The organism is Thermoanaerobacterium thermosaccharolyticum DSM 571, from assembly GCF_000145615.1.
Taxonomy (GTDB): Bacteria; Bacillota; Thermoanaerobacteria; order Thermoanaerobacterales; family Thermoanaerobacteraceae; genus Thermoanaerobacterium; species Thermoanaerobacterium thermosaccharolyticum.
In genome coordinates, this window is sequence record NC_014410.1 from 713,015 (window position 1) to 828,357 (window position 115,343).

111 protein-coding genes, 2 pseudogenes and 4 riboswitches (2 of these 117 running past the window's edge) are annotated in these 115,343 nt (G+C 36.1%); of the genes and pseudogenes, 96 read left to right on the top strand and 17 right to left on the bottom strand.

Features of this window, described 5'->3' with window-relative positions:
* From TTHE_RS03490 to TTHE_RS03510, 5 genes are all read left to right on the top strand, one after another.
* Positions 1 to 6: the 3' portion of a glycoside-pentoside-hexuronide (GPH):cation symporter gene (locus TTHE_RS03490; RefSeq protein ID WP_013297224.1), read on the top strand. 1,344 nt of this gene lie to the left of the window's left edge; 6 of the gene's 1,350 nt are visible here — the last part of the coding sequence; the start codon falls outside the window, past its left edge; its stop codon occupies positions 4 to 6.
* Positions 7 to 39: 33 nt separating this feature from the next.
* Positions 40 to 1,149: an alpha/beta hydrolase gene (locus TTHE_RS03495; protein ID WP_013297225.1), complete on the top strand. Its 1,110-nt coding sequence runs from the start codon at positions 40 to 42 to the stop codon at positions 1,147 to 1,149.
* A gap of 94 nt (positions 1,150 to 1,243) precedes the next feature.
* Positions 1,244 to 3,568, top strand: a complete 2,325-nt coding sequence (locus TTHE_RS03500; protein ID WP_013297226.1) for a beta-glucosidase — start codon at positions 1,244 to 1,246, stop codon at positions 3,566 to 3,568.
* 194 nt (positions 3,569 to 3,762) lie between these two features.
* Positions 3,763 to 4,485: a YesL family protein gene (locus tag TTHE_RS03505; RefSeq protein ID WP_013297227.1), complete on the top strand. Its 723-nt coding sequence runs from the start codon at positions 3,763 to 3,765 to the stop codon at positions 4,483 to 4,485.
* A gap of 123 nt (positions 4,486 to 4,608) precedes the next feature.
* Positions 4,609 to 5,892 (top strand): ABC transporter substrate-binding protein, encoded by a 1,284-nt coding sequence (locus tag TTHE_RS03510; RefSeq protein ID WP_013297228.1) that lies wholly within the window; start codon positions 4,609 to 4,611, stop codon positions 5,890 to 5,892.
* Here the strand turns inward: TTHE_RS03510 and TTHE_RS03515 are convergent.
* Both TTHE_RS03515 and TTHE_RS03520 read right to left on the bottom strand, forming a co-directional pair.
* A complete protein-coding gene (locus tag TTHE_RS03515) occupies positions 5,889 to 6,434 on the bottom strand; it encodes a YkoP family protein (protein ID WP_013297229.1) in 546 nt (181 codons plus the stop codon). The two genes, TTHE_RS03510 and TTHE_RS03515, sit on opposite strands and share 4 nt — an antisense overlap.
* Positions 6,435 to 6,448: 14 nt before the next feature.
* The gene (locus tag TTHE_RS03520; protein WP_013297230.1) at positions 6,449 to 7,159 is read right to left on the bottom strand and encodes a polysaccharide deacetylase family protein; all 711 of its coding nucleotides are present in this window, start codon (positions 7,157 to 7,159) and stop codon (positions 6,449 to 6,451) included.
* Between the two features lie 158 nt (positions 7,160 to 7,317).
* Here TTHE_RS03520 and TTHE_RS03525 point away from each other — a divergent pair, with 158 nt between their 5' ends.
* Together TTHE_RS03525 and TTHE_RS03530 are read left to right on the top strand one after the other, a co-directional pair.
* Positions 7,318 to 8,367, top strand: coding sequence for an FAD:protein FMN transferase (locus tag TTHE_RS03525; RefSeq protein ID WP_013297231.1), 1,050 nt, complete (start codon positions 7,318 to 7,320; stop codon positions 8,365 to 8,367).
* Complete coding sequence (locus TTHE_RS03530; protein ID WP_013297232.1) at positions 8,354 to 8,722, top strand: NusG domain II-containing protein; 369 nt, start codon at positions 8,354 to 8,356, stop codon at positions 8,720 to 8,722. The genes TTHE_RS03525 and TTHE_RS03530 overlap by 14 nt, the downstream gene beginning before the upstream one ends.
* A 25-nt stretch (positions 8,723 to 8,747) precedes the next feature.
* Here TTHE_RS03530 and TTHE_RS03535 read toward each other — a convergent pair whose 3' ends face one another.
* From TTHE_RS03535 to ku, 3 genes are all read right to left on the bottom strand, one after another.
* Positions 8,748 to 10,409 carry a peptidoglycan D,D-transpeptidase FtsI family protein gene (locus TTHE_RS03535; RefSeq protein WP_013297233.1) on the bottom strand — a complete coding sequence of 554 codons (1,662 nt, stop codon included), beginning with the start codon at positions 10,407 to 10,409 and terminating at the stop codon, positions 8,748 to 8,750.
* Between the two features lie 67 nt (positions 10,410 to 10,476).
* Positions 10,477 to 11,400 carry an ATP-dependent DNA ligase gene (locus TTHE_RS03540; RefSeq protein ID WP_013297234.1) on the bottom strand — a complete coding sequence of 308 codons (924 nt, stop codon included), beginning with the start codon at positions 11,398 to 11,400 and terminating at the stop codon, positions 10,477 to 10,479.
* Positions 11,401 to 11,404: 4 nt separating this feature from the next.
* Positions 11,405 to 12,214, bottom strand: coding sequence for a non-homologous end joining protein Ku (gene ku, locus TTHE_RS03545; protein ID WP_013297235.1), 810 nt, complete (start codon positions 12,212 to 12,214; stop codon positions 11,405 to 11,407).
* A gap of 152 nt (positions 12,215 to 12,366) precedes the next feature.
* Positions 12,367 to 12,484: riboswitch (cyclic di-AMP (ydaO/yuaA leader) on the top strand.
* 6 nt (positions 12,485 to 12,490) lie between these two features.
* Between ku and TTHE_RS03550 the strand changes: the two genes are divergently transcribed.
* From TTHE_RS03550 to TTHE_RS03570, 5 genes are all read left to right on the top strand, one after another.
* A complete protein-coding gene (locus tag TTHE_RS03550) occupies positions 12,491 to 13,171 on the top strand; it encodes a C40 family peptidase (RefSeq protein WP_013297236.1) in 681 nt (226 codons plus the stop codon).
* A 285-nt stretch (positions 13,172 to 13,456) separates the two neighbouring features.
* Positions 13,457 to 14,023 carry a sigma-70 family RNA polymerase sigma factor gene (locus tag TTHE_RS03555; RefSeq protein ID WP_013297237.1) on the top strand — a complete coding sequence of 189 codons (567 nt, stop codon included), beginning with the start codon at positions 13,457 to 13,459 and terminating at the stop codon, positions 14,021 to 14,023.
* Positions 14,024 to 14,048: 25 nt separating this feature from the next.
* On the top strand, positions 14,049 to 14,471 hold the full coding sequence (locus TTHE_RS03560) for a PaaI family thioesterase (RefSeq protein WP_013297238.1): 423 nt from the start codon (positions 14,049 to 14,051) through the stop codon (positions 14,469 to 14,471).
* Positions 14,472 to 14,562: 91 nt separating this feature from the next.
* Positions 14,563 to 15,309 (top strand): cysteine hydrolase family protein, encoded by a 747-nt coding sequence (locus TTHE_RS03565; RefSeq protein ID WP_013297239.1) that lies wholly within the window; start codon positions 14,563 to 14,565, stop codon positions 15,307 to 15,309.
* A 239-nt stretch (positions 15,310 to 15,548) separates the two neighbouring features.
* A complete protein-coding gene (locus TTHE_RS03570) occupies positions 15,549 to 17,480 on the top strand; it encodes an acyltransferase family protein (RefSeq protein WP_013297240.1) in 1,932 nt (643 codons plus the stop codon).
* Positions 17,481 to 17,510: 30 nt separating this feature from the next.
* On the opposite strand, the gene TTHE_RS03575 is transcribed toward TTHE_RS03570, so the two are convergent.
* The 4 genes from TTHE_RS03575 to TTHE_RS03590 form a co-directional block, all read right to left on the bottom strand.
* A complete protein-coding gene (locus TTHE_RS03575) occupies positions 17,511 to 18,866 on the bottom strand; it encodes an APC family permease (RefSeq protein ID WP_013297241.1) in 1,356 nt (451 codons plus the stop codon).
* A 150-nt stretch (positions 18,867 to 19,016) separates the two neighbouring features.
* Entirely contained in the window at positions 19,017 to 19,934 is a 918-nt protein-coding gene (metA, locus tag TTHE_RS03580) for a homoserine O-acetyltransferase MetA (protein WP_013297242.1), read from the bottom strand.
* 63 nt (positions 19,935 to 19,997) lie between these two features.
* A riboswitch (SAM riboswitch) is annotated at positions 19,998 to 20,106 on the bottom strand.
* Positions 20,107 to 20,203: 97 nt separating this feature from the next.
* On the bottom strand, positions 20,204 to 20,647 hold the full coding sequence (locus tag TTHE_RS03585) for a sporulation membrane protein YtrI (RefSeq protein ID WP_013297243.1): 444 nt from the start codon (positions 20,645 to 20,647) through the stop codon (positions 20,204 to 20,206).
* Positions 20,644 to 20,970 carry a YtrH family sporulation protein gene (locus tag TTHE_RS03590; RefSeq protein ID WP_013297244.1) on the bottom strand — a complete coding sequence of 109 codons (327 nt, stop codon included), beginning with the start codon at positions 20,968 to 20,970 and terminating at the stop codon, positions 20,644 to 20,646. The genes TTHE_RS03585 and TTHE_RS03590 overlap by 4 nt, the downstream gene beginning before the upstream one ends.
* A gap of 103 nt (positions 20,971 to 21,073) precedes the next feature.
* On the opposite strand from TTHE_RS03590, the gene TTHE_RS03595 reads away from it, so the two are divergent.
* From TTHE_RS03595 to TTHE_RS03675, 18 genes are all read left to right on the top strand, one after another.
* On the top strand, positions 21,074 to 22,237 hold the full coding sequence (locus TTHE_RS03595; RefSeq protein WP_013297245.1) for an NAD(P)/FAD-dependent oxidoreductase: 1,164 nt from the start codon (positions 21,074 to 21,076) through the stop codon (positions 22,235 to 22,237).
* A gap of 76 nt (positions 22,238 to 22,313) precedes the next feature.
* Entirely contained in the window at positions 22,314 to 22,538 is a 225-nt protein-coding gene (gene copZ, locus TTHE_RS03600; RefSeq protein ID WP_013297246.1) for a copper chaperone CopZ, read from the top strand.
* A 180-nt stretch (positions 22,539 to 22,718) separates the two neighbouring features.
* Entirely contained in the window at positions 22,719 to 23,651 is a 933-nt protein-coding gene (gene cysK, locus TTHE_RS03605; RefSeq protein ID WP_013297247.1) for a cysteine synthase A, read from the top strand.
* A gap of 69 nt (positions 23,652 to 23,720) precedes the next feature.
* Positions 23,721 to 23,784: riboswitch (Fluoride riboswitch) on the top strand.
* A gap of 84 nt (positions 23,785 to 23,868) precedes the next feature.
* Entirely contained in the window at positions 23,869 to 25,404 is a 1,536-nt protein-coding gene (locus tag TTHE_RS03610) for a MutS-related protein (protein WP_013297248.1), read from the top strand.
* A complete protein-coding gene (locus tag TTHE_RS03615; RefSeq protein WP_013297249.1) occupies positions 25,401 to 26,894 on the top strand; it encodes a MutS-related protein in 1,494 nt (497 codons plus the stop codon). Before TTHE_RS03610 ends, TTHE_RS03615 begins: the two co-directional genes overlap by 4 nt.
* A gap of 342 nt (positions 26,895 to 27,236) precedes the next feature.
* Positions 27,237 to 28,949, top strand: coding sequence for a DNA polymerase/3'-5' exonuclease PolX (gene polX / locus TTHE_RS03620; protein ID WP_041587422.1), 1,713 nt, complete (start codon positions 27,237 to 27,239; stop codon positions 28,947 to 28,949).
* Between the two features lie 175 nt (positions 28,950 to 29,124).
* Positions 29,125 to 29,760 (top strand): class I SAM-dependent methyltransferase, encoded by a 636-nt coding sequence (locus TTHE_RS03625; RefSeq protein ID WP_013297251.1) that lies wholly within the window; start codon positions 29,125 to 29,127, stop codon positions 29,758 to 29,760.
* A 12-nt stretch (positions 29,761 to 29,772) separates the two neighbouring features.
* Positions 29,773 to 30,909 (top strand): bifunctional cystathionine gamma-lyase/homocysteine desulfhydrase, encoded by a 1,137-nt coding sequence (locus TTHE_RS03630; RefSeq protein ID WP_013297252.1) that lies wholly within the window; start codon positions 29,773 to 29,775, stop codon positions 30,907 to 30,909.
* A 4-nt stretch (positions 30,910 to 30,913) separates the two neighbouring features.
* Positions 30,914 to 31,834, top strand: a complete 921-nt coding sequence (cysK, locus tag TTHE_RS03635) for a cysteine synthase A (protein WP_013297253.1) — start codon at positions 30,914 to 30,916, stop codon at positions 31,832 to 31,834.
* Positions 31,835 to 31,923: 89 nt separating this feature from the next.
* Positions 31,924 to 32,026, top strand: a riboswitch (SAM riboswitch).
* A gap of 130 nt (positions 32,027 to 32,156) precedes the next feature.
* Positions 32,157 to 33,449 carry a homocysteine synthase gene (locus TTHE_RS03640; RefSeq protein WP_013297254.1) on the top strand — a complete coding sequence of 431 codons (1,293 nt, stop codon included), beginning with the start codon at positions 32,157 to 32,159 and terminating at the stop codon, positions 33,447 to 33,449.
* Positions 33,450 to 33,663: 214 nt separating this feature from the next.
* The gene (locus TTHE_RS03645; protein ID WP_013297255.1) at positions 33,664 to 33,858 is read left to right on the top strand and encodes a YHS domain-containing protein; all 195 of its coding nucleotides are present in this window, start codon (positions 33,664 to 33,666) and stop codon (positions 33,856 to 33,858) included.
* Between the two features lie 447 nt (positions 33,859 to 34,305).
* Positions 34,306 to 35,139 (top strand): prolipoprotein diacylglyceryl transferase, encoded by an 834-nt coding sequence (gene lgt / locus TTHE_RS03650; protein WP_013297256.1) that lies wholly within the window; start codon positions 34,306 to 34,308, stop codon positions 35,137 to 35,139.
* Between the two features lie 33 nt (positions 35,140 to 35,172).
* Complete coding sequence (locus TTHE_RS13905) at positions 35,173 to 35,331, top strand: DUF2933 domain-containing protein (RefSeq protein WP_013297257.1); 159 nt, start codon at positions 35,173 to 35,175, stop codon at positions 35,329 to 35,331.
* A 71-nt stretch (positions 35,332 to 35,402) separates the two neighbouring features.
* Positions 35,403 to 36,548, top strand: coding sequence for a murein hydrolase activator EnvC family protein (locus TTHE_RS03655; RefSeq protein WP_013297258.1), 1,146 nt, complete (start codon positions 35,403 to 35,405; stop codon positions 36,546 to 36,548).
* A 44-nt stretch (positions 36,549 to 36,592) separates the two neighbouring features.
* A complete protein-coding gene (locus TTHE_RS03660; RefSeq protein WP_013297259.1) occupies positions 36,593 to 37,807 on the top strand; it encodes a spermidine synthase family protein in 1,215 nt (404 codons plus the stop codon).
* A 173-nt stretch (positions 37,808 to 37,980) separates the two neighbouring features.
* Positions 37,981 to 38,700 (top strand): PspA/IM30 family protein, encoded by a 720-nt coding sequence (locus TTHE_RS03665; RefSeq protein ID WP_013297260.1) that lies wholly within the window; start codon positions 37,981 to 37,983, stop codon positions 38,698 to 38,700.
* 6 nt (positions 38,701 to 38,706) lie between these two features.
* Positions 38,707 to 39,357, top strand: a complete 651-nt coding sequence (locus TTHE_RS03670; protein ID WP_013297261.1) for a coiled-coil domain-containing protein — start codon at positions 38,707 to 38,709, stop codon at positions 39,355 to 39,357.
* Positions 39,358 to 39,521: 164 nt separating this feature from the next.
* A complete protein-coding gene (locus TTHE_RS03675; RefSeq protein ID WP_013297262.1) occupies positions 39,522 to 40,793 on the top strand; it encodes an Nramp family divalent metal transporter in 1,272 nt (423 codons plus the stop codon).
* A 55-nt stretch (positions 40,794 to 40,848) separates the two neighbouring features.
* On the opposite strand, the gene TTHE_RS03680 is transcribed toward TTHE_RS03675, so the two are convergent.
* The 5 genes from TTHE_RS03680 to TTHE_RS03700 form a co-directional block, all read right to left on the bottom strand.
* Positions 40,849 to 41,139 (bottom strand): hypothetical protein, encoded by a 291-nt coding sequence (locus TTHE_RS03680; RefSeq protein ID WP_013297263.1) that lies wholly within the window; start codon positions 41,137 to 41,139, stop codon positions 40,849 to 40,851.
* A 114-nt stretch (positions 41,140 to 41,253) separates the two neighbouring features.
* Entirely contained in the window at positions 41,254 to 41,880 is a 627-nt protein-coding gene (locus TTHE_RS03685) for a class I SAM-dependent methyltransferase (RefSeq protein ID WP_013297264.1), read from the bottom strand.
* A gap of 149 nt (positions 41,881 to 42,029) precedes the next feature.
* Complete coding sequence (locus TTHE_RS03690; RefSeq protein WP_013297265.1) at positions 42,030 to 42,314, bottom strand: YHS domain-containing protein; 285 nt, start codon at positions 42,312 to 42,314, stop codon at positions 42,030 to 42,032.
* 47 nt (positions 42,315 to 42,361) lie between these two features.
* Positions 42,362 to 43,087, bottom strand: coding sequence for a cytochrome c biogenesis CcdA family protein (locus TTHE_RS03695; protein WP_013297266.1), 726 nt, complete (start codon positions 43,085 to 43,087; stop codon positions 42,362 to 42,364).
* Positions 43,088 to 43,097: 10 nt separating this feature from the next.
* A complete protein-coding gene (locus tag TTHE_RS03700; protein ID WP_013297267.1) occupies positions 43,098 to 43,604 on the bottom strand; it encodes a hypothetical protein in 507 nt (168 codons plus the stop codon).
* A gap of 233 nt (positions 43,605 to 43,837) precedes the next feature.
* Between TTHE_RS03700 and TTHE_RS03705 the strand changes: the two genes are divergently transcribed.
* The 5 genes from TTHE_RS03705 to TTHE_RS03725 are packed head-to-tail and all read left to right on the top strand — an operon-like array spanning position 43,838 to position 47,469.
* Complete coding sequence (locus TTHE_RS03705; protein ID WP_013297268.1) at positions 43,838 to 44,056, top strand: zinc-ribbon domain-containing protein; 219 nt, start codon at positions 43,838 to 43,840, stop codon at positions 44,054 to 44,056.
* Positions 44,057 to 44,061: 5 nt separating this feature from the next.
* Positions 44,062 to 44,292 (top strand): zinc ribbon domain-containing protein, encoded by a 231-nt coding sequence (locus TTHE_RS03710; RefSeq protein ID WP_013297269.1) that lies wholly within the window; start codon positions 44,062 to 44,064, stop codon positions 44,290 to 44,292.
* 11 nt (positions 44,293 to 44,303) lie between these two features.
* On the top strand, positions 44,304 to 45,686 hold the full coding sequence (locus tag TTHE_RS03715) for an ATP-binding protein (protein ID WP_013297270.1): 1,383 nt from the start codon (positions 44,304 to 44,306) through the stop codon (positions 45,684 to 45,686).
* Positions 45,687 to 45,692: 6 nt separating this feature from the next.
* Positions 45,693 to 47,087 (top strand): sigma-54-dependent transcriptional regulator, encoded by a 1,395-nt coding sequence (locus tag TTHE_RS03720; protein WP_231292715.1) that lies wholly within the window; start codon positions 45,693 to 45,695, stop codon positions 47,085 to 47,087.
* Positions 47,056 to 47,469, top strand: coding sequence for a NusG domain II-containing protein (locus TTHE_RS03725; protein ID WP_013297272.1), 414 nt, complete (start codon positions 47,056 to 47,058; stop codon positions 47,467 to 47,469). Before TTHE_RS03720 ends, TTHE_RS03725 begins: the two co-directional genes overlap by 32 nt.
* A 108-nt stretch (positions 47,470 to 47,577) precedes the next feature.
* Here TTHE_RS03725 and TTHE_RS13910 read toward each other — a convergent pair whose 3' ends face one another.
* Positions 47,578 to 47,730, bottom strand: a complete 153-nt coding sequence (locus tag TTHE_RS13910; RefSeq protein WP_013297273.1) for a DUF1540 domain-containing protein — start codon at positions 47,728 to 47,730, stop codon at positions 47,578 to 47,580.
* Between the two features lie 191 nt (positions 47,731 to 47,921).
* On the opposite strand from TTHE_RS13910, the gene TTHE_RS03730 reads away from it, so the two are divergent.
* The 57 genes and pseudogenes from TTHE_RS03730 to TTHE_RS04000 all read left to right on the top strand — a co-directional run bounded on the left by TTHE_RS03730 (position 47,922) and on the right by TTHE_RS04000 (position 108,994).
* Positions 47,922 to 48,236, top strand: coding sequence for a DF family (seleno)protein (locus TTHE_RS03730; protein ID WP_013297274.1), 315 nt, complete (start codon positions 47,922 to 47,924; stop codon positions 48,234 to 48,236).
* Between the two features lie 21 nt (positions 48,237 to 48,257).
* A complete protein-coding gene (locus TTHE_RS03735) occupies positions 48,258 to 50,654 on the top strand; it encodes a heavy metal translocating P-type ATPase (protein ID WP_013297275.1) in 2,397 nt (798 codons plus the stop codon).
* Positions 50,655 to 50,996: 342 nt separating this feature from the next.
* Positions 50,997 to 51,902 (top strand): UDP-N-acetylmuramate dehydrogenase, encoded by a 906-nt coding sequence (gene murB, locus TTHE_RS03740; protein ID WP_013297277.1) that lies wholly within the window; start codon positions 50,997 to 50,999, stop codon positions 51,900 to 51,902.
* A gap of 23 nt (positions 51,903 to 51,925) precedes the next feature.
* Positions 51,926 to 52,657 carry a PHP domain-containing protein gene (locus TTHE_RS03745; RefSeq protein ID WP_013297278.1) on the top strand — a complete coding sequence of 244 codons (732 nt, stop codon included), beginning with the start codon at positions 51,926 to 51,928 and terminating at the stop codon, positions 52,655 to 52,657.
* 5 nt (positions 52,658 to 52,662) lie between these two features.
* Entirely contained in the window at positions 52,663 to 53,517 is an 855-nt protein-coding gene (gene rapZ, locus TTHE_RS03750; protein ID WP_013297279.1) for an RNase adapter RapZ, read from the top strand.
* 56 nt (positions 53,518 to 53,573) lie between these two features.
* Positions 53,574 to 54,545, top strand: a complete 972-nt coding sequence (locus TTHE_RS03755; protein ID WP_041587423.1) for a gluconeogenesis factor YvcK family protein — start codon at positions 53,574 to 53,576, stop codon at positions 54,543 to 54,545.
* 386 nt (positions 54,546 to 54,931) lie between these two features.
* Positions 54,932 to 60,480 (top strand): annotated as a pseudogene (locus TTHE_RS03760) (alpha amylase N-terminal ig-like domain-containing protein).
* Between the two features lie 303 nt (positions 60,481 to 60,783).
* Positions 60,784 to 61,981 (top strand): annotated as a pseudogene (locus TTHE_RS03765) (IS701 family transposase).
* A 120-nt stretch (positions 61,982 to 62,101) separates the two neighbouring features.
* Positions 62,102 to 63,424 (top strand): ABC transporter substrate-binding protein, encoded by a 1,323-nt coding sequence (locus TTHE_RS03770; RefSeq protein ID WP_013297283.1) that lies wholly within the window; start codon positions 62,102 to 62,104, stop codon positions 63,422 to 63,424.
* Positions 63,425 to 63,508: 84 nt separating this feature from the next.
* The gene (locus TTHE_RS03775) at positions 63,509 to 64,387 is read left to right on the top strand and encodes a carbohydrate ABC transporter permease (protein WP_049774945.1); all 879 of its coding nucleotides are present in this window, start codon (positions 63,509 to 63,511) and stop codon (positions 64,385 to 64,387) included.
* A complete protein-coding gene (locus tag TTHE_RS03780; protein ID WP_013297285.1) occupies positions 64,387 to 65,211 on the top strand; it encodes a carbohydrate ABC transporter permease in 825 nt (274 codons plus the stop codon). Before TTHE_RS03775 ends, TTHE_RS03780 begins: the two co-directional genes overlap by 1 nt.
* A gap of 281 nt (positions 65,212 to 65,492) precedes the next feature.
* Positions 65,493 to 66,734, top strand: a complete 1,242-nt coding sequence (locus TTHE_RS03785; protein WP_013297286.1) for a sugar ABC transporter substrate-binding protein — start codon at positions 65,493 to 65,495, stop codon at positions 66,732 to 66,734.
* A 49-nt stretch (positions 66,735 to 66,783) separates the two neighbouring features.
* Positions 66,784 to 67,704: a carbohydrate ABC transporter permease gene (locus TTHE_RS03790; protein WP_013297287.1), complete on the top strand. Its 921-nt coding sequence runs from the start codon at positions 66,784 to 66,786 to the stop codon at positions 67,702 to 67,704.
* 69 nt (positions 67,705 to 67,773) lie between these two features.
* A complete protein-coding gene (locus TTHE_RS03795) occupies positions 67,774 to 68,601 on the top strand; it encodes a sugar ABC transporter permease (protein ID WP_041587532.1) in 828 nt (275 codons plus the stop codon).
* Positions 68,602 to 68,748: 147 nt separating this feature from the next.
* Positions 68,749 to 69,732 carry an acyl-CoA dehydratase activase-related protein gene (locus TTHE_RS03800; RefSeq protein ID WP_013297289.1) on the top strand — a complete coding sequence of 328 codons (984 nt, stop codon included), beginning with the start codon at positions 68,749 to 68,751 and terminating at the stop codon, positions 69,730 to 69,732.
* The gene (locus tag TTHE_RS03805; RefSeq protein ID WP_013297290.1) at positions 69,729 to 70,805 is read left to right on the top strand and encodes a hypothetical protein; all 1,077 of its coding nucleotides are present in this window, start codon (positions 69,729 to 69,731) and stop codon (positions 70,803 to 70,805) included. The genes TTHE_RS03800 and TTHE_RS03805 overlap by 4 nt, the downstream gene beginning before the upstream one ends.
* Before the next feature lie 124 nt (positions 70,806 to 70,929).
* Entirely contained in the window at positions 70,930 to 71,745 is an 816-nt protein-coding gene (locus TTHE_RS03810) for a helix-turn-helix domain-containing protein (RefSeq protein ID WP_013297291.1), read from the top strand.
* A 15-nt stretch (positions 71,746 to 71,760) separates the two neighbouring features.
* The gene (locus tag TTHE_RS03815; RefSeq protein WP_013297292.1) at positions 71,761 to 73,485 is read left to right on the top strand and encodes a glycoside hydrolase family 13 protein; all 1,725 of its coding nucleotides are present in this window, start codon (positions 71,761 to 71,763) and stop codon (positions 73,483 to 73,485) included.
* Positions 73,486 to 73,578: 93 nt separating this feature from the next.
* A complete protein-coding gene (locus tag TTHE_RS03820; protein ID WP_013297293.1) occupies positions 73,579 to 73,815 on the top strand; it encodes a hypothetical protein in 237 nt (78 codons plus the stop codon).
* 86 nt (positions 73,816 to 73,901) lie between these two features.
* Positions 73,902 to 74,867, top strand: a complete 966-nt coding sequence (gene whiA / locus TTHE_RS03825; protein WP_013297294.1) for a DNA-binding protein WhiA — start codon at positions 73,902 to 73,904, stop codon at positions 74,865 to 74,867.
* Entirely contained in the window at positions 74,860 to 75,126 is a 267-nt protein-coding gene (locus TTHE_RS03830) for an HPr family phosphocarrier protein (RefSeq protein WP_013297295.1), read from the top strand. Before whiA ends, TTHE_RS03830 begins: the two co-directional genes overlap by 8 nt.
* A gap of 34 nt (positions 75,127 to 75,160) precedes the next feature.
* Complete coding sequence (locus TTHE_RS03835) at positions 75,161 to 76,486, top strand: DRTGG domain-containing protein (RefSeq protein ID WP_013297296.1); 1,326 nt, start codon at positions 75,161 to 75,163, stop codon at positions 76,484 to 76,486.
* A gap of 10 nt (positions 76,487 to 76,496) precedes the next feature.
* Positions 76,497 to 79,931 (top strand): DNA polymerase III subunit alpha, encoded by a 3,435-nt coding sequence (locus TTHE_RS03840; protein WP_013297297.1) that lies wholly within the window; start codon positions 76,497 to 76,499, stop codon positions 79,929 to 79,931.
* Positions 79,932 to 80,004: 73 nt separating this feature from the next.
* On the top strand, positions 80,005 to 80,202 hold the full coding sequence (locus TTHE_RS03845; protein WP_013297298.1) for a hypothetical protein: 198 nt from the start codon (positions 80,005 to 80,007) through the stop codon (positions 80,200 to 80,202).
* 70 nt (positions 80,203 to 80,272) lie between these two features.
* Positions 80,273 to 81,238, top strand: a complete 966-nt coding sequence (pfkA, locus tag TTHE_RS03850; protein ID WP_013297299.1) for a 6-phosphofructokinase — start codon at positions 80,273 to 80,275, stop codon at positions 81,236 to 81,238.
* Between the two features lie 11 nt (positions 81,239 to 81,249).
* Positions 81,250 to 83,001 carry a pyruvate kinase gene (gene pyk, locus TTHE_RS03855; RefSeq protein ID WP_013297300.1) on the top strand — a complete coding sequence of 584 codons (1,752 nt, stop codon included), beginning with the start codon at positions 81,250 to 81,252 and terminating at the stop codon, positions 82,999 to 83,001.
* A 44-nt stretch (positions 83,002 to 83,045) separates the two neighbouring features.
* A complete protein-coding gene (locus tag TTHE_RS03860; protein WP_013297301.1) occupies positions 83,046 to 83,468 on the top strand; it encodes an acyl-CoA thioesterase in 423 nt (140 codons plus the stop codon).
* Between the two features lie 213 nt (positions 83,469 to 83,681).
* Entirely contained in the window at positions 83,682 to 85,790 is a 2,109-nt protein-coding gene (locus TTHE_RS03865) for a glucan 1,4-alpha-glucosidase (RefSeq protein WP_013297302.1), read from the top strand.
* 99 nt (positions 85,791 to 85,889) lie between these two features.
* On the top strand, positions 85,890 to 87,248 hold the full coding sequence (gene rlmD, locus TTHE_RS03870; protein ID WP_013297303.1) for a 23S rRNA (uracil(1939)-C(5))-methyltransferase RlmD: 1,359 nt from the start codon (positions 85,890 to 85,892) through the stop codon (positions 87,246 to 87,248).
* Between the two features lie 321 nt (positions 87,249 to 87,569).
* Positions 87,570 to 87,758 carry a helix-turn-helix domain-containing protein gene (locus TTHE_RS03875; protein WP_013297304.1) on the top strand — a complete coding sequence of 63 codons (189 nt, stop codon included), beginning with the start codon at positions 87,570 to 87,572 and terminating at the stop codon, positions 87,756 to 87,758.
* A 10-nt stretch (positions 87,759 to 87,768) separates the two neighbouring features.
* On the top strand, positions 87,769 to 88,002 hold the full coding sequence (locus TTHE_RS14320) for a hypothetical protein (protein WP_041587425.1): 234 nt from the start codon (positions 87,769 to 87,771) through the stop codon (positions 88,000 to 88,002).
* A gap of 275 nt (positions 88,003 to 88,277) precedes the next feature.
* Positions 88,278 to 89,369, top strand: a complete 1,092-nt coding sequence (locus tag TTHE_RS13710; RefSeq protein WP_049774897.1) for a DEAD/DEAH box helicase family protein — start codon at positions 88,278 to 88,280, stop codon at positions 89,367 to 89,369.
* 23 nt (positions 89,370 to 89,392) lie between these two features.
* Positions 89,393 to 90,919: a hypothetical protein gene (locus tag TTHE_RS13715; protein ID WP_049774898.1), complete on the top strand. Its 1,527-nt coding sequence runs from the start codon at positions 89,393 to 89,395 to the stop codon at positions 90,917 to 90,919.
* A complete protein-coding gene (locus TTHE_RS03890; RefSeq protein ID WP_013297305.1) occupies positions 90,920 to 92,863 on the top strand; it encodes a DNA-methyltransferase in 1,944 nt (647 codons plus the stop codon).
* 88 nt (positions 92,864 to 92,951) lie between these two features.
* On the top strand, positions 92,952 to 93,323 hold the full coding sequence (locus tag TTHE_RS14325) for a hypothetical protein (RefSeq protein WP_196793653.1): 372 nt from the start codon (positions 92,952 to 92,954) through the stop codon (positions 93,321 to 93,323).
* An 18-nt stretch (positions 93,324 to 93,341) separates the two neighbouring features.
* Entirely contained in the window at positions 93,342 to 93,893 is a 552-nt protein-coding gene (locus TTHE_RS14330) for a DDE-type integrase/transposase/recombinase (protein ID WP_196793654.1), read from the top strand.
* Between the two features lie 8 nt (positions 93,894 to 93,901).
* Complete coding sequence (locus tag TTHE_RS14335) at positions 93,902 to 94,516, top strand: hypothetical protein (RefSeq protein WP_196793655.1); 615 nt, start codon at positions 93,902 to 93,904, stop codon at positions 94,514 to 94,516.
* Positions 94,509 to 95,195, top strand: coding sequence for an ATP-binding protein (locus TTHE_RS03900; protein WP_013297306.1), 687 nt, complete (start codon positions 94,509 to 94,511; stop codon positions 95,193 to 95,195). Before TTHE_RS14335 ends, TTHE_RS03900 begins: the two co-directional genes overlap by 8 nt.
* Before the next feature lie 455 nt (positions 95,196 to 95,650).
* On the top strand, positions 95,651 to 96,949 hold the full coding sequence (locus TTHE_RS03910) for a site-specific DNA-methyltransferase (protein WP_013297307.1): 1,299 nt from the start codon (positions 95,651 to 95,653) through the stop codon (positions 96,947 to 96,949).
* Between the two features lie 5 nt (positions 96,950 to 96,954).
* The gene (locus TTHE_RS03915; RefSeq protein WP_013297308.1) at positions 96,955 to 98,208 is read left to right on the top strand and encodes a site-specific DNA-methyltransferase; all 1,254 of its coding nucleotides are present in this window, start codon (positions 96,955 to 96,957) and stop codon (positions 98,206 to 98,208) included.
* A 116-nt stretch (positions 98,209 to 98,324) separates the two neighbouring features.
* Complete coding sequence (locus TTHE_RS03920) at positions 98,325 to 99,017, top strand: virulence factor (protein ID WP_013297309.1); 693 nt, start codon at positions 98,325 to 98,327, stop codon at positions 99,015 to 99,017.
* Entirely contained in the window at positions 99,010 to 99,339 is a 330-nt protein-coding gene (locus TTHE_RS03925) for a hypothetical protein (RefSeq protein WP_013297310.1), read from the top strand. The genes TTHE_RS03920 and TTHE_RS03925 overlap by 8 nt, the downstream gene beginning before the upstream one ends.
* A gap of 3 nt (positions 99,340 to 99,342) precedes the next feature.
* Positions 99,343 to 99,573, top strand: coding sequence for a DUF4314 domain-containing protein (locus TTHE_RS03930; protein ID WP_013297311.1), 231 nt, complete (start codon positions 99,343 to 99,345; stop codon positions 99,571 to 99,573).
* A gap of 142 nt (positions 99,574 to 99,715) precedes the next feature.
* On the top strand, positions 99,716 to 100,615 hold the full coding sequence (locus TTHE_RS03935) for an amidoligase family protein (RefSeq protein WP_013297312.1): 900 nt from the start codon (positions 99,716 to 99,718) through the stop codon (positions 100,613 to 100,615).
* A gap of 61 nt (positions 100,616 to 100,676) precedes the next feature.
* Positions 100,677 to 101,144: a gamma-glutamylcyclotransferase family protein gene (locus tag TTHE_RS03940; RefSeq protein WP_013297313.1), complete on the top strand. Its 468-nt coding sequence runs from the start codon at positions 100,677 to 100,679 to the stop codon at positions 101,142 to 101,144.
* 16 nt (positions 101,145 to 101,160) lie between these two features.
* Positions 101,161 to 101,310, top strand: a complete 150-nt coding sequence (locus TTHE_RS03945; protein ID WP_041587426.1) for a DUF5049 domain-containing protein — start codon at positions 101,161 to 101,163, stop codon at positions 101,308 to 101,310.
* Positions 101,311 to 101,448: 138 nt separating this feature from the next.
* Positions 101,449 to 103,017, top strand: coding sequence for a terminase large subunit (locus tag TTHE_RS03950; RefSeq protein WP_231292716.1), 1,569 nt, complete (start codon positions 101,449 to 101,451; stop codon positions 103,015 to 103,017).
* Positions 103,014 to 104,336 carry a phage portal protein gene (locus tag TTHE_RS03955; protein ID WP_013297315.1) on the top strand — a complete coding sequence of 441 codons (1,323 nt, stop codon included), beginning with the start codon at positions 103,014 to 103,016 and terminating at the stop codon, positions 104,334 to 104,336. The genes TTHE_RS03950 and TTHE_RS03955 overlap by 4 nt, the downstream gene beginning before the upstream one ends.
* Complete coding sequence (locus TTHE_RS03960) at positions 104,275 to 105,003, top strand: head maturation protease, ClpP-related (protein ID WP_008409538.1); 729 nt, start codon at positions 104,275 to 104,277, stop codon at positions 105,001 to 105,003. The genes TTHE_RS03955 and TTHE_RS03960 overlap by 62 nt, the downstream gene beginning before the upstream one ends.
* Before the next feature lie 50 nt (positions 105,004 to 105,053).
* Positions 105,054 to 106,256, top strand: a complete 1,203-nt coding sequence (locus TTHE_RS03965; protein ID WP_013297316.1) for a phage major capsid protein — start codon at positions 105,054 to 105,056, stop codon at positions 106,254 to 106,256.
* Positions 106,257 to 106,277: 21 nt separating this feature from the next.
* Positions 106,278 to 106,586 carry a head-tail connector protein gene (locus tag TTHE_RS03970; protein ID WP_013297317.1) on the top strand — a complete coding sequence of 103 codons (309 nt, stop codon included), beginning with the start codon at positions 106,278 to 106,280 and terminating at the stop codon, positions 106,584 to 106,586.
* 107 nt (positions 106,587 to 106,693) lie between these two features.
* Positions 106,694 to 107,029 (top strand): head-tail adaptor protein, encoded by a 336-nt coding sequence (locus TTHE_RS03975; protein WP_013297318.1) that lies wholly within the window; start codon positions 106,694 to 106,696, stop codon positions 107,027 to 107,029.
* A gap of 16 nt (positions 107,030 to 107,045) precedes the next feature.
* A complete protein-coding gene (locus tag TTHE_RS03980) occupies positions 107,046 to 107,477 on the top strand; it encodes an HK97 gp10 family phage protein (protein ID WP_013297319.1) in 432 nt (143 codons plus the stop codon).
* Entirely contained in the window at positions 107,474 to 107,818 is a 345-nt protein-coding gene (locus TTHE_RS03985; protein WP_013297320.1) for a hypothetical protein, read from the top strand. Before TTHE_RS03980 ends, TTHE_RS03985 begins: the two co-directional genes overlap by 4 nt.
* 5 nt (positions 107,819 to 107,823) lie before the next feature.
* The gene (locus TTHE_RS03990; RefSeq protein ID WP_013297321.1) at positions 107,824 to 108,423 is read left to right on the top strand and encodes a major tail protein; all 600 of its coding nucleotides are present in this window, start codon (positions 107,824 to 107,826) and stop codon (positions 108,421 to 108,423) included.
* Positions 108,423 to 108,806 (top strand): hypothetical protein, encoded by a 384-nt coding sequence (locus tag TTHE_RS03995; protein ID WP_041587533.1) that lies wholly within the window; start codon positions 108,423 to 108,425, stop codon positions 108,804 to 108,806. Before TTHE_RS03990 ends, TTHE_RS03995 begins: the two co-directional genes overlap by 1 nt.
* A gap of 11 nt (positions 108,807 to 108,817) precedes the next feature.
* Positions 108,818 to 108,994, top strand: a complete 177-nt coding sequence (locus tag TTHE_RS04000) for a hypothetical protein (protein ID WP_231292717.1) — start codon at positions 108,818 to 108,820, stop codon at positions 108,992 to 108,994.
* Positions 108,995 to 109,042: 48 nt separating this feature from the next.
* Here TTHE_RS04000 and TTHE_RS04005 read toward each other — a convergent pair whose 3' ends face one another.
* Positions 109,043 to 109,447, bottom strand: coding sequence for a putative toxin-antitoxin system toxin component, PIN family (locus TTHE_RS04005; RefSeq protein ID WP_013297324.1), 405 nt, complete (start codon positions 109,445 to 109,447; stop codon positions 109,043 to 109,045).
* On the bottom strand, positions 109,444 to 109,716 hold the full coding sequence (locus TTHE_RS04010) for an AbrB/MazE/SpoVT family DNA-binding domain-containing protein (protein ID WP_004463997.1): 273 nt from the start codon (positions 109,714 to 109,716) through the stop codon (positions 109,444 to 109,446). Before TTHE_RS04010 ends, TTHE_RS04005 begins: the two co-directional genes overlap by 4 nt.
* Before the next feature lie 133 nt (positions 109,717 to 109,849).
* On the opposite strand from TTHE_RS04010, the gene TTHE_RS04015 reads away from it, so the two are divergent.
* The 4 genes from TTHE_RS04015 to TTHE_RS04025 all read left to right on the top strand — a co-directional run.
* On the top strand, positions 109,850 to 111,385 hold the full coding sequence (locus tag TTHE_RS04015; protein WP_231292718.1) for a phage tail protein: 1,536 nt from the start codon (positions 109,850 to 109,852) through the stop codon (positions 111,383 to 111,385).
* A gap of 5 nt (positions 111,386 to 111,390) precedes the next feature.
* Positions 111,391 to 112,035, top strand: a complete 645-nt coding sequence (locus TTHE_RS15080; protein ID WP_231292719.1) for a phage tail protein — start codon at positions 111,391 to 111,393, stop codon at positions 112,033 to 112,035.
* Between the two features lie 13 nt (positions 112,036 to 112,048).
* A complete protein-coding gene (locus TTHE_RS04020) occupies positions 112,049 to 112,822 on the top strand; it encodes a distal tail protein Dit (RefSeq protein WP_013297325.1) in 774 nt (257 codons plus the stop codon).
* A gap of 112 nt (positions 112,823 to 112,934) precedes the next feature.
* Positions 112,935 to 115,343, top strand: partial view of a phage tail spike protein gene (locus TTHE_RS04025; protein WP_013297326.1) — the 5' portion only. The gene runs 114 nt beyond the window's last position; only the first 2,409 of its 2,523 coding nucleotides appear in the window; the start codon lies at positions 112,935 to 112,937; its stop codon lies off the right edge, out of view.

Sequence of the window (115,343 nt, forward strand, 5' to 3'; positions counted from 1 at the left end):
GCATGATCATGATTCAAAATAATGAAAGGAGTGAATAGTATGTGTAAAGATTACGATCAGTTAGTTAAATTAATAGAAAAAGGATATGTGCAACATGAAAATGGTTTGGAATTTGTGGTGAAGAACATCCCCGGAGAGGAGAATACTGAGGGTAAACTTGATCCAAGGGTATTTCAAATATTAAATGAGCAATATAAAAAACAAAGAACAGATGAAATGCCTGATCTTAGTCAACTTGAGATAAAAGATATTCCTGTTGAAATGTTAAGGAATCAAATGGGTTGGAATAATAGAGATATTACTAAGATAGAGATAAAAACAAGTGATGAGTTAATTGATGGAAAATACGGAACTATTCCAATCAAAATTTACTCACCGCAGAGTAATACACATTTACCGGCAATTGTATATTTTCATGGGGGAGGTTTCTTTGGTGGCACCGTTAAAGTGGTAGAAAATCCATGTAAAGCATTAGCGGAAAGAGCAAATGCAGTGGTTATATCTGTTGACTATCGCTTAGCACCAGAAAATCCTTATCCGGCTGGATTAACGGATTGCTTTGATTCTGTAAAATGGGTATATAAGTATGGTGAAAAGTATAATATTGATTCAACTAAAATTGCGGTTTCAGGGGATAGCGCTGGTGCAAACTTTGCAACTGTTTGTGCCATGATGGATAGGGATTTAAAAACTAATATGATTAAATTTCAAGCATTAATTTATCCAACAGTTAACATGGCAGCAGTTGATACCGAAGAATATAAGTGGTCTCTTGATCAATACAATATTACTGATGAACATAGAAAATTAATAATGGCAGGATTAGAAGGCATGAAAAATTCACAGCCACTGGTGAAAAAACTTTATTTACAAAATAATGAAGATGCAACACATCCGTATATATCTCCTATTTTTGCTGAAAGCTTAAAAGGAATGCCAGAGACTCTAATTTTTACAGCCGAATTTGATTATTTACGGTTGGAAGCTGAAGCATATGGGAGAAAGCTTGCTAAATTTGGTGTTAAAACAAAAATTATACAATACAAAGGAATGGATCATGCATTTATAGATAAACTCGGTATTTATCCTCAAGCAGAGGATTGTATAAATGAAATCGCAAAAGGAATAAAAAGTTTGTTTAAAAACTAAATTAATAAATCATCCAAGGAGAATTTTATTCGAATAAATTCTCCTTGAATGATTTAAATGTATTAAAGTACTTTAAAAATTGAGGAGGTTTAAAATGAAAAAAGATATCAAAAAGCTCATTTCAGAGATGACATTAGAAGAAAAAGCAAGTTTATGCTCAGGATTAAATCTTTGGCAAACTAAGCCAATAGAAAGATTAGGGATTCCATCAATAACGATGACTGATGGACCACACGGTTTGAGAAAAGCAAAAAAATCAGACAATCTTGGACTTGATGACAGTGTGCCAGCAACTTGCTTTCCATCAGGTAGTGCTCTTGCAGCATCTTGGGATAGAGATTTAATTAAAAAAGTTGGTGAGGCCATCGGAGAAGAATGTATAGCAGAAGATGTTCATATATTGCTTGGACCTGCTATCAATATAAAACGATCTCCACTTTGCGGCCGTAACTTTGAATATCTATCAGAAGATCCATATTTAATATCTGAATTAGCTGCAAACTATATAAAAGGAGTCCAATCAAAAGGTGTTGGAACATCTATAAAACATTACGCAGCCAACAATCAAGAAGACTATAGAATGACTGTAGATGTAAAAGTAAATGAAAGAGCATTACGTGAAATTTACTTAACAGGATTTGAAGGAGCTATAAAGCAGTCACAACCATGGACAGTTATGGCATCATATAACAAAGTAAATGGAGTATACGCAACAGAAAATGAGCACCTGATAAATGAAATACTTAGAAACGAATGGAAGTTTGACGGAATAGTCATATCAGATTGGGGAGCAGTCAACGATAGAGTCGCAGCATTAAAAGCGGGATTAGATATAGAGATGCCAGGAAGTGGAGGTGAAGAAGACAAAAAAATAGTTGAAGCCGTAAAAAAAGGTCAAATATCAGAAGAGTATTTAAACTCAGCAGTTGAACGGATTTTAAATATAATCTTTAAAGCATATGAAAATAAAAAGAAAAACCAAAACTATGATGCAGAAAAACATCATCAATTAGCTCGTCAAGTCGCATCAGAATGTATGGTACTATTAAAAAATGAAGATGAAATACTTCCACTTAAAAAGCAAGGTAAAATTGCAATAATAGGAGAACTTGCCGTAAAACCAAGATATCAGGGTGGAGGAAGTTCACATATAGTACCAACTAAATTAGATATCCCATACGATAAAATAACAAAAATTGCAGGAAATAAAGCGGAGATAAAATATACACCAGGTTATGAATTAGAAAAAGACGAAGTAAATAATAAATTAATTGAAGAAGCAGCATATATAGCAAAAAATTCAGATGTTGCCGTAATATTTGCAGGACTGCCAGATAGCTATGAATCAGAAGGATATGACAGAGAACACATGAGAATCCCAGAAAGCCACAATAAATTAATACAAGCAATTGCAGAGGTTCAGCCAAATGTTGTTGTCGTGCTTTGCAATGGATCACCAATAGAAATGCCATGGGTTCATCAAGTAAAAGGCATATTAGAAGCATATTTAGGAGGTCAAGCATCAGGAGGAGCAATTGCAGATATACTATTTGGTGAAAAAAATCCATGCGGAAAACTTGCAGAAACTTTTCCAAGAGAACTTAGAAACAATCCATCATATCTAAACTTTCCAGGAGAAAAAAACGTAGTAAACTATGGTGAAGGAATATTTGTAGGATACAGGTATTATGACACAAAAGGTGTCGAACCATTATTCCCATTTGGACACGGTTTAAGCTATACAACATTTGAATACACAGACATTTCTACAAACAAAAACAAAATAACAGAAGAAGAAACAATAGAAGTAAGAGTAAAAGTAAAAAATACTGGAAAACGTGCTGGAAAAGAAATAATTCAATTATATGTTCGAGACATACAAAGCAGTGTTACTCGTCCACATAAAGAACTAAAAGGATTCCAAAAAATATATCTTGAACCAGGAGAAGAAAAAACAGTTGTCTTCAATTTAGATAAAAGATCATTTGCATATTATGATGTTGATTCAAAGGACTGGTACGTCGAAACAGGAGACTTTGAAATTTTAGTAGGAAGCTCATCAAAAAATATTTTATTAAAAACAGTCATTCATATAACATCTACTACATCAGTAAAAAAAGAATATACAAGGAATTCAACAATAAACGATGTAATTACAAATCAATACGGTAGACAAATTATTTATAACATAATAAAGAGAATAAAGTCTGACACAAACGACTCACAAGACATGTTAAATATATTAAAAAAACAGTTAGAGACAAACAGTCAAGAAATAAGCAGTTCATCTCAAAAAGACATGATGAATGCGTTTTTAAAAAATATGCCATTAAGAGCCTTGACTATCTTAAGCAATGGAATTTTTACTGAAGAAATGGTTAATGAAGTTGTTGACGGCTTAAATACAATTTCTAATTGATAAAGTAAAAACTATACGATTGCAAAGCTTTGTATAATAAAAAAGTTGCATAGGCTTTGCTAACGTATAGTTTTATTATTTACATATTTCGTAAAGTTATTAGTATGACATGGTGCATACTTCAATTTTATCATTGAAAATTCTCAGTATACCATTTATAATTGAAGTATAGACTGATATAGGAGAGGTAAACGATGTTTGGAAATTTTTTTAATAAAATGTACTACGGCGACCCACATAGACCTGATTTAAAAGCTGACGATATCCCTAAGAAGGGTATTTCTTTGTTTTTTGATATTTTAAAGAACAATTTTTGGCAACTTATAAGTCTTAATTTATTGCTTATTATATCGTGCATACCTATAGTGACTATTGGCCCTGCTTTGGCAGGATTCAATAATGTGCTTAGAAATCACACTCTTAACAGAAATGTGTGGCTTTGGAATGATTTCAAAGATGGGTTTATTAAAAATTTTAAGCAGAGTTTTGTTATAACTTTGATAAATGGGATAGCGGCTATCATTCTTATAAATAATTATAAGATATATTCGTCTTACAGCACAGGCTTTATAAAAATTGCAGGGACTTATATTACGATTTTTATTGGCTTTATACTTGTTCTGATGAATGTTTATATTTATCCATTGATGGTTACGTATGATCTGAAAATTAAGCACATTTATAAAAATGCTTTAATATTTTCTATAATTAAACTGCCTCAGACCATTGGAATGGTGCTTTTAAGCTTAATTTTAATTGCTATATGCATTTTATTTGCTTTTATACCACTTTTATTGATAGGCTTAAGTTTGGTTGGTCTTGCCATTAACGTATATGATAGAGGTGTATTTGAAAAATATATTGATAGTAGAGTTAATGAGCAAAATAAAGAAACGGATGACAAAGCCGATAAGTAAAAATTTATTATATAAGACTTTCTATATTGACTAGTTAAAAAAAGAGATAGATGAGAATTAATAAAAATAAAGAGTGATACAGAATGGTTTACGTGAATATAGATAGAGTAAGAGGTGGATTTTATGAAAAAACCTTTTACTCTTTTTTTGATATTATTGATAATAATGTTTTTATTGTCCTGGCCTTACTATATGTATTTGCATGATACTGGTAAAATAGATTTTTCGCCAATTGAGGAGGAAGACTATAGAGGAATAATCACATTTTGGGATTTTCCACATCAATCATCTGATGATCCAACAGGTTATAATTTTATTAAGAAAAAAATACAAGATTTTGAATACTACCATCCTGGAGTTATAATAGAATTTGAGCCATTAAAAAATAGCGATGGATATGAAAGGGTTAGTGATATAGGTAGTGACAATAAACCTGATATAGTTCCGATTACTTCAGATAGCCCGCTAATTTATGATGGCAAACTAGAACCTCTTAATAAGTATATAGACAGAAATTATAAGGATTCTCTAAAGGAGCAGGTGCTGGATTCATTTACATATAAAGGCAGCATCTATGGCCTTCCGCTAGGTATGTACAGCAGTGTCATGTTTATAAATAAAGATTTATTTAGCGAGAAAGAAATTGAGGTTCCACAGGACGGCGAATGGACATATGATGAATTTTTAGAAGATATGACGAAATTGACGTATCAAATGGGTAAAAAGGAAAAGAAAAGTTACTATGGCCTATCAATGTACATTGAAGGAAGTTATAATCTTTGGGGCATATTGATGTCAGACGGTGCAAATATCGTCAATGATAAAGGCTTAGTATCATTTGAAGGTCCGCAGGCTGAATCTGGACTCAAAAAATTGATTGAATTAAGCGAAAAGGGTGTAATAGATCCAGTTTCATACGGTGATGATTACAACAAAGTATGGGATAGCTTTACAGTTCTTAAGGAGAGTGCTGTTTTAATCGATGAAAGCTACAAGATACAGTACCTTAAATATCTTCAAAATAAAAATAAACTTTTTGATTTTGATGTTGCACTATATCCGGAAGGGGATAGCGATGTTCCTCTTACACTGTCTCCAAAAGTCTATGGATATGGCGTAACAAAACAAATCGATAAAAAGAAATTGGAAATGGCATATAAGTTTGTAAAGTTTATTACAGATTCTCAAGAAAGCGTAGAAAAGATAGGATATATTCCTGTTAAAAAAAGCATCGCTTTAAATGATGAACTCATGAAAAAAATTGATAAAGCTATCAAATACACAGATTATCCGCCACCAAATTGGCATGATAAAAACGTAAAAATAAATAAAGCAATAATAGATGGATTAATAAATAAGGAAAATGAAAAGAGGATATTGATTAGAATGCAAAAAATAATTAATTAGTAGCGACTGTTAATTGTATTTTTTGTAATTAATACCATCTTTGATGTAAACTTATTATCCCGTAGCCGCTTAAACCCATCTGGATGAAATATAGCTAAAAGCAGCATTTCATAATGAGTAACTATGAATTTTTCTAAAGGCGATTTTATATCTCTGACTTCGAAGCCAAACATTTCAACGCCTTCATTGAATAGAGTGTAACCCATAAATACATTTACATCATCAAATTCATGGTGCTCATCTATGTAGGTTTTTAATGCCTTTATAGATTTTTTAAATCTTTTTAATGCTATTATTCCAACGGCTATAGGTGAGCTGCTGCTGGATGTGATCTCTGTAAGGACTTTATTGTTTAAGTGCAGTTCACCAAATTTATCTCCATTGTTTAACACAGTTCCATCCTTAAGCAGGAGTTTCTCACCTTTGTATTTCTTGATTGCGATTCTGATTTCAGAATCGTGTCCTCCGACTGTGTGTATCCTATTCAGCTTTGCAAAAATAAATTCCCATAAAGACCAAAAGTATATAAATATTTTTTTCATTTATAATACCCCATTTAAGAAAATATAAATTTATTTATGTCAACAATTTCTAAGTTTTTTTCCTTTATACCACTTATAATTTTGTCAAGAGCTATTAACATTGTTTCCGGGGCCTCTTTGTCTGAACCAATATTGTCACTGCTATCATGAAATATCAAAATATTTCCACCTTTTACTTTATTTAAAATACGTTTTACTATTAGATCAGGGTCTTTTACTTTCCAATCCCAGCTCATATAACTCCATAAAATTATTTTGACACCTAGTTTTTTGGAATACTGATAGATGAACGTTGTAAATAATCCCCATGGAGGTCTGTAATATGAAGGATACTTTCCCGTGATTTCGTAAATAATCTCAATCGATTTTAATAATTCCTTATAAGTAGCAATAGGTCCTAAAAACCAGTTTATATGGTGCTTATAGCCGTGTATGCCGATTTCATGACCTTTATTTACGATTTCCCTTGCTAGCTCAGGATATTTTTCAACTTTATCTGCCAATAAAAAAAAGCATGCTTTAACATTGTATTTATCAAGAATTGATAGGAGTACAGGCGTGTATTCTGGATCTGGCCCATCATCGAATGTAATTACTATCCAGGGTACTTTCTTTTTTCTGCTGTTATAGATAACATTGTAATGGAATATACGACCAAGCATTGTAGGAAGCAATGCTACCAATACTAAATAAAGTATATAAATCTTTATCATGAATTTTATCATTTCGTCTACTTCCCCCTCACAATAAAATTATATACGTAAAAAGTGAATCTTACAAGTTGATAGTGACATCTATTGTTTCACTTGAATAGATTGTTAAAAAAAATTATAATAAAATAGGAGTTTCGTAAATTGATACACTGAGAGGATTGTATAATTATATGAAACAAATTGTTAAAAGAATCATTGCAATTTTAATGGTAGTTTTTATATCTCTATCTTTGACTGCCTGTGGAAACAATAATCAGCAGTATACACGCACCGATTTTATGATGGATACGGTCATGCAGGTTACAGCATATGGGAAAAATGCTAAAAAAGCAGTTGATGAGTCGATGGAAAAATTGAAAGAAATTGATAACCGCATGAGCAGTCAAAAGTCCGGCAGCGATGTAGAAAAGATAAATAAAAATGCAGGTAAAAAGTATGTTAAGGTAAATTCAGATACGTTTTATGTGATAAAGACGGCTTTAAAATACGGCAAGATAAGCGGAGGCAATTTTGATATAACTATTGCTCCATTGGCAAATTTGTGGGGAATTGGCACAAATCATGCTCGCGTGCCTTCAGAAAGCCAAATTAAGGAAGCTATGAAATATATAAATTACAGGGATGTCTTGCTAAACGCTAAAGACTATGAAGTTAAACTAAAAAAACAAGGTATGGCTATTGACTTAGGAGGAATTGCTAAAGGATACGCTGCTGATGAAATAGAAAATATTATGAAGAAAAATGGGATTAAGCATGCACTTATAAATCTTGGCGGCAGCAGTGTTTACATGTATGGTTCCAAGCCTGATGGTTCAAATTGGAATATAGGCATACAGGATCCTTTTGGAGATAAAGGAAAATATTTTGCAATTGTTTCCGGCAAAGACATGCTGATTGATACTTCAGGTAATTATGAAAGGTATTTTATTCAAAACGGGAAAAGATACCATCATATATTAAATCCTTTTACAGGGTATCCTGCAGAAAGTGGTGTTGTTAGTACGACAATAGTGTCTACAAATATAAAGTCAATTGATGCTGATGCATTGTCTACAATTACGTTTATTTTAGGTGTTGAGAAAGGAATGAAATTAATAGAAAGCATGCCTGGGGTTGATGCCATTTTTGTCACACCTGATTATAAGGTCTATGCAACATCAGGATTGAAGGGAAAGTTAAAGATAACGGATTCGAGGTTTAAACTGTATGAAAATAGGTGATAAAATCTTAATAGGCGTGTTGCTGGTTATTTCTCTAATATCAGGATATTTTACCTATTATAAAGCCTTTAATAAAACAGGCACTGACGTTGTCATTGAAGTGAATGGTTCTAAATATCAAGAATTGCCTTTAAATGTTGACAAGACGGTTACTATACACAATGGCAAACACATAAATGTTGTAGAAATTAAAAATGGAAAAGTCAGAATGAAGGAGTCTGATTGCCCAGATCAGATATGCGTTAAAACAGGTTGGATAGAAAAAGAAGGCCAGCAAATAGTATGCCTTCCAAATAGAGTAGTGGTAAGAGTTGCAGGAGGCAAAAAAGGAGAAGTAGATGACGTTGTATATTAAATAGCCGCACATTTTCAATGCACGGCTATTTTTTTATCATCAGATATCTTAGTGTGTTTGAGAGTATGTCTTTTACGACAGGTGCTGCAATTTCTCCACCCATGTGGCCATTTTTAGTAGGATTTCTTATGACTACTAAAACTGCTACTTGAGGGTCGTCTACAGGTGCAAATGCCGCAAAAGATGCTGTGTACTTTCCCGGTGAGTAATTCTCGGTCGTACCTGACTTTCCTCCGACAGAAAAGCCTGGTATTTGACATGCTGTTCCTGTTCCTTCATCAACGACTTTTTTAAGTAGCTCTTTCATTGTATTTGACGTATCCTGCGATATAACCTGCCTTATGACTTGAGGCTTAAATTCTTTTATGACTTCATCTCCTGATTTTATCTCTTTCACTATATTTGGCTTCATCAAGTATCCACCGTTGATTACTGCTGAAAAGGCATCTATCATCTGCAGCGGTGTTACCGCGATGCCTTGTCCAAAAGACATAGAGGCTAGATCTACGGGGTGAACGTTTTTTTCTGGTATTATCATGCCTGATGCTTCGCCTGGAAGCTGTATTCCAGTTAGGCTTCCAAATCCAAAGGCGTTTATGTACTTGTACAATGTATTTAATTTAAGCCTTTCTACGATTATCTTCATGAATACTGTATCGCTAGACATTGCCACTGCTTGTGAAAAATCGATATTTCCTAATTTTGTCCAGCTATTTATTCTGTGACCTGACACAATGTAGTATCCAGGATCGTAAAACTGTTCATTTGGTGTGACTAAAGATTCTTCAAGGGCCGCAGAGGCTGTAACGACTTTAAATACTGAGCCTGGTTCGTACAGATAAGACACAGCCGGATTTGACCATGTGTCAAGAGAGCTGACCTTATTTGGCTCATTTGGATTAAAGTCAGGTATATTGGCCATGGCTAAGATATCGCCTGTTTTTGGATTCATCACTATGGCTGTGATGCCATTGGCTGGGCTGTATGTTTCATAAGCTTTTTCAATGGCAGTTTCAGCGTATCCTTGAATTACAGAATCTACAGTAAGGACCAAATCATCTCCTTTTTCAGGTTTGTATAATTTTTCAGGAAGTCCTATGACGTGACCAACTTCATCAGTATTTGCTATCTCTAGACCAGGGATGCCTTTTAGATACTTGTCAAATGAATATTCAAGTCCATAAAGTCCATTTCCGTCAGTTCCTGTAAATCCAAGCGTCTGCGATAATAGATTGTCGTCTGGATAGCTTCTAATACTTGTATCTTCAGTATAAATACCTACAAGATTCAGCTTTTTGATTTTATTTATATTGTCCAGTGGAACATTTTTTTTAAGTACAGTCCACTCCGAGTTTTTATTGTTTAGAAGCTTATACAGTGAATCTTTTTTCATTCCCAATAAACTGTACAACTGATTTGCAATTTTATCTGGATGCTTTATATTCTTTGGTGCAGCATATACATCACCGCCGCTGACATTAGTGGCCAGGATATTTCCATTCGCATCGTAAATAATTCCTCTTTGTGGCTTTAATACTATCTTAGATGTTGTCTGATTTTTGACGGCCAGTGAATATTTTGGGGCCATGACAATTTGTAGCCATATTAATCGCGCTACAAGACATGCGATTAAAAATAAAAATGTAATTAGTACGAGCAAAATGCGCTTTTTATTTATTGATGCCAATTGAAAGTATCCCCCTTGTACGTTTATAATTTTATTTTAAATCAATATAGTGCATATTTCAATTAGTTTACATGAATCTGCATTCGGTAGGTTTCACATCTAAGGCAAATTCTAAGAAAGATGGTGCTCTCATTTTGAAATTCTCTGACCACTCCATAAATTTAACTTTACATACAATTAGTGGCATAATCCACTGGACGTTGTTAATGCCAAGACCGTAAAATTCAGGGTTGACCTTCAGATCATTGGCGACATCTAAAAACGATGATAATTCTTTTTGCGATATTCCAGATTCTACATTACCAATGTGTATAAGTTTGTCTTCCTCGTTGTAAAGGCCTAAAACTAACGCAGTTTTGTCTATCCTATAACCTAATATTACAGCATTTAGTACTATGTGGTGTTTGAATTTTTGCCACAGACTACTTCTTTTTCCTAAGTAATATTTTGAGTCTGCTTTTTTGGCCATAACACCTTCCAGTCGTTTTTTATCAGTTTCTTCAAATAAAGTCTTACCATGTTCAAATATAAAGTCTGATATTCGCATTATGCTGCATTCATTTACAAATTTATTTAACATTTGCTTTCGCTCAATTAACGGCCGATTCAAAAGCTCTTTTCCATCAACATAAAGTATATCCCAAGTAATAAATATGGCAGGATAAGACTTGCTCATAAAATCTATTTTTAGTTTGTTTTGCTGGTGTTTGCGCATCATTATGCTTCTATAACTTGGCTTATTGTCTTTTAAGACTATTAATTCACCATCAAGTATTGCTTCATTAGCCCTGATAAATTTGTTTAGCTTCATGAGTTCTGGAAATTGATGACTTACATCCACAAGTCTTCTATCCTGCAGTCTCGTTGTAGATGAAAGGAATGCCAGAGTCCTTGAACCATCCCATTTTATCTCATACAGCCAATCTGGGTCATCAAATACTTGGCCTGATACTGCCAGCATAGGTGGAATTTTTTCATCCATCATGGACATAAACTTAAGCACCCTTTTTCTTTTTAGCTTTTTTTGGTGTATTTTCGCTCTTTACCGATTCTATGCTGGCTTTTAATGCGCTTACAAGATCAAGGACATTTTCTTCCTTTGGCGATTCAGGTATTTCAATTTTTCTATCTTGAATTTTCGACTCGATTATTTCGATCAGGGCTTTTCTGTAGTTGTCATCGTATTTTTCAGGAGAAAAATCAGATGTCAGAGTATCCACAAGCTTTATAGCCATCTTTACCTCATTTTCGTGCAGATCTACATTGCGAATTGGTGGAAGTTCATTTGTACTTCTTATTTCGTCAGGGAAGTGCATTGTTTCTAATACCATGTAGTTGTCATTGTATACTCTTATGCAGGCCAAATCTTGCTTTGATCTGATTACTACACGTGCAACTGCCACACGGTTTAGCTTTTTCATTGAGTCCCTTAAAAGGACGTAGGGCTTTGCACCTATTTCATCCGGAGCAATGTAGTATGTTTTATCGAAATAGATTGGATCGATCTTATTTAAATCTGTAAAATCAAGAATATCTATCGTTTTAACTGTGGACTTAGGAATTCTCTCTAAATCTTCTTCATCGATAATGACAAATTTTCCTGGTTCATATTCATAACCTCGGACTATTTCTTCGTCTGACACTTGCCTATTGCAGACAGGACAGATTTTTTCGTATTTGATAGGAGATTTACAGTCTTTATGAAGCTGCCTAAAATGCACTGAATTGTCTTCTGTAGCTGCATAGAGCTTTATTGGTATGCTAACTAAACCAAAGCTTATGGCACCTTTCCACATTGAACGCATGTTTTAACACCTCATTTTTGATACTTCAATAATTATTATATCCATGTACAATTTTATACTACAGGTAAAATATGGTATGCAATTGACATCGATTAATTTTGCCTGTATAATATTAAGTAATTATTAAAAATATAAATTTTTTATTAAATTTATTAAAAAAAATGCCTAATCGAAAGAACGGGGGATATTTTTGGGGTGAATCCGCTTTTGCGGTAGGGTTGCTCTTTACCGAACCCGTCAACTAACCTCGTAGGCATAAAGAGAGGATGGAATCAATTGAATCACAAAAAGTTAGTTGCATCAGTAGTTTTGTCAATAACACTTATGCAAGCACCAAGTGCGTTTGCAATGGAACTGTTAAAGTATGGTTCAAGAGGACAAGCAGTGGTTAGTTTGCAGCAAACGCTGAATCGACTTGGTTATAACACAGGTGGTATTGATGGTATTTTTGGCAGTGCTACGAGAAATGCTGTGATAGCACTGCAGAAAAAATTTGGTCTATCACCAGATGGGATAGTCGGACCTGCAACAGAGGCTGTTCTAAACAGGACTGTTGTGAGTGGAGTTTCATCTAGAGGTGCTTATGTTCGTACATCAAATCTCAGTATTGTTAGCATTGCAGGAAGGTATCTAGGGACACCGTACGTTTACGGTGGTACGACTCCTGCTGGCTTTGACTGTTCTGGCTTTGTCCAATACGTATATAAGCAGGCAGGAAAAAGCATCGGCAGGACTACATACGATCAGTATGCTGGTGGAAGGCCTGTCAGCTTATCGGATTTACAGCCAGGTGATATAATGTTTTTCTCTACATCAGGCAATGGTCCTACGCATGAAGGTATATACATAGGAAACAATCGCTTGATACATATGAGCGATTCTTCAAAGAAGGCAGCATATGATGATTTTAGCGGGTGGTTTAGGACTTACTATATAGGTGCAAGGAGATATTATTAAGAAAGAGTATATTGCTAAAGCAAAAGAACACGTATATGTTAATTAGCTTCAACATATACGTGTTCTTTTTGTTTTTAAAATTTTATTTATGGAAGATTCATTGAGTCAGAGTTCAATTATTCATATTTTAATCACAATATCGTAATTTTCACAATAAACTTTTGCAATATCATATATAGACTTTTCAAAAGCCGAAGTTAGAAAAACACATGTTCGTATAATATAATTAAAGCACAGTGCGGCACTGAAAGGGACCGGTCCTCACTATTTGGTGAGGTGTAGACAATGATAAGCTACAATGAGCTGTGCTTTAAGGCGAAAAGCGGTGATGAAAAGTCCACAGTCGAAATCTTAGACAAATTTAATCCTCTTTTGATATCACTTGCTAAAAAATTTCCTTATGACGATTTTAATGACATGCTTCAAGATGGAAGAGAAGTTTTAATCTTAGCAATAAAGGAGTTCGATGAAAAGAAAGGAAAAGAATTCATCGGTTATGCCAATATGCGGCTTAAATTTTACTTCATGGGTATGCATAGAAAGAAGAAACCTAATCTGTCCTTAAATTCTAGTGCTGGTGATGATGAAGATGAAATAATAGACTTGATCGAAAGCGATGGACTATCACCTGAAGAGGAATTTTTTAAATGCGTTTCAATAAAAAATTTGAAAGATGCATTAAATAGCCTGACGGAAAAGCAGAAAAGGATAATATCATTGTACTTCTTTAGAGGAAAATCATTAGTAGAAATCGCAAATGAGATTGGAATAGGCTATCAAAGTGCAGTAAAGTTAAAAAACCGAGCTATAGAGAGATTAAGATTTGCGATAAAAAATGATATAATTATGTAAAAAGACATGAAAGGATGGTAAAAGTTTGGAAGTAAGGAATAATGGTATAAACGAAGATTTATTCAAAAAAATAATTGAATCAAATAAGAATGCACAATATCATAATCTAATTGGAATGGATATAGTTGAGCTAGATAGCGGTAAAGTTACAATGGAAATGATGATTTCTGAAAAACATTTGAATATTTTTAGAATCGCACATGGCGGAGTGCTGTTTTCGCTTATGGATACGGCAATGGGAATTGCAGCAAAGACGATGGGGAGAAATATGGTTACTCTTGAAATGAATATAAACTACATAAAATCTGTTAAAGCTGGAGATAAGATTAAGGCATTTGGAAAGATAATTCATTTAGGGAAATCAACTGCCGTTGCTGTATGTGATGCTTACAACCAAGATGGTAAACTTGTAGCGTCAGCAAGGGAGACATTTTATGGTCTAAATTAAAGGGGCTTTAAGGCTAAAGTCTCTTTTTTTGGTATATAATTTGATATAAAATTAATATATATATTTAACTAAATGGAAGGAGGTTCCTTAAATGAATTTTGATAGTTTTTTGTACAATACAAGACCTTTTTTAAATTATTTGTTTGACTTTTACAGCAACCTGGATGATATGAAGCTTAGTACAGTTATAAATGATGCGGGAAATGTTGACAATGTATCATTGATCGTGGTAGACATGGTAAATGGTTTTTGCAAAAGTGGTTCACTATCAAGCCCCAGAATTGGAGGCATAATAGAACCTATAAAGAATTTGATAAATGCGTCTTACAGAATGGGCATAAAAAATATACTGTTTATAAATGATGCCCATATTAAAGATGCAGCGGAATTTGCCGATTATCCAGAGCACTGTGTAAAAGGAACTGATGAAAGCTCTATCGTTGAAGAACTTTTAGAGATAATAAAAGGGCAGCCACAGATATATGAAAAAAATTCATTAAATGTGTTTTTTGGTGGAGAATTTGATGATGGGAACTCGTTTTTAAAAAAGATAGTCATCATGCTTAAAGAAGGAAAGTCTACTTTTATCATTGTTGGCAACTGCACAGATTTATGTGTATATCAGACGGCTATGTCTATAAAGATGATAGCAAATGCAAATAATCTTAGTGCGAATATTGTTATACCGGAAAATTGTGTTGAGACTTATGATATAAGCGTAAAAACAGCAGAAAGGCTTAAAATAATTCCACATGATGGTGATATGATACATACGATGTTTTTATATCATATGAAGCTTAATGGCATAAACATCGTCAAAGAGTTGATGGAAGAATAATATACAAATTGATATAGAATTTTATGTTAAGAGCTCTTTTAAACGTATAAAGAGCTCTTTTTATTAATAAATATTTATGAGATATTTATATTTTATTTATATGTTGTAATGTTTTTGTAATAATGATAATATATAATGGATTTAAAGAAAAAAGGGCAGTTATGAGGCATATTGAAGAATTTTGTAATATTTTGCATTTTATTCAAAAATATAACATCAGATTTTAGGAGGGGATCTCGATGCCAAAGCCTTTAAACAGCAATGTGAGATATATGGCAGGGCTTGATGGCCTTCGTGCAATAGCCGTGCTTGCTGTCATAGGGTATCATCTCAATTTAAGCTTCATGCAGGGTGGATTTTTGGGTGTCAGCATATTTTTTGTTTTGTCTGGGTATTTGATAACAAATATAATTTCTTCTGAATGGGAAAGAAGCGGCAAAGTAGATTTAAAAAATTTTTGGCTGCGAAGAATGCGCCGATTATTTCCTGCACTTTTTATAATGGTAGTTTTGGTGGTTTGCTATGTTACATTATTTGATCCTGGAAGGCTAACATCTATAAAAGGTGATGCAATAACAAGTATATTGTATATTAACAACTGGTGGCTAATTTTTCACAAAGTTTCGTATTTTGCAAAGTTTGGTCCTCCGTCTACATTTGGGAATTTATGGTCATTAGCTGTGGAAGGTCAGTTCTATCTTATATGGCCTCTTGTTTTGATTATTTCATTTAAATATTTGAAGAAAAAAAGATATATTGTGTTTTTGACTTTACTGCTTGCTATAGCATCTGCTTTGGCCATGGGAATGCTGTATGAGCCAGGTATGGATCCCAGCCGTGTTTATTATGGAACAGATACGCGCGTTTTTGGGCTGCTTTTAGGATCAGCCTTAGCATTGATTTTGCCAAGTGATAAGCTTTCAAGCAATATGTCAAGAAATAAGAGGTTGATTTTGGATGCAATTGGATTTTTATCGCTTTTATCGATTTTCATAATGTTTATCTATGTAAATCAATATGATACCTTTGTCTACAGAGGTGGAATGTTTTTATTATCTGTAATAGCTGCGGTTACTATAGCGGTATCAGCACATTCGAGTAGTTTTTTAGGTAAGGCATTGGGATGTTTTCCTTTAAGATGGCTTGGAGCAAGGTCTTATGGTGTATATCTTTGGTACTTCCCTGTACTCATCTTGACAACTCCACCGGTTAATACAGAAGGAATAAATCCAATACGAGCAGTGCTTCAGATATTTTTGATTATACTTATATCTGCCTTATCATGGAGATATGTAGAAGATCCGATTAGGCATGGTGCACTTAAAAGAATAATGCAGGATATAAAAACATTAAAACTTAAGAATGGGAAAATAGTGCTTCCAATTAAAACATTTATGCTAGTTATAGTATCGACAGTTATAATAGGTATATTTGTAGTAGGAATGAGTGGAATAATGCCTGTTGCTGCATCAACGTCTTTAAATTCCAGTGGAGGTGGAAATGGCACAAATGTTTCATCGTCTTATGTAGAAAATAGCGATGTTACAAGTGATGGAATTGTACAAAATTACAGTTATAATTTACCAGATAATAGAAGAGATATAAAATATTATCCATATAAAGGTGGAAAGGCAGACTCAAGTGTAGCGTCAAATGATAGTGGTCAAACTGATGTTAAGATTCAGGACGGGAAAGGGATAACGATTATTGGTGATTCTATATTGATCGATGCAAAGCCTTATTTGGAAGAAATGCTTCCCGGAATCACAATAGATGGTAAAGTTGGACGCCAGATGTATCAGGCGAAAGATGTCGTAAAATCTCTTAAGGCAGAGGGAAAAATTAGCGATACTCTGATAGTTGAGCTAGGCACAAATGGACCTTTTACAGAAGATCAACTGCTGTCACTTTTAAAAGCTGCAGAACCTGTAAAACATATAATATTAGTGAATGTGCGTGTTCCTCGACCATGGGAAAGCGTGGTAAATAAAACATTAAATAAAGTATCTTCTGAATATCCGCATACAACATTGATTGATTGGTATAAAGCAAGTTATGGTCATGATTCATTCTTTTCACCAGATGCAGTACATCTGGAGCCTTCTGGAGCAAAATACTTTGCTTCACTTATAGCAAAGACGATAGAAGACAATAATACAGTTAAAAATTGATAAAAATAAGGCTGCACTTTTGCAGCCTTTTCAGTTTTTTAAGACTTTTCGTACTTCATCCAATTTTACTGAATTTTTGTATTTCATATATATATAGAATGGTATTCCGCACATAAGCATTATGAATCCGTACATGACGGTCTCGGCTCCCGAACCGTATATTGTCCATATTGCGTAAATGAAGCCTAAAAGCGGCACAAATGAATTTTTGATGAAGCTTAATACATTTACCTTCTTATCTCTTTTTATGAGAAGCATGATTTCAGATGCTGCTGTAAAAGCGTAAACAGGCAAGAAAGAAAGCGTAGCCAGCAATATTATGAATGTAAATGCTGAAACCAAGGACTTCGTATAATTCATCAATAATAGCAAATTGACCAAGACAGATCCTATAATCAATGATGTATGAGGTGTTTTAAATTTAGGATGTACTTGAGCAAAAATTTCAGGAAACAATCCGTCTTTTCCTGCTGCATACGCCACACGGGCTGTTGATAAAAGCCAACCTACTGTTGTTCCAAGTACACTTATAACAGAACCTATGATTATCACATTTGCGATGTTCTTTCCTAAAAACTGCTTAAGTATGTCAGCAATTGGCGAAGCACTTTTAGCAAGTTCGTTTTGAGGCATTGCACCCATTGCAGAAATATTTATTGCAAGGTACATAACTACGGCTATCAATATACCGAAAATCGTACTTAATTTTACGTTTCTTTCAGGGTTTTTGATTTCTTCAGCAGTTATCGACGCAGTCTCAAGTCCTACAAATGCCCACAATGTGGAAGTAGCGGCTGCTGACAGCGTACCAATGCCTTTATCTGCCGGAAATAATGGCAAGATGTTGCTGGTTTTGAAATGTATGGCTGAAACAGCTATAAAAAATAGAAATAAACAAATCTCAAAGACAGTTATAGCTGTTTGAGTCGAACCTGCCCTTTTTACACCTACTATATTGATGATTGTAAAAATCCATAGCACAGCACTTGCATATATAAAAGCTGCAAGGTGGCTTTTGGATAAAATTGGGAATAAAGCGCTTGAATAGCTTGCGACTGCGATGACGACAGCAGCATTTCCGATCCAAGAACCGTTCCAATAAAGCCATGCATTGATAAAACCTATAAAGTCACCAAAAGCCAATTTTGAGTACTCATATGGACCACCTGCTTTTGGGATCCTCGAACCAAGGTTTGCAAATGATAACGCAAGAAAGATTGACCCTAAGCCGGTAATAAGCCAGGCAAGTATTGTTGCGCCGGGACCGGACTTTGATGCTAATGTAGCTGGAAGCATAAATATGCCAGACCCCATCATGTTGCCTGTCACCAATGCTGTTGCAATAAATAAACCTATGTCTTTTTTGAGCTTTTGTGCTTTGTCCATGTATATGATTCCTTTCTATAAATTTTAAAATAGCATAATTAAATTAGCACAGAGAAGTAAAAAAGTCAATGAATAATTTTGCAGGATATATATAAAAATATGCAGGAATAGAAGATTATCGACATTTCTATCCCTGCACAAATATAATGTCTATTCAATGGAGTTTATGTCAAACGGCGTTTTTTGATATACGTAGTAATTTAACCAGTTTGAAAAAAGCAGGTTTGCATGGCTTCTCCACTTTACAATAGGCTCATTGTTTGGGTCATCTCCCGGGAAATAATATTTAGGAACTTTTATAGGGATGCCTTTTTTTAAGTCTCTTTCGTATTCAAATTTAAGTGTCAATGGATCGTATTCAGAATGACCTGTGACAAATATTTGCCTGCCATTTTTCGTGCTTATTATATATAACCCTGCTTCATCTGATTCAGCAAGTATTTCAAGATCATCAACTAATTGTATATCTTCCTTTCTTACTTCTGTGTATCTTGAATGTGGAGCGTAAAATACATCATCAAATCCCCTTAGTAAATCGACATTTTTTTTGGATACTTTATGTAAAAAAACGCCAAACATTTTTTCTTTTAATGGGTATTTAGGAATGTTGTAGTGGTAATAAAGGCCTGCTTGAGCACCCCAGCAGATATGAAATGTAGAGTACACATTGTGTTTGCTCCATTCCATTATTTTTTTAAGCTCCTGCCAGTAATCCACATCTTCAAAATTTAATGTTTCTACTGGTGCTCCTGTTATTATAAGGCCGTCAAATTTTTCATCTCTTATATCATCAAATGTCTTGTAAAATGTTTCTAAATATTCCGCTGCAGTATTTTTTGATTTGTGAGACGCAGTATAGAGAAATGTTAAATCTATCTGCAATGGATTATTGCTTAGCAATCTTAATAGCTGCGTCTCTGTGACGCTTTTTGTAGGCATTAAGTTTAGGATTGCGATTTTGAGAGGACGTATATCTTGATGAATTGCTCTTTCTTCAGCCATCACAAATATGTTTTCCTTTGCTAAAATATCAATTGCAGGCAGTCCGTCAGGAATTTTTATCGGCATTTTTGTACCTCCTTCAGCGTAAAATAAAAACGCCTCCTGAGAAGAGGCGTAAATATTCACATCTTCTCATCTCCCAAAGCTAAACGCTTTGCAGGAATTAGCACCATTTTCATAAAAATATGACGGTTGCCGGGTTTCATAGGGCCAGTCCCTCCACCACTCTTGATGAGTTTTGAATTTATAATATTAAATTGTTAAATTAATTATATATTCGTTAATTGTTAATGTCAATAACAAGTTAACTTGCTATTCATCTTTTGTACATCAATTTATTCTTTTGTCTGTGCAGTTACGTATATTTCTAGTGTCGTATTGATTACTATGTATTTCACTTTTAAAGATACTTTTTTATTCTCGATGGATAAAATGCGCCCTTCAAAGATATTAAAAATTAAATCAGGATTAATTTTTTCAACTTGCTTTCCATAAATATCTTTCAACTTTTCATTAATATATTTTTCAACTTCTATTCTGATTTTACTGTCACTATTAGAAACATAAGGTTTTATATCAGTTACTACTCTATAGGATTGATTCTTTAATGATTCATTCAATTTTTCTATTTTTTCATTTAGTGCTGCATTGTTTAATTTATATGCATCTCTTTCAAATGATATTTTTTCGATCACGATGCCATTTGCCACATTTACAATTGATCCCCCTATAATTACACCTATTAAAAAGACACTTACGAATGATGTGATTTTATTCATTTAAATTCACCTATTATGCACGTAATCAATTTAAACCCGGAATAAGAACCTAGAAAAGCACCAGAAAGGATTAGACCTTGTTTTGCTAGCTGCGTAAATTCGCCGCTTAACCCTATTTCAAGACCTCTTATTGTTGTGAAGGAACCTCCAAGCCCGACGAGTATAGCCCAAAGCCTTATGTCATTTAATATAGAATTGATTATCTTTATTGGAGACTCAAATATGAAAAGTGATGAAAGAGAGCCGAATATAGTGCCTCCAATAACAACACCAAGGGACGTAAAATATGGTATGAAAAAGACTCTGAATATTTTTATTAACATAAAACCACCTCATATATTTATATGCCTATAAAATTTAAAATATCTGATGTGCGGCTTTTATTTATTAAGCCTTGCAATTATAATTAAATATGAGGTGAAAAAGATGTATGATGTAATTATCATTGGCGGTGGACCTGCAGGATCTACCTTAGCCAGAAGATTATCAGCTCAAGGATATAAAGCTTTATTGATAGAAAAGTTTACTATGCCGAGATATAAAGCGTGTGGCGGCGGAATAACGCCAAGGTGCTATAAAATGTTAGATCTTGATATAAGTGATTATGTGGAGGATACCACATATAAGATTGCTTTTAAATTTCCAAACAATAAATCAGTAGTCCTAGAGACTGAAAAACCTATCATATATCAAGTGGATAGGACTAAATTTGATAAATACTTAATAGACAAGGCAGTTGAGAGCGGTTGTGATGTACATGATGGGGAAAAATTTTTAGACTTTTACAGAGATGGCAAGGAAGTCGTTGTGAAAACAGATAGAGGTCAGTATAAAACGAGGATATTAGTAGGTGCGGATGGAATAAACAGTACTGTTGCATATAAGGCAAATTTGTTAAATGGAGAAAAAGGTATTGCTCTTGAAGCAGAGGTATATGTTGATAAATGCGATATTGAAAAAGTGAGAGGTGAAGTTGTAGTAGATTTTAACGCAATAAAATACGGCTATGGCTGGGTATTTCCCAAAAAAGATAGATTGTCTATCGGCGTTGGAACTTTTTTAAGTAAAACATCAAAAATAAAGGAAAATCTTTCTAATATGATTGACGAAAATGTAGTTGGCAATGTAGAAGAATGCAAAATATACGGGCATCAACTGTCATTTCCGAATGGAAAAGATGGGACTTATAACAATGATAAAGTTATCTTAATTGGAGATGCTACAAGGCTTGCTGATCCATTTACAGGTGAAGGTATATATAATGCGATACTTACAGCAAACATATCATTTGACGTTATAGAAAAATATTTTAATGGTAAATGTGAACTTAGTGAATATACAGAACGATTAAGAAGAGAGGTTGTATCAGACATTAAATGGGCCCATAGATTATCGCTATTTACATACAACAATATGGGATTTATAGAAAAGTCGGTAAAATATTTTTCTAATGTTCTGTCGTATTTTATAGACATCATGATGGGGGATAATAACTATATAAACTATAAATTAAAAGTTCCATTGTATGCATTGCATATTAAAAATTCTAAAACAAAGATAAAAGTAAAAAATGATGTAGCTCATATATAGTTGACATCAAGATGTAATTAAATTAAACTATGTATAGGTAGTACCCCTAATGAGTATATGAAAGGAGAGTTTAAATATGAGTTTATTTGGTCCAAAAGGCGAGACTACAACGATTGATGTGAAAGGTATGTCATGCAATCATTGCAAAATGACTGTAGAGAAAGCTTTAAAAGCGCTTGATGGAGTATCAAAGGCGACAGTAGACCTAGATAAAGCCAATGTCACTGTAACATACGATCCCAAGAAAGTTACGATAGATGAAATGAAAAAGGCAATTATTGATGCAGGATATGAAGCATAGAAATTATCCTAGCAATAGTTTTTATATTTTCATTAGATTTGTTAACCGCTATTGCGGTTATTTTTTTATATTTAATGTATAATAAAATTGATAAAATCTTATTTACAAAAATTATTTATTGCTATATAATAAATACATAAAATCCAATCGGAATACTGAATATTAAAAGGAGAGGATAAAATGTCGAAAATAGCAAAAAGTCTTACAGATTTAATAGGCAATACACCACTGCTGGAGTTATCTAATTACAACCAAGAAAACAATCTTAAAGCAAGATTAATTGCAAAATTGGAGTATTTTAACCCATTAAGCAGTGTAAAAGACAGAATTGGATATGCAATGATTAAAGATGCAGAGGAAAAAGGATTAATAAATAAAGACACTGTCATAATTGAACCGACAAGTGGCAATACTGGTATCGCGTTGGCTTTTGTTTCTGCGGCGAAGAAGTATAAGTTGATTTTGACTATGCCTGAGACTATGAGCGTGGAAAGAAGAAATTTGCTTAAAGCACTTGGTGCCGAAATAGTATTGACACCAGGTCCGGAAGGCATGTCTGGAGCTGTAAGAAAAGCTGAAGAATTGGCAAAGGAATACGGAAACGCATTTATACCGCAACAGTTTAAAAATCCTGTAAACCCTGAGATACACAGAAAGACGACTGCGGAAGAGATATGGAGAGATACGGATGGAAATGTAGATATATTTGTCGCAGGCGTTGGCACAGGAGGAACAATAACAGGTGTCGGTGAAGTGTTGAAAGCGAGGAAGCCTGATGTAAAGATCGTTGCGGTAGAGCCTGCAGATTCGCCAGTATTGTCTGGTGGAAAACCTGGTCCCCACAAGATACAAGGAATAGGTGCAGGATTCGTTCCTGACGTATTTAATAAAGACATAATTGATGAGATATATCAAGTAAGAAATAATGAAGCATTTGAAACATCGAGAGCATTAGCAAAAGCTGAAGGCTTATTAGTTGGCATATCATCTGGTGCGGCTGCATTTGCAGCGACTCAGATTGCAAAGAGACCAGAAAACAAAGACAAGACAATAGTTGTATTGCTGCCTGATACAGGCGAAAGATACCTGTCAACAACATTGTATCAGGATTAATAAAAGGTTGTTAGAGTGCATAAAAATGCTCTTCCATATTAATGGATAAAATGATATAATATATATGACAATAAAAAAGAGGATGAAGCTCCCTCATTTAAACTGCTGAAAAGCTGATGGCTTCTACTAGTAGAGTAGATAGCTATCGGCTTTTTAATTTTTTAGATAAAATATTCTTTTAAATATCGCTCTAATTTTCTTAGGAGGTGCAGATGAAATGGCGTTTAAAAGTATTCTGTTTCTAAATACTAATGATTTGTTAAGTAATGAAGTACCTTGCGAAATGGAATTTTTTACGGATTTAAATATTGATCAAATAATAGATGCTGTAACATTTGGCAGAAGCGAATATAACCTTAAACCGTTTTTCTACAAATTGTCTAATGACATTGATACAATAAAATATCGTCAAGAAATAATGAAAGATCTAGAAAACAAAAAACTTTTTGAGTGCATAAAATCTTTTTCTGAAAAATTTCAACTTATGCGGCAACATCTGAAACAGATAGATAAGCTTTACTACAAATATCAAAAGGAAAGATGGTTTTTAGATGCAGTTTTAATATATTGTGATGCTGTAGCTTGTCTTGGCAACGATTTGACACAGATTAATTTAAAATCTACAGGTTTTATCGCCTTTAGAGAGTATATTTTAGACTATGTTAAAAGCGAAACATTCATTTCATTAAACAATGCTACGAAAAAGCTTAATGAAGATTTGTCATCGGTAAAGTACAGTATTCTTATAAGGGGAAACAGTATAAAAGTAGGTAAATACGAATCAGAGATAAATTACAGCGACATCGTAGAAGAAACTTTTAAAAAATTTAAAGAAGGAGAGACAAAAGATTACAGGAAGAAGTTTTCGGACTATGCCGATATGAATCATGTTGAGGCAAAAATTTTAGATATAGTAGCTCAATTATATAAAGAAATATTTATCGAACTTGACGATTACTGCGCTAAAAATAGCAGTTATGTTGATGAAAAAATTGGTACATTTGAACGGGAGATACAATTTTATATGTCTTACTTAGAATTTATTTCAAAGTTTAAAGAAATAGGATTGGAGTTTTGTTATCCACACTTTGTAAGCGAATCAAAAGAAGTTTTTGATTATGGATGCTTTGATTTGGCATTGGCAAATAAACTTATTTCTAATAAATCGACGATTGTTACTAATGATTTTTATTTAAGTGGTAATGAGCGAATCTTCGTTGTATCTGGACCTAATCAAGGAGGAAAGACTACATTTGCCAGGACATTTGGGCAAGTTCATTATCTTGCAAGCATTGGATGTCCAGTTCCAGGATATAAAGCACAGTTATTCTTATTTGACAATATTTTTACACACTTTGAAAGAGAGGAAAATGTAAATGAACTTCATGGCAAGTTAGAAGACGAATTGATTAGAATTTATGATATTCTCTCAAAAGCTACGCCTTACAGCATTGCTATATTGAATGAAATATTTACTTCTACTACATTAAAAGATGCCATTTTTCTCAGCAAAAAGATAATGGATAGAATTATAGATCTAGATTTGCTTTGTGTTTGGGTTACATTTATAGATGAATTATCCACTTATAGTGAAAAGACTGTAAGTGTAGTTAGTACGGTCGTACCGGACAATCCATCGCTTAGAACTTATAAGGTTGTAAGAAAACCGGCTGACGGATTATCTTATGCTATTACAATTGCGGAAAAATACAGACTTACGTACGACTATATAAAGGAGCGTGTAAAATTATGAAGACATTTCTATTGTACAAAAATCGTGTTTTTGATATGAAACAGGAATTGCCTTGGAATGAACAGATGCTGATACAGGATTTGGGTTTGAAGGCGGTTTTTGATGCTATGGCACAAGGCGATGAATTTTTGTATGATGTGGCTTACAAAGTCATTCTAACAAGTTTAAATGATGTAAATGAGATAATTTATCGTCAAGACATTTTAAGAGATTGCCTTAAAAATCCTTCTGTCGTCAGGACCATTTATGGTATTGCGGTTGAAACATTAGAAAATGAGAAGAAAAATTTTTGGAGCATCTTTAGTAGCTATCCGTCTTCAATTTTGCACAGCTCAATTGAACTTATGTATATGTATGTGGATATGCTTATAAAATTGAGAAAAATTGCGGAAGAAAATATCGATAACTTTGAATCAGATGGTTTTAAATCATTATTTTCAATGCTACAAAAAGAGCTAAATGATGAGTACATTGAAGTCGTAAAAACACATTTAAAAGAATTGAAATTTGAAAAAGGGGTATTGATAAGTGCAGAATTGGGAAAAGGCAATAAAGGGATTAATTACATTCTCAGAAAACCTAATGAAATTAAACAGAGTTTAATTGAAAAGATTTTTTCAAAAAAGGCTACGGCTTTTACATTTTACATCGCCGATCGAGATGAAAGTGGAATGAAGGCATTATCAGAATTAAAGGACAGAGGCATAAACCTTGCAGCAAATGCTTTAGCACAATCCGCAGATCACATTAACGGCTTTTTTAAAATGCTAAGAACAGAATTAGCATTTTATATCGGCTGCATTAATTTATATGAGCAACTTATGAAGATAGGTGAGACTATATGCTTTCCCGTGCCTTTATCAGCGGATGAACGGAAACACTCATTTGTCGGTCTATATGATATTAGTCTGTCTCTGACAATGAAAAAGAGAGTAGTATCAAACGATTTAAATGGGGATGAGAAGGACCTTTTTGTCATAACAGGAGCTAACCAAGGTGGAAAAACGACGTTTTTAAGAAGTATTGGGCTGGCGCAGTTAATGATGCAGTCTGGGATGTTTGTGGCGGCAGAAAGATTTTCTGCTAATATTAGTATCGGATTGTTTACACACTTTAAGAGAGAAGAAGATGAAGAAATGAACAGCGGTAAATTAGACGAAGAATTAAGCAGGATGAGTGACATTGTCGATAATATAAAGCAAAATTCCATGATACTTTTTAATGAATCATTTGCAGCTACAAATGAAAGGGAGGGCTCAGAGATTTCAAGACAGATAATAAGCGCATTGCTGGAAGCCAGAGTAAAAATATTTTTTGTCACGCATCTATATGAATTATCTCGCAGCTTGTACGATAAAAAGTTGGACAATGCAGTTTTTTTACGAGCTGAGAGAAAGCCCAATGGTGAAAGGTCTTTTAAATTAGTTGAGGGTGAACCGCTTAAGACAAGCTATGGAGAGGATTTATACAAGAGAATATTCAAAGAATAATAGTATTGTTTTTAGAATAGGAAGGTGTGGCCGTGATGAAAAAATATCATTTGAATAAGTGACGCGCAGATGGAAGAAATAAAGGAATTAAAAGAGGATTTGGAAAGGGACGGTTTCGGCAATGAAAATTATTGATTGGAAAGAGAAAATCAAGTGCTGTATGCTCAATATTAGCTGTAATTTTCATAACTATATTTAAAATTGAGAAATAAACAATGTATAGTTCATACATGGACCATACTTTATTTATTGTCTTACAGTGAAAATGATATAATATATTAAGAATGTATCGGCAATTATTTAGGTTGGGTGATATTAAAATAATAAAGAGATGTGATGAGTATGGATAAGAAAACTGTTATCAATATACTTAATGAAATAGGGCTTTTATTAGAGCTAAAAGGTGAAAATCCTTTTAAGTCGAGAGCATATTATAATGCTGCCCGTACAATAGAAGTTCTTGATGATGATATTGAAAAATTAATAAAAGAAGATAGGTTAAAGGATATAAAAGGCATTGGTGATGCGCTTAATAAAAAGCTTACAGAGCTTGTTACAACTGGGAGACTTGAATACTATGATAATCTTAAAGCATCGATACCTGAAGGCCTCATTGAGATGTTAAAAATACCAGGTCTTGGACCTAAAAAGATAAAAACATTGTATGACAAATTGGATATAAAGACGGTTGGTGAGCTGGAATATGCCTGTATTGAAAATAGACTAGTTGAATTACCTGGATTTGGTGAAAAGACACAGAAAAAAATCCTTGAAGGTATACAATTTATAAAACAGTTTAGTGGTAAGCATCTATTTATGGATGCATATTTAGATGCTACCTTATTAAAACAATATCTTATTGATAGTGGATTGATAATAAGATGCGAGATTGCTGGAAGTTTAAGGCGAAGAGAAGAGATAGTGAAAGATATAGATATTCTTGCTACCACAGAAAGTCCTGAGAAGCTTATGGACGTATTTACAAAATATGAAGGTATAAGGGATATTGTAGCTAAGGGAGAAACTAAGACTAGCATAACATTGAAATCTGGCATAAATGTAGACTTAAGGGTTGTCAAAGATGAAGAGTATCCATATGCATTGCACCATTTTACCGGTAGCAAAGAGCACAATACAGCTATGAGGCATAGGGCAAGGCAAATGGGAATAAAGATGAATGAATATGGTCTATTTAAGGGTGATTTACTTATTAAATGCCGTGATGAAGAAGAGATATTTAATAATCTCAATTTATCGTATATTCCTCCAGAACTTCGCGAAAATATGGGTGAAATTGAAGCGGCAGAAAAAGGGTTACTTCCAGTATTAATAGAGGAAAAAGACATCAAAGGGGTTTTTCATGTACATACGATATACAGCGACGGCGCAAATACACTTTCTGAGATGGTGAATGCGGCAAGAGATCGCGGTTATAAAATTATTGGTATTACAGATCACAGTAAATCTGCATTTTATGCAAATGGACTTAAAGAAGAAGATATTTTAAGGCAATTGGATGAAATTGATGAATTGAATCATAAATATGCTGATATAAAGATATTAAAAGGTATAGAATCTGATATATTAAGAGACGGTTCACTTGATTATGATGAAGATATATTAAAAAGATTTGACTTTGTCATTGCATCTGTTCATTCCAGCTTTAAAATGAGCAAAGATGATATGACAGAGAGAATAATAAAAGCTATAAAAAATAGATACACAAAAATCATTGGACATCTAACAGGGAGGCTTCTCCTTGCAAGAGATGGTTATGACCTTGATGTGTATAAAGTTATAGATAGTGCTGCTGAATATGGCAAAATAATTGAAATAAATGCGAGCCCTTATAGACTGGACATGGATTGGAGATATATAAAATATGCAAAAGAAAAAGGTGTAAAATTTGCAATCTGTCCAGATGCACATAGGATAGAAGGACTTGATGACATAAAATATGGCATCGGCATTGCACGTAAAGGTTGGCTTGAAGCGAAAGATGTGATAAATACGTATGATTTTGATGAGCTAAATAAAATTTTTAATAAATCTTAAATTAATCCCCCTCTTTATTACAGGAGGGGGGTTAATTTTTAGTTTGAGAAGTCCATGTTTTTCTTGAAGAAATTTTTTAAAAAAGTAATTTTTTTATTGACATTTTAGAAGAAGAATGGTATTTTAATTATAACCAAGTATTCATATCGGAATACTATAAATTAGGAGGTGCTATATGAACTATATAGAATATTTTGACAGTATAGCGGGAGAATGGGATGAGATTAGGAAAAAATACTTCGATGATGATATTCGAAACATTGCAATAGAAAGATCTAACATAAAAAATAAAGGCGGTTTAATTGTTGCAGATATTGGTACAGGGTCAGGATTTATGGCTTTGGAATTATCAAAATATGCAAGAGAAGTTGTTGGGATCGACGTTTCAGATGAAATGCTTAAATATGCAAAACAAACTGCTGAGAATGCTGGCATTAATAACATAATTTTTTTAAAAGGAAGTATGGAGCAAATACCAATAATTGATGATTCTATCGATGTAGTTTTTTCAAACATGGTATTACATCATGTAGAAAATCCGTTTAAAGGCATCATGGAAATACACAGGATTTTAAAGCCGGGCGGAATGTTGATCATAACAGATGTTATGAAGCACAGTAGTGAGTGGGCAAGATTCGAAATGTACGACAGATGGCTTGGATTTAATTTAGAAGATATAGAAAAATGGCTTATTCATAGTAACTTTAAAGAAATACTTGTAAAAGAAACAGGACTTTATGCAACTGCAAAGTCATCTAAAGGAGAGATAGCAAAAACAGGAATATTTATAGCAAAAGGAATTAAAGAATAAGGAGGATTTAGGATGAGAAAGGAGACAAAATTAATTCATGGTGGTATATTTGGTGACGAAAAAACAGGTGCAGTATCAACACCTATATACCAAACATCGACGTTTAAACAGGATGCCGTAGGAAAAGATAGGGGTTATGAATATTCAAGAACAGGTAATCCAACACGAGAATCATTAGAAAAGCTTATTAATGATCTAGAGGGTGGAAAGGGTGGTTTTGCCTTTGCATCTGGCATGGCAGCAATATCGACAGTTTTGATGCTTTTTAATGCTGGTGACGAGGTAATAGTTTCAAATAATGTTTATGGAGGAACATTCAGGGTACTTGAGAAAGTTTTTAAAAGGCTTGGCATAGTTTCAAAATTTGTAGACACGTCTTTAAAAGATGATGTTGTAAATAGTATAACAAAAAATACAAAGGCAATATTTTATGAAACACCTACAAATCCTCTTATGACAATTACAAATATCAGAGAAATTTCAAGAATAGCTAAAGAATATAGCATACTTTCGATAGTTGATAATACTTTTATGACACCATATTTCCAAAGACCCATTGAATTAGGTGCAGACATAGTTGTTCATAGTGCAACAAAATACCTTGGAGGCCATAGCGATGTTGTAGCAGGCCTTGTCGTTGTTAATAGTGAAGAATTAGCTCATAAAATTCATTTTCTGCAAAATGCAGTTGGTGGCATTTTAGGACCACAGGATTCTTACCTTGTGATTAGGGGAATAAAAACACTTAGCGTTAGAATGGAAAGACATGAGAAAAATGCCAAAGAAATTGCAAATTGGCTTTTGGAACAACCTGAAGTTGAAAAAGTTTATTATCCTGGTTTACATACACATCCAGGATACGATATTGCAAAAGAGCAGATGGATGGCTTTGGAGGCGTGATTTCATTTGAGTTAAAAAACAAAGATATGGCATTAAAATTATTAAACAATGTAAAACTTATTACACTTGCGGAAAGCCTAGGCGGATATGAAAGCCTAATTTCATATCCAGCAAAAATGACACATGCGTCTATACCAGAGGAACAGAGATTGAAGCTTGGCATAACCGATAAGTTAGTAAGACTATCAGTTGGACTTGAGAATTATCTGGATTTAATTGATGATTTAAAAAATGCAATAAGGAGTTGAAATCATGAAATATGCAGAGGGAATCAGTGATTTAATTGGCAAGACACCACTTCTAAAAATAACTCATTTTGATATACCTCCATATGTAAACATCTTTGCCAAGCTAGAAAACATGAACCCTGGTGGTTCTGTAAAAGATAGAACGTGCTATTACATGATAAAAGATGCTGAAGATAAAGGGTTAATAAAAAAAGGTTCTACTATAATAGAGCCTACTGCTGGGAATACGGGCATTGGCCTTGCACTTGCAGCATTGAATAAAGGTTATAAAGTCATATTTGTTGTACCAACTAAATTTTCAGTAGAAAAACAGATACTAATGAAAGCTTTGGGTGCTGAAATAATAAATACGCCTAAAGAGCTTGGAATGAAAGGAGCGATGGATAAAGCATATGAATTAGCAAAGGAGATTAAGGACTCATATATTCCAAACCAGTTTAAAAATATGGCAAATGTAAAGGCTCATTATGAAACAACAGGACCAGAGATATATGATGCTTTGGATGGAAATGTAGATGTGTTTATTGCTGGAGCAGGTACTGGTGGAACGTTCACAGGTGTAGTTAGGTATTTAAAAGAGAAAAATCCTAAAGTAAAAGGCGTGCTTGCTGATCCTATTGGTTCAATAATTGGTGGAGGAGATTTAGTAAAATGCTATAAAATAGAGGGCATAGGTAATGATTTTATACCTGATACTATGGATGTAAGCTTAATAGATGATGTCGAAAAGGTATCTGATGATGAAGCCTTTTATTATGTTAAGGAACTTGCAAAAAGAGAAGGATTATTTGTAGGATCATCGTCGGGCGCTGCCTTTGCTGCGGCTATAAAACAGGCTAATAAGCAAAAGGAACCAAAAAATATAGTTGTAGTATTTCCTGATAGATCTGATAGGTATTTTAGTGAAAATTTATATAGATTTTAAATTTCAACCTGATAAATGTCCAAGAATACCTATTGACATTATTGATTTAAAGTGTTAATATAATTAACAATATAAAGAAAATATCGAACCTCTTATCAAGAGTGGTGGAGGGACTGGCCCGATGAAACCCGGCAACCGGCATATATTATGCGTCTGGTGCCAAATCCTGCAGGGAAACCTGAGAGATGAGAGGAGCGGCGTAAATTTAGCCCTCTTCTACATCGAAGAGGGCTTTTAATATTCTAAAAAAGCGAAAAGAGGTGAATTATAAGAATAACATTTTAATTTCTTTAAACTAAAATTATGAAGAGGAGAGATTTATATGAGTGAAGAAAGAAAATTAAAATTTGATACATTGCAGGTACATGCGGGGCAAAAGCCGGATCCTACGACAGGTTCAATGGCTGTTCCAATCTATCAGACAACATCATATGTTTTTAAAGATACTGATCAAGCAGCAGCATTATTCAATCTTAAAGAGGCAGGAAACATATATACAAGAATTATGAATCCGACAAATGATGTATTTGAACAGAGAATTGCCGCACTTGAAGGAGGAGTAGGGGCAGTTGCAACAGCATCTGGTGCTGCAGCTATAACATACTCTATATTAAATATAGCAGGTGCAGGTGATGAAATAGTATCTGCAAGTACATTATATGGTGGAACATACAATCTTTTCGCTTTAACATTGCCTAAACTTGGCATTAAAACGACATTTGTAGATCCAGATGATCCTGAAAATTTCAGAAAAGCAATAACAGACAGAACAAAGGCATTGTATATAGAAACAATAGGAAATCCCGGGATAAATATACCTGATTTCGAGGCTATAGCAAAAATAGCGCATGAGAATAAAATACCGCTAATTGTAGACAACACATTTGCAACACCATATCTTTTCCGTCCGTTTGAATACGGGGCAGATATAGTAGTACATTCAGCGACAAAATTTATAGGAGGCCACGGGACATCAATAGGAGGAGTAATAGTAGATTCAGGAAAATTTGATTGGGCAGGAAGCGGAAGATTCACTGAATTTGTAGAGCCAGATCCCAGCTATCACGGAATCAAATATGTTGAATCATTTGGACCGGCCGCATATATTACAAAATTAAGGGTACAGCTTTTAAGAGACACTGGTGCATCTTTAAGCCCCTTCAATGCATTTTTATTTTTACAAGGACTAGAGACTTTGTCATTAAGAGTCCAAAGACATGTGGAAAATGCACAAAAAGTAGCAGAATTCTTAGCAAGCAATCCAAATGTGACGTGGGTAAACTATCCTGGACTTAAAGAAAACAAATACCATGAACTTGCAAAGAAATACCTACCGAAAGGCGCTGGATCAATATTGACATTTGGAATAAAAGGTGGAATAAATGCTGGAATCAAATTCATAAACAGCCTTGAATTATTCTCATTGCTGGCTAATGTTGGTGACGCAAAGTCTTTGGTAATTCATCCAGCAAGCACGACACATTCGCAATTAAACGAAGAAGAATTGTCATTAGCAGGTGTAACCCCTGACCAAATAAGACTTTCAATAGGCATAGAAGACATCGACGACATATTGTATGACCTTGACCAAGCACTTAAAAAAGCAGCAGAATAATTATTATAGAGCTCTCTTCACAATAGAAGAGGGCTTTTGACATTTTTAAAATAATTTACTAGATATTTGTTTAATATAATGTTATGGCAATAATATTTAAATTAATAATAGAAGCACATAAATATGTATATTCCGATTGACTTTTGTGTAATTAAATGATATCATATAAACATAAACCCAGTATGGGTATAATGTATCAAAGGAGGTGTGAAAAATGGCTAAGGATCCAGTGTGTGGAATGGATGTTAAAGAGGATAATGCTGCAGCTAAAACAACATTCAATGGAAAGGAATATTTTTTCTGTTCGAAAAGTTGTAAAGCAGAATTTGAAAAGAATCCAGAAAAATATGTAAAAAATGAAAGTGATGGAGGACATCATGGTGGGCACAGTCATCATGGTTGCTGTTAATTTGGTCTGACGTACATGATCTACTAAAATGCATTATAAATTTCTATTTGATTAATTTTTACTTGGGTTTGAACTATCATTCTCTAATTTATTTAGAGATTTGATATTTTTCAGGCCCTTTTTATTTGGCATGATTTTTGCATTATAAATTTCTAGATGGTACTAAGGTTTTATTATAGTGTATCTTTTTCTTAAGTTAATTTTAGACCTTATATCATTTTTTATTATATCGTGCGTTAGTGATAGATGTGGAATGGAGGTTATAATATATGGATGCTATGGCGGTAATAGCAATAATATCGGTGTAAAACATAAAGACAATCTTTTATAAAATTTTTTAAAGCAGAGAATTAGTGCCTTTTAGCACACTGTTGTAGCAATTGATACAGTAATTTATATATCTTTTTGAAGAATGAGTATGAAAGTTAATATGAGAGGAGATTTTTCATGACAGTACCTTTGTTTAATATTGGCGGTTTCACTATATATCTATTTGGAATAATGATAGCGATAGGTGTTGGCACAGGGTATATTTTGGCATTAAAAGAAGCCAAAAGAAAAGGCCTTGATGTTGACAAAGTTTCAGAATTTCTCGTGTACCTTATAATAGTTGGTATAATAGGGGGAAGGCTTGGATTCGTTTTGACATATCGACCATATTTTTTCCTGACACATCCACTTGAAATACTGAAAATACATGATGGTGGGATGGCTATTCATGGTAGTTTAGTTGCCGGGATTTTATTTAGTATATGGTATGTTAGAAAATATAAATTAAATTTCTGGAAAATTGCAGATTTAGCGTCGCCAGGGCTTGCTATAGGACAAGCAATCGGAAGAATAGGATGCGACATATTTGGGTATGCAATGGCACGTCCATGGCCATGGGGAATAAAAGTAAATGGACAATTATTGCATCCTGTACAAGTTTATGAATTTTTACTTGACTATATTATGTTTTTCGTGCTTTGGAGAAAAAGGGACAAAATAAAATACAATGGACAATTATTTATCATATATGTTATTTTCTTCAATATAAATAGATCTATTGTAGAATTTTTTAGAGTCGGAAATCCTATGATTTTACCACCATTTACAATCGCTCATCTTGCTAGTGCTATATTTATCGCTGCAGCTTTGATAGCGGCACATTATATTAAAAAATACAATACTATTGAGAAAGATGAGATGCCGGTACAAAGTAAAAAAGGTTTTTTAGATATTGCGGTGGTAGTTTTGTTAATGGCAATATCGACGGTTTTCTTTTACTATATCCATTAATTGAATAAAAATTTTATGAAAGGAGTGTTACAGATGAAGTTTTTAACAACTATTTTACCGTTTTTGTTTCTACTGTTGTGCCCATTAATGCATTTATTTATGATGAAAGGTATGCATAGTCATAATCACAGCCATGAACAAGATAAAGGCAATAGGCAAATCGAAAAACCTGAGGATGACGCAACAGAATAGGTATTGTAACATACCTGGTGAAATTCATACCAGGTATGTCGATTATATATAGATTTCTTAGGGGGATATTGATGAAACGTAAGATGACTATTTTTCTAATTATCATTTTTATTTTTGCATCTGTTTTTAATTATGGATATTCATCTAATTTAACTGACAATAAAAAGAGACTTGAAGACTTAAGCATTCAAAAACAACAAACTCAAAAAAAATTGAGTGAAAATTATCAAAAACAGCAATCTGTAAAAAAAGAACTATTAGACATCGACAAACAGCTATCAGAAACTCAAAAAGAATTGATTGAAAATCAGAGGAAATTATACTCAATTGAGCAAAAAATAAGTGAGACACAGAAAGAACTAGATATAGCTCAAAAAAGATATGACTCTCGTAAGAGTTTGTATAAAGAGAGGATAAGAGCAATATATATGAGTGGTGATGCAGGATATATTGAAGTTTTATTGGGTTCAAAAAATTTTATCGATTTTATATCACGACTTGATAATATAAAAAAATTAATGGCTTTTGATATAAGAATTTTAAATGAAATAAAAAACACTAAAAATTTAATAGCGAAAAAAGAAGAAGTCTTAAAAGAAGAAAAAAATAATTTGCAATATGTTACAGCTCAAGTGGAAGAGAGAAAGAAAAGGATACAAGTTGCCATGGTATCAAGAAGTGGTGTCTTGAGAGACCTAGAAAGACAACAAAAAAAATATGAGGAAGATCTTGAAGATCTAGAAACTGCATCAAAGCAGGTAATGGATATCATAAGAGCTCAAATTGGTTCGACAAACACGAATAATAGCAATGTAAAATATGCCAATGGAAAGTTGGTATGGCCTGTACCAGGATATTACAGTATAAGTTCACCATTTGGATATAGAATACATCCTGTTTACAAGACAAAGAAGTTACATACAGGTATAGATATACCTGCACCATATGGAACAATTGGTGTTGCAGCTGGTGATGGGACAGTCATATATACCGGATGGATATCAGGCTATGGAAATTCTGTGATAATCGATCACGGTGGAGGTATATCTACATTGTATGCACATAATTCCTCTATATTAGTTTCAAAAGGTAAAAGTGTAAAAAAAGGCGAACCTGTTGTAAAACTTGGGAGTACTGGACTTGTTACAGGTGTTAACCTTCATTTTGAAGTTAGGATAAACGGTACACCAGTTGATCCAGAACCATATGTAAGATAAAGAAATAATAAGATTATTATAAATAACAGCAAAGGATGGGTTAGATGATTCAAGAGAAGGGAAAAAGCAAATTATTGCTTTTGTTTGGAATTAGCTTTTTATCCATATCAATGTTTATATATCAAGTAATATTGACAAGGGTTATTTCAGCTATTTTTACATATCATTACACATTTATAATAACCTCGTTTTCAATTTTAGGACTCGGTATTGGAGGAATAATTGCATATAGACAATTAAAAAACAATAAGACAAATAATCAATTTTTAAAGGACAACTTAATTAAGAAGATAGTATTGATGCCAATTTCATATATATTTGTTCTAGGATTATTTTATATATTACCGTTTTCTATCAATATATTGGTATATATTATACCTGCTATGGTACCTTTTATAATAGGTGGTTATATTTTATCATCAATTTATAGTGAATTTAGTGATATAAGCAATAAATTGTATTTTGCAGATTTGATTGGTTCTGGACTTGGCAGTATTTTAGTTTTATTTTCACTTGATTATTTAGGTGTTATAAAATCAATCATATTGATATCTATAATCTCATCTATTGCTGTAATATTCTTTGTAAATTTTTTATCTAAGAAATACATAATTGCATATGCAGTGTTAGGTATGTTTGTTATGTCAATTTTTGTGCCGCAAAATTATATTAGTGTGATGGAAAAAAACTTTGGCAGCATAATTACAAGTAAATTAAAAACATTTGGTAACATAATTAGTTCGGGAGATAAAGCAGAGATTGTATACACTAAATGGAATGCTTTTTCAAGAACGGATGTTATAAGAGTCGACAACGATCCGAACGAGATGATTGTAACAATTGATGGAACGGCAAGCTCTCCTATGTATAAATTTGATGGTAAAGATGGTAGTTTAGACATATATAAAAAAGATGTAGAATATTTACCATATACATTTGGTAAAAAAGATAATGTATTAATAATTGGCCCTGGCGGTGGTAGGGACAATTTAATAAATAAAATAATCATTTCATCAATATTAGTTATGATACCAGGCTTTTTTATGGGTATGCCATTCCCAAGGGGAATCAGATTATTAGGTACGGGTGATAAGAATGTTATACCGATTGCTTGGGGTATCAACGGTGCAATGTCAGTAATCGGTTCGATTCTATCTGTAATAATATCTATGATATTTGGCTTTAAAATAACATTGATAACCGGTGCTATTATATATGGTTTAATATGTTTATATAATAGAGACAGATTGATTTTATGACAGGAAACACGTGTAATAAGCAGAAAAATCGCACTAACATCTAATTATAATTGTATGTTAATTTTGTACATAAATTTTCTATAATTGAAATTAAAATAATAGTTAAGATTTCATAAGATCTTCACATTTCTGAGGTAATATTAGAATATAAAATTGTAAAGGAGAGATTAATTATGAGTTTAGTAAAACGCATATCTAATATTTTTAAAGCTAAGGCAAATGACATAGTAGAAAAGATGGAGGATCCTGAAGACACCTTAAATTACTCATTAGTAGAGATGAGAGAAAATTTATCTAAAATAAAGAAATCTATGCTAGATGTGGCAACATTAAAGAAAAAATTAGAAAATGAATTAAGCGACATCAATATTAAAATATCAGAATACGAGAAAAATGCTGAATTAGCTTTAGAAAGCGGTAGAGAGGATTTAGCAAAAGCATCAATACAAAATAAAAATGATTTAATAGAAAAAAAGACAAATCTTGAATCACAGATAAAAAGCATAGAGGAGCAGCTTATGAATATAGAAAAAAGTAAGGAACAAATGGAAGACAATTTAATAAAATTACAGAGCAAAAAAGAAGAACTTATTACTATGAAAAAAGTATCGGATGCACAGGTAATGATAAAAGAAACGTTGACAGGTATTGCAAATGATACAACTGATTTAGGTGAAAGAATAAGAAATGCAGAAGAAAAAATTAAAGAAAAATATGCAAAATCACAAGCTATTGATTATATGGTTGATGAAGGCATGCTTGATAACATATTAGATGATGGAGATAATGTAGAAAAAGAATTAAAAGAAATTGAAAAGCAAAAAAGAGCTGAAGAAGAATTTGAAGAACTTAAAAAGAGAGTAGCTGCAAAAAATCAAGCAATTAAGGAGTGAGTTATAATGGGATGCGGCGGAAGAGGTTTTTATAGGTTCTTTGATTTAATTGATGATTTTGGATGCTGCGGAAATAAAGGATTCTATCATGAAAGACATTATGAATATGACAAATATGATGAGATGATAACTGTAATAGATAGATTGTACGCAGAGGGTAAAATAGATACTGAATACTACCAAAGATTGAGAAAAGAAGCTGCAATTGGCAATCTAACAATGGACGATTTAATGAGAATTGAGATAAATAGCCAAAAGAAATTAAATCGTGAATACAACGATATGGATCACGAATTAAAAAAATATTATGATAAATTAAATCAAATTGATAAGGCTATAGAAGAATCAGAGAAGATAAAAAATGATTTATTATCAGAGATTGAGAATTTGAAAAGAAAATCTGAAAGCCTCGAGAAAGTTGCAGAAACGATGATTTCTGTAGACGAGGCTTCAACAAAAGATTATATTAAAGGAAAAATAGAAATTGAGAGCAAAATATCGACTCTTGAAAAGAGAAAACAAGATCTTGACAAAGATATTTCTGATATGGACGAACTTAAAAATGAATTAAATCTTAAAATTCTTGAATTAAAATCATTAAAGCAAAGAGAGAGGCTAAATGACCTAAAATTTGATATAAAGGATATAAATAAATAGAACTCTAAAAGGGTTCTATTTATTATTGCAGTATGAGGAAATATATTATATAATCTAATTGAGAATGAATTTCAAAATCACAAGAAGGATGTAAAAGTCAACAAAATTCACATTTCTCAAGTTGTACCAAGTTTCAGAAAAACTAATATAGAAAGGGTGCTTATATGTCATTAAATGAAAATGAACTTACACTATCCAAAAAACTTGAAGGATCAAAAAAGAAAAAATCTGCTATTTTATTACTACTTGCAACAATAGGCCCAGGACTCACTGTTATGTTAGCAGATACTGATGCAGGATCTATTATAACATCGGCACAATCGGGCGCAAGATGGGGTTATAGCTTGTTGTGGTTGCAATTTTTGCTCATACCAATTCTGTATTTTGTGCAGGAACTTACAACACGCATCGGAATAACGACTGGAAAAGGGCATGGCGAATTGATCAAAGAAAAGTTTGGTGCAGGTTGGGCATGGTTTTCAGTTTTAACACTTGTGGTTTCTGCTATAGGTGCTTTAGTTACAGAATTTTCTGGTATTGCTAGTGTTGGCTTATTGTTTGGTATACCAAAGTGGATAAGCATATCTCTTGCATCAATCTCTTTAATATTAATAACAGGCTTTGGACGTTATACTATTGTTGAACGCATAGCTATATTTATTGGATTATTTGAATTAAGCTTTATACCAGCGGTTATACTAGCACATCCCGATACTTCATCAATAATAAATGGGATTATTGGACAGAAGCCTTTAAGCGATGAATCTTATAGACTTCTTATAGCAGCAAATGTTGGAGCCGTAATAATGCCTTGGATGATATTTTATCAACAAGGTGCTGTGATAGATAAAAAATTAACTGAAAAATCAATAAGATTTAGCCGCATTGACACTGCTGTTGGTTCTGTCGTGACTCAGATAATCATGGCGGTTGTACTTATATTAACGGCTGCCACTATTGGACGAATAAATCCAAATGTTTCACTTACGAATATTCAGCAGATTGCTGATTCACTTATACCATTTGTAGGTCAGGTTGGTGGTAAAATTCTATTTTCGGCTGGTATTCTTGGTGCTTCTTTGATAGCAGCTGTCGTTGTTTCATTGGCAACTTCATGGTCTCTAGGTGAAGTTATGGATTTTAAGCGAAGCCTTAATTCATCATGGAAAGAAGCTCCAATATTTTACGGTTTATATGCTGCAGGTATCATTATTTCCGCCATTATCGTCTTATCAGGAGTACCCCTTGTTACATTGACAATTTCAGTTGAAATAATGAATTCATTGCTTTTGCCAATTGTTCTTGGATTTTTATTAGCGCTTGGATGGAAGGCATTACCTGAAAAGTATAAATTAAAAAAATGGGAAAAAACCATACTCGTAATAATATATGTACTTGTATGTTCTTTAGGAATTCTTACATTATTTCAGATATGATTATAGATGCGAATTAACTATGTATAAAAAGGAGCCATTTGGCTCCTAAATTAAATTACTTTTGCTGTCCATTAATTTCATTTTTTAATGAATTTGTGCATGCATTTAACATATTTTGTGCATCTTTTTCATCTATATTTCCACCCATCATATTTTGCACATCTTTTGCTGTCAGGCCTTTCATGTAGTTATACATCGCATTATAGTTGAAATTTGAACCCATCATGTTAAAACCATAGCCGTTATTAATTGTATCGGCTTTTGCTCTTAATGCAGGTATTTGCGTAAATGCTATAGCACCTATTATTAGCACACCTGCAAATATAGCTATAACTTTCTTTCTCATTTAAAATTCCTCCTTGTTTTTTTATTGTGATTTTATTATACAATGCAATTATAAAGATCTTATGAAGATTGAGAAATTTTTTATAGAAATTTTTTATTTCACATATCGACTTTTTTATTTGCCTGCAATTATAAGTTTCATTATGTCAAGAGCTAGATTTTCTTCTTTAAGTATTTTAAATCCTGAAATCTTTAAGTTTTTTACGGTATCTCTATTTATGTTTGCACCCCATGTGTTTACAGTAAGAGGATTGAGGATATCCATTAGTGTACCTAAGATTAGTTTTTTGCTTCTTACGTGCTCAAGCATAAAAAGCTTCCCATCATTTTTTAATACTCTTTTTAGCTCTTTTAATCCTTTTATAGGATCCGGCACAGAACAAAACACACAGCTTGTTACTATAGCATCAAATGTACTATCATTAAACTCAAGGTTTTCTATATCCATTACTCTAATATCGACATTTTTACCATACCTTTTGGCTTTATCTTTTGATATTTCTACCATTTTAGGTGAAAAATCAATACCATAAATATTTTTACCTTCAGGATAATATAAAATATTACTACCAGTACCAATACCTGCTTCAAGTATAGTGTTTCCTGAAACCTCAGACCAAAGCATCTTTCTCCACCTTTTACCGCCTGAAGACTCCATAAGGCTTTCCATCAGATCATAATATTTTGCAATTCTTTCATATCTTCTTTTAATAATTTCAGTTCTATTCGCTGAGCTTCCCATATTGAATCAACTCCTTCATGTAATATTATACCTTAAATCTTAAAATGCATTATTAACGATAGTATCAATAAATGCTTATACTATTTTCGGATTTGGTAAGTAATATATTAAAAGCTGTTGAATTATATCAACAGCCATTATTGTGCGACTTATTTGTTTTCAAATTCCTTTGCACAGGTTTCACTACAGAAATAATATCTTTTTCCATTTATAACTTTTGTTATGGCTTTATCAGCGGGTATGTGCATGCCACAGACAGGATCTTTTACCATTTCTATATTATTCATGTTATTATCTCCATGATGATGTTCCATATTTCCATTTTTCTCATAAGTGCGATCATTATGGTTGTGACCGCCGCAACATCCCATGCCGCCTTTATTCATTAAATACATTATCCCGATGAATAATAATATATATAATATAGTACTCATGTTATCCCACCTTTTATAATTTATCCTTATTTTATAAAATATTAAATTTACATTCCAAAAGGAAGTTTATAAGGTATTATCTTATTAAGAATACCAACTATATAAGAGTATCTATCAGTTAAAAGAAGGATTCCGAATATAATCATAATTGTACCCAAAATATTTGATATTGTTCTCATATATTTACTAATCTTAGTTAATCCAAAAAGTATTTTATCCATAAATAATCCAACAAGTATATATGGTACTGCAAGACCTATAGAGAATATAAACATGATGAGCATTCCTGATGCAGCAGAACCGGTACTTCCCGCATATATTAATATCGAATATAAAATAGGACCTATGCAATGAGAGCATGCAAATGCGAAAAACAGACCTATCAAAAAAGCTTTGAAAGTTCCAGTTTTAATTCCAAATATCTTATTTTCAGGTAGATTTATGCTTTTAAAATTGATATTTATAACCCCAAGTAGGTTTAGGCCGAACAAAATCACGAAAATACCGCCTATAATATTTAGTAAATATAAGTAGTTTTTAAATAATGATGCAATCCATCCTGCTGTACCGCCTGCAATTGTAAAAACAATTGTAAATGCAAGAATAAATGCAAATGTGCTTGATATGACATTTAATTTAATTTTTTTGTCTTTTATATTTTTAAGCTCTTCAATTGATAAACCTGTTATTGTTGTAAAATAAACAGTTATCATTGGAATAATACATGGCGATATAAATGATATTATACCTGCTATAAAAGCTATAAAGTACATTAAAATCACCTCATCTAAGCTCATTAGACTGCCATACAAACTCTCTTGTATTCGCACCGCCTATATTTTTTATGACTAATTTTATCGATTTTGTTGAGTTATCAAGGATTTTTTTTCCATTGATGTTATTTTCAACACTTAATATGCCTGATACATGATGACCGGAACCTTCTTCTTTCCAATTGAATCCATCTTTTATTGATAATCCTTTATCATTTACTAATTCTACGGATTTTGATAAATTAAGATCTGATAAATCCATCGAATGATTGTTTAACATCACCTGAAATTTAAGTATTTTATCACCTTGTTTATTTGGATTTAGAAACATTACATCTATGGAAATACTACCTTCATTATTTGTTTTTATGTTTGAATTTTCTGCTACATTGTTGTTATATGTACCATTTGGTACAGCAGTTGTGTTTTTTCCAGCACCTCCTTTTAAGATTATTGGGATTGATATTGCCGATACAATAATAACAGTTGCTAAAAGAATGATTAAAATTTTTTTCATACTTGTATTCCTCCTTTATTTACATCTATTGCAAAAATCGTGCCAATTTTATTTGATTAGCTCTCCAGTTTATTTCGCATAAGAAGCCATATGTATTTATATATTTATTACTTTCAGCAATAGCAGATTTCATTAAATTGGCATAAAAATTGCATGAGATTATTAATGTACACCTTCACATACAATCTAGGATCTATTGTTATAGATCCAAATTTTTTAAAGGGTGATTAATTATGAAAAACTGGTTAAATAATTGGTATTTATCATGTGGATCTGGTATCTACAATTTTATGGATTTATTTATATTGGCAGGTATTTTGACGATTATTGTAATAACTGTTTATGGTGTAAAGAAGCATTTAAAAAATAGATATTATTGTAAAGTGTGTGGGAATAAAATTGAAAAGGACTGGATCACATGTCCTTATTGTGGTAGAAGTCTAAAGAGGTGATAATTATGTTATTAATATTTATAGTAGCCGCAATATTTTTAAGCTTAATATTATTTGATGAAGATAATAACAATAAAAAAGATGTGCGATGCCCTAATTGCAATAGCAAAGTAGGAGAAAATGATATATTTTGTGCTGTATGTAAATCGAGATTAATGGTAAATTGCAAAAGTTGTGGTAAAATAGTAGATGCAAGATGGTCTTATTGTCCATATTGTAGTAAATCATTGAAGTAGGTGTTTTAAATTTGGTTTATAGCAGTGATAAAATTTTTATTGCAGTAATGACAATGGCAATTGCCTTTTTGCATTACTTTACTAAAGCAACAGCAATAGGATATCATGAGTTTTATACTTTATTATATTTTATACCGATTGTTTATTCAGCTTTTAAATATAGATTAAAGGGAGGGCTTACAGAATCTTCAGTTGTAGCAGTACTTTATTCACCACATTTAATGATTTATATGGGCAAATTCACAATTGATATTGTAAATCAATTTATAGAAGTTGGGTTGTTTTTTGCTATAGGTATTATAACAGGTACTCTTGTAGAAAAAGAATATAAAGAAAAAAAGCTTCTCGAAAGCCAGCTTAGGAAAACAGCTTATATTGAAGATTATTTAAATAATATTTTAGAGTCAATCGTTAATGGTGTTGTAGCAGTCGACAAAGCTTATACGATAACTGCTATAAATGGATATGCGAAAGATTTAATGGATATTAATTCTGACATAATTGGAGCATTTATATACAAAATTATTCGAAATGGCGAGGTTTTGAAGAGAAAAATTGATGAAGTTCTAAAAAATAAAAATTTAATAAGAGGATTTGAGTTTGACATTGAAACACTTTTAAACAATAAGAAACCCGTTAGATTACACATATATCCGTTAAAAAGTGAGATGAAATTTGACGGTGCTGTATTGGTTTTTGAAGATTTAAAGGAAGTTAAAGAAATGGAGAAAATAATGAGAAGAGCTGATAGGCTTTCAGCGCTTGGAGAAATGTCAGCGGGCATTGCTCATGAAATAAGAAACCCTCTTGGTATTATTAAGACAATCGCACAAACAATTTTATCTGAATCAAAACAAGACGATAAAGAAGGTCTTGAGATAATAATTGGGGAAGTTGATAGAGCGGACAACGTAATTAAAGGGTTGCTAAATTTTGCAAAGCCAGAGTCTATTAATAAAGTAAGCAAAAATATTAATAATGTTTTAGAAGAAACTATTAATATTATAAATAAATACTCCATAAAAAGTAATGTTCAAATAATATTTGATAGATTGCCTGATGTTGAAGTGCTTGTCGATGATACATTAATAAAACAAGCATTTATAAATATAATGATTAATTCAATACAGGCCATGAGCGCTGGTGGAATATTACATTTATATGGCAATAAGGACAGTGAATTTTTAAACATCTATTTTGAAGATACAGGAATTGGAATCGAAGATGATAAAATAGATAAAGTATTTAATCCTTTTTTCACAACTAAAAATGAGGGAACCGGCCTTGGACTATCCATAACTCATAGAATAATAGAGGAACATGGTGGTTATATATCATTATCAAGTATCGTTGGCGTAGGGACGAATGTTTTGGTAAGATTACCACTTCATTAAGAATAGTTGTTCGATAATAAGAAAGGAATGCAGGTTAAAATGAGACATATTTTAGTTGCAGATGATGAGAAAAATATGAGATGGGCTTTGAAAAAAGCACTTTTTAATGATGGATATGTAATTGATGAAGCTGAAAATGGTGCAGTAGCTTTAAATAAATTTGAAAGCAGTATATATGATCTTATTATACTTGATATAAAGATGCCTGAGGTAAATGGCATAGATGTTTTAAAAACAATTAGAGAAAAGGACAAAGATATACCTGTAATTGTCATAACAGCGTATGGTGAAATAGATACCGCTATACAAGCGATAAAACTTGGTGCTGTAGATTATATTCAAAAACCCTTTGACATTAACGAACTGAAGCTAACAATAGGAAAAGCACTGGAGATTACAAATTTAAAAGAAGAAGTGAAGTTTTTGCGAGAAGAACTAAATGGCAAAGAATTTGATATAATAGGTGAAAGTTCTAAGCTCAAAGATGTTTTAAATATAGTTAAAAAAGTTGCACCAACAGATGCGACTGTTTTATTACTTGGTGAAAGCGGTACAGGTAAAGAGCTAATTGCAAAGGCAATACACAATTTAAGCAAGAGAAAAGATGGACCATATATAAAGGTCAATTGTGGGGCATTACCGGAGAATTTACTTGAAAGCGAATTATTTGGCTATGAGAAAGGTGCGTTTACAGGTGCACTATCGCGTAAACCTGGCAGATTTGAAAGGGCTAACGGCGGCACCATATTTCTTGATGAAATAGGCGAAATATCACCCTCTATTCAGGTTAAAATGCTGAGAATTCTCCAGGAGAAGGAATTTGAAAGGCTTGGAGGCATTGAGATTTTAAAAGCTGATGTAAGGGTTATTGCTGCAACAAATAAGAATCTTGAAAATATGGTTAAAGAAGGTGCTTTCAGAGAGGATTTGTTTTATAGATTAAATGTAGTTCCGATACAATTGCCACCTTTAAGAGAAAGAGTCGAGGATATTCCAATTCTTATTGATTATTTCTTAGATAAATATAGTAAGAATCTAAGACTTGAAAAATTTAAAATAGACAAATCTGCAATGAAGTTTTTAATGGAGTATTCTTGGCCAGGGAATATTAGAGAGCTTGAAAATTTAGTTGAGAGAATGCTGATTTTAAATCATGGATCTGTTATAAAGAAGGAAGATCTACCACTTGGATCAAACAAAATGATAAAAGATGTTGATAAAATTGTCTTACCTCCAAATGGGATTTCAATCGATGAACTTGAGAAAAATCTAATAGAACAGGCACTTGAGAGAACGGGCTATAACCAGACAAAAGCAGCAAAACTTCTTGGGCTTACAAGGCATACACTGATTTATAGGATGGAGAAGTATGGGATTAAGGAGCGTAGAGATAGTGACTAAATATGATAAATTTTTAATAGTATTTCTTTTAATAATTTCTGCCTCTAGCTTATTTCTTTTACCGAAAATAATGGCTAATAAAATTACCACTATGAATAATGTAGAAATTAAGGTAAATGGGAAATTAGTAAAAACAGTAATAGTGAATCGTAAGTCGCAACCCCAATATATAAAGTTTAAGTTTGGCAAAGCAAAAGGTATTATAGAGACGAAAAATGGCATGGTAAGAATGCTTCCAATGGATAAAAAAATATGCCCGCAGGGCATATGTTCAAAAACGGGATGGATAAAAGAGTCATACCAATCAATTGTTTGCCTCCCAAACAAAATAGTTGTATCATTTAGTAAAAGCAATACCGATGTTGATGGTATAGTATATTAAGGTGATAAACTGATAATAGGAAGTTTTGCAGAAAATTAAGTGAATAAAAGAAAGCGTTGTATATCCGCTTTCTTTTAACAGTAAAAATAATAGAAGATAGACTATTTGCTATCTTGACTTAAATGTTGTACATTCAGTTTCTGCGCTGGTCTTTGCTGTCGGGGTCTTTGGATTTACTTCGATTGATTGTGCATGGCATCTCATATCTTTCCAATATGTGCATGTGTTAACACCGCATTTTACTACGCTTTCTGCATTCATTAAAAACACCTCCAATTAATTTTAATCAAAATTATTATCTGCATATAGGATGTAGTTATGCATAAACTTATGAAAAGTTATCAAAATAATATTGACATAAACATATCGGAATTATATAATAACATTAAAGATACCTATAGGGGGTATATTAAGTGACCATGTAATGTGATAAATTTTTAGGAGGTGGGAATATGCAGATAAGCTTTTTATACTTCGAAGGATGTCCTAATTCAGATTCAGCGATAAAATTGTTAAAGGAGGTTTTATCAGAAAAAAATATTAAAGATGATATAGACATAATAAAAATAGAATCTGAAGAAGATGCATATAGATATAAATTTTTAGGTTCGCCATCAATTCATATCAACGGAGAAGATATTGAAAAAGAGAGAAGGAATGATGAACCTCTTTATGGTTGTAGGGTATATAAAACTATAGATGGATATTCAGGTATACCTTCAAGAGAAATGATATTATATGCCATTAACGAGGCTTTAATTCAATAGTAAATTAAGGAGATGAACTATATGCCAGAAAAAACTACTTTAAAAATATCAGGTATGTCATGCGCATCATGTGCAGCCAAGATAGAAAAAGGCCTTAAAAATATGGATGGTGTCGATGAAGCAAATGTCAACTTAGCGATAGAAAAGGCAACAGTTATATATGACCCGAATAAAGTTGACATAGATGATATGACGAAAAAAATTGAGGACTTAGGATATGGAGTCATTAAGGATAAAGTAGAACTAATACTAATAGGTATGTCGTGTGCATCTTGTGCTGCAAAGATAGAAAAAGCATTAAACAATTTACAAGGCGTAAATAGAGCTACGGTTAATTTTGCAACTGAAACGGCAACAGTTGAATTTGATTCAAGCAAAGTAGATGTAGCAGCAATGATAAAAGCTGTTAGAAATATCGGCTATGATGCAAAAGAAAAAACTGGCATAGGAATGGATACAGAGAAAGAAGAGAGAGAAAGGGAAGTTAAAACATTAAAAAGGCTAGTTACAATTTCTTCTATATTGACAATCCCATTACTTATATCAATGTTTGGAAGGATATTTGGTTTTTCTGCAGGGATTTTGGATAATCCGTGGGCGCAAATAATAATATCATTTCCAGTCCAATTTATTATTGGATATAGATACTATAAAGGAGCTTGGCATAATTTAAAAAATCTGTCAGCAAATATGGATACATTAATTGCAATGGGAACAACTGCAGCATATTTTTATAGCTTGTATAATGTATTTACAAAACCTATGTCAGAGATACACAATTACTTGTATTTTGAAGCGTCGGCAGTTATCATAACGCTTATAACTCTTGGTAAGTTGCTTGAAGCTATAGCAAAAGGTAAAACATCTGAAGCAATAAAAAAACTTATGGGACTTCAGGCGAAAACTGCAAGAGTCATAAGAAACGGAGAAGAAATAGATATACCGATTGAAGAAGTAGAAGTTGGAGATATAGTTGTAGTAAGGCCAGGTGAAAAAATACCTGTAGACGGTGTAATTGTAGAGGGAAGTTCGGCCATAGATGAATCTATGATAACAGGAGAATCCATTCCTGTTGATAAAAATGTCAATGACGAAGTAATAGGTGCCACAATAAACAAGACAGGTACTTTTAAGTTTAAAGCAACGAAGGTTGGGAAAGATACGGTACTATCACAGATAATAAAGATGGTTGAGGATGCACAGGGATCAAAAGCACCTATCCAAGAGATTGCTGATAAGGTATCAGGGGTTTTTGTACCTGTAGTCATTGGAATTGCAGTGGTTACATTTTTGATATGGTACTTTGTTTTAGGAAATTTTAATGCGGGTATAATAAGTGCAGTATCTGTACTTGTTATAGCATGTCCTTGTGCATTAGGTCTTGCAACACCGACATCTGTTATGGTAGGTACAGGTAAAGGTGCAGAAAATGGCATACTTATAAAAGGTGGCGAATATTTGCAAAAAGCAAAAGAGATTAATGCAATTGTACTTGATAAGACTGGTACGATAACTAAAGGTGAGCCAGAAGTGACTGACATAATATCATTAGGCGATTTAAGTGATAATGAAATATTGTATATATCTGGTATTGCTGAAAAAAATTCTGAGCATCCGCTTGGGAAAGCTATTGTGAATAAATCAAAGGAAATATACGAAAAATTGCCGGATCCGAACAAATTTGAGGCTATACCAGGCCATGGTATTTATGCTATAATTAACGAAAAAGAATATTACTTTGGCAATAGAAGGTTAATGGAAAAGAATAATATAGACATTTCTAATATAGAATCCAAATTAGAACAGTTAGAGAATGAAGGCAAAACAGCAATGATATTAGCATCAAATGAAAAAGTGGAAGGCCTAATAGCTGTTGCAGATACTCCTAAAGAGGATTCGGCAAAAGCGATAAAAGAATTGAAAGCTTTAAACATAGATATATATATGATAACAGGTGACAACAAGAGAACCGCTCAGGCTATTGCAAAGCAAGTAGGAATAGAGCATGTTTTGGCAGAGGTTTTGCCTGAAAATAAGGCAGAAGAAGTTATAAAGTTACAAAAACAGGGTAAAATAGTTGCAATGGTTGGCGATGGCATAAACGATGCTCCAGCGTTAGCACAATCAGATGTAGGTATTGCCATCGGTACAGGAACAGATGTAGCTATAGAGACATCAGATATCACGTTAATTAGCGGAAATCTTATGGGTTTAGTTACAGCTATAAAATTAAGCAGAGCGACGATGAGAAATATCTACCAGAATCTGTTTTGGGCTTTTATCTATAATACAATAGGTATACCATTTGCTGCTATGGGACTTTTGAGTCCTGCCATAGCAGGGGGTGCAATGGCATTCAGTTCAGTATCAGTTGTATCAAACGCCTTAAGGCTGAGGAGGTTCAGATCAGCTAAGTAGTGAGGTGAGTTATATGGAATGCCCAAATTGCAAAAGCACTAATGTGGGCAAGATAGGCAATAACCTATATTTTTGTAGGGATTGCAATTGCGAGATTAAGATTAAAAAATGTACGGCTGTTGTTAGTGTTTATGACTCTGAGGGCTGCATCAGCAAAAGATTTAAAGTCTGCTATAATGTTTGAGAAGGCTTAATAAGCCTTCTATTTTTTTTCTTTTTTGTGGTTACGAAAAGTGATATACTTTTAGATAGAGTCAATAAATTGGAATTAAACTGAATGATAATTGATAAAATATTACTATGTAATAATTTTCTTGTAAATCCATGTAGGGAGTTGATATATTGAAAAACATTGTTGAAATATTAAAAAAGGCTATTTCAGAAGAGAATATTTATATAAATGAACTAATGTCAAGACACACGTCATTTAGGATTGGCGGGCCTGCAGAGGTACTCGTGATACCCCAAAATAGGGAAGAACTGATAAATGTGCTTGATATCATAAGAAATGAAAATATACCTTATTTTATACTTGGTAATGGAACAAATGTCATAGTTTCAGATAGAGGAATAAGGGGTGTTGTGATTAAACTGACTGCTATTAGAAAAATATCTGTTGAAGGTGAGTACATTGTCTCAGAGACTGGCGCATTGCTTTCAGCCATTGCAAATACAGCTCTTGACAATGAACTTACAGGCTTTGAATTTGCAAGTGGGATACCGGGCACATTAGGTGGAGCTGTGACGATGAATGCAGGTGCATATGGTACCGAAATAAAGGATGTCATCGAAAAAGTTGAAGTTATTGATGAAAATGGGAATATATACGAAATAAAAAATGGAAATATGAAATTTGCTTACAGAAGCAGTGCAATACAGTTAGACAACTTGATAGCTTTAAAAGCATGGATACATTTAAAAAAAGGAAATTATAAAGACATAAGGGCTAAAATGGATGAACTGAACGGTTTGAGAAAAAAGAAGCAGCCGCTGGAGTATCCAAGTGCTGGAAGCGTGTTTAAAAGACCTGAAGGGTATTATGCTGGAAAATTGATTCAAGATGCCGGTCTTCAAGGATACACAATCGGCGGTGCACAAGTATCTGAAAAGCACTGTGGATTTATTATAAATAAAGGCGATGCGACTGCAGAAGATGTTATAAACCTCATAAGGTTTATACAAAAAACTGTGAAAGACAGGTTTGGCGTTGATTTGCACACTGAAGTAAAAATAATAGGGGAAAAGTAGCTATATGAAAGGAATACATAAAAATGAAGCTATTTGCTGACTATCACACACATACGGTATTTAGCCACGGAAAGGGTACAATCGAAGACAACGTAAAAGCTGCGATAAAAATGGGACTTAGAGAAATTGCTATAACTGATCATGGACCGGGACACATTTTTTTTGGTATTAGAAGGCACGAATACAAGAAAATTAGAGATGAAATTGACAGGATGAATGATAAATACCCCAATATTAGAGTTTTAATGGGTGTGGAAGCTAATTTGATTAGCTTGAATGGAGATATCGATGTGGATGATGATTTAATGAAATATTTGGATATATTGCTGATGGGCTATCATACGGGTGTTGTACCTAAGGACCTATATAATTGCCTTCATATGTTTGGGAAAAATGCAGTCAGCAAATATTTTGGTTCTATGAAATCTATAGTAAGAGATCAGAATACCGATGCAATTATTAAGGCAATTAATAAATACAAGATAAATATTATTACACATCCTGGAGCAAAAGTCGACTTAGATACTAAGAGACTTGCATTAGCGGCAAAATCAAGAGGAACTGCGCTTGAAATAAACTCAAGCCATGGATACATGACTGTAGAATATGTAAGAATCGCAAAATCAGTTGGAGCAAAATTCGCCATCGACAGTGATGCCCATACATCATCACGTGTTGGAGATTTTAGCAGAGGGATTGAGATAGCAAGAGAGGCAGGTCTTACAGCAAAAGATATAATAAATGCAGAGGAGTGATACAAATGAGGTTTGTCATAATAACAGGATTATCAGGTGCTGGAAAGAGTCAAGCATTGAAATCGATGGAGGATATTGGGTTTTTTTGCATTGATAATTTTCCGCCAGCTTTAATACCGAAGTTAGCTGATTTGTTCTACGGTTCAAAAGATATCGACAAAGTTGCTCTTGGCATGGATTTACGTGGCGGACAATTATTTAAAGATATTTTTTCGGCACTAGATTATTTAAAGAAGAACAAATACGATTATGAAATAATATTTTTAGAAGCTTCTGATGAAGCTTTAATAAAGAGGTTTAAGGAGACGAGGAGAAGGCATCCTTTGTCAGATGGCGGCTCGATTATAAGTGGTATCAAAGATGAAAGGCAAAAGCTGACTGAAATAAGAAGAATGGCAAATAGCATTATCGACACAACAAATTTAACAGCGGCGCAGCTTAAACAAGAATTGTACAATATATTCATTGAAGGAAGAAAATTTAAAGGGATAATTGTCAATGTTATGTCGTTTGGTTTTAAATACGGCATACCGCTTGATGCAGATCTTGTCTTTGATGTCAGGTTTTTACCAAATCCATACTATATAGACGAGTTGAGGCCACTTACAGGAAATGATAAAAAAGTAAGAGAGTATGTCATGAAGTGGGAAGAAGCCAAGCAATTTCTCAACAAATTGGAAGACATGATTGAATTTCTCTTGCCGTTTTATATAAGGGAAGGAAAATCACAGCTTGTAATAGCTATTGGCTGTACAGGAGGAAAACATAGATCGATCACTATTGCTAATGCGCTATATGAATTATTAAAAAAGAGAGATTATACTGTTATCCTAAATCATAGAGATGTTGGCGAAGAATGACTCACTTTTTCACGGCTCTAAATTGTTTTTTTATGATAAAAAGGGGTTGTATAACAATGAGAGATTTCAACTATTTAAATGGACCTAAGGTTGTTGTGATAGGTGGGGGAACCGGACTATCCACAATGCTTAGGGGATTAAAGCATTATACACATAATATTACGGCCATTGTAACTGTTGCAGATGATGGCGGGGGATCTGGAGTATTAAGGGAAGATTTGGGTATTTTACCTCCTGGTGATATAAGAAACTGTATACTTGCACTTGCAAATACTGAACCTACAATGGAAAAACTTTTACAATATCGATTTACAGATGGAATGCTGAAAGGGCAGAGCTTTGGAAATCTATTTTTGGCTGCAATGAATGGTATATCAGACAGCTTTGAAGAAGCTGTAAAAAAGATGAGTGAAGTTTTAGCGGTTTCGGGAAAAGTTTTGCCTGTCACATTGGATGATGTCAAATTAAAGGCCAAGTTGAAAAATGGGGTAGTAATAGGTGGAGAATCTTTAATACCAAAAATGCAGCTAAAGGAAAACAGCCCAATAGAAAAGGTTTTTTTAGAGCCGAAAGATGCCATGCCTGTTGAAGAGGCTATATCGGACATTCTCAATGCAGATGGCATAATTCTAGGCCCGGGAAGCTTATACACAAGCATAATACCAAACCTTTTGGTGAACGGGATATGTGATACTATAGAAGAATCAAAAGCAATCAAAATATATGTTTGCAATATAATGACGCAGCCTGGTGAAACGATTGGATACGATGCTAATGCACACGTTGATGCGCTCTTTTTACACGGTTTAAAATCTCTTGATTACGTCTTAGTCAATAATAAAGAAATTCCTTATGAATATAAAGATAGATATAAAGAAGATATGTCACAACCTGTAAGTTATGATTTAGAAGACTTTAAAGAAAAAGGCATAAAAGTGATAGAAAAAGATGTCTTGGCCATAAAGAACAATTACATAAGGCATGATGAGCAAAAGCTTGCAGAGATATTGATGGAGTTACTGATTTAGTATAAAAAAATTGTTGCAATTTAAAAATAGCAATTTGTTATTTTGTAAAAGTTACATTATCGAGAAATTATAAGTTGGCATAAAAAATTTTTACCTAAATCTTATGTGATACAAAGAAAATAGAAATAAAAATTTTTTAAAGTTCATTTCAAAATGTCTATTATAGGAAATTCATTATAAAACTATATTGACATTATTTGTCATGCATATTATAATATCATTTAAGAGAAATCGATTGCGCAAAAAATTGCACATCTATTTGAAATAATGGAAAATCCCCTAATTATTTATTAAGCTACACATAAATGATTATATAAAGGTGGTGATGAAATAAGCAAAAAAATTAAGCAAAAAGATCTAAAAATTTTATAGAGGGAGGTATTGCCTTGTTTAAAATCGTTTTTAGCAAAAAGAATTTAAGCTTTATCCTTTCATTTTTTTTTAGTATTGACAGCAGTATTTTCTTCAATGCCATTTCACAATGTACATGCTGCTGACAATGCAAGCGTTGTAGCAAATATCGTGGGGGAATTTCAAGACCAACTGGGTGATTCTAATTGGAATATTGATAGTAACATTACCATAATGCAGTATGTAGGAAATGGACTGTATGAATTTACTACGTCAACTCAACTAAAAGCTGGTAGCTATCAGTATAAAGTTGCATTAAATCATTCATGGAATGGGGGAGGTGTTCCATCTCAAGGAAATCTAACGCTGAACCTAACAAGTGATTCTTATGTTACATTTTGGTTTGACTACAATACACAATCTGTAACTGATTCTACAAAATATACTCCAATTTCTAATGACAAATTACCTAGACTAGTTGGAACAATTCAATCAGCAATTGGAGCGGGTAATGATTGGGATCCTGGAACATCAACAGCAATTATGACAGATTATAATTTTGATAACGTTTATGAATATACGGCACAAGTACCAAAAGGAAACTATGAATATAAAGTGACATTAGGTTCTATATGGGATGAAAACTATGGTGCAAACGGTGTACTGGGTGGTTCTAACATACAGCTAAATGTTACTTACGATACTGATATAACATTCTATTACGATGCATCTACACATAATATATGGACTAATTATAATCCAACACTTACTGGTTTAGATAATAATATATATTATGATGATTTGAAACACGATACACATGATCTTTTCTTTAGGAATCCTTTTGGTTCTATAAAAGTAGGGCAAACTGTTACATTGCGGATTCAAGCAAAAAATCATGATCTTGAGTCAGCAAGAATATCTTATTGGGACGATGTCAATAAAACAAGGACAGAATCACCTATGACAAGGATAGGTGAAAGTTCTGACGGAAACTATGAATATTGGGAAATAAAGCTAAGTTTTGACCATCCGACTCGAATTTGGTATTACTTCATATTAAAAGATGGGACAAAGACGGCATACTACGGTGATAATGATGATCAGTTGGGTGGGGTCGGAAAAGCGACAGATACAGTAAACAAGGACTTTGAATTAACTGTATACGATAAAAACTTTGATACGCCAGATTGGATGAAAGGGGCTGTAATGTATCAGATATTCCCTGACAGGTTCTACAATGGTGATACATCAAATGACCATGTAAAAACATTGAGCCGTGGCAACGACCCAATAGAGTTTCATGATAATTGGAATGAACTGCCTGACAATCCGAATAATGCTGGTAGCCCAGGTTACACAGGTGATGGCATTTGGTCAAATGATTTTTTTGGCGGTGACTTGAAGGGTATTGATGATAAACTTGATTATTTGAAGAGCCTTGGAATTACAGTAATTTACTTAAACCCAATTTTTGAGTCTCCATCAAATCATAAATATGATACATCAGATTATACAAAGATCGATAAAATGTTTGGAACAACACAAGACTTCGAAAAACTCATGGAAGATGCACATTCTAAGGGCATAAAAGTAATCCTCGATGGTGTGTTTAACCATACAAGCGATGACAGCATATATTTTGATAGATACAGTAAGTATCCTGAATTAGGAGCTTATGAAGCGTGGAAGCAAGGAGATCAGCCAAAATCTCCATATGGGGATTGGTACACAATAAATTCTGATGGAACTTATGAAGACTGGTGGGGATACGATAGCTTACCCGTTATAAAGTCATTGAATGGAAGTGAGTATAATGTTACTAGCTGGGCTAATTTCATAATCAATGATAAAAATGCAATATCAAAGTACTGGCTCAATCCAGATGGAAATACAAATGGTGGTGCAGATGGCTGGAGATTAGATGTAGAAACTGAAGTTGCACACAATTTTTGGACGCACTTTAGAGATGCTATAAATACAGTAAAACCAGAAGCGCCAATGATTGCAGAAAATTGGGGAGATGCTTCTTCTGACTTACTTGGCGACTCTTTTAACTCAGTTATGAATTATCAGTTTAGAAATGATATTATAGATTTTTTAATTGGGAAGCCGTTTGATGATGGAAATGGACAGCACAATCCTATAGATGCTGTGACGCTTGATCAGAGGCTTATGAACATTTATGAGAGATATCCACTTCCTGCATTTTATTCAACTATGAACCTGTTGAGTTCACATGATACGATGCGGATATTAACTGTATTTGGGTATAATTCGGCTGATCCGACAGAAAACTCTGATGATGCAAAAAATTTGGCAGAGCAAAAGCTTAAATTGGCTACAATATTGCAGATGGGATATCCAGGAATGGCAGATATATATTATGGCGATGAAGCTGGTGTATCTGGCGGTAAAGATCCAGATGATAGGAGGACTTTCCCTTGGGGCAATGAAGATACGTCATTACAGGAATTTTTCAAAAACATTACAAGCATAAGAAATGACAATCAGGTATTAAAAACAGGTGATTTAGAGACACTATATGCGCAAGGTGATGTATATGCGATTGGAAGAAGAATAATAAATGGTAAAGATGCCTTTGGCAGTCCTTATGCTGATAGTGCTGCAATAGTCGCAATAAATAGAAGCAGCGTAGACAAACAGGTTACTATTGATACAACGAAATATTTAAGGAATGGCGTTACTTTTAAAGATTTGATAAATGGCAATAAATCATACTCAATAAGCGATGGACAGGTAACTATTGATGTACCAGCGATGGGCGGTGTTATGCTTATTTCTGATCCTGGACAAGATTTAACTGCGCCACAAGTGCCCTCAAATATAACCGTGAAATCTGGCAATGGCAGTGTAGAACTTTCATGGTCCCCGTCTGATGGTGCGACAGGATACAATATATATCGCTCATCTGTAGAAGGAGGGCCTTATGAAAAAATAGCATCAAATGTTAGTGGCACGACATATAAAGATGACTCTGTGACAAATGGATTAAAATATGTATACTCTATATCAGCGATTGATGAATTAGGAAATGAAAGCGACAAAAGCATTGATGCTGTTGCGTATCCATCGTATCCGATTGGTTGGGCAGGAAATTTGACACAAGTAAAAGGTGGACATGTAATTGGTGCCAATAATCCAACAGAAGACATTTTTGGTGAAGTATGGGCAGACGGTCTTACAAATAATAGTGGGCAAGGTTCTCACATGATAGCACAGTTTGGCTATAAGTATGTTGGTAGTACGGTTTACAATTCTGTATATGGAAGCGTCTATAACAGCGTCTATGGTGTAGATAGCGACAATGATTTTATTTGGGTTAATGCGGAATATGTAGGGGATTCTGGCAATAATGATAAGTATAAAGCTAATTTTACGCCTGATAAAATAGGTAAATGGGAATATGCCATGAGGTTCTCAGACGACCAAGGTCAAAATTGGACGATGACAGATATTTTGTCATTTAATGTGGTTCCATCAGATGATTTAGTAAAGCCAACAGCACCCGTTTTGAATCAGCCAGGAATAGAATCGTCGAGAGTATCACTTACATGGAGTCCATCGACAGATAATGTTGGAATATACGATTATGAAGTCTATAGATCCTCTGGTGGGACATTCAGCAAAATTGCGACTGTATCAAATAATGTTTATAACTATATTGATACTAGTATAATAAACGGAACTACCTATTCATACAAAGTTGTTGCTGTTGATCCATCATATAATAGAACAGAGTCTAATGTGATAACTATAAAACCAGATGTAGTACCGATACAAGTGACATTTAATGTTACAGTACCTGACTATACACCAGATGCAGTTAACTTGGCTGGTACCTTCCCAAATTTAAATTGGGATCCAAGTTCACAGCAAATGAAAAAAGTAAATGATAATACCTATAGTATTACTTTGACACTTGATGAAGGGACGCAAATAGAGTATAAATATGCAAGAGGTAGTTGGGATAAAGTTGAAAAGGATGAGTATGGAAATGAGCTCACTGCAAATAGGAAAGTGACAATTGTAAATCAAGGCAACAATAAGATGGTAATAAATGATACAGTATATAGATGGAGAGACATTCCGGTATTTATATATTCTCCAAGTAGCAATATGACAGTCGATTCTAATACGGATACAATAGAAATCAAAGGCAATACGTATAAAGGTGCTAAAATTACAATAAATGGTGATAGTTTTGTTCAAGATGAAAATGGGGCATTTACTAAGGATGTTCATTTAAATTACGGTGTAAATACAATTAAAATACATGTTGAACCAAATGACGGCATCATATATGGAAATGATGAATCTAGAATTTCTGAACTTACCAAAGACATTGAGATTGATATAAAGAGGCAAGGGAAAGATAACGGCAGTACATCAACCAACAATGGAAGTTCGTCATCAAATGGCAATGTTGGGTATAATGGATCTACAACTTTTGATTTAGGTAGTGTCACCACTTCAAGCAGCAATGTGACTGTAAAGATAGATGGAGGAAAATTAAGGGATAAAATAAGCAAGACACAGGAAAGAACTATTACAATTGATTTAACAAGCTTGAAGGATGCAAAGGAAAAGGTTGTGGCTATACCATCCTCTGTTTTGACCAGTGCAAATGACAACAATAAAGATATAGAATTAAAATTTAACAATTTACGTATTAGCAGTATTGCTATCGAAAGATTCAATTGATATGTCGAAAATAGGGAACGATGTGACGTTAAGTGTTAAAGACAATGGAAAACCAAATGTATCAAATTACGTACCACTTTCTAATACGATAGACATAAGCATTAAATCAGACAGTGGAAATGTAGCATTAGCAAAACCGGTAGAAGTGACATTAAATATATCAAAAGCTAACGATCCAAGAAAAGTTGCAGTGTACTACTACAATGAAGAGACCAACAAGTGGGAGTATGTTGGAGGAAAAGTAGATGAAGATGATAATACAATAACATTTAGCGCAACCCACTTCTCACAGTATGCTGCATTAGAATACGACAAGACATTTGATGACATAAAGAATAACTGGGCCAAAGATGACATAGAAGTATTAGCATCAAGGCACATAGTAGAAGGAATGACTGATACCCAATATGCACCGAATAAAACAGTCACAAGAGCAGAATTTGCATCAATGATACTGAGGCTATTAAACATAAAAGAAGAGCCATACAATGGAGAATTTAGCGATGTAAAGAGTGGAGACTGGTATGCAAATGCAATAGAAGCAGCATACAAAGCAGGAATAATTGAAGGAGACGGGAAAAACATGAGGCCAAATGACAACATAACACGAGAAGAGATGACAGCAATAGCCATGAGGGCGTACGAGATGTTGACATCATATAAAGAAGAGAATATAAACAATACAACATTTAACGATGACAAGGATATAAGCGATTGGGCTAAGAATGTCGTAGCCAATGCAATAAAGGTAGGCATAATTAATGGCGAACCGAATAACCTATTTGCACCTAAAGGAATTGCTACAAGAGCAGAAGCGGCTGCCATTATATATGGCTTACTAGATGAGAGTGGAAACATTTAAAAATCATTAAGTCAAAAAGGATATGATGCTAAATTGCATCTATCCTTTTTGAATGTACTAAATATGGCTTTTTGTGAATAAGTTATTTAAAAATTTTTTAAAAATTAAAAAACCTAACAAATAAATCTATTGACATTTGTCGATGAAGGATATAAAATATCTATAGATGAGAAAATTCACTGGCACAAATTTACATAATAAACTTACATGAAAAAATTTAATAAAAAATAGAGACAAATGCTCGCTTCTATGGTATTAATATATTGTTACCCTATAACAATATTAATCATAGGAGTGGAGCAAATGTCTCATAATAAAAGAATAACAGAAAATTCATCAATAATCCAGTACTTAATGAAATTAAATTTTGCATTATATTTCTCTAAGCCTGTTATTCGCCATATTGTAGAATTTATAATTGCTGCCACTCAAAAGGGTTATAGTGGTACTGTCACTGACATAGTTAATTTAAGCTTTGCTAATTGCCATAGAACTACCTTTGGCAAATTTTTAAGCCAAGGTGTTTGGAATATAGAGTATGCATGGAAAGCTATAAGGCGAGAAGTTATTCGTATTATATTTGAATTATCCCAAATTAGCAACAAGCCGATATTTGTGATTTTTGATGATACTATTGCTGAGAAGACAAAGCCTTCGTTACAGGCTAAACATACTATCCAGGCAACAGGATTCCATCAATCACATTTAAAAGGGAAACAAGTTTGGGGACACCAACTTCTTACCATGATGCTATCCTGCGGCAAAGTAGTATTGCCTTGCTGCATTGAGCGCTATGAAAAAGGTGGCAAAAGCAAAATCGAAAGAATATGTGAAATGGTATCTATGCTTCCAATACCTAAAGGACCAGCATATGGACTATGTGATTCATGGTACATAAACAAAAAAGTAATAGAAGCACATTTTGAAAGAGGATACCATCTTCATAGGAGCACTAAAAACTAACAGAATTATCTATCCACAAGGCATTAGAATTCAGATAAAAGACTTTGCCCAATATATCGAAAAGAACGAAGTTCACCTCGTTACAGTGAACGGTTCTAATTACTGGGTATATCGCTATGAAGGAGCCTTAAATGGCATAGATAATGCTGTAGTAGTATTGTGCTGGCCTGAGAAAGCTTTTAAAAATGAGAATGCTCTACATGCATTTATTTGTACTAATACTGAATTAGATACCGAGACAATTCTAAATTACTACAGTCAAAGATGGCCTATAGAAATATTCTTTAGACAGACAAAGAATAATCTTGGACTAAATACGTATCAAGTACGCTCAACAAAATCAATAGATAGATTATTATGGCTTATATCATTGACATACATGTATTGTACGACTTCAGACGACAAATATTGCAAATTTGGACAAGGAATAAAAAAGGTTCGCAAAGAAGTACAAAAGCAGCGTGTTCAATGGCTATATGAGCAAGCTAATAATAAAGTACCTATTGATGAAATTTTAGAACAACTACAGTTAGCATAGGTGTAGTGTATCTATTTGATGGTAATATTTGTTATCATTTTTTCTCATCTATAGTTTAAAATAAAAAATGGTATAAGCCAATAATTAAATATTGGCTTACCATAAATAGGAGGTTTTATTATGAGTCGTTCTGGCAAAGGAATAGCTTTGCTCTTAGTACTTCTAATGGCTTTTTCAGTATTGATTTCTGGGTGCGGAAGTAAGTCAACAGATCAGAATAATACAAGTCAAAGTAAGACAGAGACAACAAACAAATCTGTCACGTTAGATATTTTCCAATTTAAAGTTGAAATAAAAGATGCTCTTCAAAACGCGATAAATACTTATATGAAAGAAAATCCAAACGTTAAAATCAATTTAGAAACAGTCGGCGGTGGACAAGATTATGGCGCAGCACTTAAAGCAAAATTTAATTCTGGCTCAGAGCCTGCAATATTTAATGTAGGCGGTCCACAAGATGTTGCAACTTGGAAACCGAAGTTAGCAGATTTATCCGATACAAAAGCTGCAAAAGAGGCAATTAATGGTACTCTTACTGGTGTTACACAGGATGGAAAGATTTACGGTTTGCCATTTGACCTTGAAGGTTATGGGTTAATTTATAATAAACAAATATTTAATAAAGCGGGAATAGATCCATCTAGCATAAAGACATTTGATGCACTAGTAAATGCTGTAAAGACGCTTGATTCAAAGAAAAAAGAATTAGGAATAGAGGCAGTTTTTGCATTCCCAGCAAAAGAGACCTGGGTAACAGGCTTACACTTGTCAAATGCATTTTTGTCACCTGAATTTGATGGAGACGTCATGAAGGCATTTAATGCGAAAACGGTAGAATTCAAATATGCAGATGCAATGAAGCAAATGATAGATTTGCAAAATAAATATTCAGTACAGCCTACAGCAAGCCTTGATTACAGCACACAGGTTGAAAAACTTTTTGGCACTGGCAAAGTAGCAATGATTCAGCAAGGCAACTGGGTATACCCGACGTTAGAATCACTTGATAAGAACTTTGCAGAAAACGATATAGGAATGCTGCCGTATCCAGTTCCAGGATATAAAGAGGACAGCTATCCGGAAGGTGTTCCAATGTATTGGGCAGTAAACAGCAATAAACCAGCTGAAGTTCAAAAAGCTGCTAAAGATTTCTTAGATTGGCTGTATACTTCTGATGAAGGTAAGAAAATAGTTACACAGCAGTTCAAATTTGTTCCGGCTTACAATGGGTATAGCGCTGATAGCATATCAGATCCATTAGGAATGCAGTTATTTGTGGCTGCTAGTCAAGGAAAGACATATGGATGGGTATTTATGGGCTATCCTAATAATTGGGGACAAAACGTACTTGGCGCAGATATACAACTATACGTAAATGGTTCTCTTGATTGGAATAAATTAATTGATCATGCTAAACAAGCTTGGGCTGATGCACGAAAATAATTATTAGAGACGGTTTCAAATAAATATTAGTGGGAGAATAATATTTTGTTCTCCCACTTTATAAATAAGAAAGAAGGTATGGAAATGGTTAAGAAAGCTAAATTTTTAAAAAGTGGAATTTGGTACTGGCTATTTATAGCACCTACTCTTTTATCACTGATTATTGTCGTATTAATACCATTTATTATTGGAATATACTATTCTTTTACGGATTGGAATGGAATAAATCAGCCATTATTTATAGGATTGAAAAATTTCATGCTATTAAAAGATGATACTGAGTTTTGGAACTCCATATTGTTTACGGCAAAATTTGCAATTGCGTGTATAATAATAATCAATGTTGCAGGATTAAGCCTTGCAATGCTTGTTACGAGAAAAATATTTGCTAGAAATTTTATGCGTACCGCATTTTATCTACCTAACCTGATAGGTGGTCTCATACTAGGATTTATTTGGAACTTTATTTTTGTAGATGTATTTCAAACAATATCGGATGCTACACATATTGGATGGCTTAGCGGATGGTTGTCAACTACTAATACCGGTTTTTGGGGGCTGGTAATCGTAACATCTTGGCAGATGATAGGTTATGTCATGGTCATCTATATAGCGTATATAGAAAGCATTCCAACAGATTTAGTTGAGGCATCAAAAATAGATGGAGCAAATTCATGGCAACAATTTAAGAATGTTATATTTCCATTGATATCCCCAGCTTTTACGATAAGTTTGTTTATTACACTATCAAATTCATTTAAACTTTTTGACCAAAACCTTTCACTTACAGCGGGCGCACCGGGAAATACGACGCAGATGATTACGCTTAATATATACCAGACTGCTTTTTCAGCTCAGGAGATGGCTGTAGGGCAAGCAAAGGCAGTAGTAATGTTTGTAATTATTGCTATTATCTCAATTATTCAAGTATATTTCACTCAAAGAAGAGAGGTTGAGATGTGATGAAAAAAGTTAATGTTCAAAAATACTTATTAACGATAGTGGGTATTGTGCTGTCGCTGATTTGGATATCTCCATTTTATATAATACTTGTAAACTCATTTAAGACAAAAAAAGAGCTTTTTATAAATACATTGTCTCTGCCGAACAGTCTTATGCTGGATAACTATAAGACAGCAGCTTCAAATTTAAATCTAAGTGAAGCATTTTCTAATACTTTGTTGATTACAATTTTTAGCATTTTAATAATAGCTATATTTTCTTCAATGACAGCATATGCACTTCAAAGGGTGAAAAGGAAAAGCAGCGTTTTTATATACATGGTATTTACTGTTGCCATGCTTATTCCATTTCAATCAGTTATGATACCTCTTGTAGCTGAATTTGGAAGGTTTCATTTATTGACGAGATCTGGTCTTGTATTTATGTATCTAGGATTTGGATCTAGTTTAGGCGTATTTTTATATTACGGTGCTTTAAAAGGAATACCGACATCGATAGATGAAGCAGCGCTTATTGACGGGTGCAGCAGATTTAGGATTTATTGGAATATCATTTTACCGCTATTGAGTCCAACGACTATTACCCTGGCTGTATTAGATATAATGTGGATATGGAATGACTACCTGCTACCGTCACTAGTAATAAATAAGGTAGGATCAAGAACGCTTCCACTTATGATATTTTACTTTTTCAGCCAATATACGAAACAATGGAATCTTGGTATGGCAGGGCTTACAATAGCAATCTTGCCGGTTTTAATATTCTACTTCTTGGCGCAGAGGAAATTAGTTACGGCAATAATTGCAGGTGCTGTGAAGCAATGATAGAAAATATAACAAGATATTAAGTTACGATGGCTTTATCAGGTGGTGATGTGTTTATTTTGTATAAAAATATTATTTAAGGAACTATTGACAATTGTTGAGATAAGTTATAAAATAAAATTAAAGGAGCGCAAGCGATTGCAGGTAAGCGCTCAAATATTTACTCAACAAAGGAAAGCGGTTGCTGTAATAATATAGAAATGGAGGCGTGTAGATAAGAACAATTATCAACGTTATTCTATTTTAGAATATGTCAATATTTTATTCGAGGAGGCACTTTTATGAAGAGGTTTACGAAGATTTTTGCATTTCTTACTATTTTGGTATTAGTTATGTCAACATTACTAACGGGATGTGGCAGCAGCAATTCAAACAGCAGTTCTAATTCATCATCTAATAGTACAAAAAAGGAATCAGTTTCATTAACTGTATGGTCACATTTGACAGATTCTGAGGTTGCTAAAGTTCAAGAGATAGCTGGCAAATGGGCTAAAGAAACAGGAAACACAGTTAAAGTATTAGCAGATCAAAGCGATTTCCAGGCATTTTCTACAGCTGCACAGAGCGGCAAAGGGCCGGATATAATGTTTGGTATAGCTAATGATAATCTAGGGACTTTCCAAAAGGCAGGATTGCTTGCAGAAGTGCCAAATGGTATAGTAAATAAATCAGACTATGTTCCAATGAGTATTGATGCAGTTTCATTTGATGGAAAATTGTATGCAATTCCACTTGCAATGGAAACATATGCTTTGTTTTACAATACAGATAAGGTACAAACACCACCAGCTACAATGCAAGACTTAATTGATCTTGGCAAAAAAGTTGGATTCCAATATGATGTCAATAATTTCTATTATAGCTATGCTTTTATTGCAGCGAATGGTGGATATGTCTTTAAACAAAATGGCGGAAAACTTGATCCAAATGATATTGGATTAAATAACGATGGCGCTAAAAAAGGTTTGTCTATGATAAGAGATTTTGTAATCACAGATAAATTTATGCCGGCAGATATTAAAGGTGATATGGCTAAAGGGAATTTCCAAAGTGGGAAAATAGGATTATATATAGGCGGGCCATGGGATGTCGATGGTTTTAAAAAAGCAAATGTCAATTTTAAAGTTGCTCCGATGCCGACGCTGGATGGCAAGGCAATTCCTACTTTTGCAGGTGTCCAAACTGCATTTGTAAGTGCTAGCTCAAAGCATCAAGATGAGGCATGGGATCTATTGAAGTATTTGGCAGAAAATACAGCGTTACCATTATTTGAGACAGGTAACAGAATTCCTGTATTAAATAGTGCATTAGAAAATGACGAAGTTAAAAATAACGAGATAATGAATGCATTTGCAACACAGGCCAAAAATGCACAACCAATGCCTAATATACCAGAAATGCAGGCTGTATGGACACCTGCTGGTAATGCACTGCAGCTTGTAACATCCGGAAAAGCAACACCTGATAAAGCAGCAAATGATATGGTTAAGCAGATAAAGCAGGGTATTGCTACTCAACAGTGAAATAAGGGGCTATTGGCCCCTTTACACTTATAATAGAGGAGGATGATCTATGAAAACAGGAACAAAGATACGTGATAAATTGACACCGTATGCATTTTTGTCGCCTGCAATATTATCTATGACAATATTGAGTTTTTTACCTATTGCGTACACTATATATATTGCTTTTACTAACTTTAGTTTAAATCATTTTAGACAATACCAGTTTGTTGGTATAAAAAATTTTATAGATATCATTAATGGACCATTAAAGACAGTATTTTTACCTGTATTGGCATGGACAATTGTATTTGCACTTATTGCAACATTAGCAAATTATATTATTGGGCTTTTTTTGGCTGTTTTATTAAATAATAAGAACATGTGGGAAACTAATATATACAGAGCTATACTTATAATACCTTGGGCATTGCCGTCTACAATTGCAATACTTGCATGGCAGGGGCTTTTAAATCAGCAGTACGGTGGAATAAATACGTTATTGAGCTATTTTCACATTGCGAAGATTCCATGGCTGACTGATCCATTTTGGGCTAAAGTCGGTATTTTAATAGCAAGTGCATGGATGGGCTATCCATTTATGATGAATGCTTCTTTGGGCGGACTTCAGGCAATACCGCCAGAACTTTATGAAGTAGCAGACCTTGATGGTGCTACTTGGTTTCAAAAATTAAGACTTATTACAATACCAATGCTTATGTCGTCTGCGCTACCGCTTATTATATCATCTTTTGCATTTAATTTTAATAACTTTGGTTCGGTATTCTTGATAACAGGCGGCGGACCACCAAGGACGGATACTGCATTTGCAGGTACAACCGATCTTCTGGTAAGCTCTGCGTATAAGATGACGATGCAATTTAATAGATATGATCTTGCATCGGCCTTATCCATAATTATATTCTTGATAGTGGGCACATTAAGTTTTATCAACATGAAGATGACGCATGCATTTGAGGAGGTGGACTAAATGGATATTTCATCAAGTGCCAAAATACCAAAGAGAAGTGCTAAGCATAAACATAGAGCAGATCATAAAATGCGGCCTAATGAAAGAGTCACTTTATGGGTTAGCAGAATAATAATATGGGCATTTATAATTGTTATTCTGTTTCCGGTTGCATGGGTTGTAGGTGCTTCACTTGGCACTGGAGATGCATTTTTTACAGGAACTATATTCCCAAGACGAATAAGTTTTCAGAATTATATAGACTTATTTCAGAAAACGCAACTTTTGACGTGGATAAAAAATAGTTTAATTCTGTGTTTTGGTGTTGCAATTATACAGTCAATATTGACCTCTACTTCATCATATGCTTTTAGTAGGATGAAATTTGTTGGAAGAAAAAATGGATTAATGACACTTTTAATATTACAGATGTTTCCTACTTTTATGTCGTTACCAGCAATTTATGGTATATTGGCAAAATTAGATTTACTTGATAATCTTTATGTATTTATGTTAGTATTAGCAGGTGGAAGTGCATTTAATATCTGGCTTTTGAAAGGATATATCGATGGACTGCCAAAAGAGCTTGATGAAGCAGCATTGGTAGATGGAGCCTCATATTGGCAGATATTTGTAAGGATTATATTGCCTCTTACTGCTCCAATGCTTGTGGTTATATTTTTATTTAGCTTTATTGGCACATACAGCGAATTTATATTATCAAGTGCAGTCTTAAAATCTCCTGAAAGCTATACAGTTGCTCTTGGACTGCAGCGCTTTATAAATAACCAGTTTTCAGCTCACTGGACATTGTTTGCAGCAGCATCTGTTGTTGCATCACTGCCACTTGTCATAATATTTATGGCACTGCAGAGGTATTTGCAGCAAGGACTTGCAGCTGGAGCAGTTAAAGGTTAATGATGATTTTTAGGATCATAAAATGTTACACATGGAACAAAATGTAAGCACTGGAATATATTCTAGTGCTTTTTTGTATATAATTGCCTCGCAACGGTAAAAATAATATTATGTGTGAATAAATAAAATAAAAATTGGAGGTTAGCGATGGGAAAAATAGTAGGTATTCCAAAAGCGCTTTTATACTATAATTTTTATCCTATGTGGAAGACTTTTTTTGAGGAACTAGGAGCAGAAGTTATTACATCATGTAACACATGTAAAAAAATAGTAGATGATGGAGTTAAAAGCTGTGTTGACGAAACATGTTTACCTGTTAAAATATTTGTTGGACATGTGATCGATTTGAAAGAAAAAGGCGTTGATTATATATTTATACCGAGAGTTGTAAGCATCGAAAAACGCAGATATCTATGTTCAAAATTTTTAGGGCTTCCTGATTTAGTAAAAAATTTGGTTACAAATTTACCTGAAATAATTGATATGAAAATCGATTATTATCGTGGTGATGATACCATGAAAAGGGAAATTTTAAGGGTAGGAAAGAAATTTGTTAATGATTCGAAAAAGATTTATGATGCATATCTTAAATCAATAGAAATGCAAAAAAAGTTTGAAAGCGTCATGAGAAGAGGATTGTCAAATACAGAAGCGATAAAAGCTATTGAAGAAAACAGTGTAGATGTAAAATTAAATGGAAATTTAAAAATAGCGTTGCTGGCACATTCGTATGATATTATGGATGATTACATCTGCATGGGTATAATAGATAGATTAAGAAATATGGGGGCAAATGTTTTTACGACATGTATGTTAGACAGAGATAAAATTGAATTAGGTGCAAGTAAACTACAAAAAGATTTATTCTGGACGTATGGAAGAGATATTTTAGGTGCAGGTAAATATTTTATTGAAAATAGAGATATCGATGGAGTAATATCAGTTTCTGCATTCGGATGTGGACCTGATTCACTAACGGATGACCTTCTTGAAAGGGATTATAAAAGAGATGGAAAAATTCCTTACATGTCTCTTACTATTGATGAGCATACAGGCGAAGCTGGCATAACTACAAGGCTTGAGGCATTTATTGATTTATTAAGATGGCGAAAAGGAGAGATTACAATATGAAGATAACATATCCTCATATGGGATCATTGAATATGATTTTAAAGACGATGTTTGAAGGAATTAATATAGAAGTTGTGGAACCACCGCCTGTAACAAATAAAACACTATCAATTGGCGTTAAATATTCGCCAGAATTTGCCTGCCTTCCTTATAAAATAAATCTTGGAAATTTCATTGAGGCCCTTGAGAAAGGTGCTGATACTATAATAATGTTGGGTGGTGTTGGCCCTTGTAGGTTCGGCTACTATGGGCAAGTTCAAAAAGAGACATTGATTGATCTGGGATATGATTTTAAAATGATAATACTCGATCCACCTCATGGAAGATTGATTGATTTTTTGAAGGAACTTTCAGGATATTTCCCCGGAGTTTATTGGAAGGATGCTTTGAAAGCCTTTATTTTCGCAGTACAAAAAATGATTGCTGCTGACAATTTAGAAAAACATCTTTTGATTTTAAGAGCCCATGAAGATAAAATAGGAGTTACGACTAAAATTTATGAAAAATATGTTGAAGGACTTAAATATGCCAAAAATAAAAAGGAATTAGATTATATATACAGAGAAGGTGTAGAAAAGATAAAACAAAATGCAAATGTAAAAAGAGACATCCAATTAAAAATTGCTTTAGTAGGTGAAATCTACCTCATGCTAGAGCCTTTTTCAAACATGGATATATGCAAATCATTAAATGAACTTGGCATAGAAGTTACTAAGACAGATTATCTCTCTGATTATTTGATTAACAGTGCTTTTAAATTACCTCAAAAATTAGAATTTAAAAGATATGTTCATGGATATTTGGAAAGGGACATAGGTGGACATGGCTTAAATACAGTAGCAAATACTGTAAAGTATGCTGAAAAAAATTATGACGGAATAATACAAATTTTTCCATTTACTTGCACCCCTGAGATCGTGGCAGAAAGTATAATCGCTAAAATCAGCAATGATAAAAATATTCCTGTCATGTCTTTAAGTTATGATGAAAAAACAGGAGAAGCAGGATATCAGACAAGACTAGAAGCATTTAAGGACTTGTTAGAAAGGCAAAAAATCAATGCATTAAAGTAAAATATAAAAAAATTCTTAAATTTTTTTTCTGGATATCGAAAAAATTATAAATTATTGGTATACTTATATTTGTATATAAAAAGATAAATTAGTTAATGGAAGATCGACGATGAGGTGATTTTTTATGAATGAACTTGGCGATATACTTAAAAATGCAAGGTTAAAAAAAGGTATGACACTTGACGATCTTCAAGAGATTACTAAAATTCGTACAAAATATTTGAAAGCGATAGAAGATGGTGATTTTGGGGTTATGCCTGCTTTAGTTTATGCAAAGGGTTTTGTAAAAAGTTATGCTGAAGCGGTTGGCATTGATCCGTATGAGCTGCTTAATAAGTACAGCTATCTTTTTGAAGATGAGAAAGATAAAGAAGAAGAGAGACAATATGTAAAGCCGGATATCGAAGAGAAAAAGGCTTTTGATATATTCGAATCTTTAAGAAAGCTAGTTAAGCCTTTTATTGGAGTTATAGTAGTATGTCTTTTCGCATTTGGCATTTATTATATGGTTAATCAAATCAATAGAGGCTTAGCTCCGCTTCCAGATACGACACAAAGCAGTAAAGATACAACGTCAAAAGCACCAGATAATAAAAATAATACAACGTCTAATGATGTATACAACAATAATGTAAAAACGACGACGTTTAGCGTGATAAATAGCACAAAAAGTGAAGTGGACTATAAAGTTGTACCTGCAGGAGATTCGTACAAAGTTGACCTATCAATACCGGGGCAAAAGTGCTGGGTTAGTGTAAAAGTAGATGGAGCGAGTACTTATCAATACTTAATGACGTCAGGTATGACTAAAACTTTTGATGTGAAAAACAATATAGAAATCTTGATGGGAAATCCTCCGGATGCTAAAATAACAGTAGACGGACAAGAAATACCACACATCGATATTCCAGCGCCTGTCACCGTCAAATTAGAAAAATGAGAAAGGGGTATTTTAATGTTAAGACAAGCAGTGTTTCACAAAAGCGATATTCCATTTGCTTATCCTCTAAACAGAGATGAATTACATATAGTGCTAAAAGCAGCGTCTCATGATATTAAAAGAGCGTACGTTTTTTACAGAGACAGATATGAATGGAAAAGCAAATTTAAGGTTAAGCAGATGTATCTTTCACATAGTGATGAGTTATTCGATTATTTTGAAACCACATTGAAATTAAAAAAGAAATTTGCTTATTATTTTTATTTAGTTTCACGTGATGGTGAAAAATTATACTACACAGAGAGTGGATTTTTTGACGTGAAGCTGCCTGCTAACTACTATGGTTATTTTCAGTTTCCATATATATGCGAAAAAGACATCTTTTTTTCACCCTCATGGACAAACGATTGCATTATATATCAAATTTTTCCTGAAAGATTTTTCAATGGCGATAAGTCAAATGATCCGGATAATGTAGCAATATGGGGTGAAAAACCAGGCGTAGATACATTTTTTGGAGGCGATTTACAAGGCATAATTGATAAAATTGATTATTTAAAAGATCTTGGAATTAATGCTATATATTTAACACCTATATTTTTGTCACCAACAAATCATAAATACAATACGACGGACTATTACACAATAGATCCACATTTTGGAGATCTTGAGACTGCAAAAACATTAGTAAAAAAATGTCACGAAAATGGTATAAAGGTAATTTTTGATGCAGTTTTTAATCACTGCGGATATGAATTTTTTGCATTTCAGGATGTAGTTAAAAACGGTCGTAATTCTAAATATTGGGATTGGTTCAATATATATGATTATCCTATAAAGACAGGTGACGAATGCAACTATGAAGTTTTTAGTGATCATGAATGGAGAATGCCAAAATTAATGACAAAAAATCCAGAAGTAAAGAAATATCTATTGGATGTAGCTAAATACTGGTTGCAAGAAGTTGATATAGATGGATGGAGATTAGATGTAGCAAATGAAATAGACCATAGCTTTTGGAGGGATTTCAGAGAAACAGTAAAAAGTGTGAAACCTGATGCAATTATAATTGGCGAGGTTATGCATGATGCATCCCCTTGGCTTAGAGGTGATCAATTTGATGGTGTAATGAATTATCCCTTTAAAAATGCTTTGACAGAATTTTTTGCAAAAAGAAGTATCAGTGCTTCAAAATTCAATACAATTTTGACAGAAAATCTGATGAGGCATATGAAAAAAGTTAATGAATGTATGCTAAACTTAATAGATAGTCATGATACTGAGCGGTTTCTGACGATGGCTGATGAAAATATATCTAGAATGAAGTTGGCGGTTGTATTTCAATTTACATATCCTGGTATACCATATATATATTATGGAGATGAAGTTGGTATGATAGGTGGAGTCGATCCGGATTGCAGAAGGTGTATGATATGGGATGAAAATAATCAAAACAAAGATATTTATAATTTTTACAAAAAATTAATATCTATAAGAAAAAATAGCGAAGAGCTGAGATATGGTGATATAAAGACTTTGTATGCGAAAGACTCGGTTATTGCATTTGAAAGGAGATATGGCCATAAAATTACAACGATCGTTATAAATAACAGCGATAGGAGTTTAAAAGTTCCGAGCCAATACTTTAAAAATAAAGAAGAGATTCTTGACATGAGCTCTTATCAATTAGATGATAAATATGCGATATTGGAGCCTAATAGCGCATATATATTAAAGTAACCATAATTCGGCTTCCTGAATAATATACAGTATATATATTTAAAAATATGGATATATGCCATATTTGTTCCATATTGTAATTGGGGTGAGAGTATGGAGGCAAATGCAAGATACGGAAGAGATTATCAGTATTACAAAGAATACGAAAAGCTGTATGGAAGCCTTGATATTTTCAGATTCTTGACTGCAAAAAAATTAAATGAACTAGGCGAATACGAGGAATGGAAAGATTATAAAGAATTTAAAGAGTGGCTTTCATCAAAAGAAAAATTTGATTGGAAGACTTCCAAGGATTATCTAGACTGGGAAATTAGGAAATTAAATTCATAAATTATTTTTGAACTCCTATAAAATTTATAGGAGTTTTTTTAAAATTATGTAGTATAATAGATTTAGGACTATGTGAGGTGAATTATATGTCCTTTTCATCTATCACAAAAAATGAGCTATCAAGGATATATCCTGAGGAAAGGTGCTGTAAGTTAGCTGAACTTGCTGCTTTGATAAGAACCATAGGCGTAATATCTATATATGGACATCAAAGAATTAGTCTTAGCCTTGTCACTGAAAATGCTTCTGTTGCAAGATTGGTATTTAAATTTTTAAAAGATATATTTAATGTTGTAGCAGAGGTGATGGTGAGAAGAAACAGTCAATTAAAAAAATCTTTAAGTTATCTTATTTTGGTGTCTGATAAGACGGCTGCGGAAAATATCTTAAAAGAAGTCGGACTTATAAAGCATGACAGCGAAGGCATTAAGCTTAATTACGGCATTGAGAAAAGCTTGATAAGCAAAAAGTGTTGCAAGAAAGCTTATGTTAGAGGTGCTTTTCTTGGAGGTGGTTCAATAAGTGATCCAGAAAAGGCATATCATATGGAATTTATAACCCACAATATGGATCATGCCAAAGATTTAAGTAAATTAATAAATAATTATCATTTGCATTCAAAAATTATTGCAAGAAAAAATAATTATGTAGTATACTTAAAAGAGGGAGAACAAATAGTAGATGTGCTAAATATAATGGGTGCGCATAGTTCCTTATTGAAATTAGAAAATATACGCGTATATAAAGATATTAGGAATAATGTAAACAGGCTTGTTAATTGCGAAACCGCAAATCTTACAAAGACAATTAATGCATCATTGAGGCAGATTGAGAATATAAATTATATTAAAGATAGCGTTGGATTGAATTATCTCCCTGACAATTTAAAAGAGATTGCAATAAAAAGGCTCAAATATCCGGATATAAGTTTAAAAGAATTGGGACAAATGCTAGATCCTCCTGTTGGAAAATCAGGAGTAAATCATAGATTAAGAAAAATTGAAGAAATAGTATCAAAATTAAAAGAGAGGAGAGTCAATAACTATGACTGAAAAGACAGTAGAAATTAAAAATAAGACAGGTCTTCATGCAAGACCGGCAGCTTTATTTGTACAAGCAGCTAGCAAATTTTCTTCACAGATTTGGGTGGAAAAAGAAAATAAAAAGGTGAATGCTAAGAGCATCATGGGTATTATGTCATTAGGTGTTGCACAAGGGAATACAGTAAAACTTATAGCTGATGGTAGCGATGAGCAGGAAGCTATAAAGGCTCTTGTGGACTTAATTGATTCAAAATTTGGAGAAGAATAATCTAAAAAAAGGTTTCTTAGGAAACCTTTTTTGTATGAAGGATGATTTTTTTATGACTAAAAATGAAAGAGTACTGGAATATCTTAAAAGCCTGCCAGAAGGTACAAAAATATCAGTCAGAAGTCTAGCTCAGGCTTTAAAGATTAGTGAGGGTACAGCATATAAAGCCATAAAAGATGCAGAAAGTATGTATATTGTAACTACTATTCCCAGAGCTGGAACAATAAGGACGAAGCCAAAAAATAAACAGATTGATAGGCTTACGTATGAAGAGGTAAAGAATGTGGTTGATGGAGTTGTGCTGGGAGGCGAAAATGGGCTTGATATTGAGCTTCATAAGTTTTTGATAGGTGCCATGACAATCGAAGAAATGGTTAAATATATTCAGCCTGGTGATTTAACAATTCTTGGAAACAGAGATAATGCACAGATAGCTGCATTAAAAGCGGGTGCAGCTGTTTTGATAACTGGCGGATTTGATGCTAAAGATGAAGTAAAAAATCTGGCAAATCAACTTTCACTACCTCTGATTTCAACTACCTATGATACTTTCACGGTTGCCACATTGATAAATAAGGCAATTAATGAAAGAATGACAAAGAAGAGAATACTTCTGGTAAATAATATCATGTCTACAAATCCCATTTATATGACGACGAAGCAGACTGTTAAGGATTGGAAAATGTTATTAAACAAGACAAGCCATACAAGGTATCCGGTTGTTGACGATAGCGGAGCTTTGGTGGGTATAGTCACATCAAGAGAGGTAGCCAAAGCTGATGAAGGTGATAAAATTGGAGACATAATGTCCAAAAACCCCATATATGTAACAGAGACGACAACTGTAGCTTTTGCTGCACATTTAATGATATGGTGGAATATAGAAGTTTTACCTGTTACAAATAATAAAGAGCTTGTAGGCATTATAAGCCGAGAAGATGTTATAAAGGCATTGCAATACATGGCAAAGCAGCCTCAGATTGAAGAAACTATAAATGATACATTGTTAAAGGATTTTCGAGCCGAGAAAATTCAAGACGGTATGAAGTTTTTTGGCACGATACCGCAGAAGATGGTAAATCAATTGGGAACTGTCAGCAGCAGTGCGCTTATGATGCTTATGTGTGAATGTGGTGTATCATCAGTGACAAGAAATAAAAGATTTGATGCTGTTGTTGATAATTTTTTAGTTTATTTTATAAGACCTCTTCAAACAGAGAAAAGTATCGAAGTAAATACTACAACAATTGATTACAGCGGTAACTTTTGCAAAGTTGAGATATCTGTCATATACGATGGGACAATGATTGCTAAAGCATTAATGTCATTGAGGCTTTTAAAAAACAAGAAATTATTTTAAGGTGATTGACATGTTTGTACATTTGCATGTTCACAGTGAATATAGCCTTCTTGATGGTTCTTGTAGAATAAAAGAACTAGTTAAAAGAGCAAAAGAATTAGATATGGATTCTATCGCTATTACAGACCATGGAGTTATGTATGGTGCTATAGAATTTTACAAAGAGGCAAAATCTCAAGGGATTAAGCCTATAATTGGATGTGAAATTTACGTTGCTCCAAGGTCATTGTATGACAAAGAGTATGGCATAGATAACTTGAACTACCATTTAATATTGTTGTGTAAAAATATGACTGGATATGAAAATTTAATGAAGATTGTATCGAAGGCATCTATTGATGGATTTTATTACAAACCTAGAGTTGACCATGAGTACCTGAAAAATCATAGTGAAGGATTAATTGCACTAAGCTCTTGCCTGGGTGGGGAAATTCCGTCATATCTTCTCTCAGATGATTATGAAAAAGCTAAAGATACAGCTATTTTATACAATTCTATTTTTGGAAAAGGCAATTTTTATTTAGAGCTTCAGTATCACGGCTTAAGTGAACAAGAAAAAGTAAATTCTGAATTAATAAAGTTATCAAAAGAGCTGGATATACCCATTGTTGCAACAAACGATGTGCACTATCTTGATAGAGATGACCACATGGCACATGAAGTTTTATTATGCATACAGACAGGCAAAAATATGGATGATGCTGATAGAATGTCATTTCCAACTGATGAATTTTACTTAAAGTCATCAGATGAAATGTATGAGATGTTTTCATATTGCAGAGAAGCTCTGGAAAATACTGAAAAGATAGCGGAAATGTGCAATTTGGAATTTGAATTTAATAAGACTAAACTGCCTAAGTACGACGTTCCAAACGGCATGACATCGGCGGAATACCTACGGAAGCTTTGCATTGAAGGGGTTAATAAAAGATATGCGAATCCAAGCAAAGAGGTAATTGAAAGGCTTAATTACGAATTATCTGTCATAGAAAAGATGGGATATGTTGACTATTTTCTTATCGTGTGGGATTTTATAAAATTTGCCCGCGATAATGGTATTATGACGGGGCCTGGCAGAGGTTCTGCTGCTGGAAGCCTTGTGGCATACTGCCTTGGGATAACAAAGATAGATCCCATAAAATACAACTTGCTTTTTGAAAGATTTTTAAATCCAGAGAGAGTCAGCATGCCTGATATAGATTCTGATTTTTGTTATGAGAGAAGACAGGAAGTAATTGATTATGTTGTAAAAAAGTATGGCGAAGATAAAGTGGCACAGATAATCACATTTGGTACAATGGCTGCCAGAGCAGCAATCAGAGATGTAGGGCGAGCATTAAATTTTCCATACGCTGAAGTTGATGCCATTGCAAAAATGATACCTTTCGAACCGGGAATGACTATAGATAAGGCAATCGGATTAAATCCAGAGCTAAAAGAAAAGTATGAAAATGATGAAAAGATAAGGCAGTTAATAGAAATATCCAGATCTCTTGAGGGACTTCCAAGACATGCTTCAACCCATGCAGCAGGTGTCGTCATATCTAGTGAACCACTTGTAAAATATGTACCTTTGCAAAAGAATGAAGGATCTATTGTTACACAGTTTACAATGACGACTCTGGAAGAATTGGGTCTATTAAAGATGGATTTTTTGGGTTTAAGAACTCTAACAGTTATTAGAGATACATTAAACATCATAAAAGAAACTCGAAGTATAGATGTAGATATTGATAATATAGACTTTGAAGATAAAGAAGTCTACGCGTTAATAAGCAAAGGCGATACGGAAGGTGTTTTCCAACTTGAATCGTCTGGAATGAAGCAATTTATGACAGAGTTGAAGCCAGAAAAACTTGAAGACATAATAGCAGGGATATCTCTATACAGACCTGGTCCTATGGATCAAATACCTAGATATATTGAGAATAAAAATCATCCTGAAAACATAAAATACGAGCATCCTCTACTAAAGCCAATACTTGACGTTACTTACGGCTGTATGGTATATCAAGAACAGGTTATGCAAATTGTAAGGGATCTTGCAGGGTACTCACTAGGAAGGTCTGATTTAGTCCGCCGTGCCATGGCAAAGAAAAAAATGAAGGTTATGGAGGAAGAGAGAAAAAACTTTATATATGGAATAAAGGATGAAAGCGGAAACTATGTAGTGCCTGGGGCCATAAATAAAGGTGTCGATGAGGCGACTGCTAATAGGCTTTTTGATGAGATGATTGATTTTGCCAATTACGCATTTAATAAATCACATGCAGCTGCTTATGCTGTTGTAGCATTTCAAACAGCCTATTTGAAGAGGTATTATCCAGTGGAATTTATGGCTGCTTTATTAAATAGCTTTGTTGATAATACAGATAAAGTAGCTTTCTATGTTCAAGTTTTAAAGAAGATGGGCATACAAGTATTGCCGCCAGACATAAATGAAAGCTATTCCCATTTCAGCGTTGTAAACGGAAAAATAAGGTTTGGGCTTGCAGCTGTGAAAAATGTTGGATTAAATGCAACATTAGAGATTGTAGAGGACAGAAAAAAGAATGGCAGATACATATCAATTGTAGATTTTTTTGAAAGAATAGATGATATGCAGTTAAATAAAAAGGCTGTTGAAAGCCTAATTAAAGCAGGTGCATTTGATTCATTTGGTGTATATAGATCACAATTGCTTGCTGTTTATGAAGATATTATGGACAGCATACATAAAAACAGAGAGAGAAATATAAAGGGACAAATGTCATTATTCGGGAGCGAAATCGAAAGAAATGAAGTTAACTATTCACTTCCTGATATTAAAGAATTTTCTCAAGACATGATACTTTCAATGGAAAAAGAAACGATGGGACTATACATAAGCGGACATCCCCTTGATGAATTTCAAGAAGACATTCAAAGAGTAGCAAATTGTACGACCCGGGATTTGAAAAACGGCGATGACACATTTGTAAAAAAATCGATTTTTGATAATCAAGATGTGGTTTTAGCTGGAATAATCGAAAGCAAAAAAATAAAATTTACAAAAAACAATAATATGATGGCATTTGTAAACCTGGAAGATTTGTATGGGACGATAGATGTTATCGTATTTCCTACAATATATGAAAGGTATTCAAAATTTTTGAGGGAAGACTTACCTGTGATAATAAAAGGCAAGGTCAGTTTAAAAGAAGAAGAAGAGCCGAAAATTTTATGTGACGAAATTGAGCCACTTACCCACAAAGTTAGAGAAAAACTGTGGCTTAATGTAAAAGAACAAAAAGATATTGAAAAGATTAAGGGAGTTTTATCAAGGTATAGAGGAAATATTCCCGTATTTATAAAATACACGAATAAAAGCCTTGCTGCCAAAAAAGATTTGTGGGTAAATGGAACGAATGAGCTTTTAGATGAGCTTGTCAGTATACTTGGAAAAGAAAATGTTAAAATTGTATAATACATAAATATATATTGATATTATACAAAAAATAAATTAAAATAGTAGTTAGAATAATCAAGGAGGCCTTTTTATGTGGACTGTTATATACATGGCGCACAGCATGGAGATTGCTGAAAAGGTCAAAGATATACTGACAAAGGAAGGCTTTTTAGTAAAATTAAAACCTCTAAAAAAAAATGTAGATAATAGTGAAGGATATTGCGAGGTTATGGTTCCCAATTCAGAAGCACAAGACGCACAAAATACTATTATTGAATATGGTCTTTAATTGCCCCTTACAAGGGGAACTTTTAATAAAATGGGACGCAATAGGACCCGGTTGGTAAGGAGGATATATTATGAAAACTATAGGAGTATTAACAAGTGGTGGAGATGCGCCAGGCATGAATGCCGCAATAAGGGCAGTTGTAAGATGCGGTATATACAATGGACTCACAGTTAAAGGCATCATGAGAGGATATCAAGGACTTATTGACGATGAAATAGAAGACATGACATTGTCATCTGTAGGTGATATTATACAGAGGGGTGGCACAATACTTCGAACAGCCAGAAGTGCTGAGTTTAAAACAAAAGAAGGTAGAGCTAAAGCTGCAGAAGTTCTAAAAAAACATGGAATTGAAGGACTTGTAATCATTGGTGGCGATGGTTCTTTCAGAGGGGCACAATTGTTAAGCAATGAGCATGGAGTCAATACTATTGGAATACCAGGTACTATTGACAACGACATACCATGTACTGACTATACAATTGGTTTTGACACAGCGTGTAACACTGCGATAGATGCTATAAATAAGATTAGAGATACAGCTACATCACATGAAAGAGCCAATATCATTGAGGTAATGGGGAGAAATGCTGGATACATAGCACTTTATGCAGGACTTGCTGGTGGGGCAGAAATCATTATAATACCTGAAGTAAAATTTGATATCGACGAGGTCTGCGACAAAATATCGTATGGTATTAAGAGAGGTAAATTGCATCACATAATTGTATTGGCAGAAGGAGTAATGAGCGGATTAGAGTTATCAAAGATGATTCAAGAAAGGCTTCCTAAGCTGGATTTGAGACATACTACACTAGGACATATACAAAGAGGCGGTGCACCATCGGTTATGGATAGAATTATTGCAAGTCAAATGGGTTCCAGAGCTGTTGAGCTTCTATTGGAGAATAAATCACAGAGGATAATCAGCATAAGAAACAATCAAATAGTTGATGATGATATTGACACTGCATTAGCTATGAGAAAAGAGTTCAACTTTAAGTTATATGAACTTAGCAAAATATTATCAATCTAGGGAGTGAAGATATGCGTAGAACTAAGATAATATGCACAATAGGTCCTGCAAGTGAAAAATATGAAATACTGAGAGAACTAATTGAAAGTGGCCTAAATATTTGCAGATTAAATTTTTCTCATGGCGATCATGAAGAACATGGAAGCAGAATAGACAATATAAAAAAGATTAGAGAAGAGCTTCAGCTGCCGATTGCTATTATGCTTGATACAAAGGGACCGGAAATAAGAACTGGGAAATTTAAAAATGGAGTTGCTGAGCTAAAAGAGGGACAGACGTTTACGATAACCTCTAGGGATATTGAAGGCGATGATACTATTTGTTCGGTGACATATAAAGGACTTCCTCAAGATGTTGAAAGAGGTTCTCGCATATTGATCGATGATGGGTTGGTATCTTTAAAAGTCAATGATGTAAAAGGCGAAGACATAATATGTACAGTTGAGAATTCTGGAACGATTGGAGATCATAAAGGTGTAAATGTACCTGGAACCAAGTTGAACTTACCTGCTATCACGCAAAAAGACGTAGACGACATAGAGTTTGGAATAAAAAAGGGCATTGATATGATAGCCGCCTCTTTCGTGAGAAAAGCAGCAGATGTAATTGCTATAAGAAGGCTATTAGAAGATAACGATGCAGGTCACATACTCATCATCTCTAAGATAGAAAATCGTGAGGGTGTAGAAAATATAGACGAGATTATAAAAGTTTCAGATGGCATAATGGTTGCCCGTGGAGATTTAGGTGTAGAAATACCAATAGAAGAAATACCAATAGTTCAAAAAAGAATAATTGAGAAGTGCAATAAAGCAGGTAAGCCAGTTGTCACAGCCACTCAAATGCTTGATTCTATGATAAGAAATCCAAGACCTACAAGAGCAGAAGTTACAGATGTAGCAAATGCTATATTGGATGGTACGGACGCTATAATGTTATCTGGCGAAACGGCTCAAGGGAAATACCCTGTAGAAGCTTTTAAGACGATGTCAAAGATAGCTGAAAAAATAGAGACGTATATAAATTACAAAGAAAATTTGGACAAGAATGTGGACTACAATATTTCTATGACAAATGCTATAAGCCATGCAACATGTACAACTGCAAGAGATATAGGTGCAACTGCTATTATTACATCTACAATATCAGGTTACACAGCAAGAATGGTATCTAAATACAGACCGTCAGCTCCTATAATAGCGGTGACACCAAACAAAGATGTGGCGAGAAGGCTTAGCATTGTATGGGGTGTACATCCTTTGATATCACAAGAAGTTAACTCTACAGATGAAATGATAGAAGTTTCGGTAAATACCGCTCTTAACGAAGGTCTAATTCGGAATGGTGACATTGTTGTAATCTCTGCAGGAATACCAGTTGCTACGACAGGTACAACAAATATGTTAAAGGTTCATATAGTCGGCGATGTGATAGTAAAAGGAACGGGTATAGGTACAAAATCAATAAGTGGTGTTGTCTCTATCATTCGCGATCCATATAAAGATAAGGATAAATTTAGAGAAGGAGATATTATCGTTGCACAAAAAACAGAAAGAGATTATATGCCTATAATAGAGAAGGCGTCGGCGATAATAACTGAAGAAGGAGGCCTTACATCACATGCAGCAATTGTAGGGCTCAATTATGGGATACCTGTAATTGTAGGATGTGAAGGAGTTACTGCAAAACTGAAAGACGGCATGACTGTTACGCTTGATGCAGCGAGAGGCTTAGTGTATAAGGGAATAGTAAATATAAAATAGACAGGAAGACATCTTCTTGTCTTACTTTTTTGAGGTGAAAATTTATGTATACATATGATGCTAAGATTCGGGTCCGCTATGGTGAAACAGATAAGATGGGCATAGTGTATTATGCCAATTATCTAAATTGGTTTGAAATAGGTAGAACAGAATTTTTCCGTTCTTTAGGTATGACATATAAGGAACTTGAAGATAATAAAATTATGCTACCTGTAATAGAAACAAACTGCAAGTATATTTGGTCTGCAGAGTACGATGATGTCATTATTATCAGGACTAGGATCGATTTTTTAAAAGGCACCAGAATAAGGTTTGCCTATGATATCATAAGAGAAAATAACAATAGGCTTTTGGCACAAGGAATGACGGAGCATCCATTTACTACACTAGATAAAAAGCCTGTAAATATTAAAAAAGTTTTACCTCATGTATATGAAATGCTTAATAAATGTTATGGCGATCGCTAAGAAATTGCTTAAAAGATATGTTGCAAACATAGCAAGAGGCGGCAGTATAAGATTTTTCTTCAGAAGATGAATATAATTGAATAAGTTGGTTATAATGGTAAGGGTAGCCGATTGTACTGTGGGGGCATTATGCCCCTATTTTTTATTTATAAATATGAAAAACGGTTGCACAAACCAGGATGATAATGTAAAATAATAAAAGGAGGCGATATGATGAGCAGTAAACTTATTAAATATTTACCTTTACTAGTGCTGGCATCCAGTGTTTTAAGCGGATGTTCCAACAATGTGTCAAGTATCAAAATAGATAGATTTAATAATATTAGCGCAGTAAATGGACCTGGTGAAGAAGATACATGGGCCAGTGCTCAAAAACAGGGTGTCGGTACAGCAAATAATTACGTATCAAAAGTTTGGTTTACGCTGGCAAATGGCGCCATATCAGAGGTGTACTATCCAACGATAGATACAGCAGATGTAAAAGAAATTAAATTTATTGTGACTGATGGGAAATCGTTTGTCTCAGATGAAACAAAGGATGCAATAAGCAAGGTAGAGAAGTTTACCGATAAGTCATTAGGTTATAAGCTAGTCAATACAGATAAAAAAGGAAGGTATAGGATAACAAAAGAAATATTTACAGATGTAAAACGCAATTCTCTGATAATGAAAGCAAAGTTTGAAGCATTAGAAGGAAGTATACATGACTATAAGCTGTATCTTGCATACGACCCACATATTAAAAATCAGGGAAGTTACAATGAAGGTTATGTAATAAAGGCTAATAACAATGAGATGTTGATGGCAAAAAGAGATAACGTATATACTGCTTTATCATCTAACATAGGTTGGAAAGGATATTCGATTGGGTACTATAAAGTTAATGATATTATGACTGACCTTGACGAGAATAAGCAAATGACTAAGCATTATGATAGTGCAAGGGGCAATATCATAGAAGGGGCAGAGATTGATTTAACAAAAAACAGCGAATTTGAAATCGTTCTGTCATTTGGTGGAAGCGATAGTGAGGCAGCAAAAACGGCCTTAGAGACTCTTGGGGAAGATTATAACAATTTAAAAAATAACTATATAGATGAATGGACTAAATATTGCAATACTCTCAATAATTTCAATGGCAAAGCAAATTCACTCTATTACAACAGCATGATGATATTAAAAGCAAGCGAAGATAAGACAAACAAAGGCGCATATATTGCATCTCTTTCGATTCCATGGGGGGATGGACAAAGGGATGACAATACAGGCGGCTATCATCTCGTATGGTCAAGAGATTTGTACCATGTAGCGAATGCTTTCATTGCGGCTGGAGATGTTGATTCTGCCAATAGATCGCTGGATTACCTTGCCAAAGTGGTTAAGGACAATGGCATGATTCCTCAAAATACTTGGATTAGTGGTAAGCCCTATTGGACAGGCATTCAGCTAGATGAGCAGGCAGATCCAATCATACTCAGCTATAGGCTGAAAAGATACGATCTATATGACAGTTTAGTTAAGCCATTGGCAGATTTCATAATAAAGATAGGGCCTAAGACAGGGCAAGAAAGATGGGAAGAGATAGGTGGATACTCGCCTGCAACAATGGCTGCAGAGGTAGCAGGACTTACATGTGCAGCGTATATAGCTGAGCAAAATAAAGATTATGAGTCAGCACAAAAATATCAAGAAAAAGCAGATAATTGGCAGAAGCTTATCGACAATCTTACTTACACTGAAAATGGACCACTAGGAAATGGCCAATACTATATTAGAATAGCTGGTCTGTCTGATCCAAATGCAGACTTTATGATAAACATAGCAAATGGCGGTGGAGTATATGATCAAAAAGAAATAGTAGATCCAAGTTTTCTGGAACTTGTAAGGCTTGGAGTTAAATCGGCAGATGATCCTAAAATATTAAATACGTTAAAAGTTGTTGATAGCACAATCAAAGTTGATACGCCAAAGGGGCCATCGTGGTACAGATATAATCATGATGGGTATGGTGAACCATCAAAGACAGAACTGTATCATGGCGCAGGAAAAGGAAGATTGTGGCCTCTTCTTACTGGTGAGAGAGGCATGTACGAAATTGCCGCAGGAAAAGATGCAACGCCATATGTAAAAGCAATGGAGAAGTTTGCAAACGAAGGTGGCATAATATCTGAGCAGGTTTGGGAGGATACCGGTCTTCCAACTGATTCAGCATCACCTCTTAATTGGGCACATGCCGAATACGTAATATTATTTGCATCAAATATAGAGCATAAAGTGCTAGATATGCCGGATATTGTTTATAAAAGGTATGCTTCAAAGTAAAGCGCGGATTTTCCGGATAAATATATCCGGGGAATCTATTTTTTATTACTTAAATGAAGTATAATTGTGTATGAGAATATGGATTTGGAGTGATAATTATTGCAAAACATCAATATCGGCGACAAATACGAATTATACATTGATAATATGGCGCATGAAGGACAAGGAGTCGGAAGACTTGATGGAATAGCTGTTTTTGTAAGAGGCGCTTTAAAAGGAGAAAGGGTCTTAGCTAAAATAGATGAAAAACACAAAAATTATTTAAATGCACATGTAGAAAAAATCTTATTGCCATCACAGGAAAGAATTATGCCGAAGTGCATCTACGCTGGCAAGTGCGGCGGTTGCACATTACAGCATTTAAGCTATAAAGGACAATTGGAATTTAAAAAACAAGTCGTTGACGATAGCCTATCAAGAATCGGAAAGATAAATACTATTGTATATGATACTATAGGAATGGATAACCCACTTTATTACCGTGACAAGGCAGAATATCCAGTTGGCATTGAAGACGGCAATATTAAATCTGGATTTTATGCTTCAAAATCCCACAACATCATTGCAATTGATTCATGCATGATTCAAAGCGATTATAGTATAGAAGCCATGAAAACTGTAAGAGAATGGGCAAACAATTATAAAATATCAATATTTGATGAAAAATCGGGTAATGGATTGCTAAGGTATATAATTACGAAAGTTGGATTTTCAACTAAAGAGGTTATGGTTATCCTAGTTATAAATGGGATAGATATACCTTACAAAGATGAGCTTATAAATACACTGAAGAAAAATATTAAAGAACTTAAAAGTGTTGTTTTAAACATAAACAAAAGCCGTTCTAGGCTGGTTATGGGAAGTGAAAATATTGTCATTTATGGTGACGGGTACATTACAGACTACATAGGAGATAAAAAGTTTGAAATATCCCCACTGTCTTTTTTTCAGGTTAACCCTATTCAGACTAAAGTATTGTATGAGAAGGCATTGGAATATGCAGACTTAAAAGGCGATGAAATTGTCATTGATGTATACTGTGGAATCGGCACAATATCAATATTTTTTGCAAAATATGTAAAGCATGTATATGGAATAGAAGTGGTAAGTGATGCCGTAGAAGATGCAAAGAGAAATGCAGCTATAAATGGCATAAATAATGCAGATTTTATAGCTGGAAAAGCAGAGCATGTCATGAAACGGCTGTATAAAGAAGGGCTGATGCCGGATATCATCATATTGGACCCACCAAGAAGAGGACTAGACAAAGATGTGGTAGATGAGTGCGTAAAGATGAATCCTCAAAAGATAATTTACATTTCCTGCAATCCGACCACGTTAGCAAGGGATTTGAGGATATTTGAAGATAATGGATATAAAACAGAGAAAGTACAGCCTGTTGACATGTTTCCGTACACTTATCATGTTGAGTGCGTGGTATTGATGTCAAGGCTGTAAGCCTTTATTTTACTAGGTTTCCGGAAGTACATCCAAGTTGTCTACTCAACCTAAAGGTTCAAAATACGTACATGGGAACATATCGACGATTATTTTTGAGGTAAAATTTGAACTCCAAAATTAGCAGGGTTGAGTTGACAGAATAGATAACGGCCTTTTTTCATAGGGGTTGAGGAGACAGGATGGATGTACATTTAATGCAGGTATACTCATTTTCTGAAAAGACTTTATTTATTATGTATATAGTTGTAATATGTTGAAATTGTTCGTTTTTTCGCATATAATAAAAATTGGAATTTTGTGTTCTGCGAGGTATTCATAATGGATTACTTAACGACAAAACAAGCAGCTGAAAAATGGAATATATCCCCACGCAGAGTTCAAGTTTTATGCGAACAGGGGCGCATTAAGGGCGCTGTTCGTTTGGGTTGGGCGTGGGATATACCAAAGGATGCGGAAAAGCCTGAAGATGCGAGACGTAGAAGGAAATTAAAGGAAAAACTGAGGTGAGAAAACGATAATGTTTTATAAGATGATTCAGAGAAAAAGAGATATGTGGTACTCTTCTTCAGAGTGTACCATTGATGAATTGATATCCTACATAGTTAATAAAGGTGAAATGCGCGACGTACAAATTGATGCAATTAAAACTTATTTGTATTTAAAGATAGCTTGCGAAAATAAACCACTGTGGGAATTATTCTCCAGAGGCTATTTTAACGAAGGCTTGAAAGAAGTCTCCCATCCTCTATAGGTGGGAGATGAATTTCTATTGTTTTCCATAACATTATATGCTATAATATTATCAGGAGTAAAAAGTAAAGACAATTAGGCATAACAGCCTAAGAGTAATATTTTTGTAGGGAAGGTTCCTCCCGAAATTACGCCTATGGAGATTGTGTAAGACCTGCTGTGAATAACAGTAGGCAACGGTCTATGAAGTAGGAAGCTTCATCCTCTATAGGATGGAGTAGGTTCACCAATTTAAATGTTGATGATTTAGAAGTTAAAGCTTCATTAAGAGAGAAATTGCAAAACAATCCGGCAGCGCTAGCTTTGTATGAGTATTCTACCTTGAAAAATGAGAAAGATGAACAAGTTTCAGAAAAGTTGGAAAAGGCAATAATAAATGAAATTGATAATATAGATTTTGTGGATATATTTAAAAAAATCTTTTACAATGTGTCATACACAGATTACCTTTTTAGTCTGCCTATGGGAGCTGGCAAAACTTATTTAATGGCAGCTTTTATATATTTGGATTTGTATTTTGCTGTAAACGAGCCCGATAATAATGCATTTGCTCACAATTTTATTATATTTGCACCATCAGGCCTAAAAAGTTCTGTAGTGCCCAGCTTAAAAACTATTAAAAAATTCGATCCTCTATGGATTCTTCCCGATCCTGCTGCCAGTGACATTAAGAGAATCATTAAATTTGAGATTCTTGATCAAAATAAAGCGGAAAAAAGAAGTAATAAAACAAGAAATCCAAATGTACAGAAAATTGCCGCCTATCAGCCTTTTGATCAATTAATAGGTTTGGTTGCCATAACCAACGCTGAGAAAGTAATCTTAGACCGCGTTGAAGTCAGGGATGGACAATTAAGTTTATTTGAGGATAGCGAGGATGAAAAGGACAGGCAGGCTAATGAACTTAGAAATCTGATTGGGAAAATTCCAAATATGGCGATTTTTATTGATGAGGTGCATCACGCTTCAACAGATGAGATTAAGTTGAGAGCAGTAGTAAACGATTGGATGGAAAAGAACAATACGATCAATTCTGTTATTGGATTTTCGGGTACACCGTATTTAGATAAGGCATATCCTGTTGAAATAACGAAAACTTTGAATATAAAAAGTATAGAAATTGCCAATACGGTATATTATTACCCGCTAATTCAAGGGATTGATAATTTCTTAAAGCGTCCTGTGGTTAAAATTTCAAATCAAGAAGATAGTCTTCAAATTATTGAAGATGGAGTAAGGGATTTTTTGAACACTTATAAGGATAAGACTTACGCGGGAGATTTGACATCCAAATTAGCGATATACTGCGGTAAAGGAAAGCACAAAGTGCAATTGATTATCTGGAAGAAGAAGTTTACCCTTGTGTAGCAAAGATTGTGGAAGAATACGGGATGGATCCCAAAGAGACTATATTAAAGTATCATAAGGGGAATAAGAAGCATCCCATATCTGCCGAAAGCAAGCTTGAATTTGAAGCGTTGGATATGCCATTTTCAAAAATACGCATAATACTTCTTGTGCATATAGGAAAGGAAGGCTGGGACTGCCGTAGCTTAACTGGGGTTATCTTGTCGCAAAAAGGCGATTGTCCCACTAACATGGTGTTGCAGACTTCCTGCAGATGTTTGCGTCAGGTTGAAAAAGGCAAACATGAATCGGCACTGATTTGGCTTAATCAATACAATGCCGAAAAACTTAACATGCAGCTTGAGAAGAAGCATAATATCTCTATTAAAGAATTTGAAAAAGGTGCAAATAAAGTTGATAAAGAGATTAAGCGTTACAGCCGGATGGATTATTTAAAACTCCCGAAAATAGACTATTATCAGCTCAGAGTACATTATGATTGCATTATTAAGGGAAAACCTCAAATTTTGAACCCGAAATTATCGGATGTTATTACTCCAGAAAGTAAACAAGCCTCCATAGTAAAAATTCAGGATTTTGAACAAAGACTTCTGGGAATGGATGTAAAAAAAGCAATGGAGACTGAACCTGTAAATTATAACCGATGGTTATATGATATTAGCAAGGAAAGTTTTGGTATGCTGCCAGTTTCGATATTGAGGCAACATGATGAGTTTTTGCGCCAGATTTTTAATGAGATCACATTGTTGAAAAATGGTGTTAGATATTTCAGTTCAGTTTTTAACATTAAGATAATTAATCAAAATATACGCAAGCTATTTTATGAAAAGCGTGATTTGCGAACCACAGAGGAGGTTATCCCACAGGATGCCCGCCTTCTAAAAATTGAAAGCCTGACATCACCAGTGAATACTTCTGAACCGGAAAGCTATTATCCACCGCAGGATATAACGGAGAAAATTATTCTAGAAGACAAAGGACAGCTAAAACCTGATAAAAAGGCTATGGAAATGATGAGGCTTGCTGAGGAAACCGAAAATTGGGATATTCTTAAACAACTAAAATTGAAATATATGTCTCACCCTGAAAAAGACCGCTCTTTCCACTATCTTCCTTATAGGCTGGATAGTAATTTTGAAAGGCTTTTATTAAAGCAGGTACTTGCATTAGCTGCAGCAAAAAAACGAAATCTCGAAATATATTATAACGGGGACAACTCGTTGACTGAATTCAAAATTCACTGTTATAAAGGAAGCAGTGGGCGTAAACGATATATTGGTACGTATACACCTGATTTTCTAATTATCAAACGTAAGAATGGGAAAATTTATAAAGCAATAATTGTTGAGACCAAAGGAAGTTTATATGCTAAAGACGAGATCTTTCAGTTAAAGAGAACCTTTGTTGAAAAAGAGTTTATAGAAATCAATCAAAATAAAGCCGGGTATCCGAAGTTTAAGTACCTGTATTTAGAAGATAGTTTGACTGAATCCGAGCTCATAATAAAAACAGTAAGCGCAATTGAAGATTTTTTCGAGGAGGAAATGTAAATGGCAATTAAATATGTTCCATATTATCCTGATCCTGTCGAAGGACAAGCTATATTGGATAATTTTAAAAGAATGCTAAAATATAAAAGCGCAGGAGATGTTAAGAGAAGACTTGAACGAGGAATGCCTTTGTATGAACTGAAAAAAGTTGAAACTGTCGGTAAAAACCCGAACGGTAATATGTTAATTCGCGGGGAATGTATATCAGCTTGTGCATATCTGAAGGAACAGGGAATTGAAGTAGACCTTATATACATAGACCCTCCTTTTGCAAGTGGAGCTGATTATGCTAAAAAGGTATATATACGTCGTAATCCTAAAGTTGCGGAAGCGATAGCCCAAGCAGGAAAGGAACTGGACATAGAAGAGCTTAAAACTTTTGAAGAAAAAATGTACGGTGATATATGGCGTAAAGAAGATTATCTCAATTGGATGTATGAAAACCTCATGGCAATTAAAAGCGTTATGAGCGAAACGGCATCAATATTTGTACATTTATATTGGCATATAGGGCATTATGTGAAAATATTGATGGATGAGATTTTTGGAGAAGATAAGCTGATTAACGAAATAATATGGTATTATCCGGATAATTTCCAAGGTAATGTAAAAGGTTTTGCAACAAACCATAATAACATATTTTGGTATAGTAAAAACGAAACATATATTTCTAATAAAGTTATAATTCCACTTGATAAGCCAGTTAAGAGAGATAAACGAATATGGTCAAAAGAGTTGGGAAAATTGGTTTCTGCACGTAACGATGATGGGACTTTGATATATGAAGAGTTTACAGAAAAAAAGGCAGATGATGTTTGGACTATAGGACAAACATCAGTAACTAAGTCTACTAGTAATGAATATATGGATTATCCGACTCAGAAACCAGAAGAATTATTAAGAAGAATAATAGAAGCTTCTACTAATGAAGGTATGCTTGTTGCTGACTTTTTTGGTGGCAGCGGAGTTACTGCAGCGGTTGCAAATAAGCTTGGTCGTCGCTTTATTCATTGCGATATCGGCATTAATTCTATCCAGACAACCCGTGACAGGCTTATAGCAGACAAAGCTGAGTTTGATATTTATGAAATTAAGGACGGAGTATCTTTATATAGAAACCCAACCCAAACAATGGAGAAGATAAAAAAATTAATACCCGGACTTAAGAATGAAAAAAGTCTAGGTGACTTCTGGGCAGGAGCTATATCTGACAGTAAGCTGGGTCTGGTACCCGTATATATACCAAACTTAATGGACAGCAGTTCTAAATTGCTTGACAAGGCAATGATGTTCCGCATTATGCATGAGGCTATTCCTGACCTTCCATCTAATGTAAAGAAAGTAATTATTTATTATGTTGATGTTGATAATTTGGAGGAAATTCAAGAATTTATTGATGATGAAGAAGATGTCATTATTGAAATTGAATTGCGAGACTTGAAGGATATACTTGACGATGCGGTATTTGAAGATTATGCTGAGTTTAAAGTTACAAAAGTACAGGAGTTGCTCATTCCGGAGTATATAGTTGAAATTACTAATTTTCAAAGTGACAGGGTTAGCCGAAAAATCGATGAGTATAACCAGAAAGGATATGCAAATACATTTATTACATCCGATGATGAAGACATAGAAGATGATGATTACGAAGATTACAATGAAGACGGTGAGAATGTTGTGCCTGGCAAGAAAAAGTTTACTCCTATTTTGATTAGCGAAACTGGACTTGAATTAATTGAGTATATTTCTCTTGACTGTACTAATCAGGACGGAGCTTGGCACAGTGACAGCGAGATTAAAATTGACAAGCTTGGATATGTTGTTGTAAATGGAACCAAGACTAAAAGTTTTTGGGACGGGACCATCAAATGTGAGAAAAAACCTTTGAGGCTAAAGATCCGTAATATTTGTGGCGACGAAACGATATGGAAATTATCAATTTGACCTAACAAATTTGTAGAAGACATATTGTATTTTATGAAATTACAATAATGAAGAATATAATTTGCCTTTTCAAAAAACACCCATACGGGTGTTTTTTGACGCTTACGGAAAAGGAGTTGATGCCTATGATTGCACTGCTACAGGCATAGATTTTATAACAAAACCAAAGGAGGAAATCAAAATGATCGGCATTGAACAATACCGAAAAATCCAGGAGTACAAAGCACTTGGACTTGCTCAGACAAAAACCGCAAAAGCACTGGGGATAACCTATTCTTCTGTCAGCAAATACTGGAATATGAGCGAAAAAGATTATGTTAAGAAAGCTGAAAAGGAAAGGTACCACATGGATAACTATCGCCAGTACATACTGGAACAACTGAAGTTATGCCCACAGATACGGGACACAAATGTCTATCTTAAATTGATGGAAGCCTTTCCCGATTTACAAGTTAAATGAGCTACATTCTACCGCTATATGAAAGCCTTAAGGGAACAGCACGGTTATCCGCATGCCAGTAAACGTAAAACCTCACCCCGTGAAATTTCTCCACCGGGATATGAAGCGCAGGCGGATTTTGGTCAATACAAACTTAAGGACATGTACGGGCGAATTGTACGAATATATTTCTTCTGCATGGTTCTGAGTTATAGCAGAATGAAATTTGTTTATTTTTCACCGGATCCCTTTACAACCAAAACGGCCATTAAAGCTCATAACTATGCATTCCGATATTTTGGAGGAAGAACACAGACTATTCTTTATGACCTTGACCGTGTCTATGTAGTCAGTGAAAATCTGGGGAATATCATATTCGTACCTGCCTTTGAAGAATATGTTAAGCGTATAGGTTACAATGTTTCGCTATGTAGACCAAGAGATCCTCAAAGTAAGGGCAAGGTTGAAGAGGTGATTGGATACATAAAGCAAAGTTTTCTTGAGGGCAGGATATACACCGGAATTGATTGCCTAACAGTGCTACCCTTTCATGGTTGGATAGGGAAGGCAACGGGCGAATACATACTGTGACCAGAAAAGTGCCGCGTGAAATGTTCATGGAAGAGCAAAAATACCTGTTCCATGTCAAACCTTATTCCGAAGTATCAAGCACTGTGGCCTCCTTTGATAAGGATGGAGTGGTAAGTTATAAAGGCAACCGTTATCTGATTAATACAGGTATGATGGATGTTCATAAACGCATTCGCATTGAAGATAATGGTGAAATGCTTTTGTTCTATGATGCTGAAACAAATGATTTATTGGCTAAATATCCAGTCACAGAAGATACCGGGCAGTTGTTCAAACCAGAAGAAAATTACAGCAGAGACAGGGTTTTTTTAACCATCATAAAACAATATTTTGCAGAATACGAAATAGCTCAGGAATTCATCCGACTTATGGAGTTACAGCAACCCAAATATTTTAGTTCCCATTGTATTCGAATAAACCGGATGACAAAGTTTTATACAATTGGACAATTGCTTGATGGAATAGAATACTGCATTGATACTGAACGCTGCAGTGCCTATGAGCTTTTGGCTTATCTCATGTATCAGTACGGAGAGCATATAGCTAAGAAGTTTTTGCCGAATCAGCAGTATTTTAACCATTTGGCGAGGAGTAAAGAAATAAGGAGGGAAATCAATGGCTGATATAACAGAAATCCGTGAATTGGCCCAAAAGCTCAACCTTTGGAATATCGCAAGAGGATACATTGATTTGAACGATGAGAAACTATCAAACCTTGACTATCTAAAGATGGTGTTAGAAAAAGAATTGGAGATTAGGGCCAGACAAAAACACACCAAGCTGAGGAAGGCAAGTAAGCTTCCAAACAAAGCATTTGACACATCGAACTCAAACAAGGGCTTAAAATGGCAGATTAAACAGTTATCCAACCTGACATGGCTTAAGGAAGAGCAAAACTTAATCCTGCTGGGAAAATGCGGGACGGGTAAGACCGGTCTTGCAGCGCAGCTTGGAGAAACTGCAATCAGCAATGGACATAAAACCTATTATGCGCCTTTTGATAATTTTATCGCAGTGGCAGAAAAGAAAGCCACAAATCCAAAAGCAGAAGCGATCTTTTCTTATATGCAGGAATGTGACTTAATTATTATTGATGATGTCTTTTATGTGGAACCAACCAGGGCAGAACTGCAGGTTTTCTACCGGGCAGTTACCTTTCTTAATGAAGCCAGAAGCATTATTTTTATAACCAATCGTGAACTGTCAGCATGGATAGATGCAGTTGAAGACAAGCACCTTTGCCAGACTTTATTGGACAGAATGACGGTCAATTGTCAAATTGTTCGTCTGACTGACAAGTAAATAAAAACACTCACTTCTTTTTTAACAGGGGCAAATACCTCGTTTGAAAACAATGCCGAAAAACGGCTTAAAATAGATGCAAAAAATCTCACGAAATTCAAAGAACTGCTTAACTTTTTAGATTTTCTGCAGTTTATAGGGTAGTGGGGTCTAAATCTCTACTGCTTTTCACCCCGGAAACGGGCGGGGGGTCACGCGCGAAAAATCGCAGTTTCAAACGGTGTGCTACCGAATACAAGGGGGCTACTCCTCACGATGATGTGATGGAAAAACTCCTGACAGCCAGGAGGGGTGGCTGATGCATAAAACAAATTCAATCTTTCTTAGGGAACTAAGAAAATATAAAGACCATTTAACGAAGCAGCAGTTTAAGACTCTGCGGGGACAAGTAATAAACGGAGATTGTGAGGGCGCAAAAAAGGGTCTTAAGAAAATATTGAACAGGAGAATGCAGCATGAACATACAAAAAATATCTGTTGAAAAACTTAATCCAGCAGCATACAACCCGCGCAAGGATTTAAAACCTGGCGATAAGGAATATGAAAAGCTAAAACGGTCAATAGAGGAATTTGGCTATGTGGAGCCTGTTATCTGGAACCAAAAAACAGGTAATGTGGTAGGCGGGCATCAACGCTTAAAGGTTTTGCTGGACTTGGGACAGACAGAGATAGACTGTGTCGTGGTGGAACTTGACCCGCAGAGGGAAAAAGCGCTTAATCTCTCCCTCAACAAGATTCAGGGAGAGTGGGACGAGAATAAACTGGCTGAACTGATGGCTGAGTTGGACGCAGGTGCCTTTGATGTTTCGCTCACAGGGTTTGACGCTTCTGAAATTGACGAACTGCTTAACCGATGGTACTCCAAAGAGGCGATACAAGACAGCTTTGACATAGATAAAGCGCATGAGGAAATTGTGCAGTGCGAGCCGGTAACGAAGCGGGGCGATATCTGGCTTCTCGGGAATCATCGCTTGATGTGCGGCGACTCTACTAAGGATGAGGATTTTGAGAAGTTGATGGAAGGGTGTCACGCACAGATGGCAGTGACTTCCCCTCCATATGGGGTAGGCAAAGAATATGAAAAGGCTGGGATTGAACCATGGTTCGAGACAGTACGCCCAGTGATTAGAAACCTGTGCAGGTATGCAGATATTGTCTGCTGGAACTTAGGTGATCTCTATGCCACCGGCTCTCAGTTTATTGAACCCACCAGTGTTTACAGCGTGAATATGTTCTTGGACAACGGTTACCGCCCTATCTGGATCCGCATCTGGAAGAAGCAGGGGCAAAACTTCGGCGTTGGACCCTATCACCTTGTTTCAAACAAGCCGGTTCAGCAGTATGAGTATATTTCAGCCTTCAGCAATAAAGGAGAAGTTGAGGAATATAACGATCAGGAATATGTATGGCTTTCAGCCTTTGCGGGACACAGTTATAAATTTGTGAAACGGCTTACAAAGGAAGAACGCAAGAAATGGGGTTATGCTGGGATATGGGAGATGACCACTGTACGGGCAAACAAGGAGCATCCTGCAATGTTCCCTGTGGAGCTTCCATGGCGGTGCATCAAAATGCACAGCGACAAAGGCGGTATTGTGCTTGAACCGTTCTCTGGTAGTGGAACTACTATAATTGCGGCTGAACAGACCGAGCGTAAATGCTACGCGATGGAGTTATCCCCTGTTTACTGTGATTTAGCTGTTAAGCGCTGGGAGGAATTCACCGGCGAAAAAGCCGTCAAACTGGAGGGTTAAGATTTATGGATATACTGAAAATACCAACAGAAAAACTAAAACCATCTAAATATAATTCGCGGAAAGATTTAAAGCCTGGTGACCCTGAATATGAAAAATTACGTCGGTCTATTGAAGAGTTTGGATATGTAGAGCCGGTCATATGGAATAAACGCACCGGGAATATTGTCGGCGGACATCAGCGTTATAAAGTACTTACAGCTTTGGGGTATAAGGAGATCGACTGTGTTGTAGTTGATTTGGATGAACAGCGGGAAAAGGCGCTCAATGTTGCACTGAATAAAATCAGTGGCGAGTTTGATATTCCGCTTTTGACTGATCTGCTTATGGATTTAAATGAAGATGGTTTTGACGTTTCTCTTACCGGGTTTGATGCTGCGGAAATTGATGAGTTGTTCCGTGATAAAACAACCGCTAATGTCAAAGAGGATAATTTCGATACAGAAAAGGCAATTGCAGAGATTAAAATTCCGGTTACCCAAAAGGGCGACATATGGGTACTTGGCAGCCACCGTCTGATGTGCGGTGACAGCACACTGCTTTCAGATGTGCAAAAGCTGATGGATGGGCAAAAGGCGAGATTTGTTTTCACCGACCCACCCTGGAATGTTGATTACGGTTCAGATACCAGGCATCCAAGCTGGAAGCCAAGACAAATTCTAAATGACAATATGAGCACCGAAGAATTCGGCGCTTTTTTATTGCGCGCTTTTAAATGCATGAAAGAGGTTTCTGAAGCCGGATGCATGACCTATGTGGTAATGAGTGCTCAGGAATGGGGCAGTTTGATGAACGTCATGCGGGAGGCAGGGTATCACTGGTCGAGCACAATTATATGGAAAAAAGACAGCTTGGTACTATCAAGAAAGGACTATCATACCCAGTACGAGCCGATCTGGTATGGTTGGCTTGAAGGAACACGCCTTTGCCCGCTTAAAGACCGTAAACAGTCAGATGTTTGGGAGATGCCCCGTCCTAAAGTATCGGAGGAACACCCTACCATGAAGCCGGTATCGCTTGTAGCAAAGGCAATGCTCAATAGTTCCCATATTGGAGATTTAACTCTTGACCTGTTCGGTGGTTCTGGTACGACAATGATTGCGGCACAGCAGACCGGGCGGGTTTGTTTTATGATGGAGCTTGACTCGAAATACTGCGATGTGATTGTAAAGCGCTATGTTTCACAATTTGGCGCAGATTCAGTATTCTTGTTATCAGGTAGCGAAAAAATACCTTACGCGGAAACACAGATTGATTAAAAATGTCCTTGCTTTCCCCTCAAAACAGAGCGTTAATGTACCCCACCAAAAAGGAAAGGTGGGATTTTTTATGGGAATCAAAAATGTTTTAGCTTATTTGAGGGGAGGTGTATGGCATGAGCAATAACAGCTTTCGCTTTTCACAGAAGGTTGTCGGTCAGGAGAGAAAAGCCATTGCCTCGGTCATAGCTGAAGCCCTTGAAGGCCAGGTGCGCTATACTGGAGCACCGGGATTTTTGTATGAGATTAGCAACGAGAAATCCGCTGGCAGCTGGACGGTTGACAGGGACAGCGTGGTTCACTCACCGAAAATCAGTCTTAATGAAATCAAAACCATCCGTCCCGTTATTGACGCGTTGAATATGGCGGGTTTATCGGCAGAGGGAACCATGACAATTACTCTTTTGTTGGAAGGCTTTAGCGAGATAAGCCTTGAAAACCTAAATAATATGCTGGCCAGCAAAGAGACATTGATAAAGAAGGCAATGTTGATTGAGGGGGAACTTGTAGTCTTAGCTGAAAATGATGAGATTTCCTTCCCTTTCTGGAATGCGACTTTAAATGCCGACGAGGTGCAGACATATATCACGCTTGCAAGGCAGATGGCGGAACAGGCCGGGACACAAAAGCGCGTGCTGGCTGCCGAAAAACCGGCGGACAATGAAAAGTATGCCTTCCGCTGCTTCCTGCTTAGGCTGGGGTTTATCGGGGATGAATTCAGAACTGAGCGCAAGGTGCTGCTTTCAAGGCTGTCCGGCAACGGGGCGTACCGGAAAGGCAGAGCAAAGGCGGCGGATGGAGATGACTGATTTTCAAAACACCGCCTTCTTTGTGCGGCGTCCGTTTGCGATCGAGGATTTGAGAAAACCGCATCCGCATAAGGAGGAAAAGCCTTTTGCGGTTGTGAAAACTATCGGGATTTCAAAGATTGACTATGAGAACTTTATTGCCGATCTGTGCGTCGGCCGCCGGTTTATCGAGGAAAATAAGGAACTCTGCCGCATTGACGAAGACGGGGTATGGCAATGCCTGCTGGTACAGCGGCGCGGGCGGCCGGACGGAGTCCTGGTGATGCCGGACGACACGGATTATCCCAAATACGCCGCATATTATCCGGGAGGAGAGGATTGAAAGATGAGCGCAGGAGGCTTTCCTTCAAAAGAAACTGTTCAAAGGCTGAGAGAGGAATATCCGCCCGGAACGCGCGTGGAGCTCATCCGCATGGATGATCCGTACGCCGCGCTGAAACCGGGAGATCAAGGCACTGTTTCATTTGTGGATGATATAGGGACTATTTTTGTGGATTGGGACTGCGGTTCAACCCTCGGCGCGGCCTATGGCGCGGACATGATCAGAAAGCTGTAAATGTACACAAATTAAGACGCGAAAAATTGCTCAAAATCCTGCGGAAACTCATGCAGAATTGCCTTGCTATCCTGTGTTTTCAATGGCCTAATGTACACTGCCGAAGGGCAGAAAACACAGAGAAAGCGAGGAGAATGGCGCAATGCTTGAAACGAGATTCGGGATCGAGGTAGAATTTACAGGTATTACAAGGGCGCAGGCGGCAAAGGTCGCCGCGGAGTTTTTGGGCGGGAGGGTCGAAAGCGGCAGCGACTACTACAACACGCAGAAAGTTATCGCGCCGGACGGACGGGTTTGGAAATTCATGAGCGACGGGAGCATCCGGACGCAGAAAAAGGAACGCGGCCGGATTGTGGAGGTGGGCCGGGAATACAGCGTGGAGCTGGTAAGCCCCATACTCACCTACCGGGAGGACATTGAAACCCTGCAGGAATTGATAAGGAGGCTTCGCAAGGCTGGAGGTTTTGCAAACACAAGCTGTGGAATTCATATCCATATAGACGGTGCAGACCACACACCGAGAAGCATCCGTAATTTTATCAACATTATCGCCAGCAAGAATGACCTTTTCTATAAAGCATTGCAGATTGAGCCGGACAGGATGCGGTTTTGTAAAAAGATGGATGCGGCACTGGTTGAGAAGATGAATCGGCGTAAGCCCAAAACCATGGCGGCGATTGAGAGCATCTGGTACGAAGGTTACAGCGAAAGCCGAAGCACCCATTACCATAATAGCAGGTACCACTTTTTGAACCTGCACAGCTTTTTTAACGGCAATGGGACAATTGAGCTTCGAGGCTTTAACAGCGAACTTCATGCGGGAAAAATTAGAAGCTACATAGTGCTTGCCCTTGCGTTAAACCATCAGGCGTTAACGCAAAAATGCGCTTCCAGCAAGAAACCACAGGTTGAAAATGAGAAGTTTGCCATGCGGACATATCTCAACCGCATAGGACTTATTGGTGATGAGTTCAAAAACTGCCGGGAGCATCTTTGCAAACACCTTGATGGTAACGCAGCATGGCGGTTTCGGGCAGCATAGATAGACAAGCGCAGGGGTGGATCTCCGCCTCTGCCTTGGTAAATACAAGGAGGATGATGCGATGAGCAAAGAAAAAGGAACCATATATTTAGCATACGGAAGCAATCTGAACTTAAGGCAGATGGCATACCGCTGCCCAACGGCAAAAGTGCTGGGGAGTGCAAAACTCACAGGATACCGGCTGTTATTCAGAGGAGGGAATGGCGGCGCAGTAGCGACAATAGAAAAACAAAAAGGTGAAAGTGTACCGGTAATGCTTTGGAGAATCATGCCTAATGATGAGAAGGCGCTGGACAGATATGAAGGTTATCCGCATCTATACCGGAAAGAAACGGTTAAGGTACGTTTCAAAGGGCAGTGGGTACCCGCAATGGTGTATATCATGAATGAAGGTAGACCTTTGGGAGCACCGGGTCGTTACTATTACGAGGTGATCCGGCAGGGCTATATAGATGCGGGTTTTGATATTTCGTTTCTCAATAAAGCGGTAAGAGATTCAATTTCAGCGGCAGAGAAGTTAGAGGTGTAGGACATGGGTACAGATTATGGCCATACGGGACAGCGGTGCCTGTAATATGTTTGACTTGCCAAGAGTACAGGAAGAGGCATATAAAATGGGGTTTTATGAATTAGTAGTATTTCTTAATGAACACAAGAAGGAATATGCCGAGTTTATCCTGACAGGCAAACGATAACGGTTATAACGCAGCAAGTTTCATAGAAATCCACTAAGGAGAGGAACTTCATCCATGAGGTTCCTTTTTTCTTGCTCATTTACAGGAAGGGAGGCGGCAAAGCTGCGGAAGTTAAAGCGGTATAAACCAACTAAGTTTATGGCGGAAGGTTCTCGATATGACAAGGAAGCGGCTGATGCCGCTGTTACTTTTATAAACTGCTTGAAGCATACCAAGGGCGAATGGTATGGGATGCCTTTTGAACTCATTGACTGGCAGGAACAAATTGTCCGGGATATATTCGGAATCTTGAAACCTAACGGATACCGGCAGTTTAACACTGCCTATATAGAAATCCCAAAAAAGCAGGGTAAGAGCGAGCTTGCAGCGGCAATCGCTTTATACCTGACATGCGGCGATTTCGAGCATGGCGGCGAGGTTTACGGATGTGCATCAGACCGGCAGCAAGCTTCCATTGTTTTCGACGTTGCGGTAGATATGGTGGAACAGTGTCCGGCATTTAAGTCTCGAATTAAACCAATGCTGTCGCAGAAGCGGCTGGTATATAAACCGTTAGGCAGTTTTTATCAGGTGCTTTCAGCGGAAGCATATACGAAACATGGCCTAAACGTCCATGGTGTGGTATTTGACGAACTTCATGCTCAGCCAAACAGGGATCTTTATGATGTAATGCTTCACGGATCTGGCGATGCAAGAAAACAACCGCTGTTTTTCCTGATCACAACTGCTGGCACAGACCGCAATTCCATCTGCTGGGAAGTGCACCAAAAGGCTGAGGATATTCTTCAAGGGCGTAAGATAGATCCGACTTTCTACCCTGTTATCTACAGCGCAGCCGATACCGATGACTGGACAAGTGAAAAGGTATGGAGAAAGGTTAACCCGTCACTGGGCATTACAGTTGACATCGAAAAATTGAGGGTGGCTTGTGAAAATGCCAAGCAAAATCCTGCAGAGGAAAATTTATTCTGTCAGCTCCGCTTAAATCAGTGGGTGAAACAATCGGTGCGCTGGATGCCAATGGATAAATGGGATAAGTGTGCGTTTCCTGTTGATGCAGAAAAATTGCGCGGCAGAACCTGTTACGGAGGACTTGACCTGTCATCTACTACCGATATTACCGCCTTTGTGCTGGTGTTTCCACCGCTTGATGAATCGGACAAATATCAGATTCTACCTTTTTTCTGGATTCCGGAGGAGAATATTGATCAGCGTGTGCGGAGAGATCATGTGCCTTATGATGTCTGGGAGAGGCAAGGCTTTTTATATACCACTGAGGGTAACGTCGTGCATTATGGATTTATCGAAACCTTTATTGAGGAACTCGGAATGAAATATAACATTAAGGAAATAGCCTTTGACCGCTGGGGCGCAATTCAGATGACGCAAAACCTCGAGGCTTTGGGGTTTACGGTTGTTCCATTCGGTCAGGGTTTCAAGGATATGTCGCCGCCTACAAAAGAGTTGATGAAGCTGACATTGGAAGAACGCATCGCCCATGGTGGTAATCCAGTACTGCGGTGGATGATGGACAATATCTATGTCAAAACCGATCCCGCCGGAAACATTAAGCCGGATAAAGAAAAATCCACCGAGAGAATAGATGGTGCGGTAACGTTAATTATGGCGCTTGACCGCGCGTTAAGGCATGACGGGGATGAACGCAACGGATCAATTTATGATGAAAGGGGGCTGTTGATTATATGAGTGTATTTTCCCGTTTGTTCAAAGCAAGGGACAAGCCGAAGAACAGCCTGTTCGGTAATGCATATAGCTTTTTCTTCGGCGGCACATCCAGCGGCAAGGCTGTCAATGAGCGGACTGCTATGCAGACAACGGCGGTGTATGCCTGTGTAAGGATACTTGCAGAGGCCATCGCCGGTCTTCCGCTTCATGTGTACCGGTATAAAGATGACGGCGGCAAAGAGAAAGCGCTCACCCATCCGTTATATTACCTGCTCCATGACGAGCCAAACCCTGAGATGACTTCATTCGTGTTCCGCGAGACACTGATGAGTCATCTTCTTTTATGGGGAAATGCCTACGCTCAAATTATTAGGGATGGTTCCGGACGAGTGCTGGCGCTTTATCCACTTTTGCCAAACAAAATGACGGTAGACAGGGCTCCAAACGGAGAACTGTTTTACACTTATCGGCGCGACAGCGATGAGAGTAGGGTTAATCCAAAAGCAGGCCTTATATACCTACGAAGTGATGATGTTCTTCACATCCCGGGGCTCGGTTTTGACGGTCTTGTAGGATACTCCCCTATTGCTATGGCCAAGAACGCCATAGGCATGGCTATTGCCTGTGAAGAGTATGGTGCATCCTTTTTTGCCAACGGAGCAAATCCGGGTGGCGTTCTGGAACATCCTGGCGTATTAAAGGATCCGGCAAAGGTGCGGGAAAGCTGGAACGCAGTTTATCAAGGAAGTGCCAATGCTCATCGCATTGCAGTTCTGGAAGAGGGAATGAAGTTTCAACCAATCGGCATTCCACCCGAACAGGCACAGTTTTTAGAGACAAGAAAGTTTCAGATAAATGAAATTGCTCGGATATTCCGAGTACCTCCCCATATGGTTGGAGATCTTGAAAAGTCAAGCTTTTCAAACATCGAACAGCAATCTCTGGAATTTGTTAAATACACGCTTGACCCGTGGGTGGTGCGTTGGGAACAGGCTCTCCAAAAAGCGCTGCTTTTACCATCAGAGAAGCGGGCATACTTTGTCAAATTCAATGTAGATGGCCTTCTGCGCGGTGATTATGCAAGCCGCATGAATGGTTATGCTGTAGCTCGACAGAACGGCTGGATGTCTGCTAACGATATCCGCGAGCTTGAGGACATGAACCGGATTCCGGCGGAGTTGGGTGGAGATCTGTATCTTGTTAACGGTAACATGACCAGGCTTGCCGATGCAGGTGCCTTTGCAGGCAAAAACAATGCTAAAACGGAGGGATCAAAAGTTGAACAAATCACAAAAACCAAAACCGGTTCGCCGCTTCTGGAACTGGATACAAAACGATGATGGCAGCCGGACATTATATATTGACGGCCCAATAGCTGAAGAAAGCTGGCTGGGAGACGAAGTAACTCCCAAACAGTTCAAATCAGAGCTGTTGTCCGGAGAGGGTGATATAACGATCTGGATCAACAGCCCTGGCGGAGATATATTTGCAGCTAATCAAATTTACAACATGCTTATGGATTACAAAGGCAAAGTGACGGTAAAGATTGACGGTATTGCAGCCAGCGCCGCTTCGGTCATAGCTATGGCCGGAGGTGACGTCTTTATGTCACCAGTCAGCATGATGATGATTCACAACCCTATGACAATAGCCATCGGTGATACGGAAGAAATGGAGAAAGCTATCGCAATGCTGGAAGAAATAAAGGAATCCATCATCAACGCTTATGAGCTGAAAACCGGACTTTCCAGGGCAAAAATATCGCACTTAATGGATGCAGAAAGCTGGTTTAACGCAAGAAAAGCGGTGGAACTTGGCTTTGCCGATGGAATCTTGTTTATGGAGGATGAATCATTCCCATCCGAATTTGAAGTATCAGGAGGAATGATCTTCAGTAGGCAGGCAGTAACAAATTCCATCCTGCAAAAGCTTAAACCAAAAGAAAAACCAAAAGGAACACCAATTGAGTCGCTTGAAAAGCGGCTTTTTCTACTTTTACCCCACTAAATCTGCGATTTAGCGGGGACCCCAAATAAAACCGTAAGGAGGATTTGATTATGAGCAAAATACTGGAACTGCGTGAAAAACGCGCTAAAGTATGGGAAGCTGCTAAAGCTTTCCTCGACAGCAAACGCGGGAACGACGGACTGCTTTCACCGGAGGATACCGCGACTTATGAAAAAATGGAAGCCGACGTTATTGCGCTGGGCAAAGAAATAGAGCGTCTTGAGCGTCAGGCTGCCATAGATTTGGAACTGTCAAAACCGTTGAATATTCCTATTACAGACAAACCCACTTCCATATCTGGCAACAATGAAAAAACCGGACGTGCCAGCGATGAGTACAGGCAGTCTTTCTGGAACATGATGCGCGGCAGGCGCAAATATGACGTACACAACGCGCTGCAGATTGGAGAGGACACCGAAGGTGGATATCTTGTTCCCGACGACTTTGAGCGTACTCTTGTGGAAGCGCTGGAGGAGGAGAATATCTTTAGGCAGATTGCCAATGTTATTACCACGTCCAGCGGTGACAAGAAAATTCCTGTGGTGGCAAGCAAGGGTACTGCATCCTGGGTGGATGAGGAAGGCCAGATTCCCGAAAGCGACGATTCCTTTGCTCAGGTATCCATCGGCGCATATAAGCTGGCTACTATGATCAAGGTGTCAGAGGAATTGTTAAACGACAGTGTATTTAACCTTGAACAGTATATCGCCAAAGAGTTCGCCCGCCGAATCGGAGCAAAAGAGGAGGAAGCATTTTTTATCGGCGACGGATCTGGCAAGCCAACCGGTATCTTGGCGGATAACGGCGGTGGCGAGATAGGAGTAACTGCGGCGAGTGCAACAGCCATTACCCTTGACGAGATCATGGACTTGTTCTACAGCCTAAAGTCTCCGTACCGCAGGAACGCTGTATTCATTATGAATGATTCGACAATTAAAGCTATAAGGAAGCTCAAAGACAACAACGGTCAGTATCTCTGGCAGCCTTCTGTAACTGCTGGAACACCGGATACTATCCTCAATCGTCCAGTTAAAACTTCTGCATTTATGCCAGCCATTGCCGCCGGAGCAAAAACGATTGTATTCGGCGATTTTTCTTATTACTGGGTGGCAGACCGTCAGGGCAGGGTTTTTAAGCGGCTTAATGAGTTGTATGCTGCGACCGGACAAGTTGGATTCATGGCAACCCAGCGTGTAGATGGCAAGCTGGTACTGTCTGAAGCAGTCAAGATACTGCAGCAGAAATCAGCTTAATGAAAACGGAGGTGCTGCGGCATGGAACTTTTGGAGAAGGTTAAAGCAAACCTCATATTGCAACACAACGAAGATGATGCACTTTTACAAGAGTATATCAAAGCCGCAGTGGCCTATGCAGAAAGTTACCAGAAAAAGCCGGAAGGATATTATGCCGAAAACCCAATGCTGCCTACTACTGAGCAGGCTGTCATTATGCTGTCGAGCCATTTTTATGAAAGCAGGGATGGCTCGACGGCTGGCTTTTTTGGGGATAGTGTGCAGGCAGGACAGCAGGTATGGAATACAGTTAATCTATTGCTGCGGCTTGACCGGGATTGGAAGATATAGGGGCCCCCGCAAAGTCATCCGACTTTGTGGGGAGAGGACGAACAACGGAATGAATGAGCTTTTCGCGCTTGCGCGGAAACGAATGATATGGAGTTTGTGAGGACGATATGAGCTTTGGGAAAATGAAAACTTTCGTGGACATTATCTCAACCAAGCCGGTTAAGGATAGTGAGGGGTTTGCTGAAAAAGGTGATGTTATTCTCGCTTCGGTAAGGGCATACAAGGAAGATAGGCATGGCAGTGAAAAATGGGCAAACAGGGCGGCGTTTTCGCAGGCGTCTGCCCTGTTCCGCTTCCGTAGGATCCCTAACCTGGAAGTTACCACAGATCTTGTACTCGTTTGCCGCGATGGCCGGTACAACATTATCAGTGTTGAGGACGTAAAAGGACGCGGAATGTATATTGAGGTGCTTGCGGAAAAGGTGAAATCAAGCAAAGCATAAAAGGAGGGGCTGCAACGTGGCTAAGGTGGAAGTTAAAATGCCGGAAGAGTTCTTGCTCAAGTTATCCAGACTTGGAGAAAGAACAGACGAAATCATACCTAAGGTGCTGGAAGCAGGCGGGGAAGTGGTTCTTTCAAAAGTGAAGTCCAATCTTCAGTCAGTTATCGGGAGAGGCACTAAATATCCGTCCAGAGCAACCGGTGAATTGGTAAATGCTTTGGGACTCTCTCCTGCCAAACAGGACAGGGATGGAAACCATAACATAAAAATCGGCTTTACTGAACCAAGGAAGGATGGGGAAAGCAATGCGAAGATTGCTAATATTATTGAGTATAGCAAGTCCGGGCAGCCTCCAAGGCCCTTTTTGAAACCGGCAAAATCAGCTACAAGGAAGTCCTGCATCGAAGTAATGAAGTCAAGACTGGAACAGGAGCTGGGTCGTATATGAGCATATTGTCAGAATTAAACTCGTTATTGGATGCTTTGGGTATCCCCATTGAAACCGGAGTATTTAGCGGTGTACCGCCGGATGAGTACCTTGTCATAACTCCAATGACAGATACATTTGAAGTTTTTGCAGACAACCGGCCTCAGGCCGAAACCCAGGAGGTAAGGTTGTCTTTATTTATAAAGGGAAACTACACTGCCCGTAAAAACGAAATAGTGAACACATTGCTTCAAGCAGGCTTTACCATTACCGACAGGCGGTATATAGGCCATGAGGACGATACCGGCTATCACCACTATGCCATTGATGTGGCAAAAGAGTATGAAGTAAAGGAGGAATGAAAAACATGGCCACAATCGGACTGGACAGGTTATATTATGCCAAAATAACCGAGAATGAAAACGGAGAAGAGACCTATGACACGCCTGTTCCGCTGGCTAAGGCTATTACGGCAGAACTTTCTGTGGAGCTGGCAGAGGCAACACTTTATGCCGATGACGGGGCGGCAGAAGTGGTCAAGGAATTTCAAAGCGGTACCCTGACTCTTGGCGTTGCAGATATCGGAGCAGACGCTGCTGAGGTTTTGACGGGAGCCACCCTTGATGACAATAAGGTGCTGATTTCCACCAGTGAGGATGGAGGTGCGCCTGTGGCAATTGGCTTTAGAGCCAAGAAAGCTAACGGCAAGTACAGGTATTTTTGGCTTTACAGGGTGAAATTTGGAATCCCGGCGACAAATCTGCAAACGAAAGGTGATAGCATTACCTTTTCAACACCCACCATTGAAGGGACAGTCATGAGACGTAACAAACCAGATGGCCAGGGAAAGCACCCTTGGAAGGCAGAGGTCAGCGAAGACGATCCCGGAGTATTGCCTGAAATCATTAATAATTGGTATACGGAGGTTTATGAGCCGGTATTTGCTGTGGGAGGAGGCAGTGAATGATGCAGGATAATGACAGAAGCGCAATCATTAAAATCGGTGATGAAGAATATCAGCTTATTCTAACCACTAAAGCGACAAAGGAGATTGCAAAAAGGTACAGCGGTCTTGAAAACCTCGGCACGAAACTGATGAAAACCGAGAAATTCGAGATGGCTCTTGACGAAGTGGTGTGGCTGATTACACTGCTGGCCAACCAGAGCATTTTGATACACAACCTTAAAAATCAGGATAAGCATGAACTCCTGACTGAAGAGACAGTGGAACTTCTCACATCTCCCTTGGAACTGGCAGCATATAAAGACGCTATCATGGAAGCAATGTTCAAGGGTACTAAAAGAAACGTTGAAAGTGAGGATGACTTAAAAAACACACCGGTCGAGTGAGCGATGAGGAATTGTTCACTCGGCTTCTATATTACGGCACTGTTCAGCTTAATCGTTCAGAGGAAGAAGTATGGCTCATGCCTATTGCATACCTGCTGGATTTATGGGAGTGCCATAAGCAGTTTTTAGGGCTGGCGAAACCAAAGCGGATGCTGACCATTGATGATGTGATACCTTATGGAATATAAGCAGCAAAAAAGCAGGGTGGCTGTAATCCCTGCTTTAAAAAGCTGCTTTTATTCCATTTGCAAAAACTCTGCCGCTGTTACGATCTTTGGGTTTGTTATGCCGGATTCAAGGAAATCCCTGTCTCCGGTTACAAGCACGTCAGCTTTTACCGCAATGGCCGCCCTGAGTATTGGCCTGTCGGATGCGTCCCGGACAAGCGCCTCATCCGACACGTCAACTGCGGGAGTTGGAACAACTTCAAGAACAGTAAGCGCAATCGCCAAAAAGCGTTCAAGCGCCTGGATCTTATGGGGGAATTTCCGGTTGTATACCCGGCGAAGCTCATCGATGTTTTGATCGCAAACCATACCATGGTTGGGGTGTGTTACAGCTTTAATGTACGCCTGATAAGGCGTTCCTTCGCAGCTCAAGGAAGCGGAGATCAGGATGTTGGTGTCAATTAACACTCTCATAGACCTTCAATCTCCGCGCGGACGTCCTTCACCAGATCCATAACATCGTCATCATTGCGGATCCCGGCTTTTTCCGCTTCGCCCTCCATTTCTTTCTGTAGCATTTTCATGGCGTAGACAGCGGAGTTCATAAGGATAACCCGGTCTTCCTCGCAAATGAGGGTGACGCGGTCTCCGGTGGAAAGGCGAAGTTTGGAGCGGATATCTTTTGGCAGCGTGATCTGGCCTTTTGCCATTACCTTTGCATTATCAACTATGGGAACGTTCATGCTAAGTCCTCCTTTTTAGGATTTGAAAAGCAGGAAATTCCCTACTTTCCCTACTATTAGTATATGCCAAACCGCATTGAAATACAATAGCCTTTTATAATTTTTTAATTTTTACTCGAAAGGAGGCGGTTATGTGGCAGACAATTTTGGCTTGAAGATTGGGATTGAAGGCGAAAAGGAATTTAAGAACGCCATTCGTGAGATCAACCAAAGTTTTAAGGTACTGGGCAGCGAGATGAACCTGGTTGCATCTCAGTTTGATAAGCAAGATAAATCAGTTGAAGCTGTTACTGCAAGAAACAAGGTGCTGAATAAAGAAATCGAATTGCAGAAAGAAAAAATTGCTACTTTGGAGAAAGCGCTTGCCAACGCCGCCTCCTCTTTCGGGGAGACCGACAAGCGGACGCAGTCCTGGCAGATACAGCTTAACAACGCCAAAGCAGAGCTGAACAAAATGGAGCGCGAGCTCGAACAGTCTGCTGAAAGTGCAGACGAGCTTGGGGACGAATTGAAGGAAAGCGGAGACAATGCCGAAAAATCCGGCTCGAAATTTGAGAAACTGGGCAGTGTCCTCAAAGGTGTTGGTGCGGCTATGGGTGCCGCAGCGGCCGCAGCGGGCGCGGCTGCCATCAAGCTGGGAAAAGAGGTCGTGGAGCAGTTTGGTGAGCTTGAGCAGAACCTTGGCGGTTCTGAAGCTGTGTTTGGCGAATATGCTGCACGTATCCAAAAAACGGGAGAAGAAGCCTACAAGAATCTGGGCTTATCCCAATCCGAGTACCTTGCCACCGCCAACAAAATGGGCGCACTGTTTCAGGGTGCTGGTGTCGATCAGCAAAAAAGTCTGGAGCTTACTGAGAAGGCCATGCAACGGGCGGCAGATATGGCTTCGGTTATGGGCATTGACATGCAGACTGCCATGGAATCCATCGCTGGCGCAGCCAAGGGTAACTTCACCATGATGGATAATCTGGGCGTCGCCATGAACGCCACTACCATCGAAGCTTATGCTCTTGCAAAAGGGCTGGATTTTGCCTGGAATAGCGCAACCAATGCCGAAAAGGCCGAGATCGCCATGCAGATGTTTTTTGAAAAAACCGAACAGTATGCTGGCAACTTCGCAAGAGAGTCTACCCAGACCATCAGCGGTTCCATTGGTCTTTTACAAGCCTCTCTAAGTTCGTTTATAGCAGGACTTGGCAATGCGAACGCTGATATGACGAACCTAACACAAAATCTTGTGGATGCCTTTCAGGCTGTAGTTAAAAATATTGTACCGGTTTTGGAAAATATAGTGGCTGCTCTGCCGGAGGCAACCGGTGCGATTATCTCAGCAGTCAAAGATCTGCTTCCCGTGCTGTTGCAAACTGTAACTGAATTGTTCTCTCAGGTGCTTCAAACTCTCTTGGGCCTGCTGCCGGAGCTGATTCCAGCAGCAGTAGATGCGGTCATGACCATTGTCGGAGCACTCATTGATAACCTGCCTTTACTCATTGATGCAGCGGTACAGCTAATCACAGCGTTGGTAATGGGGCTTGGAGAAGCATTACCGGAGCTAATTCCAGCAGCGGTTCAAGCAGTGATCACCATTGTGCAAGGGCTGCTGGATAATATGGACAAAATCCTTGAAGCTGCTTTTACATTGATTCAGGGACTGCGCAGGGACTTTTAAATGCATTGCCAGAACTAATTGAAGCACTGCCGAGGATAATTACAACAATCATTGACTTTGTGACGAACAATATGCCGAAGATCATAGAATTGGGAATTACGCTTATCGTACAGCTTGCTGCCGGGCTTGTGAAAGCCATTCCAGAACTAGTAAAGTCTTTACCTCAGATTGTTGCGGCTATTATAGAAGGCTTGGGCAAGGCGGTTGTTTCAGTGGTTGAGATTGGTAAGAACATTGTAAAAGGCATCTGGGAAGGTATTAAAAGCCTTGGTAGCTGGATTAAGGATAAGGTTTCCGGTTTCTTTTCCGGTATTGTTGATGGAGTAAAGAATTTTCTTGGAATCAGATCTCCGTCCACTGTTTTTGAAGGTATTGGCGGCAATATGGCACTGGGTATTGGTGAGGGATTTGACAAAGCTATGGCCAGAGTGGCGGACGATATGCAAAATGCAGTGCCGACTGACTTTAATGTTTCTCCTGACATTAATGTAAGTGGACGAGGCGGATTTAGCGGTTTAGCTTCCGGGCCGCTTGTTGTGGTGCAGCAGATGATTGTTCGTGGTGAAGAAGACATACGTAGGATTTCACAGGAGTTATACAACCTGATGCAGACAGGTTCAAGGGCGCAGGGACGTTTTATAACAGCGTAATGGAGGGAAGCATATGGGATTTATCTACAATGGAATATCGTCGCAAAGTATGAAAATACGAGCAAGACTTACCAAATGGCAGATCTCCCCTGCCCTGCGCAATTCCTTTGAAACTGTGCCGGGCAAAGCAGGTATTGCAGATTTTGGCTGCGATATATCAGAACGAAACATAATAATTAGCTGTAGTGTGCTTCCCCAGCGCAGTTTTGCCGATCTTGTATCGGTTCTTGATAATGTTGCAGAATGGTTAAATCCGGAAAACGGGCTTAAGCAACTTGTTATAGATGATTTGCCCGACCGATATTTCATGGCTCGCTTATCAGAAGCGGTTGACTGTGAGCGGATATTGCGGACAGCGGGCAGCTTTGAACTTCGGTTTGTTTGTCCCGACCCATATGCTTATGCGTTGGAAGATGAGGTATTTGTTCTTTCTGAAACAGGTCTGCATGAATTGGAGAGGGTTAAAGGAAATGCGGATTCCAATCCGGTTTATCTCTTGAAGGGTTTGATATCAACGTCCTCATCAAGCTATATTTCGCTTATTACAAACGGCGAGGAATTGCTAATTGTTGGCTCATTATCTGAAGGTGAGACTCTGATTGTCGACTCCGGCATGGTAACAGCTAAGGTTATTGATGAAACAGGCGGAACCTTGAGAAATGGCCTTCCCAGCCTGCAGGATCTGAATTTTCCAATTCTCAGGAAAGGGGTTAATCATATTGAGATTGCCGCAGAAAACGCGACCTTTACTGAGTTAAAAATACAGGCAAAAAGCAGATGGAGATAAACTCCGGGGACCCCGCAAAGTCGTAAGACTTTGTGGGGAGAGGAGGAACAACGGATTGGAGCGAATGTCCGCCGACAGGCGGGCGTAGCGGAAAGGAGTTTGTGACGACGATATGGCGATAAAATCAATCCTGACAAACCAAGAGGATTTTACCGGTGAGTTTCCTGTAACATCAAGGACGTCTGCTTTATGGCGATTTAATGAAAAAACACCAGACGAAAATCTTCAGCTTATAGACTCATCGGGACATGGCAGACATTTTACCATCTCCGGCTGGTCAGGTACATCAGCAAACCTTATTGCTGGAAGATTCGGAAGATACTTTAGGCAAAATATTGTTAATCCGACTTCTGAAAAGACCCATCTTATAGCAGAAAATGATGGGAGTTTCTTTAGCAATCTGGGCGAAAAGATTGTTGTAGGCGGTTGGATTAATCCTACCACCTATTCGGTTGGCCAGACATATATACCCATATTCAATACCCGCCAAGGACCTGGTCAGCCAATTTTTTATGTTTCACTTTATCAAGGAAGACTTAGGCTGATGTTGTATAACTCCTCCGGCACACTAATTTACGACCAGAGTGAAACGGCTACCATTACCTTGAAAAATGGCGGCTGGTATTTTATCGCTTCCATCATTGAAGTAAACAACAAAAAGGTACAGAACATCATATGCGATCGCAGCGACGGGGCAACCTGGGTGTCGCCTGTGCGTTCCTTTTCGGGAGAATTGAACCGGGAATGTATAGCAGACATTATTATGGGTATGCATGCAAATACCTACTACTATGCCGGAGGCTTTGATGACTGGTTTCTGGAAACGGACTCACAGCTTACAGCTGATGATTTGCTGTTATATTTTAAGTCGTCTTTACATGCAAACGGTGGGGATGCGGCTTCGGATGTAGATGCTTTGGCAGAGCCTGGCACAGTCACCCTAAAAGCAACAGATGGCGAGTATCCTGCAAGTGGCGTACTTTATACAAGGGCGGTTTCATGTGCTTTATCAGGTAGCGGCCGTGTAGCTGTCGTAAGCGAATATACTGCAGGTGTTACGTCAGTGTCTTTAGTAGAGACCAGCACAAGCGATGATCTTGAAGAATGGTCTGCATGGCAGGCTGTGGGAACCAGCGGTGAACTTCAATCGCCAAATCGGCAATATATAAGGTTCCGTGTTACCCTTACCAGCAGCGATCCGTTGAGGACGCCAAAACTTCTGGAAATACAGCTTCATGATATACCGAAAGCGCCCTATGAGAAATTAGGCTTTGCCCGTCCTGTGATTTTGGACAAAAACGGAGCATGGGAAGCTGTTCTTGAAAATGCCTTTGATATCATTGTCACTGGTGAGGTGAACGGCGCGGATACGCTGGAATTCAAGCTTCCGTTCCATGATCCAAAAAGAAGCACACTGGAAAATGAAAAACAAGTGCAAATCGTAAATGACATTTACCGGATCCGAACTTTAACGGACAATAAAAGCGAAGATGGGCGTGTTATTACGCAAGTATATGCTGAAGCGGTATTTTACGATCTGTCTTTCAGTGCGGAAAAAGAACCTAGAGAATTCAATGCAGATACTGCAGATGTTCCGATGCAATATGCACTCCTTGGTACAGGTTGGACAGTAGGAAATGTTACTGTCACTACGAAACGGACATGGCAGTGTACAGAAAAAAATGCCTTATCCATCCTTCGCGCCGTACAGAATATTTATGGCGGCGATCTGGTGTTTGACAGCGCCAACTGCCAGGTACACCTTTTGACTTTTAGTGGTACTGATAGCGGAGCGCTTTTTTCATATAGAAAGAATTTGAAAAGTATTCAGCGGGTAGTCGATACACGCGAATTAGTGACAAGGCTCTATGCTTATGGAAAGGACGGATTGACCTTCGCTTCAATTAATGGAGGTAAGGAATACGTGGAAGATTACACTTTTTCCAGTGAAGTGAGGGTGTCGACGCTTGATTGTTCGTCGTTTACAAATCCGTATCAGATGCTGGAATATGCAAAAATGCGGCTTGCAGAATATTCGAAGCCTCGCGTTTCTTATGTACTGTCTGCAATGGATTTATCTGCGCTAACCGGTTATGAGCACGAAGCATGGAAACTGGGTGATATTGTTACAGTGGACGATAAAGAACTAGGCCTTTTGGTAAAGACTCGTGTTGTGAGAAGGCAGTATAACTTGCAGGAGCCATGGAAAACAGTGATTGAGCTTTCAACTAAACTGCGGGAACTCGGCGATTCTTCAGCACAGTGGGACAAGGCAGCGGATGCGCTGTCCTCAGCAGAGTTGATAAACCGTCAGGAAATTAAAGATATGGTACCATTCAACCATCTGCGCAATTCCAGAGCGGATGATGGTTTTGCCTACTGGGTCAATTCCGGCTTTGAAGTGGATACTGAGAATGGTGTTTCGGGAACTGCTTCCTTCAAGGCTGTTGGTGTACCTGGTATGACAAAGAGTCTGTCACAGACGGTATACCCAGCAACACGTAAAAGTTATACATTTTCA

Excerpts from the sequence above, each read along its gene's own strand:
- TTHE_RS03810 (WP_013297291.1), top strand. The coding sequence starts at position 70,930 with ATGAATGAACTTGGCGATATACTTAAAAATGCAAGGTTAAAAAAAGGT.
- TTHE_RS03985 (WP_013297320.1), top strand. The coding sequence starts at position 107,474 with ATGAGCATATTGTCAGAATTAAACTCGTTATTGGATGCTTTGGGTATC.
- TTHE_RS03675 (WP_013297262.1), top strand. The coding sequence starts at position 39,522 with ATGTCATTAAATGAAAATGAACTTACACTATCCAAAAAACTTGAAGGA.
- TTHE_RS03890 (WP_013297305.1), top strand. The coding sequence starts at position 90,920 with ATGGCAATTAAATATGTTCCATATTATCCTGATCCTGTCGAAGGACAA.
- TTHE_RS03660 (WP_013297259.1), top strand. The coding sequence starts at position 36,593 with ATGATTCAAGAGAAGGGAAAAAGCAAATTATTGCTTTTGTTTGGAATT.
- TTHE_RS03640 (WP_013297254.1), top strand. The coding sequence starts at position 32,157 with ATGAGTGAAGAAAGAAAATTAAAATTTGATACATTGCAGGTACATGCG.
- TTHE_RS03805 (WP_013297290.1), top strand. The coding sequence starts at position 69,729 with ATGAAGATAACATATCCTCATATGGGATCATTGAATATGATTTTAAAG.
- TTHE_RS03770 (WP_013297283.1), top strand. The coding sequence starts at position 62,102 with ATGAGTCGTTCTGGCAAAGGAATAGCTTTGCTCTTAGTACTTCTAATG.
- TTHE_RS03935 (WP_013297312.1), top strand. The coding sequence starts at position 99,716 with ATGCTTGAAACGAGATTCGGGATCGAGGTAGAATTTACAGGTATTACA.
- TTHE_RS03615 (WP_013297249.1), top strand. The coding sequence starts at position 25,401 with ATGAAGACATTTCTATTGTACAAAAATCGTGTTTTTGATATGAAACAG.
- TTHE_RS03610 (WP_013297248.1), top strand. The coding sequence starts at position 23,869 with ATGGCGTTTAAAAGTATTCTGTTTCTAAATACTAATGATTTGTTAAGT.
- TTHE_RS03800 (WP_013297289.1), top strand. The coding sequence starts at position 68,749 with ATGGGAAAAATAGTAGGTATTCCAAAAGCGCTTTTATACTATAATTTT.
- TTHE_RS03575 (WP_013297241.1), bottom strand. The coding sequence starts at position 18,866 with ATGGACAAAGCACAAAAGCTCAAAAAAGACATAGGTTTATTTATTGCA.
- TTHE_RS03730 (WP_013297274.1), top strand. The coding sequence starts at position 47,922 with ATGCAGATAAGCTTTTTATACTTCGAAGGATGTCCTAATTCAGATTCA.
- rapZ (WP_013297279.1), top strand. The coding sequence starts at position 52,663 with ATGAGGTTTGTCATAATAACAGGATTATCAGGTGCTGGAAAGAGTCAA.
- TTHE_RS03820 (WP_013297293.1), top strand. The coding sequence starts at position 73,579 with ATGGAGGCAAATGCAAGATACGGAAGAGATTATCAGTATTACAAAGAA.
- TTHE_RS03510 (WP_013297228.1), top strand. The coding sequence starts at position 4,609 with ATGAAAAAACCTTTTACTCTTTTTTTGATATTATTGATAATAATGTTT.
- TTHE_RS03925 (WP_013297310.1), top strand. The coding sequence starts at position 99,010 with ATGACTGATTTTCAAAACACCGCCTTCTTTGTGCGGCGTCCGTTTGCG.
- TTHE_RS03690 (WP_013297265.1), bottom strand. The coding sequence starts at position 42,314 with ATGAGTACTATATTATATATATTATTATTCATCGGGATAATGTATTTA.
- TTHE_RS04020 (WP_013297325.1), top strand. The coding sequence starts at position 112,049 with ATGGGATTTATCTACAATGGAATATCGTCGCAAAGTATGAAAATACGA.
- TTHE_RS03815 (WP_013297292.1), top strand. The coding sequence starts at position 71,761 with ATGTTAAGACAAGCAGTGTTTCACAAAAGCGATATTCCATTTGCTTAT.
- TTHE_RS03930 (WP_013297311.1), top strand. The coding sequence starts at position 99,343 with ATGAGCGCAGGAGGCTTTCCTTCAAAAGAAACTGTTCAAAGGCTGAGA.
- polX (WP_041587422.1), top strand. The coding sequence starts at position 27,237 with ATGGATAAGAAAACTGTTATCAATATACTTAATGAAATAGGGCTTTTA.
- TTHE_RS03745 (WP_013297278.1), top strand. The coding sequence starts at position 51,926 with ATGAAGCTATTTGCTGACTATCACACACATACGGTATTTAGCCACGGA.
- TTHE_RS03915 (WP_013297308.1), top strand. The coding sequence starts at position 96,955 with ATGGATATACTGAAAATACCAACAGAAAAACTAAAACCATCTAAATAT.
- TTHE_RS03665 (WP_013297260.1), top strand. The coding sequence starts at position 37,981 with ATGAGTTTAGTAAAACGCATATCTAATATTTTTAAAGCTAAGGCAAAT.
- TTHE_RS03950 (WP_231292716.1), top strand. The coding sequence starts at position 101,449 with ATGGCGGAAGGTTCTCGATATGACAAGGAAGCGGCTGATGCCGCTGTT.
- TTHE_RS03785 (WP_013297286.1), top strand. The coding sequence starts at position 65,493 with ATGAAGAGGTTTACGAAGATTTTTGCATTTCTTACTATTTTGGTATTA.
- TTHE_RS03555 (WP_013297237.1), top strand. The coding sequence starts at position 13,457 with ATGATAAGCTACAATGAGCTGTGCTTTAAGGCGAAAAGCGGTGATGAA.
- TTHE_RS03585 (WP_013297243.1), bottom strand. The coding sequence starts at position 20,647 with ATGAATAAAATCACATCATTCGTAAGTGTCTTTTTAATAGGTGTAATT.
- TTHE_RS03645 (WP_013297255.1), top strand. The coding sequence starts at position 33,664 with ATGGCTAAGGATCCAGTGTGTGGAATGGATGTTAAAGAGGATAATGCT.
- lgt (WP_013297256.1), top strand. The coding sequence starts at position 34,306 with ATGACAGTACCTTTGTTTAATATTGGCGGTTTCACTATATATCTATTT.
- TTHE_RS03865 (WP_013297302.1), top strand. The coding sequence starts at position 83,682 with ATGAGCAGTAAACTTATTAAATATTTACCTTTACTAGTGCTGGCATCC.
- cysK (WP_013297247.1), top strand. The coding sequence starts at position 22,719 with ATGTCGAAAATAGCAAAAAGTCTTACAGATTTAATAGGCAATACACCA.
- TTHE_RS03940 (WP_013297313.1), top strand. The coding sequence starts at position 100,677 with ATGAGCAAAGAAAAAGGAACCATATATTTAGCATACGGAAGCAATCTG.
- TTHE_RS03570 (WP_013297240.1), top strand. The coding sequence starts at position 15,549 with ATGCCAAAGCCTTTAAACAGCAATGTGAGATATATGGCAGGGCTTGAT.
- TTHE_RS13715 (WP_049774898.1), top strand. The coding sequence starts at position 89,393 with ATGGATCCCAAAGAGACTATATTAAAGTATCATAAGGGGAATAAGAAG.
- TTHE_RS13910 (WP_013297273.1), bottom strand. The coding sequence starts at position 47,730 with ATGAATGCAGAAAGCGTAGTAAAATGCGGTGTTAACACATGCACATAT.
- TTHE_RS03830 (WP_013297295.1), top strand. The coding sequence starts at position 74,860 with ATGACTGAAAAGACAGTAGAAATTAAAAATAAGACAGGTCTTCATGCA.
- ku (WP_013297235.1), bottom strand. The coding sequence starts at position 12,214 with ATGCGTTCAATGTGGAAAGGTGCCATAAGCTTTGGTTTAGTTAGCATA.
- pyk (WP_013297300.1), top strand. The coding sequence starts at position 81,250 with ATGCGTAGAACTAAGATAATATGCACAATAGGTCCTGCAAGTGAAAAA.
- TTHE_RS03975 (WP_013297318.1), top strand. The coding sequence starts at position 106,694 with ATGAGCTTTGGGAAAATGAAAACTTTCGTGGACATTATCTCAACCAAG.
- cysK (WP_013297253.1), top strand. The coding sequence starts at position 30,914 with ATGAAATATGCAGAGGGAATCAGTGATTTAATTGGCAAGACACCACTT.
- TTHE_RS03700 (WP_013297267.1), bottom strand. The coding sequence starts at position 43,604 with ATGAAAAAAATTTTAATCATTCTTTTAGCAACTGTTATTATTGTATCG.
- TTHE_RS03835 (WP_013297296.1), top strand. The coding sequence starts at position 75,161 with ATGAAGGATGATTTTTTTATGACTAAAAATGAAAGAGTACTGGAATAT.
- TTHE_RS03625 (WP_013297251.1), top strand. The coding sequence starts at position 29,125 with ATGAACTATATAGAATATTTTGACAGTATAGCGGGAGAATGGGATGAG.
- TTHE_RS13905 (WP_013297257.1), top strand. The coding sequence starts at position 35,173 with ATGAAGTTTTTAACAACTATTTTACCGTTTTTGTTTCTACTGTTGTGC.
- TTHE_RS03710 (WP_013297269.1), top strand. The coding sequence starts at position 44,062 with ATGTTATTAATATTTATAGTAGCCGCAATATTTTTAAGCTTAATATTA.
- TTHE_RS03775 (WP_049774945.1), top strand. The coding sequence starts at position 63,509 with ATGGTTAAGAAAGCTAAATTTTTAAAAAGTGGAATTTGGTACTGGCTA.
- TTHE_RS03995 (WP_041587533.1), top strand. The coding sequence starts at position 108,423 with ATGCAGGATAATGACAGAAGCGCAATCATTAAAATCGGTGATGAAGAA.
- TTHE_RS03520 (WP_013297230.1), bottom strand. The coding sequence starts at position 7,159 with ATGATAAAATTCATGATAAAGATTTATATACTTTATTTAGTATTGGTA.
- TTHE_RS03685 (WP_013297264.1), bottom strand. The coding sequence starts at position 41,880 with ATGGGAAGCTCAGCGAATAGAACTGAAATTATTAAAAGAAGATATGAA.
- copZ (WP_013297246.1), top strand. The coding sequence starts at position 22,314 with ATGAGTTTATTTGGTCCAAAAGGCGAGACTACAACGATTGATGTGAAA.
- TTHE_RS03680 (WP_013297263.1), bottom strand. The coding sequence starts at position 41,139 with ATGAGAAAGAAAGTTATAGCTATATTTGCAGGTGTGCTAATAATAGGT.
- TTHE_RS04010 (WP_004463997.1), bottom strand. The coding sequence starts at position 109,716 with ATGAACGTTCCCATAGTTGATAATGCAAAGGTAATGGCAAAAGGCCAG.
- TTHE_RS03845 (WP_013297298.1), top strand. The coding sequence starts at position 80,005 with ATGTGGACTGTTATATACATGGCGCACAGCATGGAGATTGCTGAAAAG.
- TTHE_RS03695 (WP_013297266.1), bottom strand. The coding sequence starts at position 43,087 with ATGTACTTTATAGCTTTTATAGCAGGTATAATATCATTTATATCGCCA.
- TTHE_RS03970 (WP_013297317.1), top strand. The coding sequence starts at position 106,278 with ATGGAACTTTTGGAGAAGGTTAAAGCAAACCTCATATTGCAACACAAC.
- TTHE_RS03840 (WP_013297297.1), top strand. The coding sequence starts at position 76,497 with ATGTTTGTACATTTGCATGTTCACAGTGAATATAGCCTTCTTGATGGT.
- TTHE_RS03955 (WP_013297315.1), top strand. The coding sequence starts at position 103,014 with ATGAGTGTATTTTCCCGTTTGTTCAAAGCAAGGGACAAGCCGAAGAAC.
- whiA (WP_013297294.1), top strand. The coding sequence starts at position 73,902 with ATGTCCTTTTCATCTATCACAAAAAATGAGCTATCAAGGATATATCCT.
- TTHE_RS14320 (WP_041587425.1), top strand. The coding sequence starts at position 87,769 with ATGTTTTATAAGATGATTCAGAGAAAAAGAGATATGTGGTACTCTTCT.
- TTHE_RS03495 (WP_013297225.1), top strand. The coding sequence starts at position 40 with ATGTGTAAAGATTACGATCAGTTAGTTAAATTAATAGAAAAAGGATAT.
- TTHE_RS03990 (WP_013297321.1), top strand. The coding sequence starts at position 107,824 with ATGGCCACAATCGGACTGGACAGGTTATATTATGCCAAAATAACCGAG.
- TTHE_RS03565 (WP_013297239.1), top strand. The coding sequence starts at position 14,563 with ATGAATTTTGATAGTTTTTTGTACAATACAAGACCTTTTTTAAATTAT.
- TTHE_RS03755 (WP_041587423.1), top strand. The coding sequence starts at position 53,574 with ATGAGAGATTTCAACTATTTAAATGGACCTAAGGTTGTTGTGATAGGT.
- TTHE_RS03705 (WP_013297268.1), top strand. The coding sequence starts at position 43,838 with ATGAAAAACTGGTTAAATAATTGGTATTTATCATGTGGATCTGGTATC.
- TTHE_RS03920 (WP_013297309.1), top strand. The coding sequence starts at position 98,325 with ATGAGCAATAACAGCTTTCGCTTTTCACAGAAGGTTGTCGGTCAGGAG.
- TTHE_RS03590 (WP_013297244.1), bottom strand. The coding sequence starts at position 20,970 with ATGTTAATAAAAATATTCAGAGTCTTTTTCATACCATATTTTACGTCC.
- TTHE_RS03500 (WP_013297226.1), top strand. The coding sequence starts at position 1,244 with ATGAAAAAAGATATCAAAAAGCTCATTTCAGAGATGACATTAGAAGAA.
- TTHE_RS04005 (WP_013297324.1), bottom strand. The coding sequence starts at position 109,447 with ATGAGAGTGTTAATTGACACCAACATCCTGATCTCCGCTTCCTTGAGC.
- TTHE_RS03505 (WP_013297227.1), top strand. The coding sequence starts at position 3,763 with ATGTTTGGAAATTTTTTTAATAAAATGTACTACGGCGACCCACATAGA.
- TTHE_RS03875 (WP_013297304.1), top strand. The coding sequence starts at position 87,570 with ATGGATTACTTAACGACAAAACAAGCAGCTGAAAAATGGAATATATCC.
- TTHE_RS03530 (WP_013297232.1), top strand. The coding sequence starts at position 8,354 with ATGAAAATAGGTGATAAAATCTTAATAGGCGTGTTGCTGGTTATTTCT.
- TTHE_RS03900 (WP_013297306.1), top strand. The coding sequence starts at position 94,509 with ATGGCTGATATAACAGAAATCCGTGAATTGGCCCAAAAGCTCAACCTT.
- TTHE_RS03725 (WP_013297272.1), top strand. The coding sequence starts at position 47,056 with ATGGGATTAAGGAGCGTAGAGATAGTGACTAAATATGATAAATTTTTA.
- TTHE_RS03670 (WP_013297261.1), top strand. The coding sequence starts at position 38,707 with ATGGGATGCGGCGGAAGAGGTTTTTATAGGTTCTTTGATTTAATTGAT.
- TTHE_RS03525 (WP_013297231.1), top strand. The coding sequence starts at position 7,318 with ATGAAACAAATTGTTAAAAGAATCATTGCAATTTTAATGGTAGTTTTT.
- TTHE_RS03945 (WP_041587426.1), top strand. The coding sequence starts at position 101,161 with ATGGCCATACGGGACAGCGGTGCCTGTAATATGTTTGACTTGCCAAGA.
- TTHE_RS03795 (WP_041587532.1), top strand. The coding sequence starts at position 67,774 with ATGCGGCCTAATGAAAGAGTCACTTTATGGGTTAGCAGAATAATAATA.
- TTHE_RS03965 (WP_013297316.1), top strand. The coding sequence starts at position 105,054 with ATGAGCAAAATACTGGAACTGCGTGAAAAACGCGCTAAAGTATGGGAA.
- TTHE_RS03630 (WP_013297252.1), top strand. The coding sequence starts at position 29,773 with ATGAGAAAGGAGACAAAATTAATTCATGGTGGTATATTTGGTGACGAA.
- TTHE_RS03515 (WP_013297229.1), bottom strand. The coding sequence starts at position 6,434 with ATGAAAAAAATATTTATATACTTTTGGTCTTTATGGGAATTTATTTTT.
- TTHE_RS03540 (WP_013297234.1), bottom strand. The coding sequence starts at position 11,400 with ATGTCCATGATGGATGAAAAAATTCCACCTATGCTGGCAGTATCAGGC.
- pfkA (WP_013297299.1), top strand. The coding sequence starts at position 80,273 with ATGAAAACTATAGGAGTATTAACAAGTGGTGGAGATGCGCCAGGCATG.
- TTHE_RS03860 (WP_013297301.1), top strand. The coding sequence starts at position 83,046 with ATGTATACATATGATGCTAAGATTCGGGTCCGCTATGGTGAAACAGAT.
- TTHE_RS03790 (WP_013297287.1), top strand. The coding sequence starts at position 66,784 with ATGAAAACAGGAACAAAGATACGTGATAAATTGACACCGTATGCATTT.
- TTHE_RS03780 (WP_013297285.1), top strand. The coding sequence starts at position 64,387 with ATGAAAAAAGTTAATGTTCAAAAATACTTATTAACGATAGTGGGTATT.
- metA (WP_013297242.1), bottom strand. The coding sequence starts at position 19,934 with ATGCCGATAAAAATTCCTGACGGACTGCCTGCAATTGATATTTTAGCA.
- TTHE_RS14330 (WP_196793654.1), top strand. The coding sequence starts at position 93,342 with ATGAAAGCCTTAAGGGAACAGCACGGTTATCCGCATGCCAGTAAACGT.
- TTHE_RS03595 (WP_013297245.1), top strand. The coding sequence starts at position 21,074 with ATGTATGATGTAATTATCATTGGCGGTGGACCTGCAGGATCTACCTTA.
- TTHE_RS03655 (WP_013297258.1), top strand. The coding sequence starts at position 35,403 with ATGAAACGTAAGATGACTATTTTTCTAATTATCATTTTTATTTTTGCA.
- TTHE_RS03910 (WP_013297307.1), top strand. The coding sequence starts at position 95,651 with ATGAACATACAAAAAATATCTGTTGAAAAACTTAATCCAGCAGCATAC.
- TTHE_RS03735 (WP_013297275.1), top strand. The coding sequence starts at position 48,258 with ATGCCAGAAAAAACTACTTTAAAAATATCAGGTATGTCATGCGCATCA.